At 67.2% G+C, this 113,246-nt stretch carries 106 protein-coding genes and 1 pseudogene; 48 read left to right on the forward strand and 59 right to left on the reverse strand.

The features are described 5' to 3' along the window. Positions 1 to 165 precede the first annotated feature (165 nt). Positions 166 to 2,592, forward strand: a complete 2,427-nt coding sequence (locus EDF42_RS07170) for an excinuclease ABC subunit UvrA (protein WP_123671888.1) — start codon at positions 166 to 168, stop codon at positions 2,590 to 2,592. 649 nt (positions 2,593 to 3,241) lie between these two features. On the opposite strand, the gene EDF42_RS07175 is transcribed toward EDF42_RS07170, so the two are convergent. From EDF42_RS07175 to EDF42_RS07190, 4 genes are all read right to left on the reverse strand, one after another. Next, positions 3,242 to 6,343 (reverse strand): choice-of-anchor G family protein, encoded by a 3,102-nt coding sequence (locus EDF42_RS07175; RefSeq protein WP_123671889.1) that lies wholly within the window; start codon positions 6,341 to 6,343, stop codon positions 3,242 to 3,244. Between the two features lie 204 nt (positions 6,344 to 6,547). Continuing rightward, positions 6,548 to 8,533, reverse strand: a complete 1,986-nt coding sequence (locus tag EDF42_RS07180; protein ID WP_185040816.1) for a potassium transporter Kup — start codon at positions 8,531 to 8,533, stop codon at positions 6,548 to 6,550. A 434-nt stretch (positions 8,534 to 8,967) separates the two neighbouring features. After that, complete coding sequence (gene mtnN, locus EDF42_RS07185; RefSeq protein WP_123340234.1) at positions 8,968 to 9,678, reverse strand: 5'-methylthioadenosine/S-adenosylhomocysteine nucleosidase; 711 nt, start codon at positions 9,676 to 9,678, stop codon at positions 8,968 to 8,970. Positions 9,679 to 9,768: 90 nt separating this feature from the next. Beyond that, the gene (locus EDF42_RS07190) at positions 9,769 to 10,665 is read right to left on the reverse strand and encodes a serine hydrolase (protein ID WP_123671890.1); all 897 of its coding nucleotides are present in this window, start codon (positions 10,663 to 10,665) and stop codon (positions 9,769 to 9,771) included. Positions 10,666 to 10,722: 57 nt separating this feature from the next. Between EDF42_RS07190 and EDF42_RS07195 the strand changes: the two genes are divergently transcribed. The 3 genes from EDF42_RS07195 to EDF42_RS07205 all read left to right on the forward strand — a co-directional run bounded on the left by EDF42_RS07195 (position 10,723) and on the right by EDF42_RS07205 (position 13,903). Continuing rightward, complete coding sequence (locus EDF42_RS07195; protein ID WP_123671891.1) at positions 10,723 to 11,823, forward strand: VanZ family protein; 1,101 nt, start codon at positions 10,723 to 10,725, stop codon at positions 11,821 to 11,823. Between the two features lie 266 nt (positions 11,824 to 12,089). Then, positions 12,090 to 13,106: a zinc-binding dehydrogenase gene (locus tag EDF42_RS07200; protein WP_123671892.1), complete on the forward strand. Its 1,017-nt coding sequence runs from the start codon at positions 12,090 to 12,092 to the stop codon at positions 13,104 to 13,106. Further along, a complete protein-coding gene (locus EDF42_RS07205) occupies positions 13,106 to 13,903 on the forward strand; it encodes a hypothetical protein (protein WP_123671893.1) in 798 nt (265 codons plus the stop codon). The genes EDF42_RS07200 and EDF42_RS07205 overlap by 1 nt, the downstream gene beginning before the upstream one ends. Here EDF42_RS07205 and EDF42_RS07210 read toward each other — a convergent pair. After that, positions 13,796 to 14,458 (reverse strand): response regulator transcription factor, encoded by a 663-nt coding sequence (locus tag EDF42_RS07210; RefSeq protein ID WP_123340229.1) that lies wholly within the window; start codon positions 14,456 to 14,458, stop codon positions 13,796 to 13,798. The genes EDF42_RS07205 and EDF42_RS07210 overlap by 108 nt on opposite strands. Continuing rightward, entirely contained in the window at positions 14,455 to 15,633 is a 1,179-nt protein-coding gene (locus EDF42_RS07215) for a sensor histidine kinase (RefSeq protein ID WP_123671894.1), read from the reverse strand. Before EDF42_RS07215 ends, EDF42_RS07210 begins: the two co-directional genes overlap by 4 nt. A gap of 146 nt (positions 15,634 to 15,779) precedes the next feature. Between EDF42_RS07215 and EDF42_RS07220 the strand changes: the two genes are divergently transcribed. From EDF42_RS07220 to EDF42_RS07250, 7 genes are all read left to right on the forward strand, one after another. Continuing rightward, entirely contained in the window at positions 15,780 to 16,337 is a 558-nt protein-coding gene (locus tag EDF42_RS07220; RefSeq protein ID WP_123671895.1) for a hypothetical protein, read from the forward strand. Positions 16,338 to 16,353: 16 nt separating this feature from the next. Next, entirely contained in the window at positions 16,354 to 16,878 is a 525-nt protein-coding gene (locus EDF42_RS07225) for a hypothetical protein (RefSeq protein WP_123671896.1), read from the forward strand. 62 nt (positions 16,879 to 16,940) lie between these two features. Further along, complete coding sequence (locus EDF42_RS07230; RefSeq protein WP_123340269.1) at positions 16,941 to 17,492, forward strand: cysteine hydrolase; 552 nt, start codon at positions 16,941 to 16,943, stop codon at positions 17,490 to 17,492. Positions 17,493 to 17,628: 136 nt separating this feature from the next. Next, the gene (locus tag EDF42_RS07235) at positions 17,629 to 18,459 is read left to right on the forward strand and encodes an SDR family NAD(P)-dependent oxidoreductase (protein ID WP_123671897.1); all 831 of its coding nucleotides are present in this window, start codon (positions 17,629 to 17,631) and stop codon (positions 18,457 to 18,459) included. Between the two features lie 120 nt (positions 18,460 to 18,579). Then, complete coding sequence (locus EDF42_RS07240; protein WP_123671898.1) at positions 18,580 to 19,449, forward strand: PrsW family glutamic-type intramembrane protease; 870 nt, start codon at positions 18,580 to 18,582, stop codon at positions 19,447 to 19,449. A 77-nt stretch (positions 19,450 to 19,526) separates the two neighbouring features. After that, complete coding sequence (locus tag EDF42_RS07245; RefSeq protein WP_221181006.1) at positions 19,527 to 20,279, forward strand: CPBP family intramembrane glutamic endopeptidase; 753 nt, start codon at positions 19,527 to 19,529, stop codon at positions 20,277 to 20,279. 146 nt (positions 20,280 to 20,425) lie between these two features. Beyond that, positions 20,426 to 21,319: a helix-turn-helix transcriptional regulator gene (locus tag EDF42_RS07250; RefSeq protein ID WP_123671900.1), complete on the forward strand. Its 894-nt coding sequence runs from the start codon at positions 20,426 to 20,428 to the stop codon at positions 21,317 to 21,319. 20 nt (positions 21,320 to 21,339) lie between these two features. On the opposite strand, the gene EDF42_RS07255 is transcribed toward EDF42_RS07250, so the two are convergent. Further along, on the reverse strand, positions 21,340 to 22,713 hold the full coding sequence (locus tag EDF42_RS07255; protein WP_221181007.1) for an MFS transporter: 1,374 nt from the start codon (positions 22,711 to 22,713) through the stop codon (positions 21,340 to 21,342). Between the two features lie 79 nt (positions 22,714 to 22,792). On the opposite strand from EDF42_RS07255, the gene EDF42_RS07260 reads away from it, so the two are divergent. The 4 genes from EDF42_RS07260 (at position 22,793) to EDF42_RS07275 (ending at position 26,905) form a co-directional block, all read left to right on the forward strand. Beyond that, the gene (locus EDF42_RS07260; RefSeq protein ID WP_123671901.1) at positions 22,793 to 24,394 is read left to right on the forward strand and encodes an alpha-L-fucosidase; all 1,602 of its coding nucleotides are present in this window, start codon (positions 22,793 to 22,795) and stop codon (positions 24,392 to 24,394) included. A gap of 164 nt (positions 24,395 to 24,558) precedes the next feature. Next, positions 24,559 to 25,185 carry an ABC transporter permease gene (locus tag EDF42_RS07265; RefSeq protein WP_307860918.1) on the forward strand — a complete coding sequence of 209 codons (627 nt, stop codon included), beginning with the start codon at positions 24,559 to 24,561 and terminating at the stop codon, positions 25,183 to 25,185. A 2-nt stretch (positions 25,186 to 25,187) separates the two neighbouring features. Further along, entirely contained in the window at positions 25,188 to 25,967 is a 780-nt protein-coding gene (locus EDF42_RS07270) for an ABC transporter permease (protein ID WP_123310133.1), read from the forward strand. Continuing rightward, positions 25,967 to 26,905 carry an ABC transporter substrate-binding protein gene (locus EDF42_RS07275; protein WP_123671902.1) on the forward strand — a complete coding sequence of 313 codons (939 nt, stop codon included), beginning with the start codon at positions 25,967 to 25,969 and terminating at the stop codon, positions 26,903 to 26,905. Before EDF42_RS07270 ends, EDF42_RS07275 begins: the two co-directional genes overlap by 1 nt. Here the strand turns inward: EDF42_RS07275 and EDF42_RS18645 are convergent. From EDF42_RS18645 to EDF42_RS07285, 3 genes are all read right to left on the reverse strand, one after another. Then, positions 26,898 to 27,296 (reverse strand): hypothetical protein, encoded by a 399-nt coding sequence (locus EDF42_RS18645; protein ID WP_148053857.1) that lies wholly within the window; start codon positions 27,294 to 27,296, stop codon positions 26,898 to 26,900. The two genes, EDF42_RS07275 and EDF42_RS18645, sit on opposite strands and share 8 nt — an antisense overlap. A 288-nt stretch (positions 27,297 to 27,584) precedes the next feature. Further along, positions 27,585 to 29,612 (reverse strand): alpha/beta hydrolase domain-containing protein, encoded by a 2,028-nt coding sequence (locus tag EDF42_RS07280; RefSeq protein WP_123671903.1) that lies wholly within the window; start codon positions 29,610 to 29,612, stop codon positions 27,585 to 27,587. A 79-nt stretch (positions 29,613 to 29,691) separates the two neighbouring features. Then, positions 29,692 to 31,161: an MFS transporter gene (locus tag EDF42_RS07285; protein ID WP_123671904.1), complete on the reverse strand. Its 1,470-nt coding sequence runs from the start codon at positions 31,159 to 31,161 to the stop codon at positions 29,692 to 29,694. Between the two features lie 169 nt (positions 31,162 to 31,330). Between EDF42_RS07285 and EDF42_RS07290 the strand changes: the two genes are divergently transcribed. Beyond that, entirely contained in the window at positions 31,331 to 31,975 is a 645-nt protein-coding gene (locus EDF42_RS07290) for a TetR/AcrR family transcriptional regulator (RefSeq protein ID WP_123671905.1), read from the forward strand. Positions 31,976 to 32,248: 273 nt separating this feature from the next. Here the strand turns inward: EDF42_RS07290 and EDF42_RS07295 are convergent, their stop codons facing one another. Next, on the reverse strand, positions 32,249 to 32,998 hold the full coding sequence (locus EDF42_RS07295) for a GntR family transcriptional regulator (RefSeq protein ID WP_123340216.1): 750 nt from the start codon (positions 32,996 to 32,998) through the stop codon (positions 32,249 to 32,251). Between the two features lie 184 nt (positions 32,999 to 33,182). Between EDF42_RS07295 and EDF42_RS07300 the strand changes: the two genes are divergently transcribed. From EDF42_RS07300 to EDF42_RS07325, 6 genes are all read left to right on the forward strand, one after another. Then, the gene (locus tag EDF42_RS07300) at positions 33,183 to 34,070 is read left to right on the forward strand and encodes a carbon-nitrogen hydrolase family protein (protein ID WP_123293797.1); all 888 of its coding nucleotides are present in this window, start codon (positions 33,183 to 33,185) and stop codon (positions 34,068 to 34,070) included. Between the two features lie 2 nt (positions 34,071 to 34,072). Continuing rightward, on the forward strand, positions 34,073 to 34,852 hold the full coding sequence (locus EDF42_RS07305; protein WP_123293796.1) for an ABC transporter ATP-binding protein: 780 nt from the start codon (positions 34,073 to 34,075) through the stop codon (positions 34,850 to 34,852). Beyond that, positions 34,849 to 35,685, forward strand: coding sequence for an ABC transporter permease (locus tag EDF42_RS07310; RefSeq protein ID WP_123671906.1), 837 nt, complete (start codon positions 34,849 to 34,851; stop codon positions 35,683 to 35,685). The genes EDF42_RS07305 and EDF42_RS07310 overlap by 4 nt, the downstream gene beginning before the upstream one ends. A gap of 69 nt (positions 35,686 to 35,754) precedes the next feature. Continuing rightward, positions 35,755 to 36,810, forward strand: a complete 1,056-nt coding sequence (locus EDF42_RS07315; RefSeq protein WP_123671907.1) for an ABC transporter substrate-binding protein — start codon at positions 35,755 to 35,757, stop codon at positions 36,808 to 36,810. An 86-nt stretch (positions 36,811 to 36,896) separates the two neighbouring features. Beyond that, the gene (locus EDF42_RS07320) at positions 36,897 to 37,076 is read left to right on the forward strand and encodes a hypothetical protein (RefSeq protein WP_123671908.1); all 180 of its coding nucleotides are present in this window, start codon (positions 36,897 to 36,899) and stop codon (positions 37,074 to 37,076) included. Beyond that, positions 37,073 to 38,491, forward strand: coding sequence for an amidase (locus tag EDF42_RS07325; RefSeq protein ID WP_221181008.1), 1,419 nt, complete (start codon positions 37,073 to 37,075; stop codon positions 38,489 to 38,491). The genes EDF42_RS07320 and EDF42_RS07325 overlap by 4 nt, the downstream gene beginning before the upstream one ends. Positions 38,492 to 38,664: 173 nt before the next feature. Here the strand turns inward: EDF42_RS07325 and EDF42_RS07330 are convergent, their stop codons facing one another. Further along, positions 38,665 to 39,276 (reverse strand): TetR family transcriptional regulator, encoded by a 612-nt coding sequence (locus EDF42_RS07330; protein ID WP_123340212.1) that lies wholly within the window; start codon positions 39,274 to 39,276, stop codon positions 38,665 to 38,667. Between the two features lie 111 nt (positions 39,277 to 39,387). Here EDF42_RS07330 and EDF42_RS07335 point away from each other — a divergent pair, with 111 nt between their 5' ends. Then, positions 39,388 to 40,245, forward strand: coding sequence for an enoyl-CoA hydratase/isomerase family protein (locus EDF42_RS07335; protein ID WP_123671909.1), 858 nt, complete (start codon positions 39,388 to 39,390; stop codon positions 40,243 to 40,245). 58 nt (positions 40,246 to 40,303) lie between these two features. Here the strand turns inward: EDF42_RS07335 and EDF42_RS07340 are convergent, their stop codons facing one another. The 4 genes from EDF42_RS07340 to EDF42_RS07355 all read right to left on the reverse strand — a co-directional run bounded on the left by EDF42_RS07340 (position 40,304) and on the right by EDF42_RS07355 (position 45,028). After that, entirely contained in the window at positions 40,304 to 41,077 is a 774-nt protein-coding gene (locus tag EDF42_RS07340; RefSeq protein ID WP_123340211.1) for a GntR family transcriptional regulator, read from the reverse strand. 119 nt (positions 41,078 to 41,196) lie between these two features. Next, entirely contained in the window at positions 41,197 to 42,705 is a 1,509-nt protein-coding gene (locus tag EDF42_RS07345; RefSeq protein WP_260235228.1) for an FGGY family carbohydrate kinase, read from the reverse strand. After that, positions 42,702 to 44,147 carry an L-fuculokinase gene (locus EDF42_RS07350; RefSeq protein ID WP_123671911.1) on the reverse strand — a complete coding sequence of 482 codons (1,446 nt, stop codon included), beginning with the start codon at positions 44,145 to 44,147 and terminating at the stop codon, positions 42,702 to 42,704. The genes EDF42_RS07345 and EDF42_RS07350 overlap by 4 nt, the downstream gene beginning before the upstream one ends. Positions 44,148 to 44,188: 41 nt before the next feature. Next, positions 44,189 to 45,028: a class II fructose-bisphosphate aldolase gene (locus tag EDF42_RS07355; RefSeq protein WP_123293787.1), complete on the reverse strand. Its 840-nt coding sequence runs from the start codon at positions 45,026 to 45,028 to the stop codon at positions 44,189 to 44,191. Positions 45,029 to 45,295: 267 nt separating this feature from the next. On the opposite strand from EDF42_RS07355, the pseudogene EDF42_RS19385 reads away from it, so the two are divergent. Both EDF42_RS19385 and EDF42_RS19230 read left to right on the forward strand, forming a co-directional pair. Next, positions 45,296 to 45,952: pseudogene (locus tag EDF42_RS19385) on the forward strand (FGGY family carbohydrate kinase); the annotation flags it as partial. A gap of 114 nt (positions 45,953 to 46,066) precedes the next feature. Then, positions 46,067 to 46,648 carry a hypothetical protein gene (locus tag EDF42_RS19230; protein ID WP_243648833.1) on the forward strand — a complete coding sequence of 194 codons (582 nt, stop codon included), beginning with the start codon at positions 46,067 to 46,069 and terminating at the stop codon, positions 46,646 to 46,648. 10 nt (positions 46,649 to 46,658) lie between these two features. Here EDF42_RS19230 and EDF42_RS07365 read toward each other — a convergent pair whose 3' ends face one another. Further along, positions 46,659 to 47,960: an MFS transporter gene (locus EDF42_RS07365; RefSeq protein WP_185040818.1), complete on the reverse strand. Its 1,302-nt coding sequence runs from the start codon at positions 47,958 to 47,960 to the stop codon at positions 46,659 to 46,661. A gap of 119 nt (positions 47,961 to 48,079) precedes the next feature. After that, on the reverse strand, positions 48,080 to 49,093 hold the full coding sequence (gene glpX / locus EDF42_RS07370; protein WP_395861609.1) for a class II fructose-bisphosphatase: 1,014 nt from the start codon (positions 49,091 to 49,093) through the stop codon (positions 48,080 to 48,082). 174 nt (positions 49,094 to 49,267) lie between these two features. Between glpX and EDF42_RS07375 the strand changes: the two genes are divergently transcribed. Both EDF42_RS07375 and EDF42_RS07380 read left to right on the forward strand, forming a co-directional pair. Continuing rightward, positions 49,268 to 50,263 (forward strand): alcohol dehydrogenase catalytic domain-containing protein, encoded by a 996-nt coding sequence (locus tag EDF42_RS07375; RefSeq protein WP_123293784.1) that lies wholly within the window; start codon positions 49,268 to 49,270, stop codon positions 50,261 to 50,263. 26 nt (positions 50,264 to 50,289) lie between these two features. Next, a complete protein-coding gene (locus EDF42_RS07380; protein ID WP_123293783.1) occupies positions 50,290 to 51,651 on the forward strand; it encodes an MFS transporter in 1,362 nt (453 codons plus the stop codon). A gap of 111 nt (positions 51,652 to 51,762) precedes the next feature. Here EDF42_RS07380 and lpdA read toward each other — a convergent pair whose 3' ends face one another. Together lpdA and EDF42_RS07390 are read right to left on the reverse strand one after the other, a co-directional pair. After that, complete coding sequence (gene lpdA / locus EDF42_RS07385) at positions 51,763 to 53,163, reverse strand: dihydrolipoyl dehydrogenase (protein WP_123293782.1); 1,401 nt, start codon at positions 53,161 to 53,163, stop codon at positions 51,763 to 51,765. A 23-nt stretch (positions 53,164 to 53,186) separates the two neighbouring features. After that, complete coding sequence (locus tag EDF42_RS07390; RefSeq protein WP_123671914.1) at positions 53,187 to 53,807, reverse strand: TetR/AcrR family transcriptional regulator; 621 nt, start codon at positions 53,805 to 53,807, stop codon at positions 53,187 to 53,189. Positions 53,808 to 53,940: 133 nt separating this feature from the next. Between EDF42_RS07390 and EDF42_RS07395 the strand changes: the two genes are divergently transcribed. The 3 genes from EDF42_RS07395 to EDF42_RS07405 are packed head-to-tail and all read left to right on the forward strand — an operon-like array spanning position 53,941 to position 56,702. Further along, the gene (locus EDF42_RS07395) at positions 53,941 to 54,741 is read left to right on the forward strand and encodes an alpha/beta fold hydrolase (RefSeq protein ID WP_185021020.1); all 801 of its coding nucleotides are present in this window, start codon (positions 53,941 to 53,943) and stop codon (positions 54,739 to 54,741) included. A gap of 47 nt (positions 54,742 to 54,788) precedes the next feature. Further along, the gene (locus EDF42_RS07400) at positions 54,789 to 55,784 is read left to right on the forward strand and encodes an NADP-dependent oxidoreductase (RefSeq protein ID WP_123293858.1); all 996 of its coding nucleotides are present in this window, start codon (positions 54,789 to 54,791) and stop codon (positions 55,782 to 55,784) included. Between the two features lie 60 nt (positions 55,785 to 55,844). Beyond that, on the forward strand, positions 55,845 to 56,702 hold the full coding sequence (locus EDF42_RS07405; RefSeq protein WP_123293779.1) for an alpha/beta fold hydrolase: 858 nt from the start codon (positions 55,845 to 55,847) through the stop codon (positions 56,700 to 56,702). A 37-nt stretch (positions 56,703 to 56,739) separates the two neighbouring features. On the opposite strand, the gene EDF42_RS07410 is transcribed toward EDF42_RS07405, so the two are convergent. Both EDF42_RS07410 and EDF42_RS07415 read right to left on the reverse strand, forming a co-directional pair. Next, positions 56,740 to 57,450, reverse strand: coding sequence for an SDR family oxidoreductase (locus tag EDF42_RS07410; RefSeq protein WP_123340205.1), 711 nt, complete (start codon positions 57,448 to 57,450; stop codon positions 56,740 to 56,742). A 27-nt stretch (positions 57,451 to 57,477) separates the two neighbouring features. Next, positions 57,478 to 57,879 carry a hypothetical protein gene (locus tag EDF42_RS07415; protein WP_260235232.1) on the reverse strand — a complete coding sequence of 134 codons (402 nt, stop codon included), beginning with the start codon at positions 57,877 to 57,879 and terminating at the stop codon, positions 57,478 to 57,480. A 202-nt stretch (positions 57,880 to 58,081) separates the two neighbouring features. Between EDF42_RS07415 and EDF42_RS07420 the strand changes: the two genes are divergently transcribed. Beyond that, positions 58,082 to 58,687: a TetR/AcrR family transcriptional regulator gene (locus EDF42_RS07420; protein ID WP_123293777.1), complete on the forward strand. Its 606-nt coding sequence runs from the start codon at positions 58,082 to 58,084 to the stop codon at positions 58,685 to 58,687. 73 nt (positions 58,688 to 58,760) lie between these two features. Here EDF42_RS07420 and EDF42_RS07425 read toward each other — a convergent pair whose 3' ends face one another. The 4 genes from EDF42_RS07425 to EDF42_RS07440 all read right to left on the reverse strand — a co-directional run bounded on the left by EDF42_RS07425 (position 58,761) and on the right by EDF42_RS07440 (position 65,803). Beyond that, entirely contained in the window at positions 58,761 to 59,057 is a 297-nt protein-coding gene (locus EDF42_RS07425) for a LacI family DNA-binding transcriptional regulator (RefSeq protein WP_311316779.1), read from the reverse strand. A 142-nt stretch (positions 59,058 to 59,199) separates the two neighbouring features. Next, a complete protein-coding gene (locus tag EDF42_RS07430; protein WP_123340203.1) occupies positions 59,200 to 60,585 on the reverse strand; it encodes an MFS transporter in 1,386 nt (461 codons plus the stop codon). A 226-nt stretch (positions 60,586 to 60,811) separates the two neighbouring features. Next, complete coding sequence (locus tag EDF42_RS07435; RefSeq protein ID WP_123671915.1) at positions 60,812 to 63,295, reverse strand: alpha-L-rhamnosidase; 2,484 nt, start codon at positions 63,293 to 63,295, stop codon at positions 60,812 to 60,814. A 48-nt stretch (positions 63,296 to 63,343) separates the two neighbouring features. Next, complete coding sequence (locus tag EDF42_RS07440; protein ID WP_123672185.1) at positions 63,344 to 65,803, reverse strand: glycoside hydrolase family 2 TIM barrel-domain containing protein; 2,460 nt, start codon at positions 65,801 to 65,803, stop codon at positions 63,344 to 63,346. Positions 65,804 to 66,376: 573 nt separating this feature from the next. On the opposite strand from EDF42_RS07440, the gene EDF42_RS07445 reads away from it, so the two are divergent. After that, positions 66,377 to 67,159: an SDR family oxidoreductase gene (locus EDF42_RS07445; protein WP_311316780.1), complete on the forward strand. Its 783-nt coding sequence runs from the start codon at positions 66,377 to 66,379 to the stop codon at positions 67,157 to 67,159. A gap of 34 nt (positions 67,160 to 67,193) precedes the next feature. Here EDF42_RS07445 and EDF42_RS07450 read toward each other — a convergent pair whose 3' ends face one another. The 13 genes from EDF42_RS07450 to EDF42_RS07510 all read right to left on the reverse strand — a co-directional run bounded on the left by EDF42_RS07450 (position 67,194) and on the right by EDF42_RS07510 (position 79,813). Next, positions 67,194 to 68,153 (reverse strand): LacI family DNA-binding transcriptional regulator, encoded by a 960-nt coding sequence (locus EDF42_RS07450; RefSeq protein WP_123340200.1) that lies wholly within the window; start codon positions 68,151 to 68,153, stop codon positions 67,194 to 67,196. A gap of 69 nt (positions 68,154 to 68,222) precedes the next feature. Beyond that, positions 68,223 to 70,025, reverse strand: a complete 1,803-nt coding sequence (locus EDF42_RS07455; RefSeq protein ID WP_123671916.1) for an NAD(P)/FAD-dependent oxidoreductase — start codon at positions 70,023 to 70,025, stop codon at positions 68,223 to 68,225. Positions 70,026 to 70,105: 80 nt separating this feature from the next. Further along, positions 70,106 to 70,300 carry a ferredoxin gene (locus EDF42_RS07460; RefSeq protein ID WP_123293772.1) on the reverse strand — a complete coding sequence of 65 codons (195 nt, stop codon included), beginning with the start codon at positions 70,298 to 70,300 and terminating at the stop codon, positions 70,106 to 70,108. Next, positions 70,297 to 71,562, reverse strand: a complete 1,266-nt coding sequence (locus EDF42_RS07465; protein WP_123671917.1) for a cytochrome P450 — start codon at positions 71,560 to 71,562, stop codon at positions 70,297 to 70,299. The genes EDF42_RS07460 and EDF42_RS07465 overlap by 4 nt, the downstream gene beginning before the upstream one ends. A 22-nt stretch (positions 71,563 to 71,584) precedes the next feature. Beyond that, the gene (locus EDF42_RS07470; protein ID WP_123340197.1) at positions 71,585 to 72,784 is read right to left on the reverse strand and encodes an NAD(P)/FAD-dependent oxidoreductase; all 1,200 of its coding nucleotides are present in this window, start codon (positions 72,782 to 72,784) and stop codon (positions 71,585 to 71,587) included. Positions 72,785 to 72,944: 160 nt separating this feature from the next. Then, positions 72,945 to 73,610, reverse strand: coding sequence for a TetR/AcrR family transcriptional regulator (locus tag EDF42_RS07475; protein ID WP_123293769.1), 666 nt, complete (start codon positions 73,608 to 73,610; stop codon positions 72,945 to 72,947). Between the two features lie 138 nt (positions 73,611 to 73,748). Next, positions 73,749 to 75,959, reverse strand: coding sequence for an MMPL family transporter (locus EDF42_RS07480; protein WP_123340196.1), 2,211 nt, complete (start codon positions 75,957 to 75,959; stop codon positions 73,749 to 73,751). A gap of 152 nt (positions 75,960 to 76,111) precedes the next feature. Beyond that, on the reverse strand, positions 76,112 to 76,771 hold the full coding sequence (locus EDF42_RS07485; RefSeq protein ID WP_123293767.1) for a response regulator transcription factor: 660 nt from the start codon (positions 76,769 to 76,771) through the stop codon (positions 76,112 to 76,114). Then, entirely contained in the window at positions 76,768 to 77,940 is a 1,173-nt protein-coding gene (locus EDF42_RS07490) for a sensor histidine kinase (RefSeq protein WP_131921197.1), read from the reverse strand. Before EDF42_RS07490 ends, EDF42_RS07485 begins: the two co-directional genes overlap by 4 nt. Before the next feature lie 111 nt (positions 77,941 to 78,051). After that, positions 78,052 to 78,309 (reverse strand): hypothetical protein, encoded by a 258-nt coding sequence (locus EDF42_RS07495; RefSeq protein ID WP_123293765.1) that lies wholly within the window; start codon positions 78,307 to 78,309, stop codon positions 78,052 to 78,054. After that, positions 78,306 to 78,512 carry a hypothetical protein gene (locus EDF42_RS07500; RefSeq protein WP_123293764.1) on the reverse strand — a complete coding sequence of 69 codons (207 nt, stop codon included), beginning with the start codon at positions 78,510 to 78,512 and terminating at the stop codon, positions 78,306 to 78,308. The genes EDF42_RS07495 and EDF42_RS07500 overlap by 4 nt, the downstream gene beginning before the upstream one ends. Before the next feature lie 351 nt (positions 78,513 to 78,863). Then, positions 78,864 to 79,442 carry an ImmA/IrrE family metallo-endopeptidase gene (locus EDF42_RS07505; protein ID WP_123654318.1) on the reverse strand — a complete coding sequence of 193 codons (579 nt, stop codon included), beginning with the start codon at positions 79,440 to 79,442 and terminating at the stop codon, positions 78,864 to 78,866. Positions 79,443 to 79,444: 2 nt separating this feature from the next. After that, complete coding sequence (locus EDF42_RS07510; protein ID WP_123654319.1) at positions 79,445 to 79,813, reverse strand: helix-turn-helix domain-containing protein; 369 nt, start codon at positions 79,811 to 79,813, stop codon at positions 79,445 to 79,447. 274 nt (positions 79,814 to 80,087) lie between these two features. Between EDF42_RS07510 and EDF42_RS07515 the strand changes: the two genes are divergently transcribed. Together EDF42_RS07515 and EDF42_RS18875 are read left to right on the forward strand one after the other, a co-directional pair. Beyond that, on the forward strand, positions 80,088 to 80,372 hold the full coding sequence (locus EDF42_RS07515) for a DUF3892 domain-containing protein (RefSeq protein ID WP_123654320.1): 285 nt from the start codon (positions 80,088 to 80,090) through the stop codon (positions 80,370 to 80,372). Between the two features lie 62 nt (positions 80,373 to 80,434). Next, positions 80,435 to 80,608, forward strand: coding sequence for a hypothetical protein (locus tag EDF42_RS18875; RefSeq protein WP_159573614.1), 174 nt, complete (start codon positions 80,435 to 80,437; stop codon positions 80,606 to 80,608). Positions 80,609 to 80,827: 219 nt separating this feature from the next. On the opposite strand, the gene EDF42_RS07520 is transcribed toward EDF42_RS18875, so the two are convergent. Continuing rightward, positions 80,828 to 82,726: a DUF2510 domain-containing protein gene (locus EDF42_RS07520; RefSeq protein ID WP_159573613.1), complete on the reverse strand. Its 1,899-nt coding sequence runs from the start codon at positions 82,724 to 82,726 to the stop codon at positions 80,828 to 80,830. A gap of 161 nt (positions 82,727 to 82,887) precedes the next feature. Between EDF42_RS07520 and EDF42_RS07525 the strand changes: the two genes are divergently transcribed. Together EDF42_RS07525 and EDF42_RS07530 are read left to right on the forward strand one after the other, a co-directional pair. Then, positions 82,888 to 83,571, forward strand: coding sequence for a hypothetical protein (locus EDF42_RS07525; protein ID WP_123293759.1), 684 nt, complete (start codon positions 82,888 to 82,890; stop codon positions 83,569 to 83,571). A gap of 141 nt (positions 83,572 to 83,712) precedes the next feature. Next, positions 83,713 to 84,444 carry a hypothetical protein gene (locus tag EDF42_RS07530; RefSeq protein ID WP_123293758.1) on the forward strand — a complete coding sequence of 244 codons (732 nt, stop codon included), beginning with the start codon at positions 83,713 to 83,715 and terminating at the stop codon, positions 84,442 to 84,444. A gap of 153 nt (positions 84,445 to 84,597) precedes the next feature. Here EDF42_RS07530 and EDF42_RS07535 read toward each other — a convergent pair whose 3' ends face one another. Next, positions 84,598 to 85,371, reverse strand: coding sequence for a hypothetical protein (locus EDF42_RS07535; RefSeq protein WP_123654322.1), 774 nt, complete (start codon positions 85,369 to 85,371; stop codon positions 84,598 to 84,600). A 513-nt stretch (positions 85,372 to 85,884) separates the two neighbouring features. Here EDF42_RS07535 and EDF42_RS07540 point away from each other — a divergent pair. The 7 genes from EDF42_RS07540 to EDF42_RS18885 all read left to right on the forward strand — a co-directional run bounded on the left by EDF42_RS07540 (position 85,885) and on the right by EDF42_RS18885 (position 90,194). Then, entirely contained in the window at positions 85,885 to 86,385 is a 501-nt protein-coding gene (locus tag EDF42_RS07540; RefSeq protein ID WP_123293756.1) for a hypothetical protein, read from the forward strand. A gap of 141 nt (positions 86,386 to 86,526) precedes the next feature. Beyond that, positions 86,527 to 86,778, forward strand: a complete 252-nt coding sequence (locus EDF42_RS07545) for a hypothetical protein (RefSeq protein WP_148067648.1) — start codon at positions 86,527 to 86,529, stop codon at positions 86,776 to 86,778. Between the two features lie 34 nt (positions 86,779 to 86,812). Then, complete coding sequence (locus tag EDF42_RS07550; protein WP_123654324.1) at positions 86,813 to 87,691, forward strand: antitoxin VbhA family protein; 879 nt, start codon at positions 86,813 to 86,815, stop codon at positions 87,689 to 87,691. Next, positions 87,688 to 87,939, forward strand: a complete 252-nt coding sequence (locus tag EDF42_RS07555) for a hypothetical protein (RefSeq protein WP_123654325.1) — start codon at positions 87,688 to 87,690, stop codon at positions 87,937 to 87,939. The genes EDF42_RS07550 and EDF42_RS07555 overlap by 4 nt, the downstream gene beginning before the upstream one ends. Further along, positions 87,939 to 88,973, forward strand: a complete 1,035-nt coding sequence (locus tag EDF42_RS07560; protein ID WP_123671919.1) for a hypothetical protein — start codon at positions 87,939 to 87,941, stop codon at positions 88,971 to 88,973. The genes EDF42_RS07555 and EDF42_RS07560 overlap by 1 nt, the downstream gene beginning before the upstream one ends. A gap of 16 nt (positions 88,974 to 88,989) precedes the next feature. Beyond that, a complete protein-coding gene (locus EDF42_RS18880) occupies positions 88,990 to 89,556 on the forward strand; it encodes a hypothetical protein (protein WP_159573339.1) in 567 nt (188 codons plus the stop codon). A gap of 77 nt (positions 89,557 to 89,633) precedes the next feature. Continuing rightward, a complete protein-coding gene (locus EDF42_RS18885; RefSeq protein ID WP_159573340.1) occupies positions 89,634 to 90,194 on the forward strand; it encodes an HIRAN domain-containing protein in 561 nt (186 codons plus the stop codon). A gap of 658 nt (positions 90,195 to 90,852) precedes the next feature. Here the strand turns inward: EDF42_RS18885 and EDF42_RS07570 are convergent. From EDF42_RS07570 to EDF42_RS07595, 6 genes are all read right to left on the reverse strand, one after another. Further along, positions 90,853 to 91,125, reverse strand: coding sequence for a hypothetical protein (locus tag EDF42_RS07570; protein WP_148067650.1), 273 nt, complete (start codon positions 91,123 to 91,125; stop codon positions 90,853 to 90,855). A gap of 286 nt (positions 91,126 to 91,411) precedes the next feature. After that, entirely contained in the window at positions 91,412 to 91,807 is a 396-nt protein-coding gene (locus EDF42_RS07575; RefSeq protein ID WP_123293750.1) for a low molecular weight phosphatase family protein, read from the reverse strand. A gap of 14 nt (positions 91,808 to 91,821) precedes the next feature. Beyond that, positions 91,822 to 93,219, reverse strand: coding sequence for an FAD-dependent oxidoreductase (locus tag EDF42_RS07580; protein WP_123293749.1), 1,398 nt, complete (start codon positions 93,217 to 93,219; stop codon positions 91,822 to 91,824). Between the two features lie 21 nt (positions 93,220 to 93,240). Then, complete coding sequence (locus tag EDF42_RS07585; protein ID WP_123293748.1) at positions 93,241 to 93,657, reverse strand: arsenate reductase ArsC; 417 nt, start codon at positions 93,655 to 93,657, stop codon at positions 93,241 to 93,243. 20 nt (positions 93,658 to 93,677) lie between these two features. Continuing rightward, positions 93,678 to 95,081, reverse strand: a complete 1,404-nt coding sequence (locus EDF42_RS07590) for an arsenic transporter (RefSeq protein ID WP_185040820.1) — start codon at positions 95,079 to 95,081, stop codon at positions 93,678 to 93,680. Beyond that, positions 95,081 to 96,484: an FAD-dependent oxidoreductase gene (locus EDF42_RS07595; RefSeq protein WP_123671921.1), complete on the reverse strand. Its 1,404-nt coding sequence runs from the start codon at positions 96,482 to 96,484 to the stop codon at positions 95,081 to 95,083. Before EDF42_RS07595 ends, EDF42_RS07590 begins: the two co-directional genes overlap by 1 nt. A 116-nt stretch (positions 96,485 to 96,600) precedes the next feature. On the opposite strand from EDF42_RS07595, the gene EDF42_RS07600 reads away from it, so the two are divergent. After that, positions 96,601 to 96,954, forward strand: coding sequence for a metalloregulator ArsR/SmtB family transcription factor (locus EDF42_RS07600; RefSeq protein ID WP_123293745.1), 354 nt, complete (start codon positions 96,601 to 96,603; stop codon positions 96,952 to 96,954). Positions 96,955 to 97,040: 86 nt separating this feature from the next. Next, positions 97,041 to 97,289: a hypothetical protein gene (locus tag EDF42_RS07605; RefSeq protein ID WP_123293744.1), complete on the forward strand. Its 249-nt coding sequence runs from the start codon at positions 97,041 to 97,043 to the stop codon at positions 97,287 to 97,289. A gap of 479 nt (positions 97,290 to 97,768) precedes the next feature. Here EDF42_RS07605 and EDF42_RS07610 read toward each other — a convergent pair whose 3' ends face one another. Then, entirely contained in the window at positions 97,769 to 99,121 is a 1,353-nt protein-coding gene (locus EDF42_RS07610) for a DUF1254 domain-containing protein (protein WP_123293743.1), read from the reverse strand. 624 nt (positions 99,122 to 99,745) lie between these two features. On the opposite strand from EDF42_RS07610, the gene EDF42_RS07615 reads away from it, so the two are divergent. Continuing rightward, positions 99,746 to 99,973 (forward strand): hypothetical protein, encoded by a 228-nt coding sequence (locus tag EDF42_RS07615; RefSeq protein ID WP_123293742.1) that lies wholly within the window; start codon positions 99,746 to 99,748, stop codon positions 99,971 to 99,973. Between the two features lie 260 nt (positions 99,974 to 100,233). Here the strand turns inward: EDF42_RS07615 and EDF42_RS07620 are convergent, their stop codons facing one another. Genes EDF42_RS07620 through EDF42_RS07630 form a run of 3 tightly spaced genes read right to left on the reverse strand, consistent with a single transcriptional unit; the run spans position 100,234 to position 103,048 of the window. Further along, entirely contained in the window at positions 100,234 to 101,046 is an 813-nt protein-coding gene (locus tag EDF42_RS07620; RefSeq protein ID WP_123293741.1) for an AAA family ATPase, read from the reverse strand. Then, complete coding sequence (locus EDF42_RS07625; RefSeq protein WP_123293740.1) at positions 101,046 to 102,440, reverse strand: Mu transposase C-terminal domain-containing protein; 1,395 nt, start codon at positions 102,438 to 102,440, stop codon at positions 101,046 to 101,048. The genes EDF42_RS07620 and EDF42_RS07625 overlap by 1 nt, the downstream gene beginning before the upstream one ends. Before the next feature lie 5 nt (positions 102,441 to 102,445). Further along, positions 102,446 to 103,048: a recombinase family protein gene (locus EDF42_RS07630; RefSeq protein WP_123293853.1), complete on the reverse strand. Its 603-nt coding sequence runs from the start codon at positions 103,046 to 103,048 to the stop codon at positions 102,446 to 102,448. Positions 103,049 to 103,592: 544 nt separating this feature from the next. On the opposite strand from EDF42_RS07630, the gene EDF42_RS07635 reads away from it, so the two are divergent. Beyond that, complete coding sequence (locus EDF42_RS07635) at positions 103,593 to 104,321, forward strand: potassium channel family protein (RefSeq protein WP_243648839.1); 729 nt, start codon at positions 103,593 to 103,595, stop codon at positions 104,319 to 104,321. Between the two features lie 34 nt (positions 104,322 to 104,355). On the opposite strand, the gene EDF42_RS07640 is transcribed toward EDF42_RS07635, so the two are convergent. The 5 genes from EDF42_RS07640 to EDF42_RS07660 are packed head-to-tail and all read right to left on the reverse strand — an operon-like array spanning position 104,356 to position 109,508. Next, positions 104,356 to 105,717 carry a dihydrolipoamide acetyltransferase family protein gene (locus tag EDF42_RS07640; RefSeq protein WP_123671922.1) on the reverse strand — a complete coding sequence of 454 codons (1,362 nt, stop codon included), beginning with the start codon at positions 105,715 to 105,717 and terminating at the stop codon, positions 104,356 to 104,358. Beyond that, complete coding sequence (locus EDF42_RS07645) at positions 105,714 to 106,730, reverse strand: alpha-ketoacid dehydrogenase subunit beta (RefSeq protein ID WP_123293737.1); 1,017 nt, start codon at positions 106,728 to 106,730, stop codon at positions 105,714 to 105,716. The genes EDF42_RS07640 and EDF42_RS07645 overlap by 4 nt, the downstream gene beginning before the upstream one ends. After that, the gene (locus tag EDF42_RS07650; RefSeq protein WP_200849223.1) at positions 106,727 to 107,818 is read right to left on the reverse strand and encodes a thiamine pyrophosphate-dependent enzyme; all 1,092 of its coding nucleotides are present in this window, start codon (positions 107,816 to 107,818) and stop codon (positions 106,727 to 106,729) included. Before EDF42_RS07650 ends, EDF42_RS07645 begins: the two co-directional genes overlap by 4 nt. Beyond that, the gene (locus EDF42_RS07655; RefSeq protein ID WP_159573342.1) at positions 107,815 to 108,411 is read right to left on the reverse strand and encodes a uracil-DNA glycosylase family protein; all 597 of its coding nucleotides are present in this window, start codon (positions 108,409 to 108,411) and stop codon (positions 107,815 to 107,817) included. Before EDF42_RS07655 ends, EDF42_RS07650 begins: the two co-directional genes overlap by 4 nt. A gap of 32 nt (positions 108,412 to 108,443) precedes the next feature. After that, on the reverse strand, positions 108,444 to 109,508 hold the full coding sequence (locus EDF42_RS07660; RefSeq protein ID WP_235035965.1) for a TDT family transporter: 1,065 nt from the start codon (positions 109,506 to 109,508) through the stop codon (positions 108,444 to 108,446). 152 nt (positions 109,509 to 109,660) lie between these two features. Here EDF42_RS07660 and EDF42_RS07665 point away from each other — a divergent pair, with 152 nt between their 5' ends. Then, positions 109,661 to 110,581: a LysR family transcriptional regulator gene (locus EDF42_RS07665; RefSeq protein ID WP_235035966.1), complete on the forward strand. Its 921-nt coding sequence runs from the start codon at positions 109,661 to 109,663 to the stop codon at positions 110,579 to 110,581. A gap of 47 nt (positions 110,582 to 110,628) precedes the next feature. On the opposite strand, the gene EDF42_RS07670 is transcribed toward EDF42_RS07665, so the two are convergent. The 3 genes from EDF42_RS07670 to ctaD all read right to left on the reverse strand — a co-directional run bounded on the left by EDF42_RS07670 (position 110,629) and on the right by ctaD (position 113,227). Beyond that, positions 110,629 to 111,111, reverse strand: coding sequence for a hypothetical protein (locus EDF42_RS07670; RefSeq protein ID WP_123293733.1), 483 nt, complete (start codon positions 111,109 to 111,111; stop codon positions 110,629 to 110,631). A 38-nt stretch (positions 111,112 to 111,149) separates the two neighbouring features. Continuing rightward, on the reverse strand, positions 111,150 to 111,398 hold the full coding sequence (locus EDF42_RS07675) for a hypothetical protein (protein WP_123293732.1): 249 nt from the start codon (positions 111,396 to 111,398) through the stop codon (positions 111,150 to 111,152). Between the two features lie 71 nt (positions 111,399 to 111,469). Continuing rightward, entirely contained in the window at positions 111,470 to 113,227 is a 1,758-nt protein-coding gene (gene ctaD, locus EDF42_RS07680) for a cytochrome c oxidase subunit I (protein WP_123293731.1), read from the reverse strand. Positions 113,228 to 113,246 lie beyond the last annotated feature (19 nt).

Below are 113,246 nucleotides of genomic sequence, written 5' to 3' on the forward strand. Positions count from 1 at the left end.
TCAAGCGCGGCCTCCTCGTCGGCACCGCCACCATCACCGCACAGATCAAGTAACACCCCGCACCACACGCACCACACGCACCACTGCACCACACGTGAAGGGCCGCCCCGGGCAACCGGGACGGCCCTTCACCACGTTCAGCAGCACCCGCCTACCATCGAGCAGATGCCCGCTCCCCGCTCGACCGTGACCGACGACCAACCGGGGCCCGACGACTTCATCCGCGTCCGCGGCGCCCGTGAGCACAACCTGCAGGACGTCGACGTGGACATCCCGCGCAACCGCATCGTCGCCTTCACCGGCGTCTCCGGCTCCGGCAAGTCCTCGCTCGCGTTCGGCACGGTGTTCGCCGAGGCACAGCGCCGCTTCCTCGAGTCCGTCGCTCCCTACGCCCGACGGCTCATCGCGCAGGGCTCGACGCCGCACGTCGACTCGATCACCGGGTTGCCGCCCGCCGTGGCCCTGCAGCAGCGCCGCGGTGCTCCGAGCAGCCGTTCGACCGTCGGCACGCTGACGACCCTGTCGAACTCGATGCGCATGCTGTTCTCCCGCGCCGGCACGTACCCGTCTGGCGTCGACCGGCTCGAGTCCGACTCGTTCTCGCCGAACACCGTGGCCGGGGCCTGCCCGCGGTGCCACGGACTCGGCATCGCCCACGAGGTCACCGAGGCCTCGGCCGTCCACGACCCGTCGTTGAGCATCCGCGACGGCGCGATCACGGCGTGGCCCGGGGCGTGGCAGGGCAAGAACCTGCGCGACGTCACGGCGGTGCTCGGCTACGACATCGACGTGCCGTGGCGTGAGCTCTCCCGACAGGACCGCGACTGGCTGCTGTTCACCGAGGAGCAGCCCGTCGTCCAGGTCCACCCGAAGCGCGACCGCGTCGCGAAGCCCTACAAGGGGCGGTTCTGGAGCGCACGCCAGTTCGTGATGCACACCCTCGCCGACTCGCAGAGCGAGACGCAGCGGACCAAGGTGCTGCAGTTCGTCGAGTCTGGTCCGTGCGGCCTCTGCGGCGGCACCGGCCTGACCCGGGCCGCGCTCGCGGTGACGGTCGGCGGCCACTCGATCGCCGACCTGAACGGCCTGCCGCTCACGGCGCTGGCAGACGTCCTGCGCCCGATCGCCACCATCACGGACGCCGGTGCCGCGACTTCACGCGCCTCGTCCGGCGAACACACCGAGGTCGCCGTCGCGATCTCCCGCGACCTGCTCACCCGGGTCGAGGTGCTCCTCGGCCTGGGCCTCGGGTACCTCGCGCTCGACCGGGCCACCCCGACCCTCTCCCCCGGCGAGACGCAGCGCCTGCGCATCGCGACGCAACTGCGCTCCGGCCTGTTCGGTGTCGTCTACGTGCTCGACGAGCCGAGCGCCGGCCTGCACCCGGCCGACGCAGAGTCCCTGGTCGAGGTCCTCGACGACCTGCGTGCCGGCGGCAACAGCGTCTTCGTCGTCGAGCACGACATGAGCATCGTGCGGCGGGCGGACTGGATCGTCGACGTCGGCCCGGGTGCCGGATCCGGCGGGGGCACCGTCCTGTACAGCGGCCCCGTCGACGGCCTCGCCGACGTCGAGGCATCGGTCACCCGACGGTTCCTGCACCCGCGCGACCGAGCCGACGGAGAGCGCACCGTCCGGACCCCCGTCGGGACCCTCGAACTGCGCGACCTCACCCTGCACAACCTGCAGGACCTGGACGTCGACCTGCCGCTCGGGGTGCTCACCGCGGTCACGGGCGTCAGCGGCTCCGGCAAGTCGTCGCTCGTCGGCGGGGTCCTGCCCGGCGTCGCGACGTCGCACCCGCTCGTCGACCGCGTCGTGCAGGTCGACCAGAAGCCGATCGGCCGAACCCCGCGTTCGAACCTCGCCACCTACACCGGGCTCTTCGACGCCGTGCGTGCCGCGTTCGCCGCGACCGACGACGCGAAGGCCCGCGGCTGGACCGCCAGCCGCTTCTCGTTCAACGTGGCCGGCGGCCGGTGCGAGGTGTGCCAGGGCGAGGGCTCGGTGTCGGTCGAGCTCCTGTTCCTGCCGGGCAGCTGGGCGCCCTGCCCGGAGTGCCACGGTGCGCGCTACAACGACGAGACGCTCGAGGTGCAGTGGGACGGGGCGTCGATCGCCGACGTCCTGGGCATGACCGTCGACCAGGCCGCGCCCTTCCTGGCGTCGCTGCCGGCCGCTGCCCGCGGGCTCGAGGCCCTGCGCCAGGTCGGCCTCGGCTACCTGCGGCTCGGACAGCCCGCACCGGAACTGTCCGGCGGCGAGGCCCAGCGCATCAAGCTCGCGACCGAGCTGCAACGCGCGCGCACCGGGCACACGCTCTACCTGCTCGACGAGCCGACGACGGGCCTGCACCCCGCCGACGTCGAGCTGCTGACCGCACAGCTCGCGCGCCTCACCGACGCCGGCAACACCGTCGTCGTGGTCGAGCACGCCATGGACGTCGTCGCGAGTGCGGACCACGTCATCGACATGGGGCCCTCCGGCGGCGAGGACGGCGGCCGCGTCGTCGCCACCGGCACCCCCGCTCAGGTCGCGGCGTCCGCCGAGAGCCGGACCGCACCGTACCTGCGGGAGCAGCTCGGGCTCTGATCGCGCGCACCCGCGGACTGGCGCGTCCTGTGACGGCCCCGCACCGCGCCTCCCGTCCGCACCGTGCGGACCACGCCACCCCGTGCCCGCTTCCACGCACCGTGCAGCGCAGCAGAGGCGCACCACGCGGCCAACACCGCCGCAGCCGACGAAACCCGCACCGTGCCCGGCCCGCGTACGCACCCGCGGACGGGAGGCCCGTGGCGGCCCCGCACCGCGCCTCCCGTCCGCACCGTGCGGACCACGCCACCCCGTGCCCGCTTCCACGCACCGTGCGGCGCAGCAGAGACGCACCACGCGGCCGCCCCCGCACCAGCCGACGAAACCCGCACCGTGCCCAGCCCGCGTACCCACCCGCGGACGGGAGGCCCGTGACGGCCCCGCACCGCGCCTCCCGTCCGCACCGTGCGGACCACGCCACCCCGTGCCCGCTTCCACGCACCGTGCAGCGCAGCAGACACGCACCACGCGGCCAACACCGCACCAGCCGACGAAACCCGCACCGTGCCCGCCACGCACCGCGGCGGGCCCGCCCCGCACCAGCCGACGAAACCCGCACGGTGCCCGCACGCACGCACACGTGCTCGCACGCACGCACGCAGCAGCGCCCGCCGGGACGGAACCCGACGGGCGCTGCTGGTGGTGCGGACTAGGCCCGACGGAATCGGCGGGCGATGGTGAGCCCGACGCCCGCGAGCATCAGCAGGATCGCGAAGGCGATCACCGGGGCCGGGTCGCTGCCCGTGTAGGCGAGCGTCCCGTTCGGGCCGGTCCCACCGGCGCCACCGGTGCCGGCGGTTGCCAGGCGGACGGTGAACGTCACCGGGTCGGACGCCGCCGAGGTGCCGTCTGCGCCGGTCTGGGTGGCGGTGATGGTCACCGTTCCCGGGCCGAAGCCGACGATCGGGGTGCACTTCCAGGTGCCGTCCGCCGCGACGACCGCGGTGCAGACGACGACCGTGCCGTCGGTGACCGTGACGGTCGCGCCGGGCTGACCGGTGCCGGTGATCGGCGGGTTGGGCGTCGTGACGGTGCCACCGTCCGTCGGCGAGGTGATCACCGGCGGCGGGGTCGTCGTGGTCGACGCGGGGTTGTAGGTGTAGACGAGCGGGTCGGAGGTGCCACCCGGGGTCGTCACCGTGACCTCGACGTCACCGGCAGCGTGCGCCGGGGTCGTGAAGGTGAGCGTCGTGCCGTCCGCCGACACGCTGTCCGGCGTGATCGGGTCGGAGCCGTCCACCGAGACCGTGGAGTCGTCGGTGAAGCCGGTGCCCGTGACGGTCACGACCGTGCCACCCGCGGCCGGACCGTTGTCGGGGTCCAGCGCGGAGATCGTCGGGACCGCGGCCGGGGCCGGGTTGTACGTGTACGGCAGCGGCGCCGAGGTGCCGGAGCCGTTGGTGACGGTCACGGGGACCGCACCGGCGGTGTGCGCCGGCGTCGTGAACGTCAGCTCGGTGCCGTCGTCCGACACACTGTCCGGCGTGATCGGGTCGGAACCGTCCACCGAGACCGTCGAGTCGTCGGTGAAGCCCGTGCCGGAGACCGTGACGACCGTGCCACCGGTGACCGGACCGTTGTCGGGGTCCAGCGCCGTCAGCGTCGGGGCCCCGGCGGGTGCCGGGTTGTAGGTGTACGTCAGCGGGTCCGAGGTCCCGGCGTCGGTCGTGACCGTCACGTCGACGGGACCGGCGACGTGCGCCGGGGTCGTGAACGTCAGCTCGGTGCCGTCATCGGAGACCGACTCCGGGTCGATCGGGTCGGACCCGTCGACCGAGACGGTCGCGTCGTCGGTGAACCCGGTGCCCGTGACGGTGACGAGCGTGCCGCCGCCGACCGGCCCGTTGTCGGGGTCGAGCGTCGTGAGCGTCGGCACCGCTGCGGGTGCCGGGTTGTACGTGTAGTCGAGCGGGTCCGAGGTGCCGGCAGGCGTGGTGACCGTGACGTCGACCGTCCCGGCGTCGTGCGCCGGCGTGGTGAAGGTCAGCTCGGTGCCGTCGTCCGAGACGGAGTCCGCCGCGATCGGGTCGGAACCGTCGACCGACACCGTGGCGTCGTCCGTGAAGCCCGTCCCCGTGACGGTGACGACCGTGCCACCGGCGACCGGCCCGTTGTCCGGGTCGAGCGTCGTGATCGTCGGAACCACGGCCGCGTCGTCGGTGTAGGTGAAGTCGAGCGGGTCGGATTCACCGGCGGGCGTCGTGACCGTGACGTCGACCGTGCCGACGACGTGTGCCGGCGTCGTGAAGGTCAGTTCGGTGCCGTCGTCCGAGACGGAGTCCGCCGCGATCGGGTCGGAACCGTCGACCGACACCGTGGCGTCGTCCGTGAAGCCCGTCCCCGTGACGGTGACGACCGTGCCACCGGCGACCGGCCCGTTGTCGGGGTCGAGCGCCGTGATCGTCGGGACCACGAGCGGACCGGCGTTCGGGCCGACCGCAGCCGAGGCGAGGTTGACGACGGCGGTGCCGGCGGCCGGCACCAGTGCGACGCGCAGGGCACGCTGGGTGAAGACGCCGTCGGCGCTGGTCTCCTGCACGTTTGCTTGCAACGACACGACCGTCGTCAGGGCGTTGGCGAGGGGCGTGATGACCGTCTCACCGAGGCCGGCGACGACCTGGTTGATCGGGGCGACGACCTGCGCGATGACGGGGTTCACGACGTCGAGGAGCTGACCGATCGGCAGCGGGAGCCCGGCCACCGTGACGGTGAGCCCGCGGAGCGACTGCGTGAGCTGGGTCACGACGCCCTGCAGCGCGGTGGTGACCGCCGGCAGGAGCTGGGTCGTGAGTGCCTCCGTGATGTACGGCAGCAGCTCGGTGTTCGCTGGCAGGTTGTTGATGTCCAGGCCGGCGTTCGTCAGCACTGCGGCGACGTCGACCGTGATCGCACCGGTCTGCAGGTTCGCCGTGATCGAGCCGTCGGCGCTGGTGACGTCGCCGGTGGCCGAGTCGAGCACCGTGACGAGGTCGGGCAGGCCCTGGACCTGGACGAGCGGGCCGAGTGCGTTCAGGGTGTCCTCGACGCCGTCGACCGTCGGCTGGAGCGTGCCGAGGGTGGTGCGGAGACCGGAGACGGTGGTGCCGAGCGCAGGGCTCGTCAGCGACAGGTCGAGTCCGGCGATGCCGTAGTCGCCCGTCTGCGCACCGTCCGGGCCGGCTGCCTGCGCAGCGGTGGCCGAGACGGCGCCGACCTCGAGCTGGGCGTTCGCGAGTGCGCCCGCCAGGTCGGCCCCGATGAGACCCGACAGGTCGAGCGTGGCGTTGGACTGCGGGACGCCGTCCTGGCCGCCGACGCCGATCCCGCCGGTGTTCGTCACCGCGCCGGACGCGGCGACGGAGCTGCCGTCGGCGTTGGCGGCGGCGTACTGGTTGACGGCACCGAGGGTGAGGATGCCGTTGTTCCCGAGCAGGTTGAGGCCCCCGCCCAGGTTGACGTTGACCGCGTTGAGTGCGGTGACGTCGAGCGGGTGGACGTCGGTGTCCGTGGCCCCACCGGTGTTGACCGCGTCCGCCGGGGTCACGGTGAGGATGTCGTCGAGGTCCAAGCCGAGCGCGGAGCCGCTGAGGAAGCGCCCCTGCCCGGTCGACGCGACGGGCGCTGCCGTCGCGGGGGCGGCGGCGAGGATGCTGCCGCCGGCGCCGAGGAGGGCTGCGGTGACGATCGCGACGCCCTTGCTCCGGCCTGACCATCGGGTGGAAGTGGACGCCCGTGGGTCTTTCTGGGCGCGCTCGAGTACTCCAAGCCTCATGTGGCTTCGCTCCTGATCCTGGTGCTGGTCCGGCAGTTGGTGATGCTGCCTGCAGCTGTGGTGTGGTTCCGATGAGCGTAACCCTGAACGGGCGCACAAGACCATCACCCCCGAACGGGGGCCTGCGCTCTGCGGATGCGGATGCCGATGCGGATGCCGATGCAGAACGCCGGTGCACGACGCGGTCAGATCTCGACGTCGCGGTCAGATCTCGACGTCGCTGCCCATCGTCACGGTGCGCTGCGCGGGGAGACCGAAGCGTGCTGCGGGGTCGGCGGCGTTGTGGGCGAGGCCGACGAAGAGCTTCTTGCGCCAGGCCACCATCCCCCGGTTGCCGGGCATCGGACGGAGGGCTCCGCGGGAGATGAAGTAGGACGCCCGGAGCACTTCCTCCGGGTCGATGTCCAGGACCTCGGCCAGGCAGGCGGCGTGCAGGGCCTTCGGCAGGTCCTGGTCGTCCGAGAACCCGAACTTCACCGTGATGTGGTCGATGCCGTCGTCCTCGTAGCCGAGGTCGTCGCGGAAGAACGCCTTCGCGTGCGGGACGTGCGGCACGTTGGCGGTGAGCACCGAGACGATCAGGACGGTCCGGTGCACCACGTGGTTGTGCTCGACGTTGGCCCGGAGCGCCAGCGGCGTGGTCTCCTTGTTCGGGTGCGGGAAGACCGCCACCCCGGGCACCCGCGGGATGTGCTCGTGGTTGATGCGGTCGATGAACTCGGCGAGCGACCCTTCGCGCTCCTTGCGTTCCTCCTGCACGAGCGCCCGACCACGGCGCCACGTCGTCATCACCGTGATCACCGCCAGCGCGATGAGGAGCGGCACCCAACCACCGTGGATGATCTTCGACAGGTTGCCGGCGAGGAAGGTCAGCTCGAGCCCGCCGAACGCCACCGCCGCGACCACGAGCTTCCAGGTGGCCCACTTCCACAGCGGGCGGACGACGAGCAGGAGCAGGAGCGTGTCGACGACCAGGGCTCCGGTGACGGACACCCCGTACGCGGTGGCCAGGTTCGCCGACGACCGGAACGCGAGCATGATCGCGAGCACGCCGATGAACAGCAGCAGGTTCACAGCGGGCAGGTAGATCTGCCCGCTCTCCCGCCGCGAGGTCTGCCGGATCGTGAGCGGCGGCAGCAACCCGAGCTGGACCGCCTGGCGGGTGAGCGAGAACGCCCCGGAGATGACGGCCTGGCTCGCGATCACCGTCGCGAGCGTCGCCAGCACCACCACGGGCAGTCGCAACGCGTCCGGGAACAGCAGGAAGAACGGGTCCTTCGCCGCCGACGGGTCGCGCAGCACCAGCGACGCCTGCCCGAGGTAGTTGAGGACGAGCGCCGGGAACACCACGAAGAACCAGGCCTTCAGGATCGGCGACCGTCCGAAGTGCCCCATGTCGGCGTAGAGCGCCTCCGCACCGGTGATGACGAGCACCACCGCACCCATCGCCACGAACGTGATGTACGGGTGCGCGAAGGTGAACGAGATCGCCCACGTCGGCGACAGCCCCTGCAGGACGCCGGGGTGCTCGAGGATGTGCGGGACGCCTGCGGCGGCGATCACGACGAACCAGAGCAGCATCACCGGGCCGAACAGGTTGCCGACCTTGCCTGTGCCGAAGCGCTGCACCGCGAACAGCACGACCAGGATGACCGCGGCGATCGGCACGATCAGGTGTTCGACGGACGGCGCCGCGGTACCGAGCCCCTCGACCGCGGACAGCACCGACACGGCCGGGGTGATCACGGAGTCGCCGTAGAAGAGCGAGACGCCGACGATGCCGATCACCAGGAAGATCACCGCACCACCGCGACGCTTCGCGTAGAGCCGGCGGGCCAAGGCGGCGAGCGCCATCACCCCGCCCTCGCCGTCGTTGTCGGCGCGCATCAGGATCAGCACGTACTTGATCGAGACGATGATCGTGATGCTCCAGAACATCATCGAGATGACGCCGTAGACGTCTTCCTGGTTCGCCTTCACCAGGCCGTCGTCGATCGTGAACACCGTGCGCAGGGCGTAGAGCGGACTCGTCCCGATGTCGCCGAACACGACACCGAGTGCGGCGAGCGCCAGGACGGCGACGCCCTTGCGCGGGCCGTGGCCACCGTCGTCGGTGGCCTCGGTCGTGGCGGTGGTCTGGTCCGTCGGCTTCGACGGTTCCGTCGGGGTCTCGGAGCGGGTCTCGGTCACGCTCGGCACTTCCGTCTCCGGCCGTCCGGGCGACGGCCGCCGCTCATCATCGCACCGTGCGCGGGATGCGCTCGCAGGTGGCGCACATGCGTGCGCACCGTGGCTCTCGACGTGCGCGCGGGGCGGACGGGAGGCCCGTGGCGGGCCCGCACCGCGCCTCCCGCCCGACGGTGGGCCGGGTCCACAGCCGCGAAAGCGACAGCGTGCCGCGAATTGTTCGCGGAGATCTGTCGCGATGCCGGACCGGACGGTGCCCCGTGCCGCAGGTTTGTCGCTTTCGCGGGCAGCACCGCGGCTCTCGACGTGCGCGCGGGGCGGACGGGAGGTGGGCCCCACCAGCCGGTTCCGGCGCGACGCGCCAGCGGCGGGACGGCCGTGCCTGGAGGGACGGAGCGGGCCCGCACCGCGCCTCCCGTCCGACGGTGGGCCGGGTCTCAGGGACGCAGGCCGCGCACCAGGTCGTGGACCACGCGGGCGGCGCGCGCCGCGGCGCCGTCCAGGTGCTCGCGGAACTCGGCACCGTCGGGGGCACAGAGGTCGCTGATGCAGCGGACCGACACGAACGGCATGTCGTGCACGTGGGCGAACTGGGCGATGGCGGCCGACTCCATGTCGACGGCGGCCACGTCGGGGAAGGCACCGCGGAGCGTCCGGGCGCGCCCCTCGGTGACGAAGACCTCGCTCGAGCCGATCGTCGCCGAGCGCAGCGGCCAGGCGATGTCGGCGGCCATCGCCAGTTCCACCAGTCGGGCGTCCGGGGCGTACCCGGTCGGCATGCCGGGCACCTGGCCGAGGGCGTAGCCGAACGCGGTGGCGTCCGCGTTGAGGTTGACGTAGCGGTCGCCGACGACGACGTCACCGATCGCGATGCCGTGCATGAGGCCGCCGGCGGTCCCGACGCTGATCACGGGGATGCCGGGTCCGAAGTCGTGGAAGCCGTGTGCCACGGCGGCTGTCGCGTTCGTGAAGCCGATGCCGCTGCGGCGGACGGCCACGGTGGCGCCGCCGATGTCGAGCAGCTGGTGCGGGTCGTGGCCTCCGACGGGGCCGTCGAGGATCGGGACCCCGCCGAACAGGTCGGCGAAGGCGGAGACCTCTTCGCTCATGGCCGCGATGATGATCGCGACGGGCGTCTGTTCCTGCACTGATCGATCCTCGCACGGCGAGGACGCGACGGCCGCCAGCGACGGCCGCCGGCTACCGCTGCCGCTGCCGCTGCCGGCTACGGCTACCGGTTACCGCTGCCGGGCGAGCTCCTCGGCGACGAACGAGGCCATGGCGTCGGCGCCGAAGTGGTCGTCGGCGGTGATCGTGACCACGGTGTCGCCGTCGGGGTGGTCGTCGAACAGCAGCATCTGCCCGTACGCCCCGTGCAGCCGCCACAGCTGCCCCGGACCGCCCCAGCCGGCCATCGCGTAGCGGTGGTACCCGGGTCCGGTCCCCTCGCGCTCGACCCAGTCGGAGTGCATCGCGTCGCACCAGCGGGCGCCGACGATGCGCTGCCCGCCGACCACGCCGCCGTCGCGGATGAGCCGGCCGAGGCGCGCGAGCTCCTCGGTCCGGAGCGCCAGTCCCTCGCCGGCGGCGACGTACCCGTTCGGGCAGCGCAGCCACTCCACGTCCTCGATGCCGAGCGGGTCGAACAGCCGTCGGGACACGAACGCGCCGACGTCGCCGACGCGGGTCTCGAGCACGCGCATGGCGGTGTAGGTGCTGACGTTGGCGTACTGGAACACGCGCCCCCGCGAGGGCCGTCGCAGGAACTCGGCCGCCAGGTCCGGCCAGTCGGTCAGCTCCGTCGCCGACCAGGGCATGTCGATCCCGCTGGTCATCGTGAGCAGGTGCCGGAGGGTGACCCGGTCGACGCCGTCACCGAACTCGAACCCGGGCAGCGAAGCGGCGATCGGTTCGTCGACGTCCACCAGGCCCTCGTCGGCGGCGATCCCGGTGGCGAGGACGCAGACGCCCTTCGCCGCGGAGTGGATCTCCTCGCGCACGTCGGGCGTCCAGCGGTGCTCGGCGACGTCGTCCGCGGTGCCGCTACCGGTGCGGATGTGCAGGCCGTGGGCGCCGAAGCCGGTGTCGTCGACATGCCGGACGATCGCGTCGAGGATGCTGGTCGCGGTGGTCACACCCCATCTTCTCGTGCGCCACAGCCCTCGTGCCCGACGGCTCTCTAGGGTCGAGGGATGACCTCCGCCACACCAGCCGTCATCGCGCTGCTCGTCGGGTCCGCGATCGCGATCGCCGGACTGGTGCCGTGGGCAGCGCTGCAGTACCGACGCCGGGGCACCCTCGGTGTCGGCAACGCGGTGCTGGCGTTCGCCACGGTCGTCTACGGCCTCGCCCTCGTCACGTACACACTGCTGCCCCTGCCCGACACCAGCGAGGTGGCGTCGATCTGTCGCACCGCGTCGGGCCCGCAGCTGACGCCGTTCGCGTTCGTCGGGGACGTCGCGAAGGAGGGCGGGCTCTCCGGTCCCCGCTCACTGCTCGCGAACCCGGCTGCCGCGCAGGTGGTCTTCAACGTCATCCTGTTCGTGCCCCTCGGCATGCTCGTCCGGCACGTGTTCCTGCACGGACGGTTCCTGGCCGGGGTGGTCGTCGGGACCGTCGCTGGGTTCCTGGTCTCGCTGCTCATCGAGTGCACGCAGCTGACGGGCGACTGGTTCCTGTACCCGTGCTCGTACCGACTGTTCGACGTCGACGACCTGCTCGCGAACACCACCGGAGCACTCGTCGGCACGCTGGTCTCCCCCGTGCTCTGGGTGCTCGTCCGGCACCGGGGCGAGCCGTCGTCGGACCTGCCCCGCCGGGTGACGATCTGGCGCCGCGGGTTCGGGATGTTCTGCGACCTGCTCGCGATGGTGCTGACCACCGGCGCGCTGGTGTCGATCACGAGCTTGTCGTTCGCCCTCGCCGGGCAGGACCTGAACTCCACGCTCGCGCGGGTCCTGCTCGCCACGCTGCCCTTCGTCGCACCGGCGGTCCAGCTGGTGGTGGTGCTCGCGTCCGGGCGCACGCTCGGCGAGGCGGTCGTCCGGCTCCGACCGGAGCCGCGGCCGACGGCCTGGCAGCGCCTGGTGCGGTGGGCCGCGGGCTCCGGCGGGTGGGCGACGGCCACCGCCGCCGCGGTGCCCTTCACCGGCCTGCTGGCGTTCGCTCTCGCCGTCGCAGCCGTCATCGGGCTGTTCGCCACCCGAGGGCGGCGCGGGTTCGCGAACGTGCTGGCGCGGGTGGACGTGGTGGACGAGCGCATCGAGCAGACAAGAGCAAGTGAGGAGCGGTAGAAGGTCCGTGGCCTTGGTTCTGTTTCGGTCGTAACTGTTACCAACGAGAGCAGGAATGAACGCATGCGCCCCTTCTGGTGGCCCCGAGGGCCATTGACGGCGGCCACGATCCGTCGACCAGAGCGGACGGGAGGCACATGGCGGGCCCGCCACGTGCCTCCCGTCCGATGACCCGGCGCTACTGCGATCGCAGTACGTGCGTCGGTCGCCGTCTTGGTCAGATGGTTCCGTCCCGAGCCGCCCGTGCTCGTGCCGTGAGGAGCACCATGCGCACCGTCGTCGTCACCGGCCCCGGATCCGTCGAGATCCGCGACGAGCCCGCCCCCGAGGTCGGCCCCGCCGACGTCCTGATCGCCGTCAAGGCGTGCGGGGTCTGCGGCTCCGACGCCTTCTACGCCGCGCGCGGCGGCATCCCGCCGCGCGAAGGGCACACGCCACTCGGACACGAGGTCGCCGGAGAGGTGGCCGTCGTCGGCGACGCGGTCGAGGGCATCGCCGTCGGCGACCACGTGGTGGTGAACCCGATGGGCGACCCACGCGGGATCATCGGCAACGGCGGCCCCACGGGCGGGCTCTCCGAGTTCCTGCTCGTCGAGCAGGCCGTGCTCGGCACCAGCGTCGCCTTGGTCCCGAAGGACCTGCCCTGGCAGGTGGCCGCGCTCAACGAGCCGATGGCGGTCGCCCTGCACGCCGTGAACCGGACCGCGCCGCAACCGGGCGACACGGTCGTCGTGTTCGGTGCCGGCCCGATCGGGCTGGGCGCCGTGATCAGCTACAAGGCGCTCGGCGTCGGGCACGTGGTCGTCGTCGACGTGATCGCCTCGCGGCTCGAGAAGGCCCTGTTCGTCGGGGCCGATGCGGTCGTGAACTCGGCGGAGGAACCGCTCGACGAGCGCCTGATCGCCCTGCACGGCGAAGCACGAGACGGCGTCGGGCACGGTGGCAAGGCCGGCACCGACGTCTGGCTCGACGCCGCCGGGGTCCCCGCCACCGTGCAGACGGCGTTGCGACTGGCGAAGCACCGCGCGACGATCGGCGTCGTGGCCGTGCACAAGCGGCCCGTGGAGGTCGACTTCGGTGACCTGCTGGCCGTCGAGCCGACGATCGTGACCGCGATGGGGTACCCGACCGAGATCTTCGACGTCACCGAGCACATCATCGCGAACCCCGAGGCGTACGCGCAGATCGTCAGCGACGTCTTCCCGGCGAGCGACGTGCTCGAGGCCCTCCGGGTGGCGGCGACCCCGGGCGCGGCCGACAAGGTCGTCGTCACGTTCGACTGATGCCCCTGACGAGGAAGGTCGCCGTGCAGTACGCCGTCACGGTGTGGCGGGACCGGCCGCGGCGCGGGCTCGTGCTCGCCGTGCTGTCGGTGCCGAGCAGCCTCGTGATGGCGGGGTGGAAGGTCGTCCTGTTCTGGGCGGCTCCCTCGTTGTTCCTCGCCGCGACCGTGGTCTTCACGCTCGGGGTCGCGGCCGCGAAGGTCTGGGCCGTCCGTCGGCACCGACTGTCGTTCGCGTTCGACGCGGCGAACGGCGACCGGATGCGGTTCCGGCAGGCCGGACACCGGTGGATCGGGGGTGCGGTGACCGCGATGTCGATCGTGTTCGTCGGGTGCAGCGTGCCGATGCTCGTCGGGCGGGCGCACCCCGTGCACTACGACAAGTGGGTGGCGATCGTCATCGCGGCGGCGACGTTCGCGGAGCTGGGGATCGGGGTCTGGGGTGCGGTGACCGCACGCAAGGACGGGGAACCACTCGTCGAGGCGACGAAGCTCGTGAACGTCGCCGCCGCGGTGATCCTGCTCGTGCTGACCCAGTCGGCCCTGCTCTCGTTCGCGGGCAGCGCTGAGGACGCTGCTGCGTCCACGGGTGCGAGCGGGGTGTTCCTCGGCGGTGTGGCTGCGGTGATCGGGCTCGCGATGGCGCTGCGACGGTTCCCGGAAGCGCCGGCGCCTGGGCCGGCGCCGACCTCAGTCGACCAGGCCGGCCTGGAACGCGAACGCCACGAGCTGGGCCCGGTCGCGGGCGTCGACCTTCGCCATGGCCCGGTTCACGTGGGTCTTGACCGTGAGTGGTGAGAGGAAGAGCTCGGCGCTGATGGCGTCGATGCCCCGACCTCGGCTGACCATCACCACGACGTCGCGCTCGCGAGCGGTGAGGGCCTCGAAGCGCCGGGTCATCTCCGGGTCGACGGAGGACGCGGGGGTGCGGGCGACCTGTCCGATGAGCGCCGCTGCGGCCGCCGCGGACAGCGCCCCTCTGCCCGCTGCCACCTCCTCGATCGCGGCGACGAGTTCTGCGGGTCCCGCGGCCTTGCTGAGGAACCCGTTCGCCCCGGCACGCAGCGCCGCGAAGACGAGTTCGTCCTGGTCGAAGGTCGTCAGCATGACGATGCGCACCTGCTCGGCGGTGCGTTCCGCGCGGATCCGTCGGGTCGCCTCGACCCCGTCGATGCCCGGCATCCGGATGTCCATCATGACGACGTCCGCCGGGACCGACAGCGCCGTCTGCACCGCGGCGAGCCCGTCTGCGGCCTCGCCGACGACCTCGATGCCGTCCTGCCGGTCGAGGATCGCACGGAGCCCCAGTCGGATCATGTCCTGGTCGTCGACCAGGATCACTCGTGTGGTCATCGTGCTCCGTTCGCGGTGGGCAGGTGGACGCGGACGACGAACAGCACGCCGTCCGCCGCGGCCTGGACGGACCCCTCCACGGCGGCGACGCGTTCGCGCATGCCGACCAGGCCGAGCCCGCCGGTCCGGCCTGCGACGAGGTCGCTCGCCGGGGTCCGCCGGCGGGGGTTGCGGACCTCGAGGACCAGGTCGTCACCGGCACGGGCGAGGGTGACGGTCGTCCGGCCCTCGCCGTGCCGGTGGGCGTTGGTGAGCGACTCCTGCAACACCCGGTAGACCGTCACACCGATCGGCGCGGAGACCGGGCCGATGTCGTCCAGTCGGGCATCGACGTCGAGGCCGATCCGTTCGTACGACGCGATGAGTCCGGGGAGCTGCTCGATGCCGGGGGCTGGTGCCGTCGGGTCGTCGAGGTCGGCATCGCTGCCCGACGCCGAACGGAGCACCGTCAGGACGTGCTGCGTCTCCGTGAGGACGTTCCGCACGCCATCGCGGGCGGCGTCCAGCGCGCGCCGGGCCTCGTCGGCCCCGGCGGGCAGGGTGACCTCGGCGACCCCGAGCTGCATGCTGACCACCGCGATCTCGTGCCCGATGACGTCGTGCAGGTCCCGCGCGATCCGGACGCGTTCCTCGGCCACGCGGCGTTCGGCCTCGAGTTCCCGCGTGGCGACGGCATCGGCGGCGCGCTGTTCCAACGACGCCCGGTACTGGTGCTGCACCCGCAGCCCCGAGCCGATGGCCGCCGCGGCGACGACGGAGATGAGGGCGCCGAGGGCGGTCGGCGCCGCACCGCCCTCTCCCGGCGCGAGGAGCGTGCCGATGACCACACCGGGAGCGACGATCGCCGCGGCGCGGACCGGGTGCCCTTCCCGCGAGGACACCGCGAACAGCAGCAGCACGGCGCAGCTCCAGGTCACGATCGGCGACCAACCAGACAGTCCTCCGAGCACCGGCGCGATCGTGGCGAGGCAGAGCGCCGCCCACGGTGTCCACGGCGCCATGACGACGGCGAGCACGGTCGCAGCGACCGCGATGCCGGGCCCCGGTCCGGCGTCGGCCGCGATCACCCGACCAGACTCGATCGCGCACGCGAGCAGGACGACGGCGGCCGTGCCGCGGAACACCCAGCGGTCGTCCGGACGCCACGAACCCCAGATCGCCCGCAGTCGCCGCATGCACTCATCCTGTCGTGCGGGTCAACGGCCCGGCTACTGCGAACGCAGTAGTCGGGGGTACCACCGATCGGGGATCTGCCCGCGGCCCGTCCCCGGGACGATCGACACCAGGCCGGAACGATCCGGCACCGACCGGAGGTACCGCCATGACGCTGACCACGACGAACACAACCCCCATGACCTACGACTACTGCACGGTCGAGGTCCCACGGGGCAAGGACGCCCTGTACGCGGACACCTACCGCAACTTCGGCTGGACGCCCGACGGCTCGGACCGAACGGTCGGACCGACCCGCCGGCGCACCCTCGGCCTCCGCCGCGACCGTGCCGTCCGCTCCGTCGAACTGACCGAGCTCCAGCAGAACGCCGAGACCGCCCTGGCCACGATCGACGCCCTCGAACGGTCCCGCACGACCGCGGCGTCGGTGGTCGCGTACGCCCTCGGCGCGATCGGCAGCGTCCTGCTGGCCGCTTCGGTGTTCGCGATGCAGGACACCGTGGCCGTCCCCGACCTGCTCGGCGGGCTCGACCCGGTGACGGTGTTCCTCGTCGGAGCCGGCGGCCTGGTCAACTGGGCGATCGCTCCCGTGGCCTTCCAGCTCGTCCGCGCGGCGCGCACCAAGCGGATCCGTCCGGCCGTCGACCGCCAGTTCGACGTCGTCTACGGCGCGTGCGAGGCGGCCAGTCGCCGCCGGACCGCCTGAGCGCGGCCCGAGCCCGATGACGAACACCACCGCCCGGGCCGGCGCTGTCCTGCACGCGCCGACCCCCCGCCACCTGGAGACCCGGGTGCTGTACGCACCGACCGCGTTCGTGCCGCTCCACCGGCACACCCTGGAGCAGTTCGGCTGGACGGTGACCGTGCAGGGCGGACGGCTCGGCACGACGTCCCTGCTGCTCCAGCGTCTGCGCACCCGCCCCGACCCGGCACGACCGCTCCTCGAGCGTCGTGCCGAGCGTGCACTTACCCGGATCGCCGCCCTCGAGCAGCAGCCCGCACGGCTCGCCGGTGTCGTCGACATCGCCGGTTCCGCGGTCGCCGTGCTGGCGGTCGCGCTCGGCGGTCTGCTCGCCCTCGGCGGGGACCCGACGCTCGTGCCGGTCCTCGTCGGTGCCGGCGTGTGGATCGCCGCCGTGGCCGCAGCGCCCGGCATCCGGTCGTGGCGCACCGAGCGGAACCAGACCGCACTCAGCCGCGAGTACGCCGCGATCGACGCGTGCACGCACCCACCGACCGGCCGGTGACCGCGACCGGGATACCGCAGACGCAGTACGCGCCGCGCCCGACGGTCGAGCACCCTGGACCGGTGACCCGCACCCGCACCGAACACACCGCCCTGATCGTCGTCGACCTGCAGGCCGGGACCGCGCCGTACCAGCGCACCCACCCCGTCGAGACCGTCGTGGCCAACGTCGAGACCCTCGCCCGCGTCACCCGTGGCGGCGGCGGCACGGTGGTGTTCATCCGCCACGACCCCGCCACGACCCCGGCAGGCGCGACCCAGTACGGCGGCGGCCCCCGCCCGGCTCCGGTCGCCTACGGCTCCCTGCTGCTCGAACGGGCCGACGCCGACGGCAACCTGACCCGCGGCGGGTGGAGCGCCTTCGCCGGCACCGGCCTCGACGAGCGGCTGCGCGCCGACGGCGTCACCGAGGTGGTCGTGGTCGGCCAGGCGACGACCTTCGGCGTCGAGTCCACGGCTCGGGCCGCGTACGACCTGGGCTACGACGTCGTCCTCGTCGAGGACGCCACGAACGACCCGGACCCGGACGCCCATGCCGCCCGGTTCCGGTCGGTGTTCCCCGCCCTCGGCGTCGTCGTGCAGACAGCCGACCTGGCGGGGCCGGGCGCGGCCTGAGCGGCGACCGGGCGGCGGACGGGAGGCCCGTGGCGGGCCCGCCACGTGCCTCCCGTCCGTCACCTGCACCGTTCAGGGCCGACCCTGTAGGACGGACGGAGCCGAGCGCACGCTCGCCCCGACCCGAGGAGCACCCATGGCCGCGAAGACCATCGTCATCACCGGCGCCAGCGACGGCATCGGCGTCGCCGCTGCGCGGGAGCTCGTCCGCCGCGGGAACGAGGTCGTGGTGGTCGGTCGCAACCCCGCGAAGACCGAGCGGGTGGCCCGCGACCTCGGCGTCGACCACTTCGTGGCCGACTTCTCGGACCTGTCCGCCGTCCGGGGGCTCGCCGACGACCTACTCGTGCGCTGCCCGCGGATCGACGTGCTGGCCAACAACGCCGGCGGCATCTTCAGCGCGGGCCGCCAGGTCACCGTCGACGGTCACGAGCTGACGTTCCAGGTCAACTACCTGGCGCCGTTCCTGCTCACGGAGCTGCTGATGGACCGGCTCGTCGCGTCCGGCGGAACGGTCATCAACACCTCGAGCGTCGCGAACAAGCTCTTCGGCCGCGTCGACATCGACGACCTCGACGCCGAGCGGCACTTCCGGGCCACCAAGGCCTACGGCGACTCGAAGCTCGAACAGATCCTGTTCACCAAGGAACTCGACCGCCGGTACCGCGACCGAGGTGTGACGTCGACGGCGTTCCACCCCGGCACGATCAGCACCGGGTTCTCGAACGACAAGACCTCGCCGATGTACCTCGTGTACCACACGCCCCTGCGCCACGTGTTCCTGACGAGCCCGGAGAAGGGCGCCGACACACTCGTGTACCTGGCCGACAACACCCCCGGTCGCGACTACCCGACCGGCGAGTACTACGTGAAGCGCAAGGTGGCGGCACCGAACGCGCAGGCCGAGGACGCCGACCTGGCCCGAGAGCTGTGGGACCGGAGCGTGGCGATGCTGCACGCGGTCTGACCGGGCGCGCTCCGCGATCGCGCACACGTCCGAGTCCCGGTCCCGCGGGTTCCACGCGACCAGGTCGCCGACGGCGCGGAGCACCTGAAGGGCGTCGTGCCCGCTGGTAGCTTCGTTCCCATGACGCGACCCCGTGGGACCGCACCACTCATCGTCGGCCTCGCGGGCACTGCCGCCGGTGCTCTCCTCGGGTACTGGGGTGGCAGCCTGATGCTCTCCGGCGGCCGCGAGGCCACGGTCGGGGACGGCCTGCCGCCCTACTCGCTCGTGGTGGTGGTCATCGCCGCGATCATCGGCATCGGGGTCCCGCTCGTGGCCATCGGCTGGCACTTCCGGCAGAAGGTCTCCCTGGCCGGTCTGCCCCACCGCGTGCAGGCGCTGTGGCTCGGCCTCGTCTGGGGGACCATCGCGATGCTGCTCGCCGGGAGCCTGAACGGCATCGCCAGCCTGCTGCCCGGCGGCCTGATCTGGCCCGGGCTCGTCGAGGAGTTCCTGAAGCTCCTGGTGCCCGTCATCCTGCTGCTGTCCTCGCGCACCTACCGCTCCCCCAGGCTCGGCGCGTGGTTGGTGCTCGTGGCCGCCGCCTGGTTGGGGTTCCTCGAGGGCATCAGCTACATCATCACCTCGCTCGACCCGATCCTCGACGGCGCGGAGGCTCCGTCCGATGCGCCGTTCGTCATGATGATGGACGTCATCGTCCGCATCATCGCCGAGGTCTCGCACCCCCTGATCACCGTCGGCGCAGCGGTCCTGATCTGGCTCGCCGCGAAGACGCTGCCGACGGGCAGGGCGATCGGTGTCGGCGTGCTCGCGTACCTCGGCGCCGCCGCGATCCACGGCCTCAACGACGCCGTGATCGACGGGCCGGTCCGCGACTGGAACGTGCCGGCCAGCATCGTCCTCGAAGCCCTGTACGTCGTCGCGGTCTTCGTGTTCTGGTTCCGGCCGCAGGTGCGGCGGCTGCAGGGCGACGGTTCAGCACACCGATGACCGGCTCCGCCGGTAGCTTCTCTTCTGGTGCAGACGAGATGCACCGCAGGGCGATGCAACGAACGAGGGGACACGTCATGGCAACCGAGGCTCGACGCTACGGCAGGGCGATCGAACGGCAGGACGGTCGGGACTTCCCGTTCTACGACGGCGACCCGATCCGGATCCCCGCATGGCAGTGGGTGACGATCGTCATCGCGTGCGTGGCCGCCATCACGGTGCTGAGCTTCTACCCGGCGGCGGACAACATCCAGTCGCTCGTGCCACGGTTCCTCTTCACCGCGATCATGCTCGCCGTCCTCATCGCCTTCACGAGACGACACTGGGCGCGCATCTTCCAACGCACCACTGCACGCGACTTCGGCACCATGATCGTGTTCGCGATCCTCAACCTCATCGTGTCGTTCACGGTCGGGATCATCGTCAAGGCGATCTTCGGCACCAATGCCAACACCGCGACCGACGGCATCCACGGAGCGGGTGAGATCGTCGCGTTCTACGTCGGGACCGCGATCCAGCTGTTGGGCGAAGAGCTCTTCACGATCCTGCCGTTCCTGGCGGTCATGGCGCTGTGCCACCGCATCGGACTCACCCGCACCCAGGGCATCCTCATCGCCTGGCTCGCGACTGCGATCTGGTTCGGTGCAGCGCACCTGCCGACGTACGGGTGGAACTTCGCGCAGGCGTTGCTGATCATCGGCGTCGCACGTCTGGTCCTCACCCTCGCCTACATCCGCACGAAGAACATCGCGGTCAGCACCGGCGCGCACATCATCAACGACTGGGTGCTCTTCACCGCCGCGATCATCGGGGCGACAGCGAGCGCCTGAACGCCGTCGCGCGCGTGATCACGCCAGGGGCGCGGTGGACGCACCACAAGGCGGACGGGAGGCGCGGTGCCAGCTGACACCGTGCCTCCCGTCCGGTGTCCTGGCAGTGCCCCCCGCGCCCCGGCGCGGCCTCGTAGGGTCACCGCATGAGCACGAACCGCGACGACGTCAAGGACTTCCTCGTCAGCCGCCGTGCCCGGGTGCGCCCGGACCAGGTGGGCCTGCCCGGTGGGCCCAACCGGCGCGTGGCCGGGCTCCGCCGCAGTGAGGTCGCGATGCTCGCCGACGTCAGTGTGGAGTACTACTCGCGGCTCGAGCGCGGCAGCCTCTCCGGAGTCTCCGACGGCGTCCTGCACGCCATCGCCGGTGCGCTGCTCCTCGACGACGCGGAGCGCGACCACCTGTTCGACCTCGCACGAGCGGCGAACGCCTCCCCGGTCCGTGGACAGCGCCGTGCAGCGACGCCGAAGACCCTGCGCGTCGGGCTGCAGTACACGCTCGACGCGTTCACCGGCGGCCCGGCGTTCATCCGCAACGACCGACTCGACCTGCTCGGTGCGAACGCGCTCGGCCGGGCGCTCTACGCGGACCTGTTCCGGAAAGCGGAGCGGCCGAACCTCGCTCGCGCCGCCTTCCTGGACCGGGACTGGGCCGACGCGTTCCACCCGGACTGGGACGTCGCCGCCGACCAGAGCGTCGCGATCCTCCGCACTGCGGCCGGCCACGACCCCCACGACGAGGACCTGCAGGCCCTGATCGGTGAGCTCTCGACGCGCAGCGCGGAGTTCCGCGCGAAGTGGGGTGCGCACGACGTCCGTCGGCACGCCACGGGCGAGAAGCACTTCGTCCACCCCGTCGTCGGTGCCCTCGACCTGCACTTCGAGGCGTCACGGCTCATGAGCGACCCGCGCTTGAGCCTCCTGCTGTACAGCGCGGAGCCGGGGTCACCGACCGCTGACGCGCTCCGCCTGCTCGGGTCCGTCGCCGCGACGGAGCAGCGCGACACCGCCGAGCGCCCTGGGACCGACGTGCGGAGCTGACGCTGCATCGTCGCCCGCGGTCACTCGGTCCTGATGCGGATCGCTGCGAGAGCAGCGACGAGGAGCACCACGGCTGCGACCACGAAGCTGGTCTGCGTCCCGACGACGAACTGCGACCGGTCGGCCAGGAACGCCCCGAAGACCGCGATCGCCACCGCCCCACCGACCTGCCGGAAGGTGTTGAACACCGCACTCGCCGTCCCCGACCGTTCAGCGGGGACGCTGGCGAGGACGACCGACGTCGCGGGCGGCATCGCGACCGATCCGCCCGCGCCGGTCAGGATCGTGCACACCGCGACCGCGACGACCGAGTCGAGGGGCGCGAGCACGATCATCACGACGAGACCGAGCACCATCGTGGTGAGTCCCGCGACCACGGGGACCCGAGCACCGAACCGGTTCACGAGGGTGCCGCTGACGACGTTGCCGACGATGCTGAACGCTGCGGACGGCAGGAACACCAGCCCCGCGGCCAGGGGGGACAGTCCGAGGTGCTGTTGCAGGTAGAGACTCAGGACGAAGACGCTGCCGAAGTTGCCGACCATGAACGCGAACCCGACGCCGAGCGCGATCCGCATCCCACCGGAACGGAACAGGTCGAGCGGCATCATCGGGTCCCGACCGTGGGCTTGCACGAGCAGGAACCCGACGACCGCGGCAGCAGCGACGAGCAGTGCGACGACCACGTCCCAGCGGCCGAAGCCGGACGCACCGCCTTCGATGAGCCCGAAGACGAGGCCGCCGAGCGCGAGCAGGGCGAGGACCTGACCTGCAGCGTCGAACCGTGCCGGCCGCCGAGGCGACGGTGCCACCCGGACGAGCATCCCGAGCATCACGGCGCACACCGGCAGGTTGATGGCGAACACGAGGCGCCAGTCGAGCGTCGTCAGCGCACCGCCGAGGATCGGGCCGACGGCCCCGGCGACGGCGCCGCCGACGGCCCAGATGCCGAGGGCGTGCGCCCGCTCGCGCGCCTCGGGGAACGCCTGGCGGATGAGCGCCATCGAGGCGGGCAGCATCACCGCGGCGGCCGCGCCCTGGACGGCGCGCGCCGCGATCAACGCGCCGAGCGACGGGGCGAGGGCACACGCGACGGACGCAACGAGGAACCCGGCGATGCCCCAGCCGATCGCCCGCTTCGCGCCGATCCGTTCGGACAGGTTGCCGGCGAACAGCAGCAACGAGGCGAACAGCAGCGTGTACGCGTCGATCACCCACTGCAACCCCGACGTGCTGCCACCGAGCTCCCGGCCGATCGTCGTCAGCGCGACGTTCACGATGAGGATGTCGAGCGTGATGAGGAAGAAGCCGAGCGAGGCGAGCACGAGCGTCAGCCGCGCGGCGCGGCGCGGGCCCTGCTCGGTCGGGACGTCGGCTGCGGTCGGAGCGGTCACGGTTCGATGCTCCCCTGGCCGTGCTCGGCGGGGGATGCCCTGACCGGGAACCCCTCACGCCAGACCGAACAGACATAGGATGTCTCACGCTCCCGACATCGCCGTCGCGAGCCGCCGCAACCGATCGGAGCACGTCGTGCACGAACCGCTCACCCCGCTGGACCCGACCACGCTGCCCGAGCCCGTGGACGTGTCGGACAACACCGCGGCCCTGGCCGCGGTCGACGCCGTCGTGCGCTCGGGTCCGTACGACGCGACCTGGTCTTCCCTGCAGCAGTACCGCGCACCGCTCTGGTACCAGGACGCCAAGTTCGGGATCTTCGTGCACTGGGGCGTCTTCTCGGTCCCCGCGTTCCGGAACGAGTGGTACTCCCGCGACATGTACCGCGCCGGGACGCCCGAGTTCGCGCACCACGTCGAGACCTACGGCCCGCACGACGAGTTCGGGTACAAGGACTTCATCCCCTCGTTCACGATGGAGCACTTCGACGCCGCGGCATGGGTCCGGGTGTTCCGCGAGGCCGGCGCGCAGTTCGTCGTCCCGGTCGCCGAGCACCACGACGGCTTCGCGATGTACGACACCGACCGTTCCCGCTGGAGTGCCGCGCAGCTCGGGCCCGGGCGTGACGTGTTCGGCGAGCTCCTCGTCGCCGCGGACGAGGCATGGATGGTCCGCGGCGCGTCGTCCCACCGTGCCGAGCACTGGTTCTTCATGAACGGCGGGACGAAGACGCCGTCGGACGTGCTCGATCCGCGGTACACCGACTTCTACGGTCCGGCGCAGCGCGAGGAGACCGCCCCGAACGAGCGCTTCCTGGAGGACTGGCTGCTCCGCACCGTCGAGCTCGTCGACAAGTACCGCCCGCAGGTGCTCTGGTTCGACTGGTGGATCGAGCAGCCCGCGTTCCAGCCGTACGTCCGGACCCTCGCGGCCTACTACTACAACCGCGCCGCCGAGTGGGGCCGCGAGGTCGTCATCAACTACAAGTGGGAGACCTTCGCCCCGGGCAGCGCCGTGTACGACATCGAACGTGGCGCGATGGGCAGCACCCCGGAGACCGTCTGGCAGAACGACACCGCGATCGCGAAGACCGCCTGGAGCTGGATCGAGGGCCACGACTACAAGACCGTGCGCGACCTGGTCGCCGAACTCGTCGACGTGGTCGCGAAGAACGGTGTGCTGCTGCTCAACACCGGGCCGAAGGCCGACGGCACCCTGCCCGAGGACGAGGTCCGCATCCTGCGCGGCATCGGCTCGTGGCTCGCGGTGAACGGGGAGGCGATCTACGGTACCCGGCCGTGGACGATCTCGGGCGAGGGACCGACCACTCGTCCCGCTGGCTCGTTCGTGGACGCCGACACGGTCGAGTACACCGCCGAGGACGTCCGGTTCACCACACGCCACGACGTCACCGGCGACGCCGTCTACGCGACCCTGCTGGCCGATCCCGACGACGGGTCGGCCCGCATCCGGGCGTTCGGGTCGGCCTCGGGCCTGCTCGGCCGCACCATCCGGTCCGTCGCCGTGCTGGGCCACGACGGCGAGGTCGACTGGGAGCAGCGCCCCGACGCACTCGTGGTCGCGCTCGACGGCATCACCAGCGTCGACTCCGGTCCAGTGGTCCGGGTGCGACTCGCGCCGGTGGTCGAGCAGGAGCGGGAGGACTTCCTGCACCAGTGACCGGGGACGCCGGCGCGGGGATCCGTCGCGGTCAGAACGGTGCGGCGCGACTACTCTGAGGCGGACGGTCGTCCGACGAGGATTGGGATGCTGACCTGAACTGGATCATCGCGAACTTCGGTCTCGTCTGGGGCCTCACCGTCACCCACGCGGGTCTCGCGGCCGTGCCCATCGTCCTCGGGTTCGTCGTGGCGGTGCCGTTGGGGTGGGTGGCGAACCGGTGGCAGGCAGTCCGATCGGTCATCGTCGGCGGCGGCAGTCTGCTCTACACGATCCCGTCCCTGCCGCTCTTCGTGATCCTGCCCTACCTGCTCGGCACCCGCATCACGGATCCCGTGAACATCGTCGTGGGGCTTTCGGTGTACGCGGTCGCCATCATGGTGCGGTTGGCAGCTGATGCGTTCGCCGCCGTCCCGGCGGACGTCGTCGACTCGGCCACCTCGGTGGGGTACTCCGCGTGGGGTCGTTTCTGGACGGTCGAGCTCCCGTTGGCGGGTCCCGTCCTCCTCGCGGGGATGCGGGTGGTCTCGGCGAGCACCGTCGCCCTGGTCTCGGTCGGCGCCCTGGTCGGGTCCGCGAACATCGGGTTCCTGTTCACGGACGGGCGACAGCGTCAGTTCCTCGAGGAGATCCTGGTCGGCGTTGCAGCGAGTCTCTTCGTCGCACTGGTCTTCGACACCGTCCTGGTGGCGCTCGGGCGCGTCCTGATGCCGTGGTCGCGACGGATCCAGGTGCGGTCGCGTCGGTCGCGCCGTCGGGCCGCGTTGGCGACGATCGAACGGGGGGCCTGACCGTGCAGTTCTTCCTCCATGCCGTCGCCTGGCTCCTCGACCCGGCGAACTACCGCCCTGGCCTGCAGACCCCGCTCCCGATCCAGGACCGGATCGGCGAACACCTGCTGTACACGTTCATCTCGGTCGCCATCGCCGCGCTGATCGCGCTGCCACTGGGCCTGTACATCGGTCACACCGGGCGCGGGCGCAGCTTCGTCATCGCCTTCAGCGGGTCCATGCGCGCGCTGCCGACGCTGGGCCTGCTCGGCACCCTCTTCGTCATCATCGGGATGACCGTGCCGTTCACGCAGACCGCCTTCATCGCGTCCATCATCGCGTTCGTCGTCCTGGCGATCCCCTCGATCCTCGCCGGGGCGTACTCCGGTGTGGAGTCGGTGGACCCGCAGACGGTGGACGCCGCGCGCTCGGTGGGGATGACCGAGTTGCAGATCCTGCTCAAGGTCGAGGTCCCCCTGTCACTGCCGCTGATCATCGGCGGGATCCGCGCGTCCGTCCTCCAGGTCATCGCGACCGTCGTGATCGCGTCGTACATCTCGCTGGGCGGACTCGGCGCGATCATCTCGACGGGCATCAGCCTGAACGACAACGACCTCATCCTCGGTGGTGCGTTGCTCGTGACGGTCCTCGCCCTCGTGATCGACGGCCTGTTCGCCCTCGCACAACACCTCACCCGCCGCGGCCCCGAGGGGCAGACCCGTCGCCGCCGCACACACGTCCGCGCGCTGCCACTCCGGCGCCGCGCGGTGACGGCACTCTCCGTCGACGAAAGGGACCACTGATGTTCACAGCAGGCACCAGGACACGCATCCTCGCGGGTGTGATCGCGGTCGGGGCGATCGTGGCACTCTCCGGTTGTTCCACCTCGGACCCCACGAAGCCGGCATCGGGCGGGGGCGACGGATCGGGCAGCACGCCGATCGTGGTCGGTTCGTTCAACTTCCCGGAGAGCGAGATCCTGGGCAACATGTACGCCCTCGTCCTGAAGGACGCCGGGTTCGACGTGACGACGAAGTTCAACCTCGGCCCGCGGCAGACCACGATCCCCGCGCTCAAGGACGGTTCGATCAACCTCATGCCGGAGTACAACGGCAACCTGCTGTTCTTCTACGACACCAAGGCCACCGCGAAGACGACAGCAGAGGTCGACGCCGCGCTGAAGACCGAGATCCCGAAGGACTTCCAGGTGCTCGAGCCGTCTCCGGCCGAGGACAAGGACGCCTACGTCGTGACCCAGGCCGAGGCCGAGAAGAACGGCCTCACGTCGATCGGTGACCTGTCGAAGATCGAGCCGTTCTCGCTCGGTGCCAACCCGCAGTTCGGCACCCTTCCGTACGGCATCCCCGGGCTGAAGTCGACGTACGGTGTTGACAAGGTCACGTTCAAGTCGATCGAGGACTACGGCGGGCCCGACACGGTCAAGGCACTCGTCGACGACACCGTGCAGGTGGCCGACATCTACACGACGTCGCCCGACCTCGTGACGAAGAAGCTGCTCGTGCTGAAGGACCCCGAGAACCTGATCGCGTCGCAGAACATCCTGCCGTTCCTGAACAAGGACATCTACAGCGCGAAGCTCGCGTCGACGTTGAACAAGCTGTCCGAGAAGCTGACGACCGATGACCTCATCGAGCTGCGCAACCGTGTCGAGGGCAGCGAGAAGGCGCAGGCCGCGACCGCCGCGAAGGACTGGCTGACCAAGGAGGGGCTGCTCAAGTAGCCCGGGAACGACGTCGGGTGCCGCGAGGCGGGTAGAAGCGCGTCAAGTCGGTCGGCGCGACCCCGACGCGCGCCGTGAAGGCTGTCTCGCAGCCAACGCAGCGGAGCGGGAATCGCAGGACCATTCGGTGTCTGCCTTCCGACGGCTTGGTGTGAAGCGCTCGGATGCCATGGATGTGGGGAATGCAGACGTACAGCGCGATCTTCCCCACTGGCGGTTCGCTGTTCACTCGGTAGGCGGTTGCATTCACTCGGTCGAGTTCCGGCGCAAGCAGCCTTGCCTTCGCAGCCGAGATGTGGCCATCCGTGCGCGTGGCGTCCCACACCGCAACGGCGTGAGGCGAAGGCACCTTTCGCACGGTATCGGGCAGCGGGTAGATGTCGAAGGTCATGCGCGTCAGCGAAGTCGGTCGCCGGCCCCCTTGGAGGCGAATGCGCGACGGCCGTGCAATGACCATCAGGTCCCCGATGAGGCGTCGCGCGTTCCACCGGCTTGCTGCTAGCTCCGTTGACCAGGCTGTGCGGCTGGCGCTCGGCCGGCAGCGGGGTCGGGTCGTGATCGTCGGGGCTCATGTGTCTCCACAGGGCTACGCGCGACAGGACCTCCTGCGCGAGCACATTGGTGGATGTGCACTCGGGCCGCCTCGGCGAGGCTGGGTCGTGTCGATCGGAGAAGCGGATCAGGTCGCGTCGATGGCGCGGACGACGATGCGGGCTCGAGCGATGTTGTCGACTCGCGCAAACCGGTCGTCTGCGTTGCCTCCGACCTGAGCGGTCGCGCGAACGGCGATCAGGTAGGTCCCGGGGAACTCGAAACTGCACGCCTCGGAGATCTCGACGGACCCTGCAGGGGTGACCTGCTGGGTCGTGTCGAAGTGTCCGGTGCCGTGAAGATCGGTGACGACGTCGGTGATGATGCCGGCGCGGGTGGTTGCGTGGGCGGTGATCCGCACAGTCACGATCGCTCCGACGCTGACCTCGGCGCGGTCGCTGCCGTCGACGGTGAGGGCGACGATGGGCTGCACGCCACCCCGAGCGGCGTCGTTGGCATCGACGAGCACCTGCCCCTCGTGTACGGCGTACGTCGTGGAGGGGGCCGGGGCGGTGCCCTGCTCCACCCAAGCGCTGAGCTGGCGCAACGCTGCCTGGAGAGCGCCGACGTAGCTGACGGTACGCGTCTCGTGTTCCTGGATGCCGCTCTCGTCGCCGTGCAGCGCGTTGTCGGTGTACCAAAGCCGGAACCGGTCATCGACGTTGTCGCCGATGAACTCGCCGACGCGGGAGCGGTACCAGTCCGCTTGCCAGGGGAAGGCCTCGCGGTCCAGGAGGGAGGCGACGACGATCATGTGGCCGCTGATGCGACCGGTGGGAACGGTTCCGGACGCGGCCGCGGCGAAGAGCGGCCCAAGGAGGACGGGGCGCTGGGGTGGTGCGGGGCTGCCGGCGGCGGTGCGGAACTGGTCCCAGACGACGTAGTCGCTCGAGGGGACCTGGTGGCGGTGGTAGGTCTGCGCGGCGAGGAAGTTGGAGTTGTCGACGAGTACCTCATCGCCCGGGGTCAGCTCGAACGAGCCCTCGCCGGGCTCGAACAGGACGGTGGTTCCGTCCACGCCCGTCAGGCGGAGGAGTTTGCCTGCCGACGGACCGGTGAGGATCGCCAGCTCGGCGCCGAGAGTGAACCCCTCCGGTCGATCGGCAATTCGCGCGCCGATGACCGTTCGCGGCCGCGCTGTCGCCTTGTACGACTCGTCGACTCCGCCGGTGATCGCGGCGGTCTCGGAGTCGGCGGTGAGGAGCTCGACCAGGGTCGTCTTCAGCTGGACGCGGTCGCGGTGTACGGACGAATCCAGGTCGCTTCCGAGGTATCCCTCAGCGCTCCAGAAGTCCTCGGCGTAAGCGGGGTCAGCGTGCATGATGCCGGGGTACAGCACGCTGAACGCGTGCATACCCATGGTTTGCCAGCCGAACCACGACCGAACCGGGAAGCCCATTCGGGTGACTTCGTCGAGAGCAGCCTGCTCCTCCGTGCTGAGCTTGAGGGTGGTCGGATCGCCGCCAGCGTCGAAGGCGTCGACGATTCGCGGGAACGCGTGGCGGAGGAGGCGCTGCGCGTGCATACGCACCGCGAAGACGTTCGGGATGGCCATGGGGCTGCCGATGACGTACGGCACGTAGCCGTCCCAGACGCCGTCGGTGTTCTCGGATGCGCCGATGGTGCGATATCCGCCGCCGCTGCCTCCGTAGAGGTAGCCGTAGACACGCTGCGGTCCGTAGATCCACTCCGCTATCTGACGAGACAGTCGGGCGACCGCCGCATTGGCACGGTAGGCGCCGATGGTCGGGTCGATCCCGGACATGGGGTTCGCGGCTCCGGGGCCGCCGCCGTTGGTCTCGATGTAGTAACCGCCGCTGGCGAGAGTGAACGGAACCGGATTCTCGTCAGTGAGCTGCTGCTGCGCGAGGTTCTCGCTCTGAGGCACCGGGGTCACGTGCTGGAAGAACCGGCCTTCGAACTGGTCCTGCGTGGGCAGGTACAGCGAAAAGCGGGTGTCGCTGTCGGCGAATCCGCCGTGGATGTAGCGATGGTGAGCGGGGGTCTCTCGCCATTCGTCGACGTCGACATAGGGCTGAGCGAAGGCCTCATCCACTGGGTCGGGCGTGAGCGCGAGGTCCTCGAGGGACTCGTCGGTGGAGGAGGAGAGCGTCATCAGTGTTCCTTCGAAGGTGGTGAGCTGGGGGCGGGAGTGACGAGGTGTGCGGGGCCGGCCGCTCCGCACACGTCCTGGTTCACTTGTCGGCCGAGTGTTCATCGGTCGAGGTGCGCACGGTCCCGGGTACAGATTCGGGCTTGACCGTGTCGACCTTCGGGTCGTCAGCGGTGATGACGGCCAGGCTCTGAGTGATGGTTGGGAGCATTTGCTCGAACTTGCGGTACGGCCGCATCACGAGCACCACGCCGATCCAGAGGACGGCGGGGAACGCGCCGGCAAGGAGGACAATGCCGGTGACGGCCGAGGGAGACTGAGTCTCGGCGGTCCCGTCGTAGCCGACGACGCCGAGCACCCAACCGGTCGCGGCGCCACCGGCCCCAGCACCCAACCGCACGAAGAACGTCGTGATGGCGCCCATCGTGCTCTCGAGTCGACGGCGCCCGCTCCACTGGTTGTAGCTCGCGTTGTCGATGACGAGGAGCTGCGTGAGGAAGGTGATGGGGAGGATGCCCAGACCGCTGAGAGCGCTGGAGATGAGGATCAGGATCAGGTTGCCGTTCGCGACGATCATGAGTGCGCCGGCGAGGACGCCGGCGATCGCACCGGTTGTGATGATGGTGCTGACCTTGAACTTCTTCATCAGGCGGGGGAAGAACAGCATCGAGGGCAGGATGAGGACAGGGATCAGCCCGGTGAAGCTCATCAGCGAGATATCGCCGACGACGTACTTGAAGTAGTAGACCGCGATCCCGGTGCCGCCGGCGAGAGAGCTGACGAAGCTGATTCCGGCGATGATCCAGATGTAGTGGTTCGTGGTGAGCACCTCGCGGATGTCGCGGAAGGTGACCTTCGGGGCGTCCTCGGCTTCGGTCTGGTACCTCTCCTTGAAGAAGAGGAAGCGGCCGAGACCGATCAGCGCGAGGGGGATCGCGAGGTAGAGCGCGAGCATCGACCAGGCCGGTGCGCTCGTGCCCGCCTGGGCGAGGAAGACGGGGAGGGCGACGTTGAAGACGACGACTCCGACGGTGGTGAAGAAGCCGGTGCGGGTCGACACCTTCGCGACGAGGACGCGCGAGTTGAAGGCGCGCGCGAGGTAGAGGTAGTCGTTCGCGCCGAGGAGCGATGTGAAGACGACGTTCGCCATCACCAGCCACACGAAGAGCCAGACCGTTTTGCCGACATCGTTGAAGTCGGGGGTCGAGAACAGCGCGTACGTCGCGACCCAGACGCCGACGATCGCCAGCTCGTAGGGGCGGGCCTTCCCCCACCGAGTCTCGGGGGTGCGGTCCACGAGCCAGCCGGAAATGACCACGACCACGGCCTCGAGCAGCTTGCTGACCAGAGCGAGGGTACCGAGAACGGCGGGGTTGAGTCCGAGGACGTCGGTGCCGTAGAAGACCCACATCCCCAAGAAGAGGTAGTTGACGGCGCCGGAGAGCCCGGTGGTCGTCCACGCGAGTCCCGCGCCGGTGGAAAGGCGGTCGGGATCGCTGCGGCGGCTGATCTTCCGAGCAGCGCGAGCGGTGAGGCGTGACGTCGTTGTCATCGGGTTCCTTCGGTGGAAGTGGGTGTCTGGGTAGACGGCCGGAGCCGGCAGCACCGGGATCCGAAACCAGAGTGAACCACACCATTCGACTCCAGGGCAACACTTTTTGATCGACGGCGAGTGTCAAACCTTCGTGAACACTCTGGATTCGCTGACCTATGCTGATCGGATGACGACGACGACGCCCGGGAAACGCGGCCCCTACGCCTCCACCACAAAGCGGCGGCAGACGATCGTGCAGGCCGTGGTGGAACTCGTCGACGAGCTTGGACACGAGAACGTCACGACGGCGCTCGTGTCGCAACGATCCGGGACCAGCGAGACGACAGTGCTCTACCACTTTCCCTCGAAGGACCACCTTCTGGTTGCCGCCCTGGGGGCGATCGAGGACGACGAGGCGGACCGCGCCCATGTCACGCTCGAAGACACGCTCTTGGACGCTCGCGCGTTTCGTAGGCTTGCGGACCCCGATCCCCACGATCCCCGGTTTCGCCTACTGAACTCGATGAAGGGATCTGCGTCGTTGGCGGGCCATCCGGCAGCGGAGTACTTCGCGCAACGCAACGCGCGGATCGTCGACCTCTTCGCTCGACTGCTCGAGCACAGCCAGAAAGCCGGCCTGGCACACCCCAACGCCGACCCGTGGCTAACGGCGCGACAGGTCATCTCCGTCTGGGATGGACTGTCGCAACTCTGGGTGTCCGACCCTTCGTTCGATCTCGGAGCCGCTGTCGAGGACGCTGTTTCCAAGCTGATCGGTCAGAACCTCATGGAGATCCAGAAGCTTCTCGGCACCTCCTTCAACTCGAGCTAGGGCGTGTCTCCGAAACCTCGTGTGGATTCTTGACCCGCCCCGCCTCAGCCGTGACGGAGTTGCGCCGCGCGGTCTCCGACTGGACCCCTGGTTGACGTGAACCTTCGAACGGGCTCGGAATGGCCTTGAGGGCCAGTCCAGAGGAACCCACGATCCCACCAACGGTAGTCGCGGGCGAGTGGCTTCGTCGCTGAGGGAAAGCGCCGGTAGAGGGAGCCGCTGCGACCCCCTCGCACGGGCAAGCCTGCGTGTTCGTCCGCAAGGCACCTCCGCTCATGACCCTGAACCGGGGTTCCGTCGCAACGTGTTGCTGATCACGATGAGGTCGCCCCGGTAGTACCCGACCGCGAACTCGATCGGTCGGCCGGTGGCGTCCGTGAGGAGCCGATGCTGCACCAGGAGCGGCGCGGACGGCTCGGTGGCGAGCAGCTCGGCGACCGCCGGGTCGGCCGGCACCGCCCCGGTGCGCACCGCGGCTTCACCGAGTTCGATGCCCGCCGCCTCGAGGAACCCCCACGTACCCGCATCCACGCCGGGTGTCTCCGCCCCGGGCTCCCGCAAGCCGAGGTCACTCCTGAAGTAGCTGGTCCACAAGACAAGGGGATCACGCGACGCCGTGATGCGTTCCCACCGGATGACCGGAGTCCCGCCTGGAACGACCAAGTTGTCCGCGACCACTTGCGGCGCGGGGACGAGCTCCCAGGAGAGCTTCCGGTAGTGGATCGCATTGCCCTCGACGGTGCTGTGTCCTGGCTCGCCGATCGCGCGTAGCTGGTTGAGGTGGTGGACGATCACGTGCGCCGTAGGTTCCGTTCCCTGGCCGCGGACTCGTCGGATGAGTCGCTCCGACACAAGGAGATCGAGCGCCTCGCGGACCACGTTCCGGCCGACCTGGTGTCGCCGGATCAGTTCGTCCTCGGACGGCAGCGCGGCAATCCCGCCGTCTCCGCGGAGCAGTTCGTCGCGGAGCATGTCGCGCAGCAGCCGTGCGCGGTGATGGCGACGTTCGAGGTACTTCGGCATGGGACCTCAGGGTCGCACACGCCGGGCGCCGGAGCACGAGGGGGCGGGAGTTTCGTGGCGTTGCGTCTTGGGTGGAACGCGGAAGCCCCGGTCAGGAGGCATTCGTGGACGAGTGAGTGGTGGCTTAGCAGGGGCGTAACGAGAGCGTGACGGGGCGGAAACCCCTGTGGATCACGCTCCTCTCATGCCCCTCACCACCATCGCCACCGTGTCGATGCCGGTCGTGTACGACCCTGACACGAACCTCACCGTGATGCTCGGCCGCATCCGGGATGCTGCCGAACTCGGTGCCGACCTGGTGGTGTTCCCGGAACAGGCCTTGCAGGGCTACCTCACGGACACGCTCAGTCTGGACTTCGAGAACGTCCGCTACCAGCAGCAGAACGCCGAGACAGTGCCGAACGGCCCGCGGGTGAGTGCGGTGATCGAGGCCGCGGTCGAGCAGAGCCTGCACGTCGTGTTCGGGCTGACCGAGCGCGACGACCGGTACGCGGATGTCCTCTACAACACCGTCGTCCTTGCCGGTCCGGACGGCTACATCGGCCGGTACCGCAAGGTGCACCAGCCCGGGGACGAGAAACACGTCTACCACCCGGGCGTCGGGTTCCCCGTGTTCGAGACGGGCATCGGCCGGATCGGGATGCTCATCTGCTACGACAAGTGCTTCCCCGAGACGACTCGGGCGCTCGCGCTGCAGGGCGCGGAGATCCTCGTCATGCCGACCGCGTGGGCGTACGACGACGCCGACGAAGCGGCTGAGGACGACATCCGTGTCGACCAGTACACGCTCTTCGGCCGCGTCCGGGCGCTGGAGAACCAGGCGTGGATGGTCGAGTCGAACGTCGTCGCGCAGCAGGGGAACCTCAACTACCACGGGCACTCACGGATCATCGACCCGAACGGCGTCATCCGCGCCGACACCGGGCCGACCGAGGGCATCGCGTGCGTCACCGTCGACGTCGAGGACACCATCCTCCGAGCCCGCGGCATCGACTACATCGGCTACCACTTCCTCAAGGACTACGTCCCCGTGCCCGCAACAGTCGGGCGCTACGGGGCAGGAACGGAATGACCATGTCCCATGCGATCGAGGTCCAGGGCATCGGGAAGCGCTACGGCGACGGCCCGCTCGTCCTGGACGGCATCGACTTCCACGCGAAGGCCGGCGAGTTCGTCTCCTTCGTCGGACCCTCCGGCTGTGGCAAGTCCACCCTCTTCAACATCATCACCGGGCTGCTCGCCCCCACCGAGGGTCGCGTCCTGGTCAACGGGAACGACACCACGGGCAACCCGAACCGGTCGATCGGCTACGTCCTGCAGAAGGACCTGTTGATGCCGTGGCGGACGATCATGCAGAACGTGGTCCTCGGCCTCGAGGTGCACGGGGTCCCACGGCGCGAGGCGCGCGAGCGGGCGTCGGCCCTGTTCGACACGTACCACCTGTCCGGCCGCGAGGACAGCTACCCGGGCCAGCTCTCGGGTGGCATGCGGCAGCGTGCAGCGCTCATGCGGACGATGGTCACCGACCCAGACATCATCCTGATGGACGAGGCGTACAAGGCCCTCGACTACCCGCTGAAGATCCAGCTCGAGAGCGAGCTGATGGACACCGTGAAGGCGGCGGGCAAGACGGTCGTGTTCGTCACGCACGACATCGAGGAAGCCGTCACCCTGAGTGACCGCGTCTACGTCCTCAAGGCCCATCCCGGACAGGTCGTGCAGGAGATCGAGATCGACCTCGGCACCGACAGCCACGCCATCAACGAGCGCCGCCTCGCGCCGGCGTTCAACGACTACTACGAGGCGATCTGGCGCTCCATCGGCACCGGCGCCCGGACGGAGCGCGCAGCATGACCGCCATCCAGATCGAAGAAGCAGCCACCGGGGCAGTCCGGACCGCACCCGAACGCCGCACCCGACCGCGGTCGTCGAGGCGACGCAGCGTCCTCGTGTCGATCCAGATCGCGATCGTCGTCGCCTTCCTGGCGGCCTGGCAACTCGGGGCGTCCGCGGGGTGGATCAGCACGTTCCTGTTCTCGAGCCCCGGGCAGATCGTCACGGTGCTCGCGCAGAACGTCGGGACCGGCGAGCTGTGGACCGACCTCGGCGTGACCGCGCAGGAGGTGCTCATCGGATTCGTGATCGGAGCCCTCGGCGGATCGCTCCTCGGCCTCCTGCTCTGGTACTCGCGGTTCGTCGCCGACCTCTCCGCGCCCTTCATCACCGCGATCGGGTCGATCCCCGTCCTCGCCGTCGCGCCGATGATGATCATCTGGTTCGGCACCGGTCTGGTGTCGAAGGTCGTCATCGTCGCGTTCTCGTGCGTCATCGTCTCGCTGACGAACGCCTACCGCGGTGCGCAGAAGGTCGACACCGATCTCCTCGACCTGATGCGCTCGTTCGGCAGCTCCAAGACCCAGGCGTTCACCAAGGCCATCGTCCCCGGGGCGATGTCCTGGGTCATCGCCGGCCTCAAGCTCAACGTCGGGTTCGCGATCATCGGCGCCGTCGTGGGGGAGTTCATCTCGTCCTCTGCGGGTGTCGGTCACACGATCGTCACCGGATCGTCGAGCTTCGCCATGAACCAGGTGCTCGCCGGCGTCGTCGTCGTGATGGCGATGGTCCTGGTCTTCGGCCTCCTGATCGATCTGCTGGAGCGCGTCCTGCTCCGGTGGGATCGCCGCTGACCCACAGCGGAAACCCCTCCCACCTCACCCTCCTTCCCTGCGCTCCTCCCACCGAAAGGGCTGTGCCCCATGCGATCTCCCCTCCCTCGACGCGCCCGCGTCCTCACCCTCGTCGCGGCGACCGCCGCCACACTGGTCGCACTCACCGGGTGCGCGTCCGGCTCCAGCGCGGCCGACTCGGCCGACGGCGAGACCCAGGACGTCACCATCAACCAGGCAGTTCAGACCCTCCTCTACCTGCCGCTCTACGTCGCCCAGGAGAAGGGCTACTTCGAGGACGAGGGCGTGAACGTCAAGATCGACACCGGCGGATCCGGCAACGCCTCATTCGCCGCGGTGCTCGGCGGCTCAGCCGGGTTCTCCATCCAGGACCCGGTGTTCTCCGCCAAGTCCCACGAACAGGGCGGTGAGGGTGTCATCGTCGCCGGCGTACAGAACGCCCCCGCCGAGTTCCTCGTCGGCAAGGACGACGCGAGCGCGCAGGACGACCCCACGATCCTGAACGGCAAGAAGGTCGTCGTCTCCCCGTCACCGGACTCCACCTGGGCACTCATGACGAAGATGATCGACACGTACGACCTCAAGGACGTCGACCTCATCAACGTCTCCCTCGGCAACGAACTCGCCGCCGTCGCATCCGGCCAGGCCGACTACGCGGTCGTCCCGGAGCCCTCGGTCAGCCAGGCCGTCGACCAGCAGGACATGCACGTCGTGTACTCATGGCCGGCCGCCGGCGACGAGTGGAACCCCTTCGCGTTCTCGTCACTCACCTCCACCCAGAAGTACGTGAAGGCGAACCCCGAGGCGACGCAAGGCGTCGTCAACGCATTCCAGCGGGCCTACAACTACATCTACTCAGACGAGGCCGGCACCATCAAGGTCGCCGAGAAGTACTTCCCGAAACTCGACAAGTCCACGGTCGCCTCCGCCGTCAAGCGGGAGATCGAGGCGGACGGCTACCCGCACGGTGCGACCGTCACCGAGGAAGCCTGGGACCACAACCTCCAGCTCGCTGCCGACATCGACAACGTCAAGAAGTACCCGGCCGACGCCACCTCGTACGACACGAACGTCGACACCACCTTCTCGGGCAAGGCCGAGAAGTCCTACCCCGCGAAGAACTGATCGACCCCACCACCCAAGGCGGGGCCGCCACCCGGCGGCCCCGCCTTCCCCGCCTTCCCCGCCTTCCCCGCACCAGAGGAGCTCCCATGGACGCGACCGCCCGCCAGACTCTGACCGAGGAGTGGACCGCTCGCGGACGCTCCATCGCCGCCTTCGTCACCGCGAACATCCCACCCGAGGTCGTCCCCATCTCGGTCTTCGACCACGCGCAGGCGGGACCGGCCGCTGCGGACACCACCGACGCCCGCGACGGAGCCCGCCCGTGACCGACCTCCACCGACCGATCGCGGAACTCGCCGGCATGCTCCGCTCCGGAACGACCACCGCCGTCGCACTCGTCGAGCAGAGCATCGCCCGCATCGACGAGCAGGCGGACCTCGCCGCCTTCGTCCACGTCGACCGTGACGGCGCCCGGGCCGCCGCAGCACGAGCTGACGCCGAACTCGCCGCCGCCGTCGACCGCGGTCCACTGCACGGCCTGCCCGTCGCGGTGAAGGACAACATCGACGTCGCCGGACAGCACACCCGCGCCGGCAGCCTGCTCCTCGGCGACGAGCCCGCCACGCACGACGCCACCGTCGTCACCAGCCTGCGCGACGCCGGTGCGGTGCTCGTCGGCCGCACGAACATGCACGAGCTCGCGTGGGGCGGCACCACGGACAACCCCCACACCGGACGCGCGCGGAACCCGTGGAACCGAGATCGGGTCCCCGCCGGGTCCTCCGGCGGGTCCGGCATCGCGGTCGCGGCCGGCATGGTCGTCGCGGCACTCGGGACGGACACGGGAGGCTCGGTGCGGCTCCCCGCGTCGGTCAACGGCGTCAGCGGGTTGCGTCCCACCATCGGTCGAGTCAGCAACGCCGGTGTCGTCCCACTCGCGTGGACCATGGACACCGTCGGGCCGCTGGCCCGGACTGCGGCGGACACCGCCGTCGTGCACGACGCGATCGCGGGGTGGGACCAGCGCGACCGGACCACGCGACGCGAGCCGGTCCACCCGACCGCGCCGAGCCTCCAGGCCGTCGACCCCGCCACCCACCTGCGCGGCCTCCGGGTCGGTGTGATCGCCGACTACGCGCTCGTCGGCAACCAACCCGATGTCACCGCCGGCGTGCGCGCCGCGCTCGACGCGCTCGTCGCCGCTGGCGCGGTGGTCACCGAGATCCACGTGCCCGGTGTGGACGAGCTCGTGGATGCGCAACTCGTGGTCGACGCTGTGGAGCCGAGCGCGATGCACCTCGACCTCCTGCGCACCAGGCCGGACGACTACGGCGACGACGTCCGGACGCATCTGGAGATCGGGCTCCGCTACTCAGGCGTCGAGTACGTGCAGGCGCAGCGTTTCCGAGCGTGGTTCCGCGACGGGCTGCTCGAGGCGATGCGCGACGTTGACGTCCTCGTGACACCGACCCTGCCGTTCACGGCGCTGCCGCACGGCGCGGAGAGCGTCGAACTCGACGGGGGGCCGGCGTCGCTCACGGCCGGGAACATGCGGTACACAGCGATCGGCAGCATGGCGGGCCTCCCCGGACTCAGCGTTCCGATCGGGCTCGACCGGGACGGACTCCCGATCGGGATGCTCCTCACCTCCCGAGCGTTCGACGAGACGCGAGCACTCGCAGCCGGGAACGGGTATCAGGCAATCACGTCGCATCACCTGCTGCGACCGCAGCTTTCTTGACCGCCCGCATGCCAGCCTGTGCTCGCGAGCAACTGCGCACCGCACGTCAGAGGTCGAGTCGCAGCCTCCGCACGCTCAGGCGGGAGCCCATCGACCGCGACGAAACAGTGTCGTGGCTGACCACTCGTCACCGTGCCGACGACCGCCGAACTCGGCCGGTTCACCGTTGGACGTCAAGTGTCTGTGCTCGGACGGCCGAGGCCACCCGATCGCGTCAGCGCAGCGAACGCAGAGTCTGTCAGCTCATCCAGCGGCGAGATGCCGTTGTCCTCGACCCAACCGTCGTAGGCCACCATCAGGCAGCCGACAGCAGCCATCACTCGCGTGCGCACCGCGATGATCGGCGTCCCGACCCGGGGCTCGCGTTTGAGCAGGAGGTCAACGAGTTCTGGGCGCCAAGTCGCCTGCTTCTCGTGAAGGCGTGCCCAGAGCGCGGGGGTGGACCAGACGAGCCGGATCCTGTCGAGGCCGTCCGCCGCATCTTGCAGCAGATCCACTGCCGGAGCAACCGCGGCGCGGAGCGCCGACCAGGCGTCCTCGGTCAACGGCTGGGTAGCGAGAACCGCGGCCATCTGGTCGCCAACGGTGTCGAAGACGTGCAAGACCACGTCCTCTTTGCTGCCGAAGTAGCGCAAGAAGGTGCTGCGTGAGACACCTGCTTCTCTCGCGAGGTCGTCGAAGGTGATGGCGTCGAAACCCGACTCGAGGAATTTCCGCAGACCGACGGCACCGAGTTCGTTGCGAACGGCGGCACGCCCGATCGCTCGCGTACTGGTCCCGTGCATCCGACCATCCTACGAGCCTTGACTTCAGTTGCAGGTACGAATTCTTGTGTCTACAGTGACACTCAGTGTCAAACAAGGCGCTGATGTTCACGCGATACGGAGAGAACACCCATGACCTACGACCTGCCCGCCCTGCACATCTCGGTAGCTGATGGGGTCGCCCATGTCACCATCGACAATCCCCCCTTGAACCTCTCTGACGGGACTCTCCTACCATCGCTGCGCCGGTTCGTCTCGCAGGTGCGTGGCGACGAAGCCGTCCGCGTGATCGTCTTCGACAGCGCTGATCCCGACATCTTCGTGGCGCACGGCGACACTCGGTTCATCACAGAACCCGAGGTGATGGCAGCCGCCGGCGCGGCAACGATGGCGGCGAATCCGGATGCGGAGTTTCCTGCGGACATGAACCTCATGCAAGTTGTCCACGAGGAAGTGCGCTCTCTCCCTCAGATCACGATCGGGAAGCTGACCGGCCTCGCCCGCGGCGGTGGCAACGAATTCCTCATGGCGTTGGACATGCGCTTTGCCGCCATCGGTAAAGCCGGTCAAGCCCAGCCCGAGGTGCTCATGGGCATCATGGCCGGTGGCGGAGGGACGCAGTACTTGACCTCGCTCGTCGGCAGGGCTCGTTCCCTCGAGATCCTCCTCGGCGCCCAGCTCGTCGATGCCGAACTCGCCGAGCGCTACGGGCTGGTGAACCGGGCTCTGCCGGCGGACGAGATCGATGAGTACGTCGGTTCACTGGCACGTCGGATCGGTGAGCTGAGGCCCGAAGTCGTCTTCGCCGTCAAGGAGGCGGTGAACACGGTTCCGAGCGGAGTGACGCGAAGAGGCCTCGCAACGGAGAATGCGCTTCTCGGTCCGTTGTTCACCGCCGACGCGGCAGAGCTTGCTCACCGGCTCCTCGACGCCGGCATGCAGACCCGTGCCGGCGAACTCCGCCTCGAGGCACTGATCAGCGAGATCTGACGGCTTGGGCGCCGGCTTCTCCATGCGAGACCGGCGCCCAGCAGTCACCGTTCACAGCTCAATGGCCGGGGATGTCGACCGAGCTGACGTTCACCTCGAGCGGGACGACGTCGGTTCGCACCCATGTCTCGTACACGTCGAAGCGTTCTTCGTTCTTCGTCCAGGACGTGGATTGCACGCAGATGACCGGCTCGCCGCGCACGACTTCCAGAGCTTCAGCGACTTCAGCAGTCGCGGCCCGCGCACGGATCGTGCGGTGCGCGCCGCGGAGTGGGTAGCCGGCACGCGTCAGCAGCTCGGAGAGGGACCCAGTTCCGTTGAGCACGGCTTCCGAATCGCCGACGATCGGGGCGACGCTTGGCGGACTGTAGTTGACGCTGTACACGGCAGGGACACCGTCCAGGTGGCGAAGGCGGACGAGTTCGAATCCCTCGACTCCGACCGCGACTTCGAGCAAGGCGGCGACGAAGTCCGGCAGCTTCGCTCTCCCCGATCGCAGGACGGTGGTGGTCACGGCGCGGTTCTGTCGTCCGACCGCGTTCTCAAGGAACCCTTCGGTGTTCTGGATCATCCATCCACGGTCGGACGACGGCCGCGACGCGAAGACACCTCGATTCGGGACACGCTGGGCTAGTCCTCGACTCTCAAGGAGCTGCAGGGCCTGCCGGACGGTCGCGCGGGCGATTCCGTACTCAGCGGAGAGGTCCAGTTCGCTCGGCAAACGGTCCCCCACAGCGATCGCCCCGGTCTCCACGCGGACCTGGAGCACATCAGCGAGCTGTTCGTAGTACGGCACAGGCGACTGCCGGTCAATGGCCTGTTGCTCGCTCATCCTGGCTCTCCTCGCATCGCACCCGGGGCGGCATGACACCACCACGTAGACGGTATGACCATCTCACACGGACAACCCGTACAGCCACCGCACGGTGCTCCGCTCCCGACCGATCTCAGCTATTGGACTGCAGGTTGCGAGGATCGCGCCGCCGTCTTCTCGAAGTACCCCATCGCCACCTTCGCAGCGTCATGCTGCTGCGAGATCTGCGTTTCGGTTCGCAGCGGGGCGAGTTCGTCGCCGTTCGTCGACCAGACCGGGAACGCCCCTTGCAGCGCAGCAAGCGCCTGCATCGCCGCCCCCTTGGCGACGTACTCCTCGGGATCGGGGACGACAACAGGTACGTCGACCATCTGCGTCAGGATGTGCTGAACCGCCTCACTTTGCGCAGCACCACCGATGAGGACGACGCGTTCCGTGACGATGCCGCACCGCTCCAACGCTTCAAGCATCTCGACCTGGCTCGCAAGGGTTCCTTCGATGATGGCCCGCGCGAAGTTCGGACGGTTGAAGTTGGTCAGGGACGCTTGATGCAGTGAGGCTCTCGCGTGGGGCAGATCCGGAGTCCGCTCTCCTTCGAAGTACGGCAACAGGGTCAGACCGTTCGCACCTGCCGGGGCAGAGAGCGCAAGGTCCGAGAGTTCGTCGAACGAGCAGCCGAGCAGTGCGGCGCCGAGTTCGAAGTTCCGGCCGGCGTTCAGGGTCGCAACGAGCGGTTGGAACTTGCCAGTGGCGTCCGCGTAGTTGCAGACGTATCCGGCGTAGTCGTGGATCGGCGTTTCGGACTGCGTGTAGACGACCCCGGAGGTTCCGAGAGAGAGCACGGTGTCGCCGGCGCTGACGTCGAGCGCGAGGGCTGCGGCTCCGTTGTCACCGCTGCCAGCGCCCACGACGATTCCTGCGGGGATGCCGGGGATACCTCCACCGGTCACACCGGCGCGGTCGAGCGGTCCGAGGATCTTCGGAAGGGTCACGGTCTTGCCGAACGCATGCTCGACGAGGTCCATGCAGTACTCACCGGTCTCCGGCGACCAGTACGCGGTTGCCGCGGCGTCCGATCGGTCGGTGACGAGAGCATCCAGGCCGCCGTGCCGGCTTCCGTACCCCAGGAGGCGCCAGGTGAGCCAGTCGGGGACGATCGCCACCGCGGCAGTTCGCTCGGCTGCCGCCGGGTCCGTGTCTCGCAGCCAGCGGAGCTTCACGACGGTGTCCGAGAGCGTGAGCGGCAGGCCCGTTCGGCGGATCCACGTGTCTCGACCGAGTTCCTCGTTCAGGCTGACCATCTGGCCGTGGGAACCGGTGTCGTTCCAGAGCGGTGAATCGCAGACGACCTCGCCGTCCTCGTCGAGGAAGACCGGAGTGTGCTGTTGACCGCTCACCGCGATCGCTTGCACGTCTTCGAGTCCGCCTGCACGCTCAACCGCTGTGAGCAGCGCCTGCCACCACCGATCCGGGTGGACGATCGTGCCGGACGGGTGTGACGCCTTCCCTTCCCGCACACGGTTGCCGGTCGCGGCGTCTCGAACAGTGACCTTGCACATCTGCGTGGATGAGTCGATTCCTGCGATCAGCATCGTCGACCTCCTTTGGGTTACGGAAGTTGTCTCAGACGGTTCGAACAGCCTCATGCGGGGAGACCCTTGAGGTAGTCCCACTGGGGCTGGATCGTTGCTCGCCATTGAGCGAGTGCCTCGCGTCGAGCCGTGTCGACGTCCACATCTTCCGGATCGCTGTCCTGCCAACTGAGCCGCTGGTCGGAGGCGAGGGCTTGCGCGCCGCGGGAGACGACCTCCGGGAATCGGGAGGCTGTGAGCGGTGTGCCGAGGAGGTCCGCCTTCAGCTGCTGCCAGAGCGGGTTCCCGCCTGCGGGCCCGATCACCTTCACGCGGCTCGCCGTGACTGGGAAGAGGTCGAGCACGTCGGAGAACTGCAGTGCCATCCCGAGGAAGCAGCCCAGGATGAGTTCGTTGGCGGTCGTGTCGGTCTGCAGCCCGGCGATCGCGCCGCGTGTTCGAGCGTTCTTCGTCGGCGGGGGGCTCCCGCGGAACTGCGGGAGGATCACGGGCACGCGGTCGAGCGCCACGTCGCCGGCGACGTACTCCTGGTGGATGCCGGAGATGCTGTCAGCGAGTTCCGATGCGGAACGGCCGAGCAGTCCCTGCAACGTCGCGAACGCCGAGCCACCAGTCGGGATCGAGGCGAACAGCGTGTAGTCGGACCCGGTGCAAGAGATTCCGTTCGCGAGCTTCGCGCGTCCTGCTGCCGGACCGAGAGTCGGTGCGTCGGTCAGGAACAGCAAGCCCTCGGTCGTCCCCGTCGAATTCAGCAGCTCGTTGTGTTCAAGGTCGGCGCCGACGGCACCGACCATGTGATCGTGGCCGGCGACGTGGACCATGACAGAGGTGTCCAGTCTGAGCTCCGCGGCCCGAACGGGCGAGAGCGTCGTGCCTTCGGAAGCGGTGCGGAGGTCGGGGAACCGGCTGACGTCCAGATCGAAGAAGTCGCACATCTCGGCCGACCACGTCCTGGCCGCGAGATCGAGCGCCATCGTCCTGCTGGCGAGGGAGAACTCCGACCATCGTTCGCCGGTCAGTTCGGCCGCTACGAACTCCGCCACGTTCAACCACTGCGCATCAGCAGCCCCCGAGCCAGCGTTGTCCACGGCCCACGCCACTTTCGAGATGCCGTAGTTCGGGTTCACCGGGAGTCCAGTGATCGCGTACACGCGATCGCGGCTGAAGACATCGAAGTCCTCGAGCCAGTCCGCTCCACGGTGGTCGTGCCAGAGGATCATCGGCGATGCCAACGACCCATCGGGGCGGACCAGCCCGCCGGACTCTCCCACACCGGCGATCGCGATGCGACGCACCGAACGTCGTGCCGCATCGTCGAGGCCGCGGACGAAGTCGGCGATCTGCTGCAGCAGCGCCTCCACCTGGTAGACCTCTCCCCAAGCGTCCCGGGTCGTCGGCGTCGGGTGCTTCGTCGAGACGACGACGCCGCCCACGTCGTCGAACAGGCACAGCTTGATGCTGGTCGTGCCGATGTCGACCGTGATGGTAGGGAGCACGGGGTGAGGTCCTTCGGTTCGGCGCTGAACGCGGTGACAGGTCAGGCGACGGATGGGTTCAGCGTGCGGATACGCTTCTCGACTACGTGGGTGATGGCGGCGACCGCGTCCGTGGAGACTCGGATGAGCGACGCCTCCTTCGGGTTGGCGTTGTAGGCCTCGCCGAACGAGCGGATCATCGCGTTCCGGAGATCGCTGGCAACGTTGACCTTCACGACGTTGTACTCGTGTAGCTGCGCGAGCTGCTCATCGGGCAGTCCGGAACCGCCGTGGATGACGAGCGGGACCGGGCTGGCGTCGCGGACGGCGGCGAGCAGCTCGAAGTCGATCGCGGCGTTCGGGACGTACCCGTGCTGGTTCCCGACCGATACCGCGAGCATGTCGCACCCGGTCGCGGCGACGAACTCGGCGGCCTGCTGGGGGTCGGTGTGTGCCGCGAACTCGGGAGCGACGTCGTCCTCCTTGCCGCCGATGCTGCCGAGCTCTGCTTCGAGAGCGAGCGACGACGGCGTCAGCTCTCGTGCGATCTTCGAGACGCGCACGTTCTCGTCGTAGTCGTACTCGGAGTAGTCGATCATGATCGAGGTGAAGTCCGCCGCAAGCGCATCCCTCACAGCATCGAGCGACTTCCCGTGGTCGAGGTGCAGCGCCACCGGGACGTCGCACTCTGCCAACCGGCGGCTGACCATGTCGTAGATGTACTCGAACCCTGACAGCGCCGCGTTGGTCGGAGCGACCTGGATGAACGTCGGAACGCCGACCTTCTCGATCGCTGCGACGATCCCCATCGTCGTTTCGATGTTCGTGGTGTTGAACGCGCCGGCGACGAGCCCGCGTGAAGTGCACTCGTTGATGACGTCGATACCGCTGACAAGAGGCAAGAGGGTTCCTTTCGGCCTGCACCGACGGCGTCGCGACGTGCAAGTCGCCGTGTTTTCGGAGCGCTTCGGTGGTCTCGGCGGCTTCCAAGGGGCGCACGCGGCGGCGCGGATGATTGCGTCATCGCGTCGCTGCGACGGAGATCCGTCTCGGCCGAACCGCCTGGGTTCCCGTCCATGGTAGGCAGGTTGGTACAGATTGTCTAGTCCATATGTACAGTCCAGCGAATTGTCCACATCGGGCTGTTGCGGTCCCGCTCATGGGACAGAATGACGCTCGTGAAGCGCGCACACCGGGGTCCGATCGTCTGCGGGGTCGACATCGGCAGTACCAACACGAAGGTCGTCGGTCTGGGTGCTGACAGTCGAGTCGTCAGCCGAGCCCAGCGACAGACCCCGCGCGACGACACCGATCTGTCCATCGACGCGCAGCAATTGCTTCGGCTCATCGAGGACATGCTCCTCGAGGTCTGCGGGACAGAGTTCGCCGTTCATGCGGTCTGCGCCGTCGGTGTCGGCGAGGACGGCATCCCCGTCGACGCACAACTGCGCCCAACGGCGTCGGCGCTCGCCTGGTTCGATCCACGACGAGCCAGGCTGTTCACCGCCGTCGCCCCGCAGCTCGCTGCAGCTGACGGAGTCGGCGTCGGCGACGATGCCGCAAGAACGCTCGTCGGTTGGCTCTGGGCCCGTGAGCAAGGACAGCTCGAATCCGCAGCAGGCTGGGTATCACTCACTGACTACGCAGCCAGCGCTTGGTCCGGCACCGCCTTCATGAGCGACTCGATCGCGGCGCGGACCGCAGCCTGGGACGGAAGAACTCGCTCATGGGTGCTGGCGCGAGTGGAGAGCACGCTGCGGGATCCGACGCTCCTGCCGAAGGTCCTCACCGCAGGTGAGGCCGTCGGACCGATCCTGTCGAGGCGCTTGGACGCGGCCGGAGTGCTTGCCCCAGGCGCACTCGCGATCGCTGGCGGCCACGACCATCCGATCGGCGGGTGGGCAGTGGACCGGCTAGACCAAGGAGCAGTACTCGACTCCATGGGAACCGCGGAAGTCGTCGTGGCGCAGGCGCCGGAGCAGGTGAACCGAACCACAGGAGTCGACGTCGCGCCCGGGATCCGGAACACCGGCACCTCACTCCTGTCGGTCGAGGAGTTCACCCGGAACGTCGAATGGGCGTCGCTCGACCCAGAGGTTGCGTCGGAACTGCGACTCATTGCGAGCGGTCGAAGGAAGCCGGACGGGTACGTGGACTCGGACGTGTTCGTCGCGGGCGATCGCGGCGGAGGCCGACCGAAGTACTCCGTCGGAGCTCCCGCGAAGGCGACATCGAGGGCGGCGGCGGTACTCGGCGCCCTCGCGCGGGTCGGCGCCGATGCGATCGACGAAGTCACCGCGCTGATGCCCGCACCAGGGCACGTGTACGTGGCCGGTGGATGGTCACGTGCGCCCGGCTGGCTCGCGATCAAGGAACAGGTCAGCGGACGGCGGATGCAGATCGTGCACGAGCCGGAAGTCGCAGCCGTCGGCGCAGCGATGCTCGCGGCGGCCGCGCTGGACTGGGTAGTCGACGCCGATACCGTGATGCGCGCCGACACCAGCCACGAGAGCGCCCGGTGATGCCCCGTCCCTAGGGCAGGTCACCGTGCCTGTCCGCAGCCGCGATCCGGAGGTTGCGGGGATCTTCCTCGCTTCGGAGCGCGAGACACAGCAGCGCCCCGACGACGTACATCGCCACGAAGGTGCCGATGAGGATGGGAACGTTTGCTGCTCCGCCGAGGACACCGACAAGGACCGGGCCGATGAACGCCGAGAGGCCTGCCGCGAGCGTGTACACAGCGAGCGCGCTCCCGCGATCTTCCGCCGGGACGAACGAGGGGACCAAGGCCGTGAGAGGTACGAAGCCGGCCAGACCGATTCCGAGAATCGCCCAGCACAGGACGGTGAGCCAGAAGTTCGGGCCAACCAGCACCGGCACGATGTACAGCGAGGCGGCCCCGACCGCGCTCATGACACACCCGAACCAAAGCACTGTGCGTTGCCACCCAAACCGGTCGCCGAGGACTCCGAAGAAGAGGTTGGCGAAGATGTTCGCCGTGTAGACGATCGTCACGATCTGCAGGTACTGAGACTGCGTGAAGCCGATCTGTTCAGTGAAGAAGAACGGCGCGACGACGAAGAGCGCGAAGTTCGGCGCCGTGTTGATGAGCCGTACGAGTGCTCCGACACTGACCCGTGGCTGACGCCAGATGATCGTGAGTCCCTTGGCAAGCTCAGCGATCGCGCTGTCGCCGTTGTGCGCGGGTCCGGCGTGCTGTCGGTCTCGGACGCCGAGGATGGCGGTGAGTGCCCCGAGGACCACGAGGCCCGTCGCAAGCCAGAAGGTGCCGACTTCACCGATGACCGGAATCGTCCAACTGGCCAGCAGCGATCCGAGCGTTGGCAGTCCAGCTCCGAATACGAACCAGAACCAGCCCACGGAGCTTCCGCGCTGCTCCGGTCGGGTCGCGGTGTTGATCCACACCAGGAACGCGTAGGCAAAGAACGGGTACCCGATGCCGCGAATCGAGTACGCGACGACGGCTACCCAGCGCACGTCAGCACCGACGCCGACGGTCAGGAACAGCGCCTCGAAGACGACCCAAGTCGCGGCGCCGATGATCATCACCTTGCGGGGGCCCAGGACAGAGGAGAGGGTGCCAGAAAGCCACGATCCGACGGTGACGAAGATGCCGTAGGCGCTGATCGTCACCGCGGCAGCGGACTCGCTGAAGCCTTCTGTGTCCACGAGAAACGGCGACAGGTAGTTCGACTCGACTCCGTCCCCGATCATGAACAGCAGGACGCCGAGGAACCCGAGCGCGAGTGGGGCGGGCAGGCCGAGCCGGTCGAGCAGCCCTCGACCCGTCGGCACTGCGGCGCTGGCGGTCATGGACTCGTTGGTCATCGCGCGTTCTCCTTCGAACGGATGTGGGGTGGGGGCCGCGCCGGACACCACGGAGGCGCGGCCCCCGACGAGTCACGGTTGATCGGACTCGCCAGTATTGAGAGCTAGAACCACTTCTCCGCACGGTGGTCCGCCTGGATCCGGCGGATGGTGTTCGAGCGCGACCGCAGCACGAGCGAGTCGGTGTGGATGACGCCGCGCGAGCGACGGACACCGTCGACCAGGACGCCGTCGGTGACGCCGGTGGCGACGAAGAACGTGTTGTCACCCGTGACCAGGTCGTCCTGGTCGAGGACCTTGTCCAGGTCGTGGCCGGCGGCGATGGCGCGCTCGCGCTCCTCGTCGTCCTTCGGCTGCAGCTTGCCGAGGATCACGCCGCCGAGCGCCTTGATCGCGCACGCCGTGATGATGCCCTCGGGGGTGCCGCCGACACCGACGCACATGTCGATCGTCGAGCCCGGCAGCGCCGCGGCGATGCCACCGGCGACGTCACCGTCGAGCAGCAGACGCGTCCCGGCACCGGTCGCACGGATCGCACGGATCAACTCGTCGTGACGGGGACGGTCGAGCACGGCCACGACCATGTCCTCGAGGTCCTTGCCCTTGGCCTTCGCCAGCGCGCGGATGTTCTCACCGATCGGCTTCTCGAGGTCCAGGACCCCGCGGCCCTCGGGCCCGGCGGCGATCTTGTCCATGTAGAACACGGCGGAGGGGTCGTACATCGAACCGCGGTCCGAGACGGCCATGACCGAGATGGCGTTCTGCCGGCCGGCGGCGGTGAGCGAGGTACCGTCGATCGGGTCGACCGCGATGTCGCAGGCCGGGCCGTGACCGTTGCCGACGTGCTCACCGTTGTAGAGCATCGGGGCGTTGTCCTTCTCGCCCTCACCGATGACGACGACGCCGTCGAAGTTCACCGTGCCGAGGAACTTGCGCATCGCGTCGACCGCGGCGCCGTCGGCGAGGTTCTTCTCACCGCGCCCGACCCACGGCTGCGCACGGATCGCGGCGGCCTCCGTCGCACGCACGAGCTCGAGGGCCAGGTTGCGGTCGGGCTGGAGGAACAGGGAACCGGTCTCCGTAGAGGGCTCGTCAGCGAGTGAAGGCATGGCTCCCATCATGTGACCTGCAACGATTTTTGTCTAGACAGTCCAACGCGTATAGACACAAGCAGCAATCTCGTCGTACTGTGTGTCAGCGGCTCGCCCAACGACGTAGCAGTCTCCGGGAGAACGCCCTGAAACGGCGGGTGCAACGCATCCGCGACGCGACTCCCGAGAGGATCAACGAAGATGCGCGCAGTAGTGCTCGACGGCACAGGCTCGATAGAAATCGCGGACATCCCCGCGCCGACGCCCGGCCCGAACGATGTCGTCATCGCCCCCGAGGCAGTCGGCATCTGCGGTACCGACATCCACCTTGCCTCCGGCGACTACCCCACCGGCACGTTCCCCGTCGTCCCCGGGCACGAGTTCGCCGGTACCGTCACAGCCACTGGTGCTGAGGTCACGAAGTTCGCCATCGGCGACCGCGTGTCGGTCGACCCGAACGTGAACTGTGGCCACTGCGAAGAGTGCCTCGCCGGCGCGACGAACCTGTGCGAGAACTTGGACCCGATCGGCGTGACCGTCAACGGCGCGTGCGCCGAGTTCGTCGCCGTGCCCGAAAAGGTCGTCTTCAAGCTGCCCGAAGGGGTCGATTGGGCAACTGGCGCCCTCATTGAACCACTCGCATGCGTGCTGCACGCGTTCGGGCGCATCAAGCCGATCGAAGGCCAGCGAGTCCTCATCTACGGAGCCGGCTCCATCGGACTGCTCGCTCTCGCGGTTGCGAAGGCGCGTGGCGCGAAGAGCATCGAGATCATCGAACCGAGCCCCGTCCGTCGCGACGCCGCGATCGATTTCGGTGCGGACTCCGCTGGGGCGCCTGGTACGAACTCCGGCGTGCAGGACATCGACCTCGTGATCGAAGCCTCCGGACACCCGGCGGCGGTCTCCGACGCTCTGACCCGACTGGCGAAGCGCGGCACGCTCCTGCAGATGGGCGTGGTCAGCCCCACCGCCACCATCGATCTCCGCCCGTACGACCTGTTCGACCGCGAACTCTCCATCGTTGGCTCGCAGTCCCTCGCTACCTCCTACCCCGACGCGGTCACCGAGATCGTCACCCTCGACGACCTCGCCCCCCGCACCGTCACCCACACCTTCGGGCTCGACGACTACGCCGCCGCGCTCGAGGCAGCGAAGTCCGAATCTGCCCGCAAGGTGCATCTCCTCCCGCAGCAGTGACGCTGCCCTCACGGAAGAAACCCGCCATGTCCACCACGCACATCCGTACCAGCGGCCCGGCCTCGACCGGCTTCATCGACCGACTCGGACTTCCCCGCCCGCTCGTCTGGGGCTTCGTCGGCCTGCTCCTCTTCATGATCGGCGACGGCGTCGAATCGGGCTACATCGCGCCGTTCCTCGCGAACAACGGCGCGGGTACCGAGACGAACGCCGCCATCATCATCTCCGTGTACGGCGCCGTCGTCACCATCGGCTCTTGGTTGTCCGGAGCCTTGTCCGACGTCTGGGGCCCCCGACGCGTGATGATCATCGGCGCCGTCACCTGGGCCGCACTCGAGGTGCTCTTCCTCGCCGTGGCACTCCCCACCCAGAACTACTGGCTGATGCTGGTCATCTACGGCCTCCGCGGTATCGGCTACCCGTTCTTCGCCTACGGATTCCTCGTCTGGGTCCTCGCGGGCAGTCCCGCACACCGGCTCGGATCGGCAGTGGGCTGGTTCTACTTCGCCTTCACCGGCGGCCTTCCCACGCTCGGATCCCTGCTCGCGAGCGGTACCGAGCCGCTCATCGGCGAGTACCTGACCCTCTGGATCTCGTTGGTCCTGGTGGCGCTCGGGGCCGTCGTCTCGCTCGTCGGACTGCGGGGCGCCAAGGGAGGGAACCGACTCGCCCGACCAGAGGTCACCACGGGACGCAGCATCGTGAACTCCGTCGCCATCGCCTTCACCAGCCCGCGTGTCGGCCTCGGCTGCCTCGTGCGGATCGTGAACACCGCGCCGCAGTTCGGTCTGTTCGTCTTCTTCCCGACGATCTTCGCGAAGGACCTCGGCTTCGGAACCGCCGGCTGGCTGCAGCTGGTCTTCGTCCTCGGGGCGGCGAACATCTTTGCGAACCTGTTCTTCGGAGTGCTCTCCGACCGGCTTGGGTGGCACCGCACGCTGCGGTGGTTCGGCTGCATCGGGTCGGCGGTCGCGGTCCTCGCGTTCTACTTCATCCCACAGGCCACCGACGAGTACTGGGTGTCCGTGCTGTGCGCTGCGTTCTTCGGTGTGACGTTGGCCGGCTTCACACCGATCTCCGTGCTCATGTCCCTCATGGCACCGGGGCAGAAGGGCAACTCCATTGCAGTGCTCAACCTGGGTGCCGGCGCTGCGACGTTCGTCGGACCGCTGATCGTTGCGATCTTCCTCGCACCGCTCGGAGCTGGCGGTGTGACGATCATCTTCGCCGCGCTCTACGTCCTCGCTGGCATCTCCGTTCGTTGGCTGCGCGTCCCGGAGGAGTCCGCGAAGGTCGTTGCCACCGGCGGCACGCTGCAGGACCTCGCCGAAGACCCTGAGATGGTCGCTGGCACGCCGGCTCCGGGAACGCCGGAGCAGCTGAAGTAACGACTTCTCGGCCGCACCGTTCGGCGGCCGGGAGCTACGAGGGTGGACGCGATCGCGTCCACCCTCGTTTCATGTGCGACCGCGCGCGATGCGACAGGCCACGCAACCGGCTCAGAGGTTGATCATGTGGCCGGTCAGTCCGTGGAACGCTTCTTGGAGCGCTTCTCCGAGTGTCGGGTGGGTGTGCACGTTGCGGGCAAGCTCCGCGGCCGTGAGGTCCCACTTCTGCGCGAGCGTGAGTTCGGGCAGCAACTCTGCGACGTCGGCACCGATCATGTGTGCGCCGAGGAGTTCGCCGTGGGCGGCGTCGGCGATGAGTTTCACGAACCCGCTCGGCTCGCCGAGGCCCTGCGCTTTCCCGTTCGCGGTGAAGGGGAACTTTGCGACGATGATCTCGTGGCCGTCGTCGCGAGCTTGCTGTTCAGTGAGGCCGAAGGATGCGACCTGCGGCTGCGTGAAGGTGGCGCGCGGCATCATCCGGTAATCGCCGAGCGGCAGGGTCTCCGCGCCAGCGATCGTCTCTGCTGCGACGATGCCTTGCGCCTCCGCGACATGGGCGAGTTGCAGTTTTGCGGTCACATCGCCGATCGCGTAGATGTGAGGGACGTTCGTTCGCATGAAGTCGTCGATCGCGATCGCGCCGCGTGTGGTGAGCTGTACGCCGGTGGCCTCGAGGCCGAATCCGAGAACGTTCGGGGCGAAGCCGACGGACATCAGCACACGGTCTGCTGTGATCACGTCAGTCGCCCCGGCCGCGTCGACGTAGGAGACGTCGACGCTCCTGCCGGAATCGGTGACGGTGTCGACGCGGGAGGAGGTCAGGATGTCGATGCCGAGCTTCTTGTACTGCCGGGTGATCTCCTTCGACACCTCCGGGTCCTCGTTGGGGAGGGCCCGGTCCAGGAACTCGATGATCGTGACGTCGACGCCGTAGTTGCGGAGCACGTACGCGAACTCCATGCCGATGGCACCGGCGCCGATGACGATCAAAGAAGCGGGCAGCTCGCGCTCGAGGATCTGGGTTTCGTAGGTGACGACGTTGCTGCTCAGTTCGACGCCTGGGAGGCTGCGGACGGTGGATCCCGTGGCGATGATCGCATCGTCGAACGTCACCGTTTCCGCGCCGCCGCCGGTGAGTTGGACGTCGATGGTCTGGGCATCGCGGAACACACCGTATCCGTCGATCTCGGCGATGCCGTTCTTCTTCATCAGGTAGTGCACGCCCTTCACGCGGCCGTTGGCTACGCGCCGGCTGCGATCGAACGCGACGCCGTAGTCGAACTGGACGGTGCCGGAGATGCCGAAGACGTCTGCTTGGCGTGTGACGGTGTGCGCCAGCTCGGCGTTGCGCAGCAGCGCCTTCGAGGGGATGCAGCCCACGTTCAGGCACACCCCTCCCCAGTAACGGCTCTCGATGACGCCGACCTGCATACCGAGTTGCGCGGCGCGGATCGCGGCCACGTAGCCCCCTGGACCAGCTCCGAGGATGACGAGGTCGTAGTGAGTGCTCATGGTGCCCTTCCTTCCGGGTTCGCTTACGCGGCGGTTTTCGCTGCGGTGGTACAAGGCAGGCAGGCGTCGACCTGACTGCGGATGTCGGCAAGGACCTCGTCGAGGGAACGCTGCGCGAAGACCGTGGCGGTGGTGCTGACGTGCACGATCGCGGTGACGACGCGAGCAAGCACTTCCGCGTCCTCAGCGGGTACACCACTGCCTTCGAGACGGCGCGCGACGCCCGCCTCCAAACGGCCGGAGAGCATCAGGCCGGTGCGCCGGTGGGGCTCGTCGGGATCTCCGAAGACAAGCTCGTGGAGGTACGTACGGCCGTTCTCAACCTGCTCGCGGACGCACTGCACAACGGGCATCAGCACCGCCATCACACGACACGTCTGCCCCACAGGCTCGGGCGCAGCGAGGCCCTGCTCTACGGCGTCTGCAAACTTGTCGTTCTGCACCATGATCAACAGTTCCGCCTTCGTCGCCGCGTAGAGGTACAAGGTGCCGATCGCTACGTCGGCGCGATCCGCGACCTGCTGCGTCGTCACACCGCTCACGCCACGCTCCGCGAACATCTCACGCGCCGCCCGCATGATGCGGTCGCGCTTGTCGGTCTTGGCCCGTTCGCGCCGCCCTACTGATTGCTCTTGTAGTGCCACAACATCTCCTTGACAAGATAACTGAGTTGACTCAAACTTGAGTCTACTCGGGGTTTCCGACGTTTCGAAAGGTCGAGAGGACTCATCCATGAGGCTCAGTAAGGGGCCCTGGCGCGATGTACCGACGAGAACCATGGCAGCAGCCGGGACACAGTTCGCGGTTCGTGAGTACGGAGCGCACTCGGAAGTCCCGCTCGTACTCCTGACGCATCTCGGTGCGAATCTGGACAGCTGGGATCCTGCCGTCGTGGATGCTCTGGCGCTGGACCGTCGTCTCATCGCCATCGACTACCGCGGCGTCGGCGCATCCGCCGGAGTGGTAGCGGACACCTTCGACGCTATGGCTGCCGATGTGATCGCTGTGCTCGGGGCACTCGAGTACGAACGGATCGATCTGTTTGGGTTGTCGATGGGCGGCATGGTCGCTCAGGCCCTGCTCGGCCAAGCACCCGAGCTGGTCGAGCGGGTGGTCCTTGCTGGCACGGGACCGCAGCACGGCCCGGGGCTGAAGGCGATGACCGGGGTCGCGATCCGTAGCACCGTACGGGCCGCGTTGACGCGCCGGGACCCGAAGCAGCTGCTGTTCTTCACCCGCAGTGCCGCTGGCCGCGCCGCTGCTTCCGCGTATCTCCGGCGGCTGACCGAGCGGAACAGGAACAGGGACAGTTCCGTCACGCCAGCGGTATTCCGGGCGCAACTTCGCGCCGTGAACCGTTGGGGGGACGCGGCAGCGCCGTCGGCGCCGTTGTGGTCCTCCCCAACACTGCTGATCCACGGCGAAGAAGACCGGATGGTCCCCGTCGTCAACGCACACGCCTTGCACGCACTCCTGCCGGACAGCTCCTTGGCCACCTTTCCGGACTCTGGACACGGTGTGGTGTTTCAACACTCCACGGCCGTCACCGACACCATCCGTCAGTTCCTTACCCGCTGACTGCCCGTTCGTATTCATCGCCCCTACCGACAGAGATGGAAGACATCATGCAGGCGTTCGTCCTGACCAAGTACAAGCAGCCCCTTGAACTCCGAGACATCCCCGAGCCCACCGTCGGCGAACGCGACGTCCTCGTCACGGTCGAAGCCGCAGGGCTCAATCAGCTCGACGAGAAGATCCGGGAGGGCGAGTTCAAGCCGATCCTGCCCTACAAGCTACCGACCACTCTCGGCCACGACGTCGCAGGGACTGTGATCCGGGTAGGAGGCAAGGTCAGCCATTTCAAGCCGGGCGATCAGGTGTACTCACGCCCGAGGGACCACCGCATCGGCGCGTTCGCCGAACGTATCGCCATCGACGAAGCCGACCTCGCACTCACGCCGACGACGATCACCACGATCGAGGCCGGATCGTTGCCGCTCGTCGCGCTGACCGCATGGCAGGCACTCGTGGAGCGCGGCAACGTCCAGCCCGGGCAGAAAGTCCTCATCCACGCCGGTTCTGGCGGTGTGGGCACAATTGCCATTCAGCTCGCGAAGCACCTCGGTGCCCACGTCGCCACGACGGCCTCTGCAGCCAACGCCGATTTCGTCCGCCAACTCGGCGCCGATGTGGTCATCGACTACCGCAGCCACGACTTCGAACAGGAACTCTCCGGCTACGACTTCGTCCTCGACAGTCTCGGCGGCGAAAATCTCGCCAAGTCGCTTCGCGTTCTCAAGCCCGGTGGGAAGGCCGTCAGTATCAACGGTGCGCCCGATCCTGCGTTCGCGAAGGAAGCCCACCTGAATCCGGTCGTGAAGCTCGTCGTCGCTGGGCTGAGCCGCAAGGTGCGCGCCCAGGCAGTGAAGCTCGGCGTGACGTACGAGTTCCTGTTCATGCGAGCCGACGGTGCGCAGCTGCAGAAGATGACCGACCTCTTCGAGCGCGGGATCATCCGCCCTGTCGTCGGCGCGACATTCCCGTTCGAACAGATTCCGGCTGCACTGTCGTCGCTCGGGAAGACGAGTATCCGCGGCAAGGCCGTCGTCACACTCTCTTAGCCAGCATCCGACATCGAGACCGCACTCTCTCTTGATCCCAACGAAGAAAGCCCCGTCGTCATGAGCACTCCGACCGAACCCGTGATCACCTCGTACGCGAACGCGCCCGCGAAGACCATCACCACCGGCGGCGACACGTTCGCCTACCGGGAGCTTGGACCCGAGGGCGGCATTCCGGTGGTGTTCTTCACCCACCTTGCTGCGACCCTGGACAACTGGGACCCACGGCTCGTCGACCCGATCGCCAAGCAGCGCCACGTGATCACCTTCGATCAGCTCGGAGTCGGCGCCTCCAGTGGCGCCGTCCCAGCCACCCTCGAACAGGCAGCGGACGACGCCTATGCGTTCATCACCGCCCTCGGCTACGACAAGATCGACGTCTTCTCCTTCTCCATGGGAGGCATGATCGCGCAGGATCTGACTGTCAAGCATCCATCCCTGGTCCGCAAACTCGTTCTCACCGGGACCGGCCCGCGCGGCGGCAAGGACATGGACAAGGTCGTCGGGGCCACCTACTACGACATCCTTCGCGCCGCCCTCACCCGGTCCGATCCGAAGGAGTTCCTGTTCTTCAACCGAGACGTCCCCGGCAAGAAGGCCGGCAAGGCGTTCGTGGAACGGCTCAAGGAGCGCACGGTTGACCGCGACAAGAAGATCAACAACAAGGCGTTCGGCACCCAGTTGAAGGCGATCCAGCGGTTCGGGCGCTCACAGCCGTCGGATCTGTCCGTGATCATGCAGCCGACCCTCATCGCCAACGGTGACCACGACCGCATGGTGCCATCGGTGCTGTCGACTGATCTGCGGAACCGGATCGCGAACAGTGAGCTGATCATCTACCCCAACTCCGGTCACGGCGGCATCTTCCAGTACTGGGAGGAGTTCGCCCCTGTCGCGGTGAAGTTCCTCACTGACTGAGCCCACCTCGGAAGGGCGGCAGTGCCGCCCTTCCGTCTCAGGCGAAGGGCGGCAGCTCTGGGTAGAGCGCTTCGATGGGGCCTGCAAGAGCTGCCTTCACCTTCGCGGTCTGCTCGTCACCGATCACCTCGACAGCTCCAGCCTGCAACGCGTCGAACACCTGCCGGACGAGATCGCCGGGTTGCAGCTTCTGCCCCTGCGCCTGCGCCGCCATGGCGGTGTCGACATAGCTCATGTGCACCCCGATGACGTGCACGCCTCGTGGTGCGAGTTCGAGGCGCAAGGCGTTCGTGGCGGCCCAGAGAGCGGCTTTCGCGGCACTGTACGCGCCGCCATATCCAAGCCAGCTGCCGATGGAGTGCACGTCGATCAGGATCGGGTGCGCTGCCTTCAGCAGCGCTGGGGTGAATGCGCGGGCGAGCAGGACCGGGGCGAAGAAGTTGATCTCCATTGTGGTCCGCAGTTCGGACTCGGCAATGTCGATCAAGCTGGCCGTCGAGGGGCTGGCACCGGCGTTGTTGACCAGGACCGTGACGTCGGTGGCGGAATCAGCCGCAGCCTGAATGGAGGTCGGGTCGGTGACATCGAGTTGCAGTGCGACGATGCGCTCATCATCCCAGGCGCGCGGGGTGCGCGCGGTGGCGTACACCTTCGCCGCACCCCGGGCCAGGGCTTCGGCGACGAAGTGGGTGCCGATGCCACCGTTCGCGCCCGTCACGAGGACGACGGCGCCGTTGAGTGAGGTCATGGAGGCTGCTTTCAATAGTGCGCAGGGTCAGCTGCGGGTGAGCGCGGGGTGGTCGGTGTAGCCGTGGGCGCCGCCGGAGTAGATCGTTCCGGGGTCACCCGCTTCGATTGCGGACGGGATGATCGGCTGACGGTGATGCGGGGTGTTTTCCAGGTGCGACGTGCATTCGACGTGCATCAGCTGGGTGAACAGGTGCCCGGCACCGCAGTGCACCCGTTCGGTCACGCGGCGCCACCCTGCGATGCGCTCCGGCGTGAAGATACCGGGGGTGTCGAGATACCCCTGCCCATCTGTAGAGGGTTGTGTTCCCTCGGTGATGAGCAGCTCGAGCGAGGCGCGCTGGCTGTAGTACTCGGCGGCTAGGACACCCGGGGTCCCATCGGTATTTGCGCGGCTTCTCGTCATCAGGGTGCGAGCGAGCCAGTGCACCAGCTCGATGCGGCCGAGAGTGAAGAGGTGTCAGGGGCGGAGGGTGCGGGCATAAGCGGACTCATCTCGAGGGGTCGACGACGACGGGGAGGGGTCTCCTCGGTGCCTGTGGGAAAGTAGGGCGGTAGGATCTCTTCCCATGCCACTTACTGACTCTGCTCAGCACTGAGCGTAGTCGTCTTCTACTCCCGGAGGGTCGCTCGTGACTGTGCCATCGACAGGAGCCGGCCGGCGCGAACGCAACAAGCAGGACAAGCTCGCTCGCATCACCGCGGCCGCGTCGGCTTTGTTTGCCGAGCGCGGCGTCGATGAGGTGACGACGCAGCAGATCGCTGATGCGGCGGACATCGGCACCGGCACGCTCTTCCTTTACGCGAAGACGAAGGGCGAACTGTTGCTGATGGTGCAGAACCACCACTACAAGGCCGCGCTCGAGCGCGGCACGCGACTCGCCGCGGAATCAGACACCGCGCTCGATGCGGTGATGGCAATCACCGCACCCATTATCGAGTGCAACCGTGCCCAGTTCGATAATGGACGGACGTACCTTCGCGAAATGGCATTTGGGGATCACACGGAAGAGAACCACGCCGCGGCGCTCGCAATCGTCGGTGACACGGAGATTGCGGTCAGCAGCCAGCTCAAGCGGTTTGCTGTCACCCCCGAGGCGGAAGCAATGAATCTTGCCCGCGTGGTGTCGGCGGTTCTGTTTCTGACGATGGCTACTTCGCCGAAGACGCAAACGGTGTCCGAGATAATGGCCGCAACTGAGCAGCAGCTTCGGGCCGCGATACGCCCGCGAAGATAGCGACCCTCCAATGTCGCCGAACTGACGTTGGTCGACCACGATCACAATCTTCTGGTGCGGGCGGTGGTCAAGATTAGTTGCCCACAGTGGAATGACTGCTCGTCGCGTCGGCATGGCTGGTGCCACTGTGAGGTTTCCGTGCGAGATCCGCTGCTGCCTCGTTCTTGACGTAGCCGAGGTATGACATCGCCGCCAGAACTCGATGCCGGGTGACCGGTCGCACGTGCCCAGTTTTGTTGATCACTCGCGATACGGTTTGGTGGGAGACCGATGCCAGGGCGGCGACGTCATAGATGGTCGGAGCTTTTGGCGGCTGATCCTGCTCGGACAGCCAGCGCGGTCGTCGGCTACTCATCTCCGGGCTCAACATCCATGATCGGCTTGTCCTCTCCGAGAAGCGCGAAGCTGAGTTCTCTCCGCTGTTGGGCCAGCAAGCAACGGATCCATGGACCACCGCTCGCTGTATTTCGAGAGCTGAAAGGTCAGGGCTTCGCTTGATGGTGTCCAGGCGACTATTTTGGCGCTCGGATGCTCGTGGTGGAGTCAGTGCTTCGACGACCGACCGAGATGGGGATGATGGCCAGCGCGCCAAGAATCCCGACGATTCCACCGACGATGTACACCGCGGTGTAATCGCCGGTCGCGAGTGCGATGATCCCTCCCGCGACGAGCGGCCCGACGGCCTGCGGCACCTGGTTCGCCAGTTGGATAATGCTCATGAACCGGCCGTTTTCGTTCTCCTCGCGTGGCAGAACGTCCTGCTGAATCGCTTGATCGACTGCGCCGTAGACACCGACGGCGAGCGTGCTGAGCGCGCTGCCTAGGAGGAACTGTCCCTCGCTCTGAGTGAAGGCGACCACGACCATTCCGGCGGCCAGAATGAACGCACTTGCGATCAAGAATGGCTTTCGGCTGTGGAATCGGTCCGAGAGGTACCCGCTGGCGATGGCGCCGACGATCGCCGTGACGATGCCGATGAGACCCGACGTTGCAAGGATCGGGGCGGCCTCCGCGAGCGTGATGTCGAGACGCTGCCCGAGGAGGTAGACGCCGTAAGTCGTGGAGAAGGATAGTGCGAGGAAGACCAGAGCTCGGCTGATCCATACCCAGCCGACGTTGGGGAACTTCCGTGGGTTGAAGTAGAACCCGCGCGCGATGGACTTGATGTCGACGGGCTTGCGCTCGCTCACCGATCGCTTGTCCTTCATCAGGCCCGCGAAGATCAAAACGAAGATGAGCGCGAACGCCGCCGGAGCCGCGAACATGATCACGGGGATCTTCACGAACGCACCAGCGAACAGGATTCCGACGATCGGGCCGATCTGCGTAACTGAACCGGTGAGGCCAGAGACCTTCCCTCGCTGTTCCTCGGGGATGAGGTCGCTCTGGTGCGTCAGGAGCATTGCGCCGGCAGTCGAGTATCCGACGTAGGCGATGGACCATCCGACGATGAGGAGCGGGATGGACGGTGCGAACCCGACGATGAGCGATCCGAGCAAGCCCACGATTACCCCGCCGATGATCCAGGGGCGCCGGCGGCCGAAGCGGGATCGAGTGCGATCGCTGAGGAGCCCGGCGAGCGGGGTGGTGAAGAGGACGATGATGCCCGGGATCGCGATGGCGAGTGCGATCGCGCCGTTTTTGCCGACCGGGTCGATCTGCTGTACCCGAATGGAGAGGGAGTAGCCGATCGGGGTCACCCACGCGACGTACAGCGCGAGTGTTGCCACGACCAGGCCAATGATGTAGCGCGCGCTGATCTTCTTCAGGGGGTCGGCGCCGTGGCGGACCGCGTCGCCAACTCCCTCCGCAGCGATTTCGAGTCCGCTCGGAATTCCGAGTGGGACCTCGTTTGGCTTTGCTGAGGAGTGCGGCGCGGTGCCGTCGGGTGAGGACATATCAGAACTCCGTTGTTGTGATGAGTGACGCAGGCGGTCTAGTAACGCGCGTTACCGAAGTATCGCCAGTGCAGGGTCTAAAAGCAAGAGGTGGTACTGATCTGGCGTAACGCGCGGTACTAGCGGCCGTGCACCCGCTGCTGAGGTGGCGGTCACGCTTGCCGAAGGTGAGAAGACGTCGCTTGGCATGACGTCTTCGTTCCGCTCCTAGTGACCGTGTCGGAGATCACACGTCGTGGATCGACAGGGCGGCGACGAGGTCCCGTTCCATCGCCGATGAGTTCGGGTGCTGCTGCGCGAGGGTGCGCACCGGCGCATCGCCGAGGCGGCTACCCGCGGCTTCGACCGGCACACCCGGGAAGTACGAGCGGAGGACGTCGAGAACGGCGGCCCAGACGGCGTCGTCCTTCATGGTCTCTTTGACGCTGGAGTCGAGTGTCAGCTCTGCCTTCTCGCCGAACCCTGCCGGCGCCGCGTATCGCCATGAGTGCCGACCAGGAGCGACATCGACGGCGAGCTGTTCTGGATGCAGCGGGGGGATGACGGTGGCGGTGGCTCCATCGGGTACGACAACCTCCAGTACGAGGTCACCGTCGTCGACGTACCAGTGGCTTTCCACCCGCCCGAGCACCGTGTCGTGTTTGGCGTGGGCGGATGTGAGTCCTCCACCCGGCTGCGGGGCCACCGTGAATGTCCGCCAGCCCGGCGCAGTTCGGGTGAGACCGCCGACGACACGGTGAAGCCAGTCGGCGACGGCCCCGAGGGCGTAATGGTTGAGCGACGTCATGCCAGTGGCGTTGACCGTACCGTCGGCGAGCACAGCGTCCCAGCGTTCCCAGACCGTGGTCGCACCCATGAGGACGGGGTAGAGGAAGGAGGGACTCTTCGTCTGCATCAGCAGGTCGTACGCGACGTCGACGTGTCCGGTGCTGCTGAGCGCGTCGGTGACGAGCGGGGTGCCGGCGAATCCCGTGGCGATCGTGGCGCCCGACTCACTGATGATCGCTGCGAGCCGATCTCCAGCGACGCGCTGCTGGTCGTCGTCAAGCAGTCCGAACATGATGGGAAGGGCGTATCCGGTTGCCGATTCGCTCACCACGCGGCCGACGGGGGTCACGAAGTGACGCCGGAAGGCCGTCCGCACACGTGTGTGTAATTCGTCGAAGTGCTGAGCGTCTGCATGCTCACCGAGAACTGCCGCAGTTTGCGCCATCTCCTTCGTCGTCTTGGCGAGGTACGCCTGGGCGACGAGGTACGGGTCCGTCTTTCCGCCGGCGGGGTTGTCGGACGGAGCGTCGGGGTCGAGCCAGTCACCGAACTGGAATCCGTGGCCCCAGAGCCCGTCGTCGTCGAGTACTGATTCGACTTCGTCGACGAAGGCCGTCATCGATTCGTAACTGCGTCGGAGGATCTCCGACTCCCCATACTCCTGGTACAGGGCCCACGGCAGGCTGACCGCCACGTCACTCCACAGCGCGGTAGCGGTTGACGGTGTCGGGAGGACGTCCGGGATGCTCCACGGGACGGTCCCGGTCTCCTGTTGTTCAACCGCGAGGTCCTTCAGCCAGGAGCCGAGCACCTCGCGGACGTCGTAGAGGAACGTGGCGGTGGGCGTGAATGCGTTCAGATCGCCCGTCCATCCGAGTCGTTCGTCACGCTGCGGGCAGTCCGTCGGTACGCCGACGAAGTTGTCGCGCATCGACCAGACGGTGTTCTCGTGCAGCTTCGTGATGCGGGGGTCTGATGCCTCGAACCAGCCGGTGCGAGTCATGTCCGTGTGCACCACAATGGCGCGCAGATCAGCGACTGTGGGTACCCCGGGCCATCCTGTTACCTCGACGTATCGGAAACCGTGGAAGGTGAAACGTGGCTCCCACGTCTCCGCTGTGCCGCCCCGGAGGATGTACTCGTCGGTCGCGGCCGCGCTGCGAAGGGTCTCGGTTTCAAGGGAGCCGTCTGGCTTCAGCAGTTCGGCGTGACGGAGCGTGACGGTGTCGCCGCTTTGCCCGTTCACCGTCAGTCGCACCCAGCCGGAGATGTTCTGCCCGAAGTCGACGATCCACTGCCCAGCGGACTGCTCGGTCACGGAAACCGGCTCTAGTTCCTCCATGCGCCGGATAGGGGGTGCACCGCCTTCGACGAGCGTCTTGGTGTCCCAGTCGAAGGCTCGCGCGGCGCACCAGTTCGCAGCGTCGAACGCCGCTGTCGACCATCCGATCGGTTCACTGCGCGCGTCGTAGCGTTCGCCAGCGTAGATCCCGCTCGAGTGCACCGCTCCGGTGCTCACGAGGACTTGCTCGTCGCTTCCGATGACGTCGATGTGATCGTCGTACTCGAGTTCGAGGCGCGCCCAGAAGGCAGGCCGGTCCGCGTAGTTGTGTCGCCGGTTCTCCCAGGTGAGAGCACCGACCGCCCACCCTTCACCGACGATCGCGCCGAACGCGTTCTCGCCGTTCGTGAGGAGACCGGTGATGTCGTGGCGTCTTGCGACGAGTCGGTGCCGATACGACGTCCATCCTGGGAAGAGCACTTCATCACCGACGCGGTGTCCGTTGACGTACGTCTCAGCGATGCCCAGCGCAGACACCGTGAGCGTCGCGTGGCGGAGTCCTTCGGCGACCGTGAAGTCACGCCGGAAGTACGGTGCCGGGTCGCCTTCGACGCTTGCAGTGTCGGCGCTGACGAAGACGGGTTCGGTGGACTGTGTCATGGCGTTCCTTCTAGGTTCGCAGAGGAGGAGAACGGTTCCGGCGGACGGTCAGTGCACGGTGAGTTCGACGATTGCGGATGCACAACCGGGTGCAGTGACCGTCACGGTGATGACGCCTGCAGCGGTCGGTCGGACGATTGCGAGGGCGGTTCCGTCGAAGGTGCACCGAGTTGTCTCGGCGAAGAGCGACACCGGTGCCGGATCCCCACTGCCGAACGACTGAAGGGTCCCTGCGCCCTCAACGAGGACAGTCACCTCGCGATCCATCAGCGGTCGAACGACGCCCGCGGTGTCGGTGAGTGAGATGTCGATGTATGCAAGGTCGGTCGTGCCGTTGGTGATCTCCGTCCGGTCCGCCGAAACGGAGAGGATCGTCTCATCGGCGGCGGAGCGGAGCGACGTTCGACCGGTCTCGACACCGCCGGTGTACGCCACTGCGGTCAGTTCACCGGGCTGCCACACCGTCTCGATCGTTGCCCGGAACGCCAACTCGGCTCCGACGGCGGCGCGACCGATGATGTCGCCGTCCAGCAGCAGCTCGACCTCGTCGGCGTCGCTGTAGACCTCGACGGTTACGGGAAGGCCGTCGTAGCCGTCCCAAGCCCAGCTCGACACACTGTCGCTCCACGACCAAGGGGTTCCGAGCACCGTCTGACCGTGACGCGAGGGCCGCTGCACGGCAACGTACGGCTCCCGGCGAAGGCCGAACACGATCTCTCGGTAGTACGAAACGGGACGACGGCGTCCGATGATGTCGAGGTCGCCGCTGGCGGCGGCGAGCCAGGGCCAAGCCTTCGCTGCGGCAGGACCGGCTGCCTCGTCGTGATAGCTCACGCCGCCGAGGCCCGCTTCGCCGAGGTAGTCCCACCCCACCCACGTGAAGTCGCCGATGACGTGGTCCAGCCGCTTGACGAGGTCCCAGTTCCGGGCGATGTGCGAGGGGAACGTCTCGCTTCCGACGATGACGCGGTGCGGGAAGAGCTCGTGGTCGAGTTCGTACCGCCCGTCGCCGTAGTTCATGCCGGCGACGTCGAGCACGGAGAACGATTCTTCGGTCCGCGCGGTCACGGGCGGCGAGGCCGAGATCTGGTTCATCATGTCGCCGACCTGGCTCATCATCGCATTCACGCCGCCGGCTTGCGGCTCTGCGGATGCCAGCGCCTCCCGCTGCTGCGCCATACCGGCGGTGACCAGGTCGAGGACTGACACGAATCCGTTGATGCCGTTCGTGACGAACCGGTTGGGGTCGAGCGAGCGGAGCTTCTCGGCGAGACGCCTGCTCCAGATGCCGCCACTGATGGAACCCGTTTCTGGGATTTCGTTGCCGATGGAGTACATGATGACGCTCGGGTGGTTGACGTCCTTGGCGACCATTGACTCGACGTCTCGCTCCCACCACTGGGTGAAGTCGGACGCGTAGTCGAAGTCGGACTTGCTCGAGGTCCAGACATCGAACGTCTCGTCCATGACCAGCATGCCCAGCCGGTCGCACGCTTCGAGTAGCGCCGAACTCATGGGATTGTGCGCACTTCGGATCGCGTTGAACCCTGCGTCTTTGAGCAGCTCGATTCGGCGCTCCTCCGCGCGGACGATCGCGGCAGCACCCAGGGGGCCGTTGTCGTGGTGGATGCATGCTCCGCGGAGCAGGACAGCTCGTCCGTTGATCCGAAGTCCGCGTACGGCGTCGAGCTGCAGAGTGCGGATGCCGAAGGTCACCTGTTCGCGGTCGACCTCGTCGTCACCGTCGGTCAGGACGACGGTCGCGCCGTACAGCGTCGGCGAGTCCACGTCCCACAGCGATGGGTTCGTCACAGGCAGTCGGAGTCGGACGGTGGAGCGCTCGCCAGGAAGGAGACTGACCGGAGCGCTGCTCGTGACGAGGGAAGCGGACGATTCGGCCTGGGTCACCTGCGTGATGTTGGTCGTGAGACGGAGAGTGCGGGTCGTTGTGCCGCCGTTCTCGACCTCCGCAGCAACCTCGACGACCGCCCTGTCCACATCGACGTCCGGGGTGGTGACCTGCACGCCGTCGACTGCGATCCGCGCGGCACTCTTCACGATGAGACGAACGTCGCGGTAGATTCCGGCTCCGGTGTACCAACGGCTGTCCTGGTGAGTGCGGCAGTCGACCTTGATCGTGTTCGTTGTCCCGGCCTCGAGCCACGGGTCGATCCGCACCACGAATCGGGAGTATCCGAACGCGTGTTGGCCGGCGAGTGCACCGTTGACGTAGACCATCGCATCTCGGTGGACACCGTCGAATTCGAGCGCCCAGAGCTGACCACCGAAGTCCGCTGGAACTGAGACCTCGGTGCGGTACTCCCATGCTCCACCCGGGAAGTAGCCAGGCGCGGCGCCGTTCCGGAGATCAGGCGTTCGCGCCGTGGTGATCTGTGCATCGTGCGGCAACGTCACGTCTTCCCAGTCGCCGCCCGCGCCGCCGAGTTCGGCAAACGCGCTGACCTTCGGACGGTAAGACCAACCCTGGTTGAGCAGCTGCACGGTCATCAAGGTCTCCACAACGTCATCGTCTGCGCAGGTATCGCGCGTTACCTAGCCAATCAGCTCGGGTATTGCGTGTCAACCGCCGAGACGGTTCCCCCGCATGCCGATCACTGGGGGCCACTGATCCAGGACGGACGCGGCCGAGCACCCTCGCCGACGACCCGCCAAGCCCGAGGCTCCGGTTCGTTGCGTCGCACCGAAGCACTCGCGGACAACGCGGTGCCGATCGGCCTCCTTTTGCACCGGCTGGGAACCTCAACAGCATCCCGCTCGAACCAGATGGCGCGGTTGACGTGGACACGCGACCGCTCTAGCGTCAGTTACGCGCGTTACCAACGAAGGGATGGACACGTGTCCGAGTCGAATAAGCCACTCACTGGCCACACAATGATCGGAGCGTGGCTTGAGCACCCCGCCGGGGGTGCGGTGCTTCGCCAGTTCGGTGAACAGCTCGGCATGCAGGAATCGGCCCTTCGCCTACTCCGCCGTGTGCCACTCGAGACCTTGATCGCTGGGATGGGGGACCGAGGTGACGGAGTGCTCGATACTTTGACTCGGGAGGCGAACGGGCGAGAAGTGTCTCCGGAAGAAGAAGCCGAAAGTGCGGGCTGGGTGGAGCGCATCTCCGCCGGTCGGTTCGACGGCCGCACCGTCATCGTCACGGGCGCCGCTTCGGGTATCGGCCGTGCCGTCGCGGTGCGTATCGCCCGCGAGGGCGGAACCGTTGTCGCTGTGGACATCGCCGAATCGCGCCTCGCCGACCTGGTGGCAGCGTTCCCGTCCGTGCGGCCCGTCGCAGCGGACATCACCGCCGATGACGGCGTCGCGCGGATCGTTGAGGCTGCCGGAGCCCGTATCGATGGGCTCGCGAACGTCGCGGGCCTCCTCGACGATTTCAGTCCCCTTCACGAGACGGACGACGCGATGCTTCGTCGCGTGTTCGAAGTGAACGTGTTTGGTCTGGTACGACTGTCTCGAGCGGTCATTCCTGCGATGATCGCCGCTGGCCGCGGATCAATCGTGAACGTAGCGTCCGAGGCTGCCCTGCGCGGCTCCTCTGCGGGGTTGGCGTACACCGCGTCGAAGAGCGCCGTCCTCGGCGTCACGCGCTCGTCTGCGTTCATGTACGAGCCGAACGGGATCCGCGTGAACGCCGTCGCTCCTGGCGGTACCCTCACCGGCATGCGTCCGACAGCGACGAACACCTTCGGTCAAGAGCGATTGAACAGTCACACCGCCGACGTCCCGATCGCCGTTCCGGAGGCGCTTGCAGCATCCATCACGTTCCTGCTGAGCGACGACGGCGTCAACGTCTCGGGCGCCCTTCTGCCGTCTGACGGTGGTGAGTCCGTCTTCTGACGCATGCGGTGAGCGTCGGATCGTTCTCCTCGGGTCAGGTAGTACCACGCACGACGACCCGAAGCGGGTTCTCGGCCGGCTTCGGGTCGGTCGTTGTGAGCCCGAGTCCTTGGATGACTCGGTTGATACTTGACCGCGCCGCGCTCTCCAGATCGACGTGCACGGTCGACAGGGGCGGGATGGTCACTGCTGAGAGCGGGGTGTCGTCCATTCCGATCAGCGCGACGTCCTCGGGGATGCGGTACCCGCGTCGCGTTCCCGCGGCGAGCAGAGCAGTTGCGACGTCGTCGTTGTAGCAGGCAATCGCGACACCAGGCGCGGCAAGCGAATCAAGGGCGGCGTCTGCGGAGTCAGCGTTGATCTCGACACTCACGTTCAACGGGTCCGGGAGGCCGGCGGCACGGCAGGCGTCTCGCACTCCTGCCTCCCGGGCCTGACCGAAGGGGTCGTCACGCGCATCGTGAAGATGAGCGAACGCAAGGCGTTGGTGACCCTTCTCGATGAGGTGCTCAGCCTGCAAGCAGCCGATACTCCTGTTGACGTCGTCATCTGCGGCGCGCGGTCCCGGGTCGACGGCGAGGACCCCGTTCCGTTCGAGTAGCTCTCGCTCGAAGCTGTCGAAGAGCGTGAATGAGATCACGGCACGTGGATGCAGACCGCGGACCATCCGATTGAGTGACTCGGCCGATGCGGTCGGGAATCGCAGCAGGAGCGTCAGGCCACGATCGGCAAGCTCGTCGGTCGCTCGCTCGAACAGGTCCTGCAGGTTGCCGTGGAATGTCGTGTTGGGGATGAGGGCGATGACGATGTCGCTGGAACCAGTCGCGAGGGCCCGTGCCGCGACCGACGGCTGGTACCCGAGGTCGAGAGCGATCCGTTCGACCCGTTCGCGCGTCGCGGGTGAGAAACGTGCACCGCGACCGTTCAGGATTTGGCTGACGGTCGCTCGCGAGACACCAGCGGTACGCGCCACGTCTTCGCTCCTGGTCACCATGCGGTCTCCTCCCGGCCGTGCCCAGCATAATGGGGCGGTGACGCGCGATACGCGACCGACGAAGATCGTCTAACTGCTGGTGGATCCGACGAGTGCTGGATGGAGCACGGTCCTCATTTCCGTCTCACGCCAGCGTCGAAGCAACGAGTGGAACCGCACGGGACCGGGACTGTAGCTCCCGCCGCCGCGGCGGCGAGTCCCCTCGCCGTTGTAGTACCCAGGCGTGCACTCGGCGAGGAACGCCGCATTGTTCGTCTCGACGGCGCTGATTGTCTCGGCCCAAGCATCTTGCGCCTCTTGAGTCGGTTCGACGAAGCGGGCGCCCTCGCTTCTCGCTCGTCCGAGGATGGCGGCGATGTGGGTTGCCTGCTCCTGGAGGACGTGGACGAAGTTCACTGAGTTGGCGTTCTGCAGCGACCCGAGGTGGAAGAGGTTGGGGAAACGATGCGACATGAAGCCGTGGAGCGTCTTCGGCCCCTCCGCCCACGCCTGGAGGAGCTGGTCCCCGCCGCGACCGAGTACCGGTAGCGTCCCGGAGACGACTCCGGAGACGCCGGTCTCGAATCCGGTGGCGAAGATGACGCAATCGACTTCGTACTCGTTGTCGCCGACGACGACCGTGTGCTCCGTCATGGCGGTGATGCCGCCGCTGTCGGCCGTGTCGATCAGAGTCACGTTCTGCCGGTTGAAGGTCTGCAGGTACGTGTCGCTGAAAGTGGGTCGCTTGCACATGTACCGGTACCAGGGCTTCAGCTTTGCGGCGGTGCCGGCGTCGTCGACGATCGCGTCGACGCGGGCGCGGATCCGGTCCATCTTCTGCGCGTCTGCAACCTCGATGAGGAGGCCTCGGTCTGGTGCATCGACCGTCTCGTCACTCTGACCGGTGAGCATCGTCCGTTGTAGGGCAGCGGTGGAGGTCCACCCGTCCTGGACGAGGTCGACGTCTGTCTCCTCGCCGGACACGACCGCGAGGAAGTTCTCCATTCGTTCTTCCTGCCAGCCGGGCGGCAGCGACTGGGTCCAGCCAGGCGGCAGGTCTCGGTTGTCCCGGACATCGACGCTGGACGGGGTGCGCTGGAACACGAAGAGGTGCTCAGCGGAGCGAGCGACCTGAGGAATGACCTGGATCCCGGTGGCGCCGGTGCCGACGACCGCGACCCGCTTGTCACGCAGCCCTCCGAGGTCGCCGTCCTGCGTGCCCCCCGTGTAGCCGTAGTCCCAGCGGCTCGTGTGGAAGGTGTGACCGCGGAACGTCTCGATGCCAGGGATCGCGGGGAGCTTCGGCTGCGAGAGTGTCCCAGACGAGACGACGACGTACCGTGCACGGAAGCTGTCACCACGATCGGTTGCGACCTGCCACTCGGCGTCGTCCTCGTGCCATCGCAGTTCCGTCACGCGGGTGTGGAACAGGACGTCGTCGTACAGGTCGAACTTCCGGGCGATGGCCATCGCGTGCTTTCGGATCTCCTCACCCGGCGCGTAGCGCCTGGAGGGGATGGTGCCGACGTCCTCGAGCAGTGGCATGTAGATCGACGACTCGATGTCGCAGTGGACGCCGGGATATCGGTTCCAGTACCAGGTGCCACCGAAGTCGCCGCCCTCCTCGGACATGCGAACGGACGTGAAGCCGGCCTGCCGCAACTTCGACGCGGTGAGCAACCCACCGAACCCGCCTCCGACGACGAGCACTTGGACTGCACCGTGTTCCACGGTCCGTTCCTTGCGCGGCGTGTAGGGATCGGTCTCCCAGTATCCGAAGGACCCGCGGGTTCGTCGGTACTGCCGGAGCCCATCTGGCCGGATGCGACGGTCGCGCTCCTGCGCGTACCGCGCGCGGAGCGCAGGCATGTCGTTGGCGGTGGGGTCGGTCATGTTCCTCCAGAACGGGACGATCGGTGACGATGCGTGACCGCCTCGGTCGACGGCCGGTTGGTCGACGGTGAGTTCGCTCGTCAGTCTTCAAGCGCGATCGCGAGAGCCGGGCAGACCGCGACGGCGTCGCGGACCTCCTCGACTTCTTCTCCGGTCACGTCGTCCTTGAGGAGAAAGGCGATACCGTCCTCGTCTCGTTGGTCGAAGACGTTCATGGCAGCCATCACGCACTGGCCGCTTGCGACGCACTTGTCTTGGTCGAGGATGACCTTCATCGGGTCTGCTCCTTCTCTTCCTTCTGTGGGTGAGCCGGGCACCAAGTGACCGGGAGTTCGTACACCCCGTAGACGGATCCGTCGTGCTTGAAGGGGATCGCGTCGAGGGTGGTGGCGAGTGTCAGCGTGGGGATACGTCGGAGCAGCGTGGCGTAGGCGACCTGCAGCTCCATTCGTGCCAGCGGTTGGCCGAGGCACTGGTGCACGCCGAACCCGAACGCAACGTGCGTTCTGGGGTTCCGTCCCACGTCGAGCCGGTTTGGGTCGCTGAACACGGCGTCGTCCCGGTTGCCGAGGTCGGTCGCCACGATGATCCCGTCGCCAGCGCGGATGGTGACGCCGTCGATTTCGATGTCCTCGACAGCGACTCGCTTACGCCCGTCGTGCGTGATGGTGAGGTAGCGCAGAAGCTCCTCTACCGCGGACGCCACGAGCGCGGGGTCGGGATCGTCGCGGAGTCGCGCCAACTCGTCAGGGTGTTCGATGAGCGCGAGCGTGCCGAGGGCGATCATGTTCGCCGTTGTCTCGTGACCGGCGATGAGGAGCAGGATGCCCATCTGCACAGCGTCGGACATCTCCAGCTCGCCGTCGGTGACGCGGCGGCCGAGGTCCGAGAGCAGGTCCTCGCCTGGTTCGGCGATCTTTCGGTGCAGGAGCTGCGCGAGGTAGGCGCCGAGCGATTCGAAGGCGCGACGCTGTTCCTCACGAGCGACACCGCGCTTGATGATGGTTCGACTGTGCTCCTGGAAGTCGTCGTGATCGCCATAGGGCACGCCGAGCAGCTCGCAGATCACCAGCGACGGGAGCGGAAGCGCAAATTCTTCGACGAGGTCGACTGGTCCGGTGCGGGAGAGCATCGAGTCGATCAGGTCGTCTGCGATCCGTTGCACTGCCGGTCGCACGACCTCGATGCGCTTCACCGCGAACGGCGCCGTCACCATCCGGCGCAATCGCGCGTGGTCGGGATCGTCCATGAGGATGAAGCTCAGACCGGAACCGCCGCCGTCGACAGGAGCCGGGGATGGGTAGCCGGGTCGGCTGATGTCCGCGCTGATGCGGGCATCAGCAAGGATCGTCCGCGCTTCAGCATGTCGAGTCACGTACCACGGCGTGGAACCGTCCCAGAGGCGAACCCTTCGAATCGGTCCCTGCTGCTGTTCATGGGTTGCCGTTGGAGATGGGTCGAACGGACATGCGCTCGCTCGCCGCATGGGGAACGCTGGCGGTTCAGCCTGCTGCGTCGATGCAATGACATCAGTCATCGGGTTTCCTTCCTCTCGGTGTTCAGATAACAGCGGCTTGACCGGCGAAGAGGTCAGTGAGCAGCGCGCTCGCAAGGCGTGCCTGCTTCGGCATCCCCCACCCCAGGACACCGACGGGTTGACCGGCCCGTGTGGCGAGCGCGACAAAGCGACCTTCCTCGATCGATCCCTCGATGACTGCGCTGTCATCTGCGTCGCCGGGGAAGCCGTACGCCTGGATCTTGATCCCGTACTGATCAGACCAGAAGTACGGAACCGGCACGTAGGGTGCTGCCGCGTTCGCGTCGAGGATGTTTCGGGTCACTGCCGCCGCTTGTTCCGTTGCGTTGGTGCGGTTCTCGAGCCGAAGGTCCCGGCCGAGGCCTTCGTGACGCCAGCGTGCGACATCACCAACTGCCCAGATCCCGGGTGCAGCGCGACAAAGACCATCACACAGGACACCGTCAGACACATCGAGACCGCTGTCGCTGAGCCACTCCGTGTTCGGTGTCGACCCGATCGCCACGATCACTCGACCAGCCTGAAGCTGTGTGCCGTCATCGAGTACGGCGCCGACCACGCTGCCGCGATCCGGCAGGAGTGATCTGACGCGGGACTCACCGCGCAGGACGACGCCCGCGTCTTCATGGCGGCTGCTGAGCAGGGCAGAACCGACGGAGCCGAGCTGGGCGAGCATCGGAGTCGGCTCCGGGCCGACAAGTGTGGTTGCGGACCCAGAAGCGACTGTCGCCGCGGCGATCTCGCTGCCGAGGACCCCGTTCCCGACGACGAGTGTGGGCACCGTCGATCGGAGCGACTCGCGGAGTTCGCGCGCGTCATCGAGCGAGCGAAGGACATGGACTCCGAGGAGGTCGTGCTGGAGAGGAAGCTGACGAGCACGGACACCGGTCGCAATGACGATGTTGTCGGCTGCGATGGCCTCGTTGCCCGCCGATACTGTTCGGCGCGCAACGTCAAGTCCGGTGGCGGAGTGCCCGAGACGGAAGACCGCGCCGAGGCCATCCAGCGACCGTTGCGGCCGGAGCATCACCTGCTCGAGGTCCCAGTGGCCGCTCAGGTACTGCTTCGACAGCGGCGGACGGTCGTACGGGGTGTGCTGTTCGTTGTCGAGCAACGTCAGCGGGCCGCTGTGCCCTCGTCGTCGCAGCCCTTCCGCAACAGCGATCCCCGCGGCGGACGCACCGACGATGAGCACGCTGCTGTCGATTGCAGATGTCGTCATGTATGCCTCCGCACGGAAGCCGAATCTGCGAGTCAGAGACGCTCCGTCAGGGGTAGTCAACTCCGACGAGCAAGATTTTCAAACACGTGATTTAGATTCTCACCGCTTTCTCACCCGCTCGTGCCCCACGGTCCCCTCAACGGAGGACCCACGGCCCAGGTCACGGCAGACGGTCAGCCGTGGGCAGATCGACGAACCACAGCGCGGAGATCGCGTTGGTGAGTGCTGCTGCGACATCCGACCAGTCGGACCAGATCCTGGGCCCTCCGCGCTCGAGGGACCGTTCGTGCTCCGCGATCATCTGCGTCAACAAGATCCGGCCCATGGCATTGCGTTCCGCCCGCACCTGCCGAGGGAGGTCGGGTAGGCAGCTCCTGATGCCTTCAGCGATGCGAAGGAGGCTCGGAGTCTCGCGCGCCTCGTCCATCGCGATGTCTGCCCACGCCGGGTCGGTGGCGACCTGTGCGCTGAACCGGCCGTACCAGGTGGGTGAGCCGAGTGCTGCGAGATGTGTCGTTGTTGCTCGCACGAAGCATCCGATCCAGTCACGAACGTCGGTGGACCCGTCGATGCGCGCAAGTTCCAGGAGACGCAGCTCGTTGATGCGCCGCTGGTGTCGTCCGAGGATGGCGCGGATGAGTTCGTGCTTGCTGCCGAAGTGGTAGCTGACGACTGCGGTGTTTCCTTGGCCCGCAGCCTCTCCGATCTGCCTGTTCGAGATGTGTGCGATGCCGTACTCCGCGTAGAGACGCTCGGCGGCGGTCAGGATCAGTTCTCGCGTTGCTGTGACGCGCTTGCTTCGAGCGCCTTCTTCACCGGTGGTCATCGCGATTCCTCTCCGCGATGAGATCGTAGCGACTGCGCTCGTTGGGCTGTGCGCGAATGGGACCTGCCGGTCAGTCGCAGGCAGACGACAGCGGGGGTACCGACGAAAGATTCGTCGATACCCCCGCTGTCGGGAATGTCAGGAGGCCTTGATCGCCTCTCGCTGCGGCTCAGTGTTGGCAGCCGTTTCGTCCTCGGTCAGGCTGTGACCCTCGGTGTCGAGATTCGGCACGATTCGCTCCAGCCACTTCGGCATCCACCATGCGGCGCGTCCGGCCAACGCCAGGAGCGCCGGCATCAGGACCATGCGGACGATGAACGCATCCGCTAGCACGCCGATCAGGAGTCCGAACGCGGTCTCCGACGCGAACGTCATCTCGCTCGACGCGAAGCCGCCGAACACGAAGGCCATGATCAGGGCTGCGGCGACGATCACCGGGCCGGACTTGCTGAAGCCCGCGAGGATGGCTTCCTTGGGCCGGAGCCCGGAGACGTACTCTTCGCGGATCCTGGAGACGAGGAAGACCTGGTAGTCCATGGCGAGTCCGAAGAGGACGCCGACGAGGATGATGGGGAGAATGCTGCCGAGGGGGTCGCCCTGGGGTGCGGCGATGATGAAGTCCAGCCACTTCCACTGGAACACCGCAGTGAGTGCACCGAGTGCGGCACCCAACGACAGCAGGTAGCCGAGGGTCGCGAACAGCGGTACGAGGAGCGACCGGAACATCACGACCAGCAGCAGGAACGACAAGACGACGATCACGACGACGTACTGGATCAGTGCCTTGTTCATCTGTGCGGTCGTGTCGAGACCGATTGCAGTTTCGCCGGTCACTTCGAGGTGCACACCACCGACAGAATCGGCTTGGTCGCGGATGTCGTGGACAAGGTCCTTCGTGCCGTCGTCGATCGGGCTGCCGTTCGGGATGACGGTGAACAGGGCCGTGTCACCGGAGGTGTCGATCTGGGCAGGGGTGACCATCCGAACGTGAGCGAGGTCATCGAGCGCGTTCTGCACGTCAGGAGCCTTGTCCTGAACGTCGTTGCCTTCGGCGAGGACGAGGAGCGGTGACTGCGTGCCACCGAACTTGTCCACGATGAGGTTGTACGCGTGGCGCTGTGTGGAGTCCGGGTTCGAGCCGCCCGGGATGTTTGCGGCGGTCTTCATGCTGAACAGCGGGATCGCAACGATGGCGAGAACTGCAACGCCTCCGATGAGCATGAGCAGGGGGTGCCGGGTGTTCGCCGTTCCCCAGCTGCGCAGGAACGAACGCTTCTTCGGGGCGACGTCGATCGTTCCGCCGGCGCGGAGCGTTTCGCGGTCCTTCTTCGGCAGGGCGCGAAGGCCGAGGCTCCGCAGGATGACCGGCAAGAGGGTGAGGGCTGCGAGCACGGCGATCGCGATTGCGAAGGCTCCTGCGAAGCCCATGTCCTCGATGGTGCTGATCCGAGTGACGACCAAGCCGACGAGCGCGATGATCACGGTGAGGCCAGCGAAGACGACGGCTGTGCCGGCCGTGCCCGTGGCGTGAGCGACGGCGTCCTCGACCTTGCGGCCGGCACGAAGCTCAGCGCGGAAACGTGTGAGGATGAAGAGCGAGTAATCGATGCCGACCGCGAGGCCGAGCATGCCTGGCAAACTGATCACGGTGGTGTCGAGAGGGTGGATTGCCGACCATGCGAGCACGCCGAGGATGCCTGCTCCGACGCCGCTGAGGGCGACAAGCATGTTGGCGCCGGCGGTGATGAGCGATCCGAAGGTCAGGAAGAGGATCAGAAACGCAACCAGGAGGCCGACGATCTCCCCGGCTCCGCCGATCGGGTAGCTGTCCTCGGCGATCTGCCCGCCAACTTCGATGCGAAGATCTGCGTCGTGCGAGTGAACGAAGGAGAGGACCTTGTCGTAGGTCTTCTCAGCGTTGCTGTCCGTGATGCCGCTGAACGTCAGCGTGGACACGGCGGTGGTCTGGTCCTTTGACACGTAGGGCTGCTGCTCGTCGAACGGGGAGGTCACGGACTCCACGTGCGGGAGGTCCCCCGCGGCGTCCACGATGCGAGTGACTCGGGACACGGAATCGGCGTCCGTGATGTTGGCGCCGTTGCGGCCTTCCATCACCAGCTGCAGGGTCTTTGCCTCCGAGCCGGAGGATTTCATGCCCGGGAACTTGTCTTGGAGTGTGTCCAGCGCCTTGGACGCGGGGGTGTCAGGGGCAGTGGTCTTCCCGCCGCCGAGGTCAGCTGATGTGGCGGTGATTCCGGTGAAGACGGCGATGATCAGCAGCCAAGCTGCGATCACGATCAAGCGGTGTCTGGCGCTGAATCGCCCGACAGCCGCGAGGAACTTCGGCATGAGTGCTCCTGAAGAATGAGGTGCCGCCCTGGAGGAACTCGGGCCGGCAGTTGATGTCTCAATCCTCGGGTGACGCAGTCGTCGGGGCGTCGTCCGTGCGAAGCGCCGTTCCTACTTCATCTGCAGTAGATGACGCTCCGATGTCCGGAGGGTCAGACGAGTCCAGCGCGGTAGGCGAAGGCGACGAGCTGAGCGCGGTCGCGCGCTGCGACCTTCGCCATCGCGCGGGTGGCGTGAGTCTTGACGGTGAAGGGTGAGACGAACATCGCTGCGGCGATCTGCTCATTGTCACCGCCCGCGGCGACGGCGATGACGACGTCGAGTTCGCGGGGCGTCAGCGCTGCGAAGCGCTGTGCGAGTTCGGCGTCGACTGGTCGTCGGGGACCAGTTTGGACGTGTCCCACGACCGCGCTCGACGCAGCTGGGGAAAGCACTGCATCACCCTGCACCGTTTGCCGGAGTCGCTCGAGGAGCGCGGCTGGGCCGACGCCTTTGCCGAGGAACCCGTTGGCACCGGCCTGGAGTGCGTCGAGAACCACGGCGTCGTCCTCGAAGGTGGTGAGGACGATGATCGGGAGTTGCTGCGCTGATCGTGTCGCTCGTACCCGTCGGGTTGTCTCGACTCCGTCGATCCCAGGCATCCGTACGTCCATCACGATCAGGTCTACGGCCTCGTGGTCGAGAATCCGTAGGGCCTCGAATCCATCGGATGCTTCGGCCACGACAGCGAAGTCCGGGCTGGAATCGATGATGGCTCGGAGACCTAGAAGGATCATCTCCTGGTCGTCGACGAGTAGTACGCGACAGGTCATGCTTGCTCCTCGGGGATGGTCACGAACACTGCGAACACGTCATCGTCGACGTCAATCCGAACGGTGCCACCAACAGATTTGACGCGCTCCTGCATGCCCATGATGCCGAACCCCGTTCCGTGAACATTCGATGCGTCCGGTCGGGTTGGGTTCGTCACCTCCACGTGCAGCGCACCGGCGGCAGCGTGGAGCGTGAGTGCTGCCTCGCCGGCGCCGTATCGATGAGCGTTCGTGAGCGCCTCTTGCACGACTCGGTAGACGGTCACGCCCACCGCGTCCGAGGTTTTCGGCAAGGGAGTTGGGATCTGCGCGTCGACGTCGAGACCGATCTCGGAGAACGATCGAACAAGCGCGGCCATGTCCTGGAGGTTCGGCAGCGGGCTCGATGCCGCGGCTGCGTGCTCGTCTGCGCGGAGAACCCGCAGGGTGTGCTGGGTTTCTGCGAGGATGCGTTGCGTGGCGGTCTGTGCGGCCTCGACGGATGCGGCAGTCCGTGAGTCAGTCGCCAGCCCGGATACGGCAATCGCCCCGAGATGCATGTTCACGACCGCGGTCTGGTGTCCGATGATGTCGTGGAGATCACGAGCGATACGGATGCGCTCCTCAGCGACTCGGCGAGTTGCCTCAATGTCTCGGGTGACGATCGCGTCCTCGGCACGTGCTCGCAACGCCTCCCAGGACCTGTACTGCTGGAACAACGCCGATCCGATGGCGCCTGCCGCGACGACGCTCAGAACTCCCGCAGCTCCGTCCCACTGGACAACCCGACCGTGGTCGAGGTAGCCGCTTGCGGCGACGATCCCGGCAACCACTCCCGCCGACAGCAACGTCGTTCGGAACGCCGGGGTGCCGGTAGCCGTGATGGCGAACAACGTGAATGCCACCACCGTGAACTCAGCGAGGGCGTCACGGTGCCCCAGTGTTGCCAGTGCGGTCCCCAGGAGGACTGCCCCGATGCCGACGTGAGGTCGCCGACGTGCCACTACGGCACCGACCGCGCAGACCACGGCTCCCGTGTATCCGAGGAACGACCCGCCGAGAATGATCGCGGTGGCGATCTCGACCAGCATCGCCGTGACGCTGATGTACGGCATGGAGCGAGGTACCGCGCGCTGCGCACGCAGCCATCGGGGCGACTCGATCTCAGGTCGCTGAGGTTCGTCGTTCACGGTTTGATTGTGCCTGGAGAAGATCGGCGCGCGGCCTGCAGACGTCACATGCCTCGGATGTTCGGACGATGTCGTCCTCTGAGCCCTGTTCACCGCCGCGCGCCGGACCGTTCACCGATCGCCAACGGCAGCCTCGCGTTCGTCGGAGACCGGGGTGGCTGAGATGGTGTCGCGCGCCGTGGTCTCTCGCTCTGACGCTCGGCGCTCCGCGGGTTCCGCGGGTTCCGCGGGTTCTACGGATTTCGGGTACTCGAGCAGCACGGCAGTCATGTCGATCGGAACGGTGTCCTGCAAGAAGAGATCGTCCGGGCGGACGGTCTGTCGCAGCAGTACGGATTCCGCATCGGAGCGGCCGAAGCTCATCGTCATCGCGAGATCACCGTCACAGCGAGCTTCTCGACACCCATGGCGACGAGCACAACCATGAATCCGGCGAACCGGACCACCTCGGAAACGGTCATGAGTGTCCCCCAGGCGACCAGCTTGGGAACTCGGGCAGTGCGCGCCACGGCACCCTCAGCGGGACGGATGCGTTGCACAGTTGACGGTGTGGCGGACTGGATCGCGGTCATGATGACTCCTTTGTGCAGGGTCTAGCCCCGATGAGTTCATCCTCAGCGCCGGACGGCGGCTGGTCGTCGTCCGGCAAGACTCGATCGCCTACTGCAGATGGAGTAGACGGCTCCCGCGACCCCGTCTACCCCCTGATCTCGACCCCACCGACTTCGACAGAGTCACCGGCGGAGAGTTCACGGTCTGAGTGCAGGTCCGACGAGTGGCGTGGCACGAAGGCCGAACGCCCTCGGCGAGGTGTTCGGTCTATTCGCGGATGCCAGTGCTGGGGCGGATCGCGGATCCCAGTGCTGACGGGCGTTCCACGGGTTTCGGGGATCCGTTCCACGGGTTGGAGGCGAGCCCGGCGTTCAAAACGGTGCTGCCCCGGTCGAAGCCGCGCGTTTCTGCCTCGAGCGAACCACGAGGCGCCGCACTCCGGACTGATTCATGCGGCGACGGGCTTGCGGCACACTGACTTGGTAGCGCCTCGCCACGTCGTCGTCCGTGGCATTCCGCCAGGCCTGCCTGAGCGCAGCGTCCCACGGTACGAGAAGCTCGCCCGCAAGCCAATCTGCTTCCTCTTCCTGCTCAGCGCCAGCTCCGCACGTTCGGTCGAAGGTCACCACAGCGGGATGCTCGTGCTCGAGGATGATGTGGCTCATCTCGTGGCTGACCGTGGATCGACGCCTTGGAAGGCCGTGGAAGTCGTTCTCCACGATTAGCTGCTTGTGCTCGATCTCAGTGACTAGCCCGGAGAAGGACGCACGCGGTCGACGCGCCCGTTCCAGGTCCTTCTCGTCAAGCGCCAGCTCACTCACACCGCAGACCTCGATCCCCCATTGATCTGCCAGCCCCCATGGGTTTAGCACCATGAACGCGTCGAGCCCTAGCTCACGCCTGATCTCGAGAGCGAGCCCCTTCGCCTCAGTCTTGAACCCCCGCCGCATCGCTACTTGGACGCTTTCGCCCTCGTCACAGCGGCATTGATCACGTTGGTGATGAACTGCACGTCCTCGTCCTGCAGATCCTTGTCAGCCCTCAGAAGCGGAGCCACCTTCGCCATGAGCTCGACTTCGCCCGGACGGAGCGGCACGCCAGCATCCTCCGCGACGAAAAACTGCTCAGCGTCGACCCCAAGCCACGACACTACGGTCGCGAACCCGTTCGCGTCCGGCCGCTGGCCCTGCCGAAGTCTTGAGAGCAGAGAAGGGCTGACGCCCATCTCCAGGGCGACACCGCGCCAAGACATGCCCTTGGCGCTGCGCGCAGCATCGAGCGCTTCGTAGAGCGCAACGGGATCGACGGTTGTCCTCGGCACGTGACCAGTATGCCTCGTTGCGGCTCTCCATGAACGAAACTCGCCACAGCGCTCGACATCCGATGCGCAGGTGATCTAATATCGACCCACCGAACGAACACCGAACCAAGGAGGTGAACACATGACAGGAAAGCGAGGACGCAGCGCCATCACCGGCCGCTTCGTGAAGCAGTCCACGGTTCGTCGTCACCCGAACACGACGACCAACGAATCGACGTCCAAGTCCAAGAAGTCCAAGTAGCACCCTCGTCAGCGACACCGAACAGGAGCATCGATGAGCACGTACACCGTGACCCGAGTTCGCAAGGAACTCTCCGCAGATGGCGCCCACCGACACCTCGAGGGAGTCATCACCAACACGAACACCCACTGGACCCGAGGTCAGGTGGTCGCAAGCATCAACGCCGGTAACACCTGGCGCACCAGCGCCGGCGGCCACTCCGCAACCATCACCACCGTCCACTACTGCCCGCGAGGAACCTGCCTCGCGAGCCCCTACATCAAGACGAACCCCAACAGCTCCCAACTCGACAACCTCGAGAACCTCCCCGAGGGCTGACCGCATGAGGACCGATCGCCCGGGCGGTCGGTCCTCATGCGGGCCCTCTACAGAAAGGCAGCATGGAACCCACCGATATCGTCTCCGCCTTCCTCGCGGGCTTCACGGCCGGCGTTGTCGCGCTTGTGAACGCACTCGCCCTGACCGCGCAGTCACACCCGGTTGCGGCGCTCGCCATCGCTTGCGTTGGCACCCTCAGCATCGCCACCCGGCGCATTCATCGACGGCGTCGTTAACTCCGTACATCGAGCTCACGGCGTGAGGTCCAGGGGGTCGAGTCCGAATCACTCGAAGTCACTGAGGAGGCTGAGACGGGAACAAGCCGCCGGTCTGGAGACAGGCCCAGTTGCCACGCGACGCTTAGCTCAGTTGATCGTCAGGCGCGTCGCTTCAGATGCTACGACGACGTGGTAAGCGCCGATAACGCTCATTGCGTCCGTTGCGTTAGACCGTTGTCAGGCGTGGAAGGTCAGCCCGGCGGCAGCGAAGTCGGGGCGGACGCCGGCTTGGTGGAAGATGTGCAGCGCGCGGTCGTTAAGCGTTCTGCTGCCGGCTCGGTCAAATCGTGCACATCGGTCCATCGCTGCCATCATCGCCGCGCCGTCCCTCTCGAGGTAGCGGATGAAGCCTCTGTAGGCGGGCGCTGTTGCTGAGTCGGCAGCTCGTGCCTGGCCGCCGTTCTCGTGCTCGTCGATCGCCGCGAGCCAGAACGCCAGCCCGTCGGGATGCGTGCCGAGCTTCCCGAGCGCGGCCTCGGGCGCTTCTCGCATGGGTCGTTCGTGCCGTACCCACGCCTGCGCTGCGCTGCGAGCGGCGTCGCCGAGCGGGGTGTGCGCGTGCCACTCACCCGATCGGTCCAGCGTGTGATGGGTCCAGGCAGATCCGTCGAAGTATCGCCGCCCGGAAGCGTTGAGCGGGTCGGTCCGCCAGCCAGGGGCACCGGTCGGTCCTTCGGGTACCGGCGTGAGTGGCTCGGCAGTGGGAGCGGGTGAGACAGGCGTCGCTGTCGGTGCCCAGCGCGCTGGCCGTCGGGCTAGCCGGAGTGCGAGCGTGTCCCAGTCGCCGAGCGTTCGCGGTGTGATTTCGAAGATGTCGAGACCTGCTCGTTTGGCTGCCCTGCGTTTCGCGGCGAAGCGAGCGTCGTAGTCGGGGTCGCCGTGTAGCCCCAGATACTCGATGATGAGGTCGCCGACGAGGAAGTCACCGCGGTAGTTCGTGCCGGGGTAGGAGGGTTCGCGGGTGTGGGCGATGCCTTGTTTGTGGAGCCAGTCGTCGATTGTTCGTTCCCCGTAGGACAGGCAGAGATGTCCGTCGTTGGCGATGGATCGCACGCCGCGGCTCATGCGTTCTGTGCCGTCGCCGAGTACGCCAGATGCTGCGAGCGCTCCATGCCAGCTGCCGAACACCTCGTTGACTGTCGAGCGATCTGGCCAGTCCCAGATGAGGCGAAGGAAGGCAAGGAGCTCCTCCGGCGATGCGCTTCTCGGGTACTTATCAAGGAACGCGTAGCCCGAGCCCCCCTGCCGAGGGATGGCGCCGGTGACCGCGTGGTATTGCTTCATGCTCGCGACGATCTGGTCTGGCGTCAGTTCGACGCCTCTGGGTCGTTCGCCGGGGCCGATTTCGATGAAGCACTCTGGGCAGATCATTCGGGCGGCGGTCTTGTTCCGAGTTGCGTTCACTCTTCGTGCTGTCGTCTGATCCATCGGATTGAGGCACAGCGGGCAGGTGGAGACGGCCCCCGGACTGTCCGCCGTCGTGCCGCCCGAACGGCGCCCGCCCGTTATTGGCCACCAAACGGATGGCGGCAGCGAGTAGTCCCCTACGGGCGCAGGGTAGCGACGCATGTCATGACCTGCACGAGGGCCGGCGGCGATCGATACTGGCGCCGGCAAGGGAACGAACGTTGACGGATCGGCGGTTCGGAGGAGCTTCTTGAGTGCGCGAGGTGCCGGTGCCTCGACTCGAAGCTCGAGCCCGTCCTCCGTTTGCACCGCGTTGACCAGGAGATTGCAACCGACATGCGTGAGCGCCGCCGTGTACCGCTCTGCATCGTCTCCATAGATGTAGGCAACTTGTTCGTCGTCGAGCCATACCCCTACTGCCGTCGCGTCTGCAGGGTTGCCTTCTTCGGGTACCAGACGGAATTGCCCGTCCGCAAACCCCTGTTGGCGTCGCCGCCAGCTCGTGAACCAGCTCTCCCCTGTGGTCCGCAGCTTCTTGGTTGCGAGGCCCTGCACGAGGAGATCTGCTCTGAAGCGTGGTGTCCCTCCCCGCGAGTTCCGACCAGAATCCGGAGAAGGGGCCCGGTCGACATGATCCCGGCAGCTGATCACGGGCACGTCGTCGGTCACGATGAGATTTTCCTTCTCGTTATGGGGCGAGTCTTCCTCACCTGGCCATCGCATGAGGTTAGCGTCCGCGTGTGACAACGACTCGTCGAGATGACCCGACACATCTGTCGACCAGTGTCGTAGCCCGGCTGCTCGGCGTGAAACCAGACGGAGTGCGAGCCATGATCGCTGCCGGCACACTCCCGGAGCCGCAGTGGCTCAACCTCGGGCGTCGTGACGAGCGCATTTACTCGTTGGAGTGGCTTGCTTTGGCGAACGAGCACCTCAACGTGCGTCGACTCGATGGACTCGAGATCGATCACTGGCTTCGACCCGTAGATGGCTTGCAGATCGCCGTTCGCATCGATCGCCCAGAGTGGACCGCGCGGGATGCGGGGCTGACCATCCTCGCTCTCTCGAGCCTCTGGGACGCCTGCATCCGAGCCGTCGAGCCAGGCTCAAACGATGACCTGCCTGGTCTTGCGGTGCGCCGGATGTCCGCCGGCTCCCCGTTGGACCTGCTCGCATGGGTGCACGTCGGCGCAGGCGTGGCCAGCGCTGGCGGTGCGGCCTCGCTGTTCATGTATGTCCTCAAGCATCCCGAGCGCGTGAGCAGCGCGATCCCGCGGCTCGTCGCGGGGTGGCGACAGGGATGGGCGGAGGCGAGCGACGCCAAGCTTCGACTGCTGCAAAGCCGCCAGAACGTCAACCGATTCACCGAGGAAGCGCAGCACGCACTCACGGAATTGGGTTCTCACCCGCGGCAGATCACCATCGACGGTGAGGCCACCGGCAACCTCGAGATACTGGGCGCCGAGTCCGAGGCGCCACACGACTCCGACAGCGAGACCAGCGAAGAGGGCTGATGATGCCATCCTTCCGCGCGTGCCCTCCTAAGTGTGCGACGCGGACATAGCCGGGCCCGAAGTTTGAATCGCCGACCCAGTACGGGGGGCATCGGGCGAGTCGGCTTTCGATCAGCAACGCGGGTTCGGAAGAGTCGCTGCATGCGAAACGAACGACCCCGGAATCGCGATGAAATCCCCCGAGAGGATTGGGACGGCCCTGAGGAGTTCGGACACACCTGGTTCGAGCATGCGGAGGAAGTCCGCGACTACGTCGAGAAGAAGAAGCTTCTCCCACCGCATACCACCGTCTCGCGGGGGTTGAAGATCGGCGCGTGGCTCGACAAGCAGCGGCGGCTCGGCAAGGCCAGGACCGGCGAAACCTTGCATCCAGCTCGGCAGTACTACCTCGAGACATGGGTGCCCGAGTGGGAACTGTCCCCGAGCGAGCAGCTGTGGAATCGACAGGCCGAAACGCTACAGAAGTTCGTTCGCACGAACGACCGTTTTCCGCATACCCGTGAGGTAGTGGACGGATATTCCCTCGGCACGTGGCTCGTCTTCCAACGGGAGATTGATCAGAAGCGGGGCGAAGGAGCCATGCAGGTGAAGCGGGGCCAATGGCTCGACGAGCACGTGCCCGGATGGAACGTCGCGGCAACGAGAGCTACATGGTCTGAGATCGCTGACGCAGTCGCGACCTGGATGGACAGGCATGACGGACGCCGCCCGGATCGCACCGTCGTTATCTGCGGCGTCAACGCACTGCAGTGGCTGCGGTTCCAAAAGGACCGACCACGAACCACCGACCAAAGGCGATGGCTTGACGCCAACATCCCCGGCTGGAACGACAGCCACCGACGCTCCAAGAGCGTCTCTGACGGCGATCGCTGACGCGAGCGCCTCGCCCGCTGCCTTCTGAAGCGCCTCCGATACGACGAAAGCGCCGCCCACCTGTGGTGGACGGCGCTTTCGATGACCTGATGAAGCGTGCTGCTTGTTGGTGTTCCCTTCTTCCGGCGGTGACTCGCGTTCGGGAAAAGCGATTCAGCGGACAGAGCCGAGGAAACTCGACTCGGAGGTGTGGCGGGTCATGACGGCGTACTCGACCTCCCACGCGGACTGCCGACGGACCGGCGACGGGGTCTTCTCGTCCCAGCCAGCGTCGTCGTTCGACTGCTGCGGGCTGTACCGGGCTGCGGTGAGGCGGATGTTCGTCGCGTCGAAGGCCACTCGCTGGCCGGCGCGTCGCGGAACCGTCTGCACGGTGGGAGCGAAGGCTGCGTCGAACCACCGCTCGGCGGCGCGCTGGAGGGCGGTGGCGCGGTCGGAACGGTGCTTGTCGTACCCCTGGTAGTCGTACTGGCGGGTCGGTGGGAGCTGGGTGGCGTCGAGGCGGTGCGCGTATCCGCCGCAGATGGGGTCGTTCGGTGCGGGCGCCGGTGCCGGGATCGGCGCTTCGCCGTCGAGGTCGGTCTCCCCGCAGGTGCGGATGGTCACCACAGGCCACTCGGTGCAGTGCCAGCGGAGGAGCACGCTGCTGACCTGCACGTCGGCCTCCACCCGTCGACTGACGCGCAGGTCGGCCTCGCTCGTGCGCGACACCTCGACCGGTTCCGGCTCGGTCCGCACCTCGTACATGTCCTCGAACTCGCCTCGCCACTGACGGATCATCGGGCAGGTGATCTTCTGCTGGCCGCGCTGGCCGGCCCGGTGCCGTGCGATGCGGAGCTGCTGCAGCTCCAGCATGCTATGGCGGTGCGGGGTCGTGCGCGTGCAGAAGGCGATCGAGGTGACGGTGTTGTACTTGTTGGAGTTCATGGCTGGGGTCTTCCGAGTTGGGGCGGAGTGGTTCTCCGCCGATGTCAGCCCTATGCCAGAGCGCGTCCGGGAGCGGGGCTGAAATCCTGTTCGCGAGCACCAGCAGAGCCGAAAATCGGCGAAAGACCCTCGTTCGCGGGACAAAATGGCGCCGACGGGACCCGTCATGCCCCGCGAAGTGGGGTCAACGCGGCTCGCCACCGACGACGCGCCAGAAGCCATGGCGCAGCACCGCGACTCCCGCTGAAGCTCGTCAGCTTTCCTGCTGCCGGACTCAGAGCGGCCGAAACGGCTGCGAAGAACGGAGCGCTCTCGTAGCGTCCTCGACATGCTTCACGTCGCACCCCCCACCGTCTGCGTCCTGACGACGCTCCGGTACCGTCGCCGCCCGGCTGCCACCGCTGGCAAGAGCGCCGGCCGATGAGCGGAAACTCCCCCGACATGGGCTCGGGTCCCGGGAAGCGGCCAGGCCGTGCAGCCGTTCGCACCGTAGCGCGTATCCCGCTGTCGAGCATGCGCGACCAAAGTCCCCCGAACCTGCAGGAGCTCTACGCCGACGTCCGCGACGACCAAGCCCTCGTCCCTGGACTCGAGATGGGCATCGGTGCCCTCATCGTGCAGCGTTGGGACCCGACTTACGCCGCCGCGGGGTGGACGTTGTACGGAGCGGACCTCACCCTCGACATGGGCCACCCGTTCGGGTCCATGTTCTACCGCAGCGACGCCGACGGCCGCGTGCTCCGCGTCGGCGTGAAGTGGCACCCACCGGTACAGCAGCTCGAGTTCCCAGCCCTGCACCCGTCGAAGCCGGAATTCACCTCCGACTGCAGCGACGAGGAAGTTGCCGCAGTGGTGCTGGATGCCCGGAGCCGTATCGAGGTTCTTGTCGCCGCTAACGCGCAGATCGGGTCCTTCGTCGCGACGGAAGAGTCTGAGGACGCGATTCTCGAAGCGTCTGGGCTTGGCTTGGAACGGCTGGCGGAGGACGATCCGCGGCTGGCCCGCGATGTCTGACCGTCGAGCACCGCAGCCGGCGCCCTTGCGGCAGCTGCTGCTTCCGCGCAGACGCCACTTATGACCTCCGCTGGTTGCACGTCCAATGACCGACGAAGCAAACGAGAGCCGTCCGTGAGGTTGCAGTTGGTGTCTCTGACGTTGGCGTTCGACGACGTCCGGTTTTTCGGCGCCGCCATCTTCACTGACTCGAACGATCCGGATGGGCCGTGGGCGACGGTTCTGGTCGACCACTCGGACGAGGAGCCCTGGTTCCGCCTCACCACCACCGACCCGACCGGGAGCGACGTGTCGGTCGCGGCGATGGCGGAAACGGAGCGCCTGATGCGGTTCATCCTCACCGAGCAGCCGGAACGCATCGGCCGAACCCGACCCAACCCACCGGCCAGCTGACCTGCCCCGGTCCCGCTCGCCTGTTGACGATTTCTTGGAGGTACTGCTGATGATGCGTCTGGTTTCCCTACACCTCTCGAACGACCGGATCCTCTGGGGGCATGTCCTCCTCGAGGACACCGACGACCCGGCAGCGTCGATGGCGCGGATCATGATTGAACACAGCGACAAAGAGCCCGGTTACGAGCTCGTTGACCGGAACCGGCGGCATCTCACCGACCTGACCATCCCCGCAACACGCGAAGCGAACCGCATCGTCCAAACCCTGCTCATCCCCGCCTCCGAGATCGCGAAGCGGGAAAAAGCGGTCCGGGAAGTCATCCACTCCGGCTACCTCGAAGGGTTCCCGGACGACATGCCCTGGCAAGGCCAGTTGTGGATGTACGCCCGCGGTGAGATCAGCATCGACCAGCTCCAGGCCTACACCGACCAAGGCCGACAGATCGCAGGCGCACCCGGTGCCGCTCCTGCTGATGGTGCTGACGTGCCCGAGGAGTGGTGGCGGGCGACGCAGGCGCGCATCCGTCGGCACCTGCTGGAAGCGACTCTCACGGAAGCGGAAGCCGCCGCCGCGCTGCAGATCAGCGTTGATGAGGTCGGTGAATTGTTCGGGTCGAACCTGCTGACCAGCTTCGACCTCGACGGCGAAGAACGAATCCCCACCTGGCAGATCGTCCAACCCGCCCTCCCCGAGTTCGGCGACCCGGCCAGTCTCCTGCCGGGGCTTGACGTCCTCTTCGCGGCAGCGCCGCAGCGGCTACTCGACGCGGCCGCGATGACCGAGTTCATGACCACACCCCGGCAGTTCCTCAGCGTCGACGACGTGCCCCTGACACCGTTGGCCTGGATGCAGCAAGGACGGCCCGTCGCCACCGTCATCGCCTTGTTCCGCGGACGGCGGTGGCGGTGGTGACCACCCGACCGGAGCTGTTCCTGCTCACCGTCGCGTTCGACATGGCCGGCACCCACGGACACATGTACTTCCGGGACCCACCGGACTCCGAGCTCCGGCAGGTCCTCGTCAGTAGCACCGACAGCGACGGCGGCTACCGCTGTGAACCCGCACACGGTGACACCCGCGACGGGTGGGAGCCGTTCCTCACCGAAGCCCGCTGGCTCATCGCCCTCATCCGACCCGACACCCCAGAAGAGCGCCGCTGATGGGCCCAGCACTGCAATGGGTCGCCGACGCCTGGGCCGGACGACCGCAGATCACCCTCCCGTACGGGCTCGGCGAGACCGCGGACCTCACCGACGCCCTCGGAGTCCTCGCCCTCGCCCGCCTGCACGCGGTCGTGGAGTCGTACGACATGCTCCGCCTCGCCGACGGACGCCGAGCGCGCCTTCACACCGCCACTAAGAACCCCCGCACCGAACAGCACGACGACTCTGAACTGATCCTGCTGGTGCCGCGGGTGCTGTCACCGTCGCTGATCGCGCTCGCGGAACAGAACGCGAACGTCCTCCTCGTTGACGTCGAGCGACGGCGCGTTTGGGCAGACGGGAAGCAGCGGTTGGGTAGCTGGGATCGGTGGAAGGACGCCGCCCCGATCTACATCACGTTCGCTGTGGCACGGATGCTCGCCGTGAACGGGGCCACCTTCGACGAACTTGTCGAACGTGGAGGATTCATGCCGGGGCAGGTGGATGACGCACTCGCACGACTTGGCAAACGCGTGCACAGGGCCAGCATCGGATGGGAATCCCGTCAGGTCGGCGGCCTCGTGGACTTTTCGATCGCGTGCTATCCCGGGGTGGGTGAAATCCGCGCGAGGTGGCGGTCAGCGTTGCCGATTCAGCATCAAGCAGAAGTTCTGATCGGTGCGGGCTGCCTGATGTCGGGCAGGTGGGCGACCGAACGCGACGCATCCCGGTTCCGGCCCGACCACGTTCCGCCGCCGTTCCGCCTCGTCGCCTACGCCCCGGCCGAGATCGACATGCCCGGACTCGGCTTCGAACCCGAAGACCACGACTACGCCGGCACCGAACTCATCATCCCCGCCGACCCCACCATCTTCCCCACCGCGAAAGCAGCCGGGTACAGCAACCACACGGACGACTTCATCACCGCCAACACACTCCTCCGCGCCGACACCCGCAACGACGACGACAACAAAGCCCTCCACGACATCCGCAACCGGCTCCAGTTCCTCGCCGACACTGTCTACGACCTCCGCTGGAATCTTCCATCGTGACCAACACCAAACCGAGATGAGGATCGACAACACGCTGGCAGCGTCAGGAGCCCTCGAGCTCCTGCCCTCCCTACTGCTGGCCCCGGACGCGGAGGCCGAGGAGGAGTTCTGGTACCGCGACAACGACACCCGCACAGCATGGGAGCCGCTCAACAACCTGCAGCAGGCGAAGGACATCGTCCGTGCACGCACCCCGCAGAACCCGTGGGCGGCGATCATGCGCACCTTCGACCTCGACGACGCCGGCACGTTCGGCAGCGTCAACACCTTCGAAGTCCTCGGCTGGGCCGACCGCGTGTACGTCTGCGGCGATGTCTCCAGAGTCGGTTACCAGTGGCGGTGGTCGTGCTGGCCCGTCACCGCACGACCAGACGGTGGCGCCCGGACCCGAGTCGGGCCGCGCTGGTACCAGGCCGACGTATACGAGGCGCAGGTCGTCACGGTCAACGACGCCATCACTCAGCTCGTTCCAGCACTGCATGCGGTCCCCGAGGCCCCGAATCAGGCGCCCGGGTTCCTGTGGCTGCCGCGAGAACTGGACGCGGCGTTGAATCAACACTTGCGGACACCGATCGACGGGTAGCCGATTGGGGCAACCGGGGAGACGTGCCCTCGAGTGGGGCATTGCAGCCGAGTCGAAAGCGTCCGTACGCTTCGATCGTGGCTGCCTTGCTCGTCGTCCTATGCGCATTGGTGATCGCGTACTTCGCCGTCCGCGCGCTCCGGCACCAATCGAAACGGGCTCCGCTTTCATCCACCCCGCCGGACACGACCTCGCAGCCAGCGAAGCCGAAGGTAGCGACCGGGGCGCCCGCTGCAACGCTGCAAGCGGCAGCACAAGAACGTCGGGAGCGTCACCCCGACTTCAGCGACGCCGAGGACCTCACGTCGCTGGCCGCTTCCCGGTTCCGAGTCAAGGGCACCTTCGCCTACGTGCCGGACCGGCACCGCCACTCCGTCGGCGGGCACGAGTACTGGCTCGTGCGCGAACCACGGAACCGACATGACAACAACGCCGTCGCCGTCTGGGACGCCACACGAAAAGTCGGCCACATCTCCGCAGCCAAGGCACGCCTGTTCGCACCAGAGCTTGACCGCATCGGCGCGGCAGCGTTCCGCGTTCGCGGCGAACCACCAACCGACCGGATCTCGCTCTTCGTTCACCTGCCGAACATCGCCGGCGTCCGCGGCCACCCACCCGTCAAACGGGAATCCCCCTGACCAGGGGCGCCCTGCGAACGCGATCCGCCACACTCCGTAAGGGGCCGCTTGACGGGCATCGGACTTCGCCGCATAGCTCCCCATGTGACTGACAACTCGCTTGAGAACTCGCGCTTCAACGCGGAGACCGCAGCCAAGCCCCTCACGCTGACCGGCGCCGCAGAACTCCTCGCACAGATGACCGTCGGTAGCGTCCTCGTGGTCAGCGAGACTCGCGACAACGCTCGCTTCGTCCTCCTCCGCACGGAGCACCATGGACGTCCGCACTGGTGGAGTGCCTTTCTAAACCGCCCCCTTCGTCAGCGACGCACTGTTCGACATCGCCGATCTCCTCGGACGCTCCGCCGCCCACGCGGTGCTCGTGGGGACAGGCTCTGACCGCTTGTTCGATCTACCCGACAACGCACCCGACGGTCCATACAGCTACACCGCCCGAGTACCCACCTGGCGCGGTGAGCTGCTTCTCGATCTCGGCCGCACAGCGCCAGATAGAACGGTCCTCGCCATCTACGCCGACGCGCAACCCTTCGCCGTCGTTGAACCGGGGCGAAACACGTGGAGCGTCGCCTCGGAGGGTTCGACCTCCCTGCTCACCGACGAGGCGCGGCAAGTACTTGTGGGACGTCGCTGCACGCTATTCAGCGTTTGACAGTGCGGATCAGCTCGACCGCTCCTCGGCTCGATGCCGCACCGCACTCCGCAACACCCATGCCGTCAGCTTCGTCTCGCCGCGACCCGCTTCCACCCAGACCGCATCACGAGTCATGCTTCGAGCGACCGCATCATCTCGGCGAATAAGCCTGTCCGGCAGCTGGAACCAGGCGTACACCGGCATCGGCTGCTCAAGCTCCCGCACCTCCTCGCCTCGCGCCTCTTCCTCAAGCGAGAACGGCTGCGGCGGCACCCAACGATTCGAACGACGACGACCCACGACACGGATCGTACGAACAGGCACCGACGCTTGGAATGCGGCCGTATGACGCGCCCTTACTGAGATTCGTTCCGGACCACCTATGTGCGACGGAGCTGCCCGGCGCCACGTAGGACGGAACGGCTCACCGCCCCGAGTCAGCGAAGTGCCCAGCCAACGACCGGCTGTCGGGACGGAGTGAACGTCACCGCACCTCGTCAGTCTGCAAACGTGGATGACCTATGGTGTGAGCAGCTTTGCTCCGTGTCGTGAGTCGGACTTCGCTCCGTGTCGGGTTGGCCGGTTGCTACGGCTGCAGGAGCTCTCGCTCGATGCGTTCCGCGACGGCGTCCCGCATCGGTCGCACGTCGTCTGGCGACCAGGAGGTCGGGTCAGGGAACGACCACTCCAGGACCGTGCCGCGTGGTTCTGCAGGCAGCTCAAGGCCGGGCTTCATAAGGACGACGATGTCCGCCTGTTCGAGTAGGTCGGGCGTCACGCGCCGGGGTATGCGTCCGGTGATGTCGAGGCCGAGCTCGTCCACGGTCGCGGCGATCGAGGGGTTCAACTCGTCGGCTGGGCTGATGCCGGCGGAGGTGGCCGTGTACCGGTCGGGTGCGGCGAGTTCGAGGAGTGCTGCGCCGAGCTGGGAGCGGCCGGCGTTGTGCTTGCAGATGAACAGGACAGTGGGCTTCGTGGTCATGGACGCAGGTTCGGTCAGTTGGTGCAGCACGAGGTGTTGCCGGTAGCCGAGTCAGGCGGAGTGCAGCAGGCAGCGTCCTCAGCTGCGGGAGTGGCAGTGGCGGCCGGGGTGGTGCAGCAGGAGCTGCCACCGATGTCGGTGGAGCAGACACCCGTTTCGGGGAGGACGAGTTCGAGCTGTCGGGCTCCGGTGTGGTCTCCGGCGAGTTCGGCGGCGATGGAGCGGACCTGCTCGTAGCCGGTGAGGAGCAGGAACGTGGGTGCGCGGCCGTAGGACTTCATGCCGGCGATGAAGAAGTTCGGCTCAGGGTGCGCAAGCTCCGCGACACCGTGCGGGGGAACAGAGCCGCAGGAGTGCAGGTTCGGGTCGATCAGTGGTGCGAGGGCTCGTGGTGCTTCGACGATGTCGTCGAGGCCGAGGCGGATCTCGCGGAGCATGTCGAGGTCGGGTCGGAACCCGGTCGCGTTCACGATCACGTCGACCCTCACCTCGAACGGCTCTCCGGCACGTCGGCCGGTGACGGTGACCTGGTCGCCATCGGGTCGGACGTCGTCGATCTCGAACGACGCGATCTGCTGCACCTGACCGGACTCGACGAGCCCGTGGACGGTGGAGCCGAGCTGCCCGCGGGCAGCGAGCCCGTCGGCGGCGTCCGCTCCGAGCCGGGCGGTGCCCGGGTTACGAATCGCCCAGAGCACGTCGGTACCCGGCGCGGTCTTGGCGAGGCTGGCGAGCTTGATGAGTGTGTTTGCCGCGGAGTGGCCGGCACCGACGACGAGGACCCGACGACCGGCGAACCGGTCCCGGTCTGCGCCGAGGACGTCAGGCAGCGCGTGGACGACCCGGTCGCCGAGGTCCGCGGCAGGTGCAAGCCCAGCGGCGGTGAGGGGGTTCGGGGACGTGTAGGTGCCGGAGGTGTCGACGACCGCACGCGCGGTGACGTCGTGTGTCCCGTGGGCGGTGTGGAGGCGGAGCAGGAATGGGGTGTCGGCGCGGCCGGTGGAGCGGGTTCGGTCCATGCCGTGCCGTGACACGGCTTCCACGCGGGTGCCGTACTGGATCACCGGTGCGAGCTGCGGGGTCGCAGCTAGGGGTGCCAGGTACGTGTCGACAAGGTCGTGACCTGTGGGCAGCGATGACGCCCGGGGCGTTTCCCAGCCGGTGGCTTCCAGGAGACGCTGAGCGGCAGGGTCGATGACGTATTGCCACGGGGAGAACAGGCGAGTGTGCCCCCAGGCGCGGACGCTGGTCCCAACCGTCGGGCCAGCTTCGTAGACGACGACGTCGAGCCCCTGCTCGAGGAGGTGCGCGGCGGCAGCGAGGCCGACGGGGCCGGCACCGATGACGGCAACGGGGAGCCCGGCGAGGCGGTCCGCGTCGGTGCGGAGTGGGACGGTGAGGGTGAGCGTCATGGTCTGCGGCTTCCTTGTCGGTTACGCGGTTGCTTCGGTGGGCAGCAGCTCGGCGAGGAGCGTCTGGACGCGGTGCTTGATGTCGTCGCGGATGGGTCGGACGTCGTCGATGCCGCGGCCGGCGGGGTCGGTGAGGTCCCAGTCCTCGTACCGCTTTCCGGGGAAGATCGGGCACGCGTCGCCGCAGCCCATCGTGATGACGGCGTCGGAGTCGCGGACGGCGTCGGTGGTGAGGATCTTCGGCTGGTTGCCGGCGATGTCGATGCCGTCTTCGGCCATCGCTTGGATCGCGATCGGGTTGATCTGGTCCTTCGGCTCACTGCCTGCGGAGAGGACCTCGACGCGGTCGCCGCCGAGGGCCTGGGCGTAGCCGGCGGCCATCTGGGAGCGGCCGGCGTTGTGGACGCAGACGAACAGGATCGTGGGCTTGTCACTCATGGGTGTGTGTCTTTCCGGGTTCAGTGGATGAGGGTGAGCCAGCCGGCGAGGGCGGCGAGGGTGATGGCGAGGACGGGGATGGTGAGGACGATGCCGGTGCGGAAGTACTGCCCCCACCCGATGTGGATGCCCTTCTTCTCCAGCACGTGCAGCCACAGCAGCGTTGCGAGGGAGCCGATGGGGGTGATCTTCGGGCCGAGGTCGGAGCCGATCACGTTGGCGTAGACCATCACGTCGTGCGTCAGCCCGGTCGCTCCGGCACCGCTGATGGCGAGAGCGGCGATGAGGACGGTGGGCATGTTGTTCATCAGGGACGCGAGGATCGCGATGGTGAACCCGACGCCGAGCGCGGTGACGAGGACCCCGTGGTCACCGAACACGTCGAACAGCGTCGCGAGGTGGTCGGTGAGGCCCTGGTTCTGGAGGCCGTAGACGACGAGGTACATGCCGATGGAGAACAGCACGATCTGCCACGGCGCCTCCCGGATCGTCTTCCACACCGGAATCACCCGCCCCGACGGCGCCCCTGCTCCGCCACCAGCGGCACGGACGGTGGCGGTGCCGCCGGTGGTAACGAGGACCGGTGCAGACGCAGTGCGGGCGAAGAGGAATGCAGGCTGCCGGGCGGCAACGAGCACGATCACGACGGCACCGACACCGGCGACGGCTGCGAGGGGGACGCCGAGTGGGTCGGCGGCGAAGTAGCCGACGAGCAGCAGTGCCAGGACGACCCAGCCGGCGCGGAACGTCGCTCGGTCCTTCACCGCGGCGGCGGGGTTAGTGAGGGCGAGGACGTCATACCGCTTCGGGATGCTCCTGCCGAAGTAGGCCAGCAGCATGCCGAGGGACGCCAGGACCGAGACGATGCCGACGGGGATCATGACGGCGGCGTACTCGGCGAAGCCGAGGTGGAAGTAGTCGGCGGAGACGATGTTGACCAGGTTCGACACCACAAACGGCAGACTGCCGGTGTCGGCGATGAACCCGGTGGCGAGGATGAACCCCAGCGCTGCCTTCTGCGGCATGTTCAGGGCTCGGAGCATCCCGACGACGATCGGGGTGAGGATCAACGCGGCACCGTCGTTGGCGAACACCGCGGCGATGACGGCGCCGAGGCCCACGATGAGGACGAACAGCAGCCGTCCGTTGCCGCGGCCCCAACGGGCGACGTGGAGGGCCGCCCACTCGAAGAACCCGGCCTCGTCGAGGATCAACGAGATCAGCACCACCGCGACGAACGTCAGCGTCGCGTTCCACACGATCCCGACCACTGTCGGGACGTCGGAGAGGCCAACGACAGTGGTGGCGAGGGCGACGACGGCGCCGATGAGCGCGGTGTAGCCGATCGGGAACCCCTTGGGCTGCCAGATCACCACCACGAGCGTCGCGACGAAGATCGCCGCAGCGACCACAGCCAGCACCATCAGGCGCTCACCCCAGCCTGATTCACTGCAGCCTGGTTCGCCGCTGCGGCGGCGCGTTCCCAGCCCTGCGCGGCGACCTGCACAGCGTCCCACGGGGACCCGAGCGGCGGCGTGTAACTGAGGTCAAGATCGATGACGTCGTCCACGGTGAGCTCCGCGTGGAGGGCGGTGGCGAACGTGTCGATGCGCTTGCTGATCTCCGCGGTCCGCTGCCCGACGATCTGCGCACCGAGGAGCCGCCCGGTGGCCTGGTCGCCGGTGACGCTGATCGTCAGCGGGACGGCGCCCGGGTAGTACCGCTTGTGGTCATCCGCGACCGTCACCCGCGTCAGCGGCGACACGTCCAGTGGGCCGGTCTCGTGCTGGCGGAGGCCGGTGCGGGCGGCGACGAGGTCGAACACCTTCACCACCTGCGTCCCCACCGACCCGGCGAACGTCTTCGAGCCGCCGAGCATGTTCTCCCCGGCGACGCGGCCCTGCTTGTGCGCGGTCGTCCCGAGGGGCAACCAGGTGGTGCCGAGGAGGCGGTGGTGCGTCACGACGCAGTCGCCAGCAGCCCACACATGCGGCACACCGGTCCGCATGGACGCGTCGACGACGATCGCGCCGGCCTGGCCGAGCTGCGCTCCGGCGGCGACGGCGAGATCCGTGACCGGGCGGACGCCGACGCAGACGACCACCAGCGCGAACGTGCCCTCCGTGTCACCAGACGCGGAGCCGGTGGCGACGCGCCACTGCCCACCGCCTGCCGGGGTGATCCCGGTGACGGTGGAACCGGTCAGCACGGTCGCGCCGTGGCGGCGGACCTCGGCGGTGACGAGGGAGCCGAGTTCTGGGTCGAGGGTGGAGAGCACTTCCGGGCCGCGCTGGATCAGCGTGGTGTCGAACCCACGGGCGACGAGCCCTTCGGTCATCTCCAGGCCGATGTAGCCGGCACCGACGACCGCGACCCGGCTCCCCGCCGGCAGCAGCTCGAGGGCAGCAACGACCTGCTCGGCGTCAGTCATGGAGTGCAGCAGGTGGATGCCCGGTTCCCCGAACGGCACGCCGGCCGGACGGACCGGTTCCGCGCCCGTGCCGATCAGCAGCTCGTCGTACGCGATCTCCTCGTCCCCGGTGGGGCCGGTGACGGTGAGGCGGCGCCCGTCGACGTCGACACTCGAGGCCCAGGTGGAGGAGCGGACGGTCATGCCGGCGGCCTCGAGATCAGCACGGGTGCGGTGCGCGAGGGACGCTTCCGTGGCGACGTCGCCGGACACCCAGTACGGGATGCCGCAGATGGAGAAGTTCGGGAACTCGTCCGCGAGCACCACCGTCACATCCGTCGACGGGTCGAGTTCACGGGCGCGGAGCGCGGCGGCGATGCCGGCGTCGCTGCCGCCGACGGCGAGGAGGTGAGTCATCAGGCTGGTCCTTCAAGGATCGAGCGGGAGCCGAAAGACGGCGCGTACATCGAAGCACGTCGATATCGATGAACGCAAATATAGACGCGTGTCGAAGTCCGTGGGAGGATGAGCCCATGACGATCGAGCTGCTTCCCATCCAGGACGTCACCGCGTGCTGCTCGCCAGTCACCACCGAGCCGATGGACCAGGCGTCCGCTGAGGTCCTGGCGAAGTCGCTCAAGGCGATCGCCGACCCGGCGCGGCTCCGGCTGATCTCGATGGTCGCCGCGCACGACGGCGCCGAGGCGTGCGTGTGCGACCTGCAGGAACCGCTCGGCCTGTCCCAGCCGACCGTGTCACACCATCTCAAGGTCCTCGTCGACGCCGGGATCCTCCACCGCGAGAAGCGCGGCACCTGGGCGTACTTCTCCCTAGTCCCCGGCGCCTTGGACACCCTCGCCGGGCTGATCACCGCCCCGACGAAGTAGCCCGACATGGCATCGCCACGGGTGCCGTCAGTGGTGCCCGTGAATGACGGCGCGGTCGACGCCGGCGCGTAGGACTGGAACCCCCCGTGCTCCCAGACGACGAAGAGTGGTGGACCAAGGAACGCGCTTGCCGCCACATCGGCATCACCGCGCGCACGTTCAACCGCTACATCGACGCAGGGGTGCTCGCCGTCAAGGTGAACGGAACCGTGTACGTGCAGAGAGGCCCGTTCCTGGCCGAGTACCGACGACGACTTGTCGCCCGCCGAGACTCGCGCTTCAAGAGCCAGCCGCCCGAAGAGCCCGACGATAGCCAGCCGCTCGGATCCGCGTAGTTGCAGGCCTGTCCGTTTCGGCAGTACGCTGAACCCGCGTCGAGCGTGTGCGCCCAAAAGCCGATCCCCACTGGGTCGGCTTTCTTCATGCCAGCTTCTGGCCGTACCATCGAGACGCTCGGGTGAAGTGCATCTCCTTCCGGAGTTGCGGTCACCCGCGACGCGCGCTACCACGCAGCAGAACTGCCTCATCAGCCGGACCCACTTGGGGCCGGCTTTTTTCATGCCCAGAATGAGGGTGAATCGCCCCTCGGTCTGGCGCAGCTTCTCCGCTCCTACGCACGGATGCCGTGAGCCGCCAAGTCCACCAGCGGCATTAGCGGCGCTGTCGGTCCTCATCGGCACCTCGAACCCCGCGCACCTCGCGCGGGCCTGGCGGACTTGGCCACGCCCTCAGGGAGGAAAGCCTGTGGCCGGTTTGTTCTGTGTCGTAGCTCTAGCTGTCAGATTCGTCGCGTAGCTCGCGACGTCGACGGGACTTACCGTTCGGTGCGCACGATTGCGGGCGGGGTCCAGCGCCCGTCGAGGACCTCGTCACCTGGCTCGTACATGCGCAGGACCGGACGGAATCGTCCCGCGGGGCTCGGCAACCAGTTCGCATCGGGCGACTCGGGCTGCTGGTGCGCGATGGTGACCGTGAGTGCACCGTCGGCGTCTTGGGCGACGTCCGGCGTGCGGTCGCCGATCGAGTAGCGGTTGATGGGGTTCGCGACGAGGAAGAAGTCCGGCACTCCGTACATCGTGAGTGACCAGAACGCACCCACCGGCGGCGGTGGTGCGAGGCGGAAGGTGTACTCGTGCGTGCCGTCGAGCTGGTCGCCGTGATCGTCGACGAACGTCATCACGTAGGCCGCTTCGTAGGCGTGGTTACCCCACAACCCGCCGAGCGCCGCACCGGCACGCTCGGCGTAGCGAACGGTCGGATCCTCGATGCGGAACCGCTCGTCGTCGAGCGCGCCGACCTCGAAAAAGTCGAGGTTGTAGTCGAACACGTGCAGCGTCATCTTCCAGCCGTTCACCTGCGGGCTGGAGCCGGACTCGAGGATCTGCCGCAGTCGGGCTGAGGCCCCCTCGAGTGCGGACGTCAGGGCCGCCACGGCGTCGTCGGGCAAACCAACGTACGGCGACGCCGCCGAATTCACGCCGAGCCCTGCGAAGGACCGTTGCACTGCGGCGTCACGCGGCGCCGGCGGGAACTGCTGCGACCAGACGCGGAAGCGCTCGAGGAACGCCAGCGCGTCCGGCACTTCCGGGTCGGGAACGGCCAGCCCGTGTGGTGCAGCATCAGGCGTGCGGGGAGTCAACGTCGTCGCGTCTTGGAGCGCGTGCACCGTCGGGAGGTCGGTGTCGCCGTCGACTGCCCACCGTCCGACGATGGAGGCAACCGTGGTCGGGAACCTGATGACCGTGTCGTCATCGTCAGGTTCGCCGTCCCAGTCCGGTGGCACGAGCAGGTAGTCGCCTGCGGCGGTGCCGGTGGCGCGGTGTCCGACGTAGGCGAAGTTGTTCGTCCAGGCATCGACGAACTGCAGCACGTAGTACCGCCCTGCCGTGTCGGGCACGTGCAACGTCACCGGCCCGCTGCTGAGGTCGACTTGAGCCATCGAGTAGAGCGTGTCGTTGTTGATCGTCACGAAGGTGTCATCGGGGCCGGCAAGGGTGCGTCCGTGACTGAATGTGTTGAACGCAGCGGCCGGTACTGCGCCGATGCCGTCCGTCGTGAACCGGAGCACCTGGAGCAGGTTGAACACCAAGGGGAACCCGTAGATGTACGCGTTCGTGACGAGCTGCACGTCGATGTCGCCTGTCAGGGGATCGTTCGATTCGGCCATGCCGCTGAGTCCATCCGCCGAGCCCGCCGAGGTCGCCACCCGAAACAGGTGGTCTTCCGTGCGGCGGCCGCCCAGCTGGTCGCAGGGAGTGCGGTGCAGATCACCACTCTCCTGGGGCGCCGGCCAGCGCAGAAGGCGGGGGCGAAGCTCGCCTTTAGAAGCCCCACCCCCTCGGCGCGGCACCTGACCGCCACCGTGACAGCGACAGTAGGCGGAGACCGCGGTAAGCGCGGCGACTGTCCACGAAGTTCTTGCCGAATGCCCGTCAGATGTGTCAGCATCGTCGTGCGTTCATAGTGCGCGCCCACAGCCGGTCCTCTGGATCGGCTTTTTTCATGCCCGGCCGCTCCGCTACTGTGAGACCCGCTCGGCACGCGTCTGCCCGGAATCTCCCGGGTGTCGCATCCGCTCTGTACGCTGACACTGAAGACAGCACGACCCTGCCTCTGGCCGGCCCTCTCGGGACCGGCTTTTTTCATGCCCTGATCTGAGTAGGGCATCCGTGGGAAGCGCTCGACGCTCCTGCTATCCGCCGCCGCACCTCGCTGCGCGTCGGCGCCCTCATGCCCCCACCCGAAGCCGGGTGGGTTCTGGCCACATCTGGCCAACCCCGAAGGAGGCATCATGCCCATCACCGACACGGTGGACATGCTGACGGCCTCCGGTGGTACCGCTGCCCTGACCGGCGTCATCGCCGTCGTCGGTGGCGTGCTCAGTGTCGTCCTGCCCAAGCAGGTCGTCGCACTGATCCAGCACGTCATCGATGTCATCGACGACCGCACGCTGGCCAAGGATCCCGAGCGCGCTCGCATCGTCGCAGACCTGCGTCGAGCACGCCGAGGGCAGAAGTAACCGCCGGCTCAAAAAGCCGTCCCTCATTCGGTCAGGAGAGCTCTGTCTGCCGGACGTATCAAAAACCTCCGATTCCGCTACAGCGGGCCGAGGTCGCGGTGAGACATCGGCGACAGCGGCGTGTCTTGTAGCGAAACCCAGTCCCGGAATCTACGTCCCGCTACTACCCCGTCCAACGAGTTTCGCTACGTTCTCTTCATGGGTCCTCGTTGTGAGCGGCAGCGCCTCATGGCCCGGTTCGGGCATCGTTCTTTGGCTTGTTAGCTGACGCCAATGACAAGAGTGCTGCGGGCGGCTTCGATGACGTCGTTGGTGATGACGTCGAGTTCGTTGATGCGGAGCACGCGTTGGATCTGCGGGAGGAGTCGTTCAAGGAGGCGGAAGTTACCGCGGGTGATCCGTTCGATGGCGGCGACGGCTTGGGCGTCGGTGAAGTCGTCAGGGTCGAGGGTGTGGCCGAGCTTTCGCCACTGGCGTTCGAGGACGAACAGCAGCTCGTCGTGGCCGAGTGGGCGGTACTGGTGTGCGAAGCCGAGACGGCTGTAGAGCTGCGGGTAGTGCGCGAATTGCTTCTCGATGCCGGGCATCCCGATCAAGATCAGCGCTGTGCCTGTGCGGTCGTACTGATCGCGGAGCCACTCGATCGCGGTGGCGGTAAGCCGTTCCGCTTCGTCGACGATGACGAGCTCGAGCTGGGACGGTGGTTGACCGTGGCGGTAGCTGACGGTGTGACCGATGAGTCGGAGGTGTTCCTCGACGAGGATGTTCGTGTGGCGTAGGTCGTAGTCGAGCTGGTCGCGAAGGGACCGCAGGGAAGCAGCGACCTGCGGCGTGTAGAAGACGGTGCGCGCTCGGTGGGCAGCGGCGTAGACCTTGAGGTCGCTTTCGGATCGAGGACCCCATTGCTTGATGAAGGGTCCGATGAGGTCCCAGTGTGCGTAGCGGCGGGCCGAGAGCGTCTTGCCGACGCCGGCGGCGCCGAAACAGATTCCGATGGTCTGTTGCTTGCGAACGGCGTCGGCGAACTCCGTGAATCGACGGTGTTCCTTGGTGACGACGAACTGGTTGGGCATCACTGGTCCTCCTCGTAGGTACGGAGCCTCCGTCGGCGCTGCTGAGATACGGGCTCGGACGGTGGCTCCTGCGCTGGCGGATGTTCGACGACAGCGATGCGTTCTTGGATCTGTCCGCGGAGCGCTCGGCGGTGCGCGTTTCTCGCGGCCTGGATCTGTTTGAGGGAGACGGTTTCGCTCTGGTGTTCCGGGTTGACTGCGGTGCAGAGGTAGATGTTGCGGTGGAACACGCGGATCTCGGTGATGTCTCGTGGGTCGTAGCGGATCGTCACTGTCGCCCCGACGAACGGTGCCAGTGTTGGTGACGTGTAGCGAAGGCCCTGGAAGCGGATGCCGTCGCGTTGCACGATCCGGGACGCCGGCACGGTCAGGAGAAATCCGTCGAGCTGTTCGAGGGAGTCGGGCATGCGGGCCAGCCAGCCGCCAGCGATCCATGCGTCCACCGGGGACTGTTTCGTTTCCCGGTGAATGCGAGTGTTGTAGCGGCCGATGAACGCCACGACAGCCGCATCGAGGCCAGCGAGGTCGAGGACTGGTGACGGAGCGGGCGTCTTCGTCGTCAGGTGGCCGGGCAGGCCGGTGAGCAGTTCCGTGTTGACGGTGCCAAAGAACCGCTCAATCTTTCCGCGGCCTTGCGGTCGACCGACTGCGGAGTGCACGATCCGAAGGTGCAGTGATCCGGCGGTTGCACTGAGTCGGTGGCTGGTGAAGTCGGACCCGTGGTCGACGTAGAGCACGTTGGGGATGCCGCAGATGGGCCAATCGGGTTGGACCTTGTGCCAGATCGCCTGCCGGAGAGCGAGCGCGGTGTTCGCCGCCGATGGCGCACCGAGGAACACCAGATACCCGCACACCGCTCGGGAGTAGTCGTCGAGGATGACGGTCAGCCAAGGACGAGCCGGCCTCCCGTCCGGGCCGACAATCAGGATGTCGAGCATCGTGTGATCGGCCTGCCAGACCGCGTTCGGCTGGTCCGCTCGACGCCGGAGGAGCAGCTCGTGTTTATCCCGGTACGATGCAGGCCCGTCGAGCGCCAGGGTCACCATCCCTGGGTCGAGAGCGCGCACGATGTTCTGCACGGTCGAGTACGACGGTGCATCGGCGTCGCGGCCAGCGCAGCGCTCGACCAGGCGCCGGTGGATGGTGGCGATCGAAGGTCGTGGCCGGGTCAGGGCCAGTGCCTCAACCAGAGCCACGAGATCCGGCGATGTGCGCCTGACCCCACGATCCAGGCGAACACTGTCGGAGAGCGCGTCGTAGCCGCCTGTTCGGTAGCGGGCGAGCCACCGCGTCAGGGTCCGACGCGGCACACCCGTTGTGCGGACGAGCTCGGCAAGCGGAATCGCGTCATCGACATGCAGTCGAAGGATTCGCCACCGCTCGTCCGCGTCCACGGTCGCTACATCGACGGGGAGGGCTTGGTGCGTCGAGCGGTCATGACCTCGGTGTGCTTCGCGAGCGTGCGGTAAATGGTCGTCCTGCTGACTCCGAGGACGTCTCCGATCTGCGCGACGGTCATGTCCTGCTGCTCGTACAACCGGCGCGCCGTTCGGACTTGGTCAGAGGACAGCCGCGGTGGACGCCCGCCGGTGCGGCCACGGGCGCGAGCCGCAGCAAGGCCGGCATTGGTGCGCTCCTTGATGAGGTCCCGTTCGAACTCCGCCAGGGCCGCGAACACGTGGAAGACGAGGCGGCCGCCGGGCGAGGTGGTGTCAATGGTCTCCTGCAGCGACCGGAATCCGACACCACGGTCCGCGAGGCCGTGCAGCTGGTCGATGAGGTGCCGGATCGAGCGCCCGAGTCGGTCGAGACGCCAGACGACGAGTGTGTCGCCGGGGCGGATCTGGTCGAGGAGCTTGTCGAGTTCTGGTCGGTGCTCGAGTGACCCAGACATGGTGTCGACGAATACGCGGAAGCAGCCGGCAGCGTTCAGCGCATCGACCTGCAATGACGCGTCCTGGTCGGTGGTGGATACACGCGCGTACCCGAGGAGGTGCCCCATGAAGAGAACGTAGCGAAACTCGACCAGGAGGGGTAGAGGCGACACGTAGATTCCGGGACTGAGTTCCGCTACAAGACACGCCGTCTCGCATATTGCCGGAGCGTCGGTTCGGACAGTTGTAGCGGAATGGTTCGTTATCGGCACATAGCTAGATCCGGGCTTTGCAGGGAGCCGCTGCGGGTGGTGCTCTCAACGATGGCGTCCGTTTGCCGGTGACGGGTGTGGCGTTGCCAGGACGGGGATGACGCGGGCGCAAGCGTGGAGGGTGAGGTGTCGCATGACGCTGTCGATGGCCATACCGCCGCTGGCGACCACGGCGCGGAGTTCGGGGAGCATCTCGAGCAGTCCGGCAAGTGAGCGACGGCCGCGCCCGATGTCGTCGGGTCGGACGGGAATCGGTGGTTCCCGCGAGGTGAGGGTTAGGCGCAGGATCTGGCGTCCCAGGAGTCCGGTTTCGGGCGGCCCGCTCGGAGCGGGGGTCGACGTGGTCGCGGGGAGGTCTTCGGTAGGTGCTGGCTGAGGCGAGGGGCAATATCGTGCACATGTGAGGTGGACACAGCAGCGGTGGGAACGGGTAATGCGGTGGCCGCTTGCGATCGCGGCGGGAGCGTTTCTTGCTGCGTATGCGGTGGAGGTGCTCGCCGATCATCACGGCCGCAGCGCGTTCGTGTCGGATGTTGTGATCAACGTCACGTGGGCGATGTTCGTGGTGGACTACCTCGTGACGCTCCTGTTGGCGCGTCATCGTGGTCGGTGGTTCGTGCACCATCTGGTGGACCTGGCCGCTCTTGCGTTGCCGTTCCTGAGGCCTTTACGGCTGTTGCGGCTCGCGCAGCTGTTCCGAGTCCTGCAGCGGAGCACCGGGGCTGCCGTTCGCGGGCGAGTGATCGTGTACGTGATTGTGACGACAGCTTTGCTGGTGTTCGTGTCCGCGTTAGCGATCCTCGATGTGGAACGGCATGCCGACGGCGCGACGATTGTGTCATTCGGGGATGCGCTGTGGTGGGCGTTGGTCACGATCACGACCGTTGGGTACGGTGATCTGACCCCGGTGACCGAGACAGGTCGGTTGATCGCCGCGGGAGTGATGATCAGTGGCATCGCGCTGCTGGGTGTAGTTACCGCGACAATCGCGAGCTGGATCATTGATCAGGTCGGTCGACGTGACGACGAAGCACAGATCGCGACCCGGCGTGAACTACGTGAACTGTCTGCCGAGATCCGGTCGCTGCCGGAGGAGCTGCAGCAACGTCGACCGCCGTCGGGTGAATGATTCCCTGCCACGGTGTCCAGATCGTTCCGTGGCGTCATAGTAAGAGTGAGATCGGGTCTTCAAGGAGGCTGGTGAGCGTCTGTAGGTATTGAGCGGCGAGGGCGCCGTCGATGACGCGATGGTCTGCGGAGAGCGTGAGGCGGATCCTGTGGCGGACGACGAGGTTGCCGTCGTGTACGGCAGCGTCCGCCGTCGCTGCTCCAACGGCGAGGATTGCGCTTTCGGGCGGGTTGATGATGGCGGTGAAGGACTCCGCGCCGAACATGCCGAGGTTACTGACGGTGAACGTGCCGCCGGTCATGTCGGCGGGTTGCAGTTTCCGATCCGCCGCACGGGCGCTGAAGGATCGGCTGGCGGCGCTGATGCTGCTGACGCTTCTGGTGTCGGCATGTGTCATGACCGGGACAACGAGGCCGGCCGGCGCGGCCATCGCGATCCCGATGTTCACTGCAGTGTGCTGCGTGATCGCAGGATCCGGGTCGTCTTGGTAGGAGACGTTGATGGCCGGGTGCGCGGCCAGGGCGAGGGCTGCGGCCTTGACGATGAAGTCGTTGAGGCTGACTTTCGCGGTGTCTTGTCTGATCCGTGATGCGTTCACCATGGTGCGCAGATCAATGAGGGCGTCAGCGTCGGCGACGGCGGTGACGGTGAAGTGCGGGATGGTGCGGGCGCTCTCGGTGAGTCGGCGAGCGATCACCTTCCGCGTCCCGGTCATCGGCGTCGTCACGTCCGCGTCGGTGTCTTGCTGATGGTGTGTGGAGGCGCTGCCAGGCACGGGGAGCGTTGCCGTCGACGGGACATCGTGCTCTAAAGCTGCAGCACTCTGGTCCGCGTCGATGATGGCTTCGACATCAGCCCTGACAAGGCGGCCGCCGGGGCCCGATCCGTGAACGGTGGCGATGTCGACGTGGTGTTCGCGAGCGAGTTTGCGTGCCAGTGGGGACGCGAACGCGATGTGCTCTGCCGGCGCGGGTATGCCTTCGGAGCGTTCACGCTGTTGCGGCTCCACGGGGGGATCTTCCGATGTGCGTGCGGGGTGGTCGTGCTCGGATGATGTGTCGAACGCGGGAGCGGGGACGAACGTTGGAGTGGTCGGCGATGTGTGCTCATCGGAGGGCGAGTCCGCGCGTTGGCCATCCGCCGGGCTGAGCGCGGGGCCGGAACCGTCGTCGAGCGTCGCGATGGGAGTCCCTATCGCAACGTTCTCTCCTTCGGGAACGAGGATCTCCGTCAAGGTGCCAGCGTCGTAGGCTTCGTATTCCATGGTGGCTTTGTCGGTTTCGATCTCGACGAGGATGTCGCCGACTTCGACGATGTCGCCGGGGTGCTTGTGCCAGGCGGAGATGGCGCCTTCTTCCATCGTGTCCGACAGCCGCGGCATGGTGATCTGGATCATCGGGACGTTCCGTTCCGGTCGGAGGCGCGCCAGCCGACCGCGTGGAGGGTTTCGTGGACGGCGGTAATCGCGTCCTCGAGCGCGGGAAGGGCCACCGTTTCGAGGGGCTTGGCGTATGGCAGGGGAACTTCGGCCATCGCGACGCGGCGGACTGGTGCGTCGAGGTCGTCGAAGGCGCCGTCGGAGATCGACGCGGCAAGCTCCGCGCCGATGCCGTAAGTGAGCCAGTCGTCTTCAAGGACGACCGCGGCGTGGGTCTTCCGCACGGAACGGATCACGGTCTCGCGATCGAGTGGGCGGAGGCTTCGCAGGTCGATGACTTCGGCGTCGATGCCGTCCTCGGCGAGCCGTGTTGCTGCTTGCCGCGCCAGGTGCGCGGTGCGTGAGTAGCCGATGAGCGTGACGTCAGACCCGACGCGGCTGACAGCGGCGCGACCAATTTCGACGTCGTCGACGTCATCGGGTACGTCGTCCTTGATGTTGTAGAGGGCGAGGTTCTCGAGGAACAGCACCGGGTCGTCGTCCCGGATCGACGCACGCAGGAGCGTACGTGCGTCCGCTGGGGTGGACGGTGCGACGACTTTCATACCGGGTACGAACGCGTAGTACAGCTCCACGTTCTGCGAGTGCGTTGCACCGAGCTGTTGACCGCCGCCACCTGGTGTGCGGATCACTAGCGGTACGCGGCTCTGCCCGCCGAACATGCCGTAGATCTTCGCGGCGTGGTTGACGATCTGATCGAGTGCGAGGAGGGAGAAGTTGATGGTCATGATCTCCACCACCGGTCGCAGTCCGAGCATCGCGGCACCGATCGCGGCACCGGTGAACCCTTCTTCCGCGATTGGGGTGTCGCGGACACGGCGTGGCCCGAACTCCTCGAGCAGCCCCTGAGTGATTTTGTACGACCCTTCGAATATCCCGATCTCTTCGCCGAGCAGGAGCACGTTCTCGTCCGCGAGGAGTTCCTCGCGGAGCGTCATCCGGAGCGCGTCCCGGTAGCTCATCACAGTCATCGGGTCTGCTCCTGACTTGTCGTGGCGGGATAGTTCGTGTCAGTGGGCGGTGGGAACAGCGGCTGTGCAGGGAGCCGGCGCGTGTCGTTCGGGACCGGTGTGGCGTAGGTGTAGTCGAACAGGGTGCTGGGGTCCGGGTGGGCGCTGTTCGCGGCGTAGTCCGCTGCCGCGGTGGCTGCAGCGATGGCGGCGGCGTCCATGGCGGCGGCGGCATCGTCGTCGATGATCTCTGCGGCGATCAGCGCCGCCCGGTAGGCGGCGACCGGGTCGTGCTCGCGGAGCGCTTCCGTTTCGCTGTCGGTGCGGTACTTCGCCGGGTCCACCACCGAATGGCCTTTCAAGCGTTCGGTGGTGAGTTCCAGCAGGAACGGCTCATTTCGACGCGCTGACGCGAGTGCGCGGGTCATCGCTTGCTGCACGGTGACCGGGTGCAGCCCGTCGGCGCGTTCGGCGGCCATCCGGTAGGAGGCAGCGCGCTTGTACAGTTTCGGTTCCGCGGAGGCGTGTTCGACGGTCGTGCCCATCCCGAGCTGGTTGTTGATGATGACGTACACGATCGGCAGATGCCACAGCGCGGCGAGGTTCAACGACTCGTGGAACGCGCCGATGTTCGTCGTCCCGTCTCCGAGCGTGCACACCACGACCTCGTCGCCGCCGCGGTAGTCGATCGCGAGGGCTGCCCCGGTGGCGAGCGGGATTTGCCCGCCGACGATCCCATAGCCGCCGAGGAGCCTCGCGGTGAGGTCGAACATGTGCATGGAGCCGCCCCAACCACTGGAAACCCCGTCGACGCGGCCGTACAACTCCGCCATCACCCGGTTCGGGTCGATTCCGCGGCCGATCGCGTACCCGTGCTCCCGGTAGTTGGTGAACAGGTAATCCATCGGCTGCATCGCGGTCGTGATCCCGGCGACCGCAGCCTCCTCGCCGAGATTCAGGTGGCAGTATCCACCGATCAGGGCTTGCGTGTAGGCGCGGGCGGCGCGTTCCTCGAACCGCCGCACTCGGAGCATCAAGGACAGCAGCTCAGCTTGTTGCTCTTCGGGGATGTTGTCGGGCTCTTGCGTCGGCGTTGTGCGGGAGGTCATAACGGTCTGCTGCTCCTTTGCGCAATTGCCCATCCGACCCGTAACGCATTCACGGCGCGGAGGTGTTGTTCGGCCCGGTGCCGACCGTTGGCCGGTGAGGGGTGTGGCGCGGCGATCACCGGTAGCACAGTCGGGGCGTCTGTCATGGTGAGGTACCGCATGACGCCGTCCAGCGCCGTGGCTCCGAAGGTGACGATCGCGGCCAGTTGCGGAAGCGAGGCAAGGAGCGTCGACAGCGCGGGGATGCTTTCCACCAGATCTGCTCGCGTGGGTCTTCTCGCGAGTTCCCACGGCACGATATTCCACCGCAGGTACGCCGTACGCGGCAGCCCAGATTCCGCACGCGCGCGCCTGAACGCAGCCACTGTCGGGCCGGGATTGTCCTCGCTGCAGATCGCACCCGCGCCGACCGCGATCGTGGCGGGACCGGGCGATTCCATCAGCACCAGGACCTGGGATTCGACCCCACCGGAGTGAGCGTCGAAGCCCGGCACGAATCGCCTGGTCCCATCCGGTGCGAGCCGCCACATCTCCGCCAACCCGTTCAGCGACCGAACATCCGCCGGTGCGAACGTCCGACCGGTGTCGCGCACAGCGGCGGCAGCATCACGTGGTGATCGCCGCATCAAGCTGGCTTCGGGGGCGCGAGGAGGGTGCCGCGGATGACGGAGCCGTGGAAGGTGCGGACGGCAACAGTGATCCACGCGGCGACGAGGCCGGCGTAGTACAGGACGGCGAGGCCAGCGACGACGGTGAGTCCGGAGTGCAGGGCCAGGCCGTTCAGGCCGGTGACGCAGGTGCCGACGGGGAACGTGAACGACCACCAGGTCAGGCTGAACGGGAGGTGCTGCTTCGCGGTGCGGATGGTGATGGCGAGGGCGATGACGGTCCACAGCAGCGCGAAGCCGAGCATCGCGAACCCGTACACCAGCGCCACGACCAGCAGGGCATGCGCGGTACTCGCATCGACAACGGTGGGGGCGTTCGAGGCGAGGAGGTTCACGGCGGTGATCGACTGCCCGACCGGCCCGAGGACGATCCACAGAGTCGGGACCATGCCGGCGGCGCCGACCTTGTGCTGCGCGAGACGGTTCCAGATCAGGGTGATCACGACCAGGGACGTGATGAGGCTGAGGCCGAAGAAGCCGTAGCAGGCCCACAGCAGCGTCTCCCGTGCCTGTCCGGCGGGGGCGTAGGACAGGAGGAGCGCTCCGGTGGAGGCGGACACCATCGGCGGGACGATCGGCATCAGCCAACCGCCGAACGCGGAGTCGGGTTTGTTCTCGTGGCGGGTGAACGCCAGGTACGGCACGAGCACTGCCGTGAGCAGTCCTCCGATGGTGCCGATGGTCCAGAGGACCCAGTCGATGGTGACGGCGGCGGGGAGGCCGATCCAGTCCTTGCCGAGCAGGATCGTGCCTGCACCGACGGTGAGAAACGCCATTGGCGGGGCGCCGTAGAAGTGCGAGATGACCGGGTGCAGGTGGTGCTTCGCCGCGGTGTCCCGGTAGCGCACCCAATGCAGGACCGTCGCGATGGTGAGGGCGATGAGCAGGATCGCAGCGATTGCCCACACCACCGTCGCGCCAGTGCGCAGCCCTGGGAACTGCAGCGGGAGTGATGCAGCGGCGACGGCGACGATGCCGGTGCCCATGATGGATGCGAACCAGTTCGGAGTCAGGTTCGACACGATATGCCCTGGCCGATCGAGCTCTCGGAACACCGTGCGCCGCTTTGGGGCACCGTGCCGCTTGGTCGTGCTGGGTGCCGGTGCGGTCTGGGTGGTCATGCAGGCAGTCTGACCCCGACCTCGGGCGGGGTGGAACCACGAACTGTTTCGGGGTGGCACAATCATGGTTTGTGAAACGTCGTGTGACGGACCGGAAGCTGGATCTCGACACGTTGGACGTGCTGCAGCGTGTCTCGGAGTCGGGCTCGTTGTCGATGGCTGCGAGCCAGTTGGGCATCACTCAACAGGCGGTGTCAGCGCGGATTGCGGCGGCGGAGCGGATGGTCGGGGTGCAGCTGGTGGTGCGTTCCTCGTCGGGTTCGTGGCTCACCGATGCTGGGGCGACGGTGATGGAGCTTGCCGCACCGGTGTTGGATGCGGCAGCACGATTGGAGGCAGGTGTGCATGCACTGCGGCTGCCATCGGGCACGATCACGGTTGCCGCGTCGCAAACGATCGCGGAGTTGATGTTGCCGGAGTGGTTGTTGCGCTCCCGTCGTGCGGCGCCGGAGATCAGTGTGCGCATGTTGGCGGGGAACAGCACCGACGTGATCGGGTACGTCCGCACCGGCGCCGCTGACATCGGGTTCGTTGAGGGGCCACACACGCCGGTGGATCTTCATGCGATGCCGGTTGCGGACGATGAGCTCACGGTGGTCGTTGCGGCAGAGCATCCATGGGCGTCAGCGGCGTCTGTGACGGCGGCGGATGTCGCCGCGACACCGCTGCTGGTGCGCGAGCAGGGATCGGGCACGCGCGCTGTCGTGGAAGGGTGGTTGCGTGACCAGGGGTTGACGATGGTGGAACCGGCGGCGCAGCTTGATACCACCGCGGTGATTCGCGCGAACGTTCGCTCAGGCGTGGCGCCGGCGGTGATGAGTGTCCGTTCGGTACGTGCGGATGTCGACGCTGGGGTCCTCGTGCGGGTCCCGGTCGATGGCCCATCACCGCTTCGGCGGTTTACCGCGATCTGGTCGACGCCGCCATCAGCCGCGACCGCGGCGTTCCTGCACACCGCAACCCACCCGGTGTAGTCGTCTGCTGGCGAACCGGAGCTGGCGGCCACGGCTTCGCGGGGTTGTCATATTGCGCACGCGTCGTTCCATTCACGGAATGGTGTGTTGGGGTTGGAAACGTCGATGATGGCGTTCGCTGCGGATCGCGGTTCGTCTCGTTGCGTGAACGCCTGCGCGGCTCCGACATCACGGATGGGCGCGCGGACAATGCCGGTACTGGCCCAGATCGTCCAGTCCCAGAGCCCTCGAGCGGGCACTTGCAACAGTCCCCATCCGGTCACGATGAGCACGTCCGCTCCTACCGGGTCGCTGCGGAAGGGAATCGCCACATCCGCTCGTGCTCCCATCGCGGTGATGACCGAAGTGATCGTCTCGTGTTGCACGGCGTAGCCAGCTGCAGTGACCGCGTCACCGAGCGCCGTCGCAACCGCGTGCACGGCGTCGACGGAATCACCATCGACCGCGATGATCGATCGCCGGCCGGCGTACTGCGTGCTCCACTGATGCACCACGTCGCGGTACACGCTGGCGATGGTGTGGGGGGTCATTGGTGCTCCCTTATGTGGCGGCGGGTGTCGGGGACGGATCAAACGGCATGCAGCAGCGGAACGAACAGTGCTGCGGCAGCGATCAAGACGACGAGGGAGACGCCGGTGAGCAGCAGCCGCTTCTGCCGGCGGGGTTGCCCATCTGGTGCGTCGCCCCACACGCTCGCCCGGACGGTGATCTGGTGCGCATCGCCGACCAGACGGCGGATCGTCGGATCGGACAGGTCCAACAGTCCGTTGCGGGCATTGGCCGAGATCTGCGCAGCTTCCCGCATGCTCATCGACATCCGCGACACGCTCCGATCACGTTCCGCGTCGTTGGCACTGAATCGTCTGCGAGACCGACTCGTCCGTTGCATCAGAACGTCTGCCCGTTCTCGTCGCCAACCTGCTTGACAGAATTGCCATGCACCACGGGGCCATCCGGAGCATCTGTGAATGGGCCGCGCCCGATCGGGATGCCAGCCTCAGGGTGATTCAGGTCGAACGCCGGGGACTCCGACCGGATCCTGGGGATCGAGGTGAAGTTGTGTCGCGGTACCGGACACTGGGTTGCCCACTCGAGGGAGCGACCGTACCCCCATGGGTCATTGACCTGCACCTTGGGTGCCTTCCGAGCCGTGATGTAGATATTGAACAGGAATGGCAGGAATGAGATCCCGAGCAGTATCGACCCGATCGTGGAGACCTGGTTCAGCCAGGTGAACCCGTCCTGCGGCAAGTAGGTCGCGTAACGGCGGGGCATGCCGATCACGCCGAGCCAGTGCTGCACGAGGAACGTGGTGTGGAACCCGAGGAACAGTAACCAGAAGTGGATCTTGCCGAGCCGTTCGTTGAGCATCTTCCCGGTCCACTTCGGCCACCAGAAGTAGAAACCGCCGAACATTGCAAACACGACGGTGCCGAACACGACGTAGTGGAAGTGGGCGACGACGAAGTAGCTGTCGGAGAGGTGGAAGTCCAACGGCGGAGACGACAGGATCACGCCGGTAAGGCCACCAAAGGTGAAGGTAATGAGAAACCCGACAGCCCAGAGCATCGGTGTTTCGAATGTCACCGAGCCGCGCCACATGGTGCCGATCCAGTTGAAGATCTTCACCCCGGTCGGGACTGCGATCAGCATCGTCATCAGTGAGAAGAACGGCAGCAGGACGCTGCCGGTGACGTACATGTGGTGTGCCCACACGGTCACCGACAAGGCTCCGATAGAGATGGTGGCGTAAATCAGTGTCTTGTAGCCGAAAATCGGCTTTCGGCTGAACACGGGCATGATCTCGGAGATGATGCCGAAGAACGGCAACGCGATGATGTACACCTCGGGGTGCCCGAAGAACCAGAACATGTGCTGCCACAGCAGCGCTCCACCGTTGGCGGGATTGAAGATCTGCGCGTCGAAGACACGGTCGAGGCCGAGGCCGAAGAGGGCAGCGGCCAATACCGGGAACGCGATCAGTACCAGCAGCGCAGTTACCAGGACGGTCCAGGAGAAGATCGACATGCGGAACATCGTCATGCCGGGGGCACGCATGCAGATGATGGTGGTGATGAAGTTGACCGACCCGAGGATTGATGCGAATCCGACGAGGATGAGCCCGAACACCCACAGGGTGCCACCGAGGCCTGGCGTGAAGGTCGTGTCCGACAGTGGCGCGTACGCGGTCCACCCGAACGATGCTGCACCCTGCGGAGTCAGGAAACCGCCCACAGTGATGAGGCCGCCGAACAGGTAGATCCAGTACGAAAAGGCGTTCAGTCGGGGAAACGCGACATCCGGCGCGCCGAGGTGCAGCGGCATGATCGCGTTCGCAAAACCCGAGAACAACGGTGTCGCGAACAGCAGCAGCATGATCGTGCCGTGCATGGTGAACAGTTGGTTGTACTGCTCCTTTGTCGCCACGATTTGGAGGCCCGGTTCGAACAGTTGCGCGCGGATCACGAGGGCCATGACGCCGGCGAGGAGGAAGAACATGAATGAGGTCATCATGTATAGGTAGCCGATGACTTTGTGGTCGGTGGAGGTGATCCACCGGACAATGATGTTTCCTTTTGCGCCGGTCCGGGGCGCATCGAACACGGGCACCCCGGTGTCGGTGGTGCGCGGGGTTGTGGCGGTCATGAGCTGCCTTTCGACATGC

Source organism: Curtobacterium sp. PhB172 (assembly GCF_003752545.1).
GTDB lineage: Bacteria > Actinomycetota > Actinomycetes > Actinomycetales > Microbacteriaceae > Curtobacterium.

Excerpts from the sequence above, each read along its gene's own strand:
- EDF42_RS07170 (WP_123671888.1), top strand. The coding sequence starts at position 166 with ATGCCCGCTCCCCGCTCGACCGTGACCGACGACCAACCGGGGCCCGAC.
- EDF42_RS07175 (WP_123671889.1), bottom strand. The coding sequence starts at position 6,343 with ATGAGGCTTGGAGTACTCGAGCGCGCCCAGAAAGACCCACGGGCGTCC.
- EDF42_RS07195 (WP_123671891.1), top strand. The coding sequence starts at position 10,723 with ATGACCTCCGCCACACCAGCCGTCATCGCGCTGCTCGTCGGGTCCGCG.
- EDF42_RS07200 (WP_123671892.1), top strand. The coding sequence starts at position 12,090 with ATGCGCACCGTCGTCGTCACCGGCCCCGGATCCGTCGAGATCCGCGAC.
- EDF42_RS07205 (WP_123671893.1), top strand. The coding sequence starts at position 13,106 with ATGCCCCTGACGAGGAAGGTCGCCGTGCAGTACGCCGTCACGGTGTGG.
- EDF42_RS07210 (WP_123340229.1), bottom strand. The coding sequence starts at position 14,458 with ATGACCACACGAGTGATCCTGGTCGACGACCAGGACATGATCCGACTG.
- EDF42_RS07215 (WP_123671894.1), bottom strand. The coding sequence starts at position 15,633 with ATGCGGCGACTGCGGGCGATCTGGGGTTCGTGGCGTCCGGACGACCGC.
- EDF42_RS07220 (WP_123671895.1), top strand. The coding sequence starts at position 15,780 with ATGACGCTGACCACGACGAACACAACCCCCATGACCTACGACTACTGC.
- EDF42_RS07225 (WP_123671896.1), top strand. The coding sequence starts at position 16,354 with ATGACGAACACCACCGCCCGGGCCGGCGCTGTCCTGCACGCGCCGACC.
- EDF42_RS07235 (WP_123671897.1), top strand. The coding sequence starts at position 17,629 with ATGGCCGCGAAGACCATCGTCATCACCGGCGCCAGCGACGGCATCGGC.
- EDF42_RS07240 (WP_123671898.1), top strand. The coding sequence starts at position 18,580 with ATGACGCGACCCCGTGGGACCGCACCACTCATCGTCGGCCTCGCGGGC.
- EDF42_RS07245 (WP_221181006.1), top strand. The coding sequence starts at position 19,527 with ATGGCAACCGAGGCTCGACGCTACGGCAGGGCGATCGAACGGCAGGAC.
- EDF42_RS07250 (WP_123671900.1), top strand. The coding sequence starts at position 20,426 with ATGAGCACGAACCGCGACGACGTCAAGGACTTCCTCGTCAGCCGCCGT.
- EDF42_RS07260 (WP_123671901.1), top strand. The coding sequence starts at position 22,793 with ATGTCTCACGCTCCCGACATCGCCGTCGCGAGCCGCCGCAACCGATCG.
- EDF42_RS07275 (WP_123671902.1), top strand. The coding sequence starts at position 25,967 with ATGTTCACAGCAGGCACCAGGACACGCATCCTCGCGGGTGTGATCGCG.
- EDF42_RS18645 (WP_148053857.1), bottom strand. The coding sequence starts at position 27,296 with ATGACCTTCGACATCTACCCGCTGCCCGATACCGTGCGAAAGGTGCCT.
- EDF42_RS07280 (WP_123671903.1), bottom strand. The coding sequence starts at position 29,612 with ATGACGCTCTCCTCCTCCACCGACGAGTCCCTCGAGGACCTCGCGCTC.
- EDF42_RS07285 (WP_123671904.1), bottom strand. The coding sequence starts at position 31,161 with ATGACAACGACGTCACGCCTCACCGCTCGCGCTGCTCGGAAGATCAGC.
- EDF42_RS07290 (WP_123671905.1), top strand. The coding sequence starts at position 31,331 with ATGACGACGACGACGCCCGGGAAACGCGGCCCCTACGCCTCCACCACA.
- EDF42_RS07295 (WP_123340216.1), bottom strand. The coding sequence starts at position 32,998 with ATGCCGAAGTACCTCGAACGTCGCCATCACCGCGCACGGCTGCTGCGC.
- EDF42_RS07300 (WP_123293797.1), top strand. The coding sequence starts at position 33,183 with ATGCCCCTCACCACCATCGCCACCGTGTCGATGCCGGTCGTGTACGAC.
- EDF42_RS07305 (WP_123293796.1), top strand. The coding sequence starts at position 34,073 with ATGTCCCATGCGATCGAGGTCCAGGGCATCGGGAAGCGCTACGGCGAC.
- EDF42_RS07310 (WP_123671906.1), top strand. The coding sequence starts at position 34,849 with ATGACCGCCATCCAGATCGAAGAAGCAGCCACCGGGGCAGTCCGGACC.
- EDF42_RS07315 (WP_123671907.1), top strand. The coding sequence starts at position 35,755 with ATGCGATCTCCCCTCCCTCGACGCGCCCGCGTCCTCACCCTCGTCGCG.
- EDF42_RS07320 (WP_123671908.1), top strand. The coding sequence starts at position 36,897 with ATGGACGCGACCGCCCGCCAGACTCTGACCGAGGAGTGGACCGCTCGC.
- EDF42_RS07330 (WP_123340212.1), bottom strand. The coding sequence starts at position 39,276 with ATGCACGGGACCAGTACGCGAGCGATCGGGCGTGCCGCCGTTCGCAAC.
- EDF42_RS07335 (WP_123671909.1), top strand. The coding sequence starts at position 39,388 with ATGACCTACGACCTGCCCGCCCTGCACATCTCGGTAGCTGATGGGGTC.
- EDF42_RS07340 (WP_123340211.1), bottom strand. The coding sequence starts at position 41,077 with ATGAGCGAGCAACAGGCCATTGACCGGCAGTCGCCTGTGCCGTACTAC.
- EDF42_RS07345 (WP_260235228.1), bottom strand. The coding sequence starts at position 42,705 with ATGAGGCTGTTCGAACCGTCTGAGACAACTTCCGTAACCCAAAGGAGG.
- EDF42_RS19230 (WP_243648833.1), top strand. The coding sequence starts at position 46,067 with ATGGGAACCGCGGAAGTCGTCGTGGCGCAGGCGCCGGAGCAGGTGAAC.
- EDF42_RS07365 (WP_185040818.1), bottom strand. The coding sequence starts at position 47,960 with ATGACCGCCAGCGCCGCAGTGCCGACGGGTCGAGGGCTGCTCGACCGG.
- glpX (WP_395861609.1), bottom strand. The coding sequence starts at position 49,093 with ATGGGAGCCATGCCTTCACTCGCTGACGAGCCCTCTACGGAGACCGGT.
- EDF42_RS07375 (WP_123293784.1), top strand. The coding sequence starts at position 49,268 with ATGCGCGCAGTAGTGCTCGACGGCACAGGCTCGATAGAAATCGCGGAC.
- EDF42_RS07380 (WP_123293783.1), top strand. The coding sequence starts at position 50,290 with ATGTCCACCACGCACATCCGTACCAGCGGCCCGGCCTCGACCGGCTTC.
- lpdA (WP_123293782.1), bottom strand. The coding sequence starts at position 53,163 with ATGAGCACTCACTACGACCTCGTCATCCTCGGAGCTGGTCCAGGGGGC.
- EDF42_RS07395 (WP_185021020.1), top strand. The coding sequence starts at position 53,941 with ATGGCAGCAGCCGGGACACAGTTCGCGGTTCGTGAGTACGGAGCGCAC.
- EDF42_RS07400 (WP_123293858.1), top strand. The coding sequence starts at position 54,789 with ATGCAGGCGTTCGTCCTGACCAAGTACAAGCAGCCCCTTGAACTCCGA.
- EDF42_RS07405 (WP_123293779.1), top strand. The coding sequence starts at position 55,845 with ATGAGCACTCCGACCGAACCCGTGATCACCTCGTACGCGAACGCGCCC.
- EDF42_RS07410 (WP_123340205.1), bottom strand. The coding sequence starts at position 57,450 with ATGACCTCACTCAACGGCGCCGTCGTCCTCGTGACGGGCGCGAACGGT.
- EDF42_RS07425 (WP_311316779.1), bottom strand. The coding sequence starts at position 59,057 with ATGTTGAGCCCGGAGATGAGTAGCCGACGACCGCGCTGGCTGTCCGAG.
- EDF42_RS07430 (WP_123340203.1), bottom strand. The coding sequence starts at position 60,585 with ATGTCCTCACCCGACGGCACCGCGCCGCACTCCTCAGCAAAGCCAAAC.
- EDF42_RS07435 (WP_123671915.1), bottom strand. The coding sequence starts at position 63,295 with ATGACACAGTCCACCGAACCCGTCTTCGTCAGCGCCGACACTGCAAGC.
- EDF42_RS07440 (WP_123672185.1), bottom strand. The coding sequence starts at position 65,803 with ATGACCGTGCAGCTGCTCAACCAGGGTTGGTCTTACCGTCCGAAGGTC.
- EDF42_RS07450 (WP_123340200.1), bottom strand. The coding sequence starts at position 68,153 with ATGGTGACCAGGAGCGAAGACGTGGCGCGTACCGCTGGTGTCTCGCGA.
- EDF42_RS07455 (WP_123671916.1), bottom strand. The coding sequence starts at position 70,025 with ATGACCGACCCCACCGCCAACGACATGCCTGCGCTCCGCGCGCGGTAC.
- EDF42_RS07460 (WP_123293772.1), bottom strand. The coding sequence starts at position 70,300 with ATGAAGGTCATCCTCGACCAAGACAAGTGCGTCGCAAGCGGCCAGTGC.
- EDF42_RS07465 (WP_123671917.1), bottom strand. The coding sequence starts at position 71,562 with ATGACTGATGTCATTGCATCGACGCAGCAGGCTGAACCGCCAGCGTTC.
- EDF42_RS07470 (WP_123340197.1), bottom strand. The coding sequence starts at position 72,784 with ATGACGACATCTGCAATCGACAGCAGCGTGCTCATCGTCGGTGCGTCC.
- EDF42_RS07475 (WP_123293769.1), bottom strand. The coding sequence starts at position 73,610 with ATGACCACCGGTGAAGAAGGCGCTCGAAGCAAGCGCGTCACAGCAACG.
- EDF42_RS07480 (WP_123340196.1), bottom strand. The coding sequence starts at position 75,959 with ATGCCGAAGTTCCTCGCGGCTGTCGGGCGATTCAGCGCCAGACACCGC.
- EDF42_RS07485 (WP_123293767.1), bottom strand. The coding sequence starts at position 76,771 with ATGACCTGTCGCGTACTACTCGTCGACGACCAGGAGATGATCCTTCTA.
- EDF42_RS07495 (WP_123293765.1), bottom strand. The coding sequence starts at position 78,309 with ATGACGATGAGCTTCGGCCGCTCCGATGCGGAATCCGTACTGCTGCGA.
- EDF42_RS07500 (WP_123293764.1), bottom strand. The coding sequence starts at position 78,512 with ATGACCGCGATCCAGTCCGCCACACCGTCAACTGTGCAACGCATCCGT.
- EDF42_RS07505 (WP_123654318.1), bottom strand. The coding sequence starts at position 79,442 with ATGCGGCGGGGGTTCAAGACTGAGGCGAAGGGGCTCGCTCTCGAGATC.
- EDF42_RS07515 (WP_123654320.1), top strand. The coding sequence starts at position 80,088 with ATGAGCACGTACACCGTGACCCGAGTTCGCAAGGAACTCTCCGCAGAT.
- EDF42_RS18875 (WP_159573614.1), top strand. The coding sequence starts at position 80,435 with ATGGAACCCACCGATATCGTCTCCGCCTTCCTCGCGGGCTTCACGGCC.
- EDF42_RS07525 (WP_123293759.1), top strand. The coding sequence starts at position 82,888 with ATGATCGCTGCCGGCACACTCCCGGAGCCGCAGTGGCTCAACCTCGGG.
- EDF42_RS07530 (WP_123293758.1), top strand. The coding sequence starts at position 83,713 with ATGCGAAACGAACGACCCCGGAATCGCGATGAAATCCCCCGAGAGGAT.
- EDF42_RS07535 (WP_123654322.1), bottom strand. The coding sequence starts at position 85,371 with ATGAACTCCAACAAGTACAACACCGTCACCTCGATCGCCTTCTGCACG.
- EDF42_RS07540 (WP_123293756.1), top strand. The coding sequence starts at position 85,885 with ATGCGCGACCAAAGTCCCCCGAACCTGCAGGAGCTCTACGCCGACGTC.
- EDF42_RS07560 (WP_123671919.1), top strand. The coding sequence starts at position 87,939 with ATGGGCCCAGCACTGCAATGGGTCGCCGACGCCTGGGCCGGACGACCG.
- EDF42_RS18880 (WP_159573339.1), top strand. The coding sequence starts at position 88,990 with ATGAGGATCGACAACACGCTGGCAGCGTCAGGAGCCCTCGAGCTCCTG.
- EDF42_RS07575 (WP_123293750.1), bottom strand. The coding sequence starts at position 91,807 with ATGACCACGAAGCCCACTGTCCTGTTCATCTGCAAGCACAACGCCGGC.
- EDF42_RS07580 (WP_123293749.1), bottom strand. The coding sequence starts at position 93,219 with ATGACGCTCACCCTCACCGTCCCACTCCGCACCGACGCGGACCGCCTC.
- EDF42_RS07585 (WP_123293748.1), bottom strand. The coding sequence starts at position 93,657 with ATGAGTGACAAGCCCACGATCCTGTTCGTCTGCGTCCACAACGCCGGC.
- EDF42_RS07590 (WP_185040820.1), bottom strand. The coding sequence starts at position 95,081 with ATGGTGCTGGCTGTGGTCGCTGCGGCGATCTTCGTCGCGACGCTCGTG.
- EDF42_RS07595 (WP_123671921.1), bottom strand. The coding sequence starts at position 96,484 with ATGACTCACCTCCTCGCCGTCGGCGGCAGCGACGCCGGCATCGCCGCC.
- EDF42_RS07600 (WP_123293745.1), top strand. The coding sequence starts at position 96,601 with ATGACGATCGAGCTGCTTCCCATCCAGGACGTCACCGCGTGCTGCTCG.
- EDF42_RS07610 (WP_123293743.1), bottom strand. The coding sequence starts at position 99,121 with ATGGCCGAATCGAACGATCCCCTGACAGGCGACATCGACGTGCAGCTC.
- EDF42_RS07615 (WP_123293742.1), top strand. The coding sequence starts at position 99,746 with ATGCCCATCACCGACACGGTGGACATGCTGACGGCCTCCGGTGGTACC.
- EDF42_RS07620 (WP_123293741.1), bottom strand. The coding sequence starts at position 101,046 with ATGCCCAACCAGTTCGTCGTCACCAAGGAACACCGTCGATTCACGGAG.
- EDF42_RS07630 (WP_123293853.1), bottom strand. The coding sequence starts at position 103,048 with ATGGGGCACCTCCTCGGGTACGCGCGTGTATCCACCACCGACCAGGAC.
- EDF42_RS07640 (WP_123671922.1), bottom strand. The coding sequence starts at position 105,717 with ATGATCCAGATCACCATGCCGCGGCTGTCGGACACGATGGAAGAAGGC.
- EDF42_RS07645 (WP_123293737.1), bottom strand. The coding sequence starts at position 106,730 with ATGACTGTGATGAGCTACCGGGACGCGCTCCGGATGACGCTCCGCGAG.
- EDF42_RS07650 (WP_200849223.1), bottom strand. The coding sequence starts at position 107,818 with ATGACCTCCCGCACAACGCCGACGCAAGAGCCCGACAACATCCCCGAA.
- EDF42_RS07670 (WP_123293733.1), bottom strand. The coding sequence starts at position 111,111 with ATGACCCCCCACACCATCGCCAGCGTGTACCGCGACGTGGTGCATCAG.
- EDF42_RS07675 (WP_123293732.1), bottom strand. The coding sequence starts at position 111,398 with ATGTCGATGAGCATGCGGGAAGCTGCGCAGATCTCGGCCAATGCCCGC.
- ctaD (WP_123293731.1), bottom strand. The coding sequence starts at position 113,227 with ATGACCGCCACAACCCCGCGCACCACCGACACCGGGGTGCCCGTGTTC.